Annotated in this window: 102 protein-coding genes, 8 pseudogenes and 1 other annotated feature (1 of these 111 running past the window's edge); of the genes and pseudogenes, 51 read left to right on the top strand and 59 right to left on the bottom strand. The window is 63.6% G+C overall.

The window, feature by feature from the left end; translation table 11 throughout:
• The 12 genes from gfa to ACXAD2_RS03035 all read right to left on the bottom strand — a co-directional run.
• Positions 1 to 69: the 5' end (the start) of an S-(hydroxymethyl)glutathione synthase gene (gene gfa / locus ACXAD2_RS03090; RefSeq protein WP_475166748.1), read on the bottom strand. Its footprint begins 558 nt before the window's first position; 69 of the gene's 627 nt are visible here — the first part of the coding sequence; it begins with the start codon at positions 67 to 69; its stop codon lies beyond the left edge, outside the window.
• Positions 70 to 208: 139 nt separating this feature from the next.
• On the bottom strand, positions 209 to 874 hold the full coding sequence (locus tag ACXAD2_RS03085) for a DUF58 domain-containing protein (RefSeq protein ID WP_475166745.1): 666 nt from the start codon (positions 872 to 874) through the stop codon (positions 209 to 211).
• A gap of 177 nt (positions 875 to 1051) precedes the next feature.
• A complete protein-coding gene (gene repC, locus ACXAD2_RS03080; RefSeq protein WP_475166741.1) occupies positions 1052 to 2197 on the bottom strand; it encodes a plasmid replication protein RepC in 1146 nt (381 codons plus the stop codon).
• 182 nt (positions 2198 to 2379) lie between these two features.
• Complete coding sequence (gene repB, locus ACXAD2_RS03075) at positions 2380 to 3351, bottom strand: plasmid partitioning protein RepB (RefSeq protein ID WP_475166738.1); 972 nt, start codon at positions 3349 to 3351, stop codon at positions 2380 to 2382.
• Complete coding sequence (gene repA / locus ACXAD2_RS03070; RefSeq protein ID WP_066111718.1) at positions 3351 to 4538, bottom strand: plasmid partitioning protein RepA; 1188 nt, start codon at positions 4536 to 4538, stop codon at positions 3351 to 3353. Before repA ends, repB begins: the two co-directional genes overlap by 1 nt.
• A gap of 347 nt (positions 4539 to 4885) precedes the next feature.
• The gene (pqqE, locus tag ACXAD2_RS03065) at positions 4886 to 6004 is read right to left on the bottom strand and encodes a pyrroloquinoline quinone biosynthesis protein PqqE (protein WP_475166736.1); all 1119 of its coding nucleotides are present in this window, start codon (positions 6002 to 6004) and stop codon (positions 4886 to 4888) included.
• 13 nt (positions 6005 to 6017) lie between these two features.
• Positions 6018 to 6353: a pyrroloquinoline quinone biosynthesis peptide chaperone PqqD gene (gene pqqD / locus ACXAD2_RS03060; RefSeq protein ID WP_475166734.1), complete on the bottom strand. Its 336-nt coding sequence runs from the start codon at positions 6351 to 6353 to the stop codon at positions 6018 to 6020.
• The gene (gene pqqC, locus ACXAD2_RS03055; protein ID WP_475166732.1) at positions 6353 to 7129 is read right to left on the bottom strand and encodes a pyrroloquinoline-quinone synthase PqqC; all 777 of its coding nucleotides are present in this window, start codon (positions 7127 to 7129) and stop codon (positions 6353 to 6355) included. The genes pqqD and pqqC overlap by 1 nt, the downstream gene beginning before the upstream one ends.
• Positions 7126 to 8037: a pyrroloquinoline quinone biosynthesis protein PqqB gene (gene pqqB / locus ACXAD2_RS03050; RefSeq protein WP_475166729.1), complete on the bottom strand. Its 912-nt coding sequence runs from the start codon at positions 8035 to 8037 to the stop codon at positions 7126 to 7128. The genes pqqC and pqqB overlap by 4 nt, the downstream gene beginning before the upstream one ends.
• Before the next feature lie 22 nt (positions 8038 to 8059).
• Complete coding sequence (gene pqqA / locus ACXAD2_RS03045) at positions 8060 to 8152, bottom strand: pyrroloquinoline quinone precursor peptide PqqA (RefSeq protein WP_475166726.1); 93 nt, start codon at positions 8150 to 8152, stop codon at positions 8060 to 8062.
• 75 nt (positions 8153 to 8227) lie between these two features.
• The gene (locus ACXAD2_RS03040) at positions 8228 to 8956 is read right to left on the bottom strand and encodes a response regulator transcription factor (protein WP_475166724.1); all 729 of its coding nucleotides are present in this window, start codon (positions 8954 to 8956) and stop codon (positions 8228 to 8230) included.
• Positions 8953 to 10650, bottom strand: a complete 1698-nt coding sequence (locus tag ACXAD2_RS03035; RefSeq protein WP_475166722.1) for a sensor histidine kinase — start codon at positions 10648 to 10650, stop codon at positions 8953 to 8955. Before ACXAD2_RS03035 ends, ACXAD2_RS03040 begins: the two co-directional genes overlap by 4 nt.
• A gap of 542 nt (positions 10651 to 11192) precedes the next feature.
• Between ACXAD2_RS03035 and ACXAD2_RS03030 the strand changes: the two genes are divergently transcribed.
• The 3 genes from ACXAD2_RS03030 (at position 11193) to ACXAD2_RS03020 (ending at position 13651) form a co-directional block, all read left to right on the top strand.
• Entirely contained in the window at positions 11193 to 11915 is a 723-nt protein-coding gene (locus ACXAD2_RS03030; protein WP_066111970.1) for an ABC transporter permease, read from the top strand.
• 213 nt (positions 11916 to 12128) lie between these two features.
• The gene (locus ACXAD2_RS03025; protein WP_475166719.1) at positions 12129 to 12857 is read left to right on the top strand and encodes an ABC transporter ATP-binding protein; all 729 of its coding nucleotides are present in this window, start codon (positions 12129 to 12131) and stop codon (positions 12855 to 12857) included.
• The gene (locus ACXAD2_RS03020; protein WP_475166714.1) at positions 12854 to 13651 is read left to right on the top strand and encodes an ABC transporter permease; all 798 of its coding nucleotides are present in this window, start codon (positions 12854 to 12856) and stop codon (positions 13649 to 13651) included. Before ACXAD2_RS03025 ends, ACXAD2_RS03020 begins: the two co-directional genes overlap by 4 nt.
• 42 nt (positions 13652 to 13693) lie before the next feature.
• Here the strand turns inward: ACXAD2_RS03020 and ACXAD2_RS03015 are convergent, their stop codons facing one another.
• A complete protein-coding gene (locus ACXAD2_RS03015) occupies positions 13694 to 14038 on the bottom strand; it encodes a RidA family protein (RefSeq protein ID WP_224905329.1) in 345 nt (114 codons plus the stop codon).
• A 111-nt stretch (positions 14039 to 14149) separates the two neighbouring features.
• Positions 14150 to 14812 carry an SCO family protein gene (locus tag ACXAD2_RS03010; RefSeq protein WP_475166711.1) on the bottom strand — a complete coding sequence of 221 codons (663 nt, stop codon included), beginning with the start codon at positions 14810 to 14812 and terminating at the stop codon, positions 14150 to 14152.
• A 468-nt stretch (positions 14813 to 15280) separates the two neighbouring features.
• On the opposite strand from ACXAD2_RS03010, the gene ACXAD2_RS03005 reads away from it, so the two are divergent.
• The 5 genes from ACXAD2_RS03005 (at position 15281) to ACXAD2_RS02985 (ending at position 20504) form a co-directional block, all read left to right on the top strand.
• Entirely contained in the window at positions 15281 to 16870 is a 1590-nt protein-coding gene (locus tag ACXAD2_RS03005) for an ABC transporter substrate-binding protein (protein ID WP_475167120.1), read from the top strand.
• 64 nt (positions 16871 to 16934) lie between these two features.
• The gene (locus ACXAD2_RS03000; protein ID WP_066111968.1) at positions 16935 to 17936 is read left to right on the top strand and encodes an ABC transporter permease; all 1002 of its coding nucleotides are present in this window, start codon (positions 16935 to 16937) and stop codon (positions 17934 to 17936) included.
• Positions 17933 to 18865 carry an ABC transporter permease gene (locus ACXAD2_RS02995; RefSeq protein ID WP_066111694.1) on the top strand — a complete coding sequence of 311 codons (933 nt, stop codon included), beginning with the start codon at positions 17933 to 17935 and terminating at the stop codon, positions 18863 to 18865. Before ACXAD2_RS03000 ends, ACXAD2_RS02995 begins: the two co-directional genes overlap by 4 nt.
• Positions 18862 to 19719, top strand: coding sequence for an ABC transporter ATP-binding protein (locus ACXAD2_RS02990; protein ID WP_475166707.1), 858 nt, complete (start codon positions 18862 to 18864; stop codon positions 19717 to 19719). The genes ACXAD2_RS02995 and ACXAD2_RS02990 overlap by 4 nt, the downstream gene beginning before the upstream one ends.
• Positions 19716 to 20504 (top strand): ABC transporter ATP-binding protein, encoded by a 789-nt coding sequence (locus ACXAD2_RS02985; protein WP_475166706.1) that lies wholly within the window; start codon positions 19716 to 19718, stop codon positions 20502 to 20504. Before ACXAD2_RS02990 ends, ACXAD2_RS02985 begins: the two co-directional genes overlap by 4 nt.
• 76 nt (positions 20505 to 20580) lie before the next feature.
• Here the strand turns inward: ACXAD2_RS02985 and map are convergent, their stop codons facing one another.
• From map to araD, 5 genes are all read right to left on the bottom strand, one after another.
• Positions 20581 to 21330 (bottom strand): type I methionyl aminopeptidase, encoded by a 750-nt coding sequence (gene map / locus ACXAD2_RS02980; protein WP_475166704.1) that lies wholly within the window; start codon positions 21328 to 21330, stop codon positions 20581 to 20583.
• A gap of 158 nt (positions 21331 to 21488) precedes the next feature.
• Complete coding sequence (locus ACXAD2_RS02975) at positions 21489 to 22202, bottom strand: ribonuclease activity regulator RraA (RefSeq protein ID WP_475166701.1); 714 nt, start codon at positions 22200 to 22202, stop codon at positions 21489 to 21491.
• A gap of 71 nt (positions 22203 to 22273) precedes the next feature.
• A complete protein-coding gene (locus tag ACXAD2_RS02970; RefSeq protein ID WP_475166698.1) occupies positions 22274 to 23803 on the bottom strand; it encodes an aldehyde dehydrogenase (NADP(+)) in 1530 nt (509 codons plus the stop codon).
• A gap of 71 nt (positions 23804 to 23874) precedes the next feature.
• Positions 23875 to 24771, bottom strand: a complete 897-nt coding sequence (locus ACXAD2_RS02965) for a dihydrodipicolinate synthase family protein (protein WP_475166696.1) — start codon at positions 24769 to 24771, stop codon at positions 23875 to 23877.
• A gap of 10 nt (positions 24772 to 24781) precedes the next feature.
• Positions 24782 to 26524, bottom strand: a complete 1743-nt coding sequence (gene araD / locus ACXAD2_RS02960; protein ID WP_475166694.1) for an L-arabinonate dehydratase — start codon at positions 26522 to 26524, stop codon at positions 24782 to 24784.
• A gap of 248 nt (positions 26525 to 26772) precedes the next feature.
• Between araD and ACXAD2_RS02955 the strand changes: the two genes are divergently transcribed.
• From ACXAD2_RS02955 to ACXAD2_RS02940, 4 genes are all read left to right on the top strand, one after another.
• On the top strand, positions 26773 to 27822 hold the full coding sequence (locus tag ACXAD2_RS02955; RefSeq protein WP_224905311.1) for a type 2 periplasmic-binding domain-containing protein: 1050 nt from the start codon (positions 26773 to 26775) through the stop codon (positions 27820 to 27822).
• Between the two features lie 77 nt (positions 27823 to 27899).
• A complete protein-coding gene (locus ACXAD2_RS02950; RefSeq protein ID WP_066111675.1) occupies positions 27900 to 28319 on the top strand; it encodes a tripartite tricarboxylate transporter TctB family protein in 420 nt (139 codons plus the stop codon).
• A gap of 10 nt (positions 28320 to 28329) precedes the next feature.
• Positions 28330 to 29826: a tripartite tricarboxylate transporter permease gene (locus ACXAD2_RS02945; RefSeq protein ID WP_475166690.1), complete on the top strand. Its 1497-nt coding sequence runs from the start codon at positions 28330 to 28332 to the stop codon at positions 29824 to 29826.
• Between the two features lie 40 nt (positions 29827 to 29866).
• Positions 29867 to 30904 carry a LacI family DNA-binding transcriptional regulator gene (locus tag ACXAD2_RS02940; protein WP_237220288.1) on the top strand — a complete coding sequence of 346 codons (1038 nt, stop codon included), beginning with the start codon at positions 29867 to 29869 and terminating at the stop codon, positions 30902 to 30904.
• Positions 30905 to 30931: 27 nt separating this feature from the next.
• Here ACXAD2_RS02940 and ACXAD2_RS02935 read toward each other — a convergent pair whose 3' ends face one another.
• Together ACXAD2_RS02935 and zigA are read right to left on the bottom strand one after the other, a co-directional pair.
• Positions 30932 to 31552 (bottom strand): DUF1826 domain-containing protein, encoded by a 621-nt coding sequence (locus ACXAD2_RS02935; protein ID WP_475166687.1) that lies wholly within the window; start codon positions 31550 to 31552, stop codon positions 30932 to 30934.
• Positions 31552 to 32772: a zinc metallochaperone GTPase ZigA gene (zigA, locus tag ACXAD2_RS02930; RefSeq protein WP_475166684.1), complete on the bottom strand. Its 1221-nt coding sequence runs from the start codon at positions 32770 to 32772 to the stop codon at positions 31552 to 31554. The genes ACXAD2_RS02935 and zigA overlap by 1 nt, the downstream gene beginning before the upstream one ends.
• Before the next feature lie 384 nt (positions 32773 to 33156).
• Here zigA and ACXAD2_RS02925 point away from each other — a divergent pair, with 384 nt between their 5' ends.
• Both ACXAD2_RS02925 and ACXAD2_RS02920 read left to right on the top strand, forming a co-directional pair.
• The gene (locus tag ACXAD2_RS02925; RefSeq protein WP_475166681.1) at positions 33157 to 33657 is read left to right on the top strand and encodes a CBS domain-containing protein; all 501 of its coding nucleotides are present in this window, start codon (positions 33157 to 33159) and stop codon (positions 33655 to 33657) included.
• A 3-nt stretch (positions 33658 to 33660) separates the two neighbouring features.
• Positions 33661 to 35019, top strand: coding sequence for an ArsB/NhaD family transporter (locus ACXAD2_RS02920; RefSeq protein WP_475166678.1), 1359 nt, complete (start codon positions 33661 to 33663; stop codon positions 35017 to 35019).
• A 124-nt stretch (positions 35020 to 35143) separates the two neighbouring features.
• Here ACXAD2_RS02920 and ACXAD2_RS02915 read toward each other — a convergent pair whose 3' ends face one another.
• On the bottom strand, positions 35144 to 36058 hold the full coding sequence (locus tag ACXAD2_RS02915; protein ID WP_475166671.1) for a LysR family transcriptional regulator: 915 nt from the start codon (positions 36056 to 36058) through the stop codon (positions 35144 to 35146).
• A gap of 94 nt (positions 36059 to 36152) precedes the next feature.
• Here ACXAD2_RS02915 and ACXAD2_RS02910 point away from each other — a divergent pair, with 94 nt between their 5' ends.
• Genes ACXAD2_RS02910 through ACXAD2_RS02895 form a run of 4 tightly spaced genes read left to right on the top strand, consistent with a single transcriptional unit; the run spans position 36153 to position 40646 of the window.
• On the top strand, positions 36153 to 37115 hold the full coding sequence (locus tag ACXAD2_RS02910) for a TAXI family TRAP transporter solute-binding subunit (protein ID WP_475166669.1): 963 nt from the start codon (positions 36153 to 36155) through the stop codon (positions 37113 to 37115).
• Between the two features lies 1 nt (position 37116).
• The gene (locus ACXAD2_RS02905; protein ID WP_475166667.1) at positions 37117 to 38976 is read left to right on the top strand and encodes a TRAP transporter permease; all 1860 of its coding nucleotides are present in this window, start codon (positions 37117 to 37119) and stop codon (positions 38974 to 38976) included.
• Positions 38973 to 40310 (top strand): acyclic terpene utilization AtuA family protein, encoded by a 1338-nt coding sequence (locus ACXAD2_RS02900; RefSeq protein ID WP_475166665.1) that lies wholly within the window; start codon positions 38973 to 38975, stop codon positions 40308 to 40310. Before ACXAD2_RS02905 ends, ACXAD2_RS02900 begins: the two co-directional genes overlap by 4 nt.
• A 36-nt stretch (positions 40311 to 40346) precedes the next feature.
• Positions 40347 to 40646: an AtuA-related protein gene (locus ACXAD2_RS02895; protein WP_475166662.1), complete on the top strand. Its 300-nt coding sequence runs from the start codon at positions 40347 to 40349 to the stop codon at positions 40644 to 40646.
• Positions 40647 to 40701: 55 nt separating this feature from the next.
• Here ACXAD2_RS02895 and ACXAD2_RS02890 read toward each other — a convergent pair whose 3' ends face one another.
• The 7 genes from ACXAD2_RS02890 to ACXAD2_RS02860 all read right to left on the bottom strand — a co-directional run bounded on the left by ACXAD2_RS02890 (position 40702) and on the right by ACXAD2_RS02860 (position 44774).
• Positions 40702 to 41103: a hypothetical protein gene (locus ACXAD2_RS02890; protein ID WP_475166661.1), complete on the bottom strand. Its 402-nt coding sequence runs from the start codon at positions 41101 to 41103 to the stop codon at positions 40702 to 40704.
• Between the two features lie 13 nt (positions 41104 to 41116).
• Positions 41117 to 41815, bottom strand: a complete 699-nt coding sequence (locus ACXAD2_RS02885; protein ID WP_475166659.1) for an amidohydrolase family protein — start codon at positions 41813 to 41815, stop codon at positions 41117 to 41119.
• Positions 41812 to 42888, bottom strand: a complete 1077-nt coding sequence (locus ACXAD2_RS02880; RefSeq protein ID WP_475166656.1) for an ABC transporter ATP-binding protein — start codon at positions 42886 to 42888, stop codon at positions 41812 to 41814. The genes ACXAD2_RS02885 and ACXAD2_RS02880 overlap by 4 nt, the downstream gene beginning before the upstream one ends.
• Positions 42885 to 43697: a glucosamine-6-phosphate deaminase gene (nagB, locus tag ACXAD2_RS02875; protein ID WP_475166654.1), complete on the bottom strand. Its 813-nt coding sequence runs from the start codon at positions 43695 to 43697 to the stop codon at positions 42885 to 42887. The genes ACXAD2_RS02880 and nagB overlap by 4 nt, the downstream gene beginning before the upstream one ends.
• A gap of 3 nt (positions 43698 to 43700) precedes the next feature.
• Positions 43701 to 44012 (bottom strand): hypothetical protein, encoded by a 312-nt coding sequence (locus tag ACXAD2_RS02870; RefSeq protein ID WP_475166651.1) that lies wholly within the window; start codon positions 44010 to 44012, stop codon positions 43701 to 43703.
• A gap of 353 nt (positions 44013 to 44365) precedes the next feature.
• Positions 44366 to 44521, bottom strand: coding sequence for a type II toxin-antitoxin system RelE/ParE family toxin (locus ACXAD2_RS02865; protein WP_475166649.1), 156 nt, complete (start codon positions 44519 to 44521; stop codon positions 44366 to 44368).
• Positions 44508 to 44774, bottom strand: a complete 267-nt coding sequence (locus tag ACXAD2_RS02860) for a ribbon-helix-helix domain-containing protein (protein ID WP_475166647.1) — start codon at positions 44772 to 44774, stop codon at positions 44508 to 44510. The genes ACXAD2_RS02865 and ACXAD2_RS02860 overlap by 14 nt, the downstream gene beginning before the upstream one ends.
• A 636-nt stretch (positions 44775 to 45410) precedes the next feature.
• On the opposite strand from ACXAD2_RS02860, the gene ACXAD2_RS02855 reads away from it, so the two are divergent.
• Entirely contained in the window at positions 45411 to 46085 is a 675-nt protein-coding gene (locus ACXAD2_RS02855) for an ArdC-like ssDNA-binding domain-containing protein (protein WP_475166645.1), read from the top strand.
• Positions 46086 to 46142: 57 nt separating this feature from the next.
• Here the strand turns inward: ACXAD2_RS02855 and ACXAD2_RS02850 are convergent.
• A pseudogene (locus ACXAD2_RS02850) lies at positions 46143 to 46631 on the bottom strand (IS91 family transposase); the annotation flags it as partial.
• Positions 46632 to 47309: 678 nt separating this feature from the next.
• Between ACXAD2_RS02850 and ACXAD2_RS02845 the strand changes: the two are divergent.
• Entirely contained in the window at positions 47310 to 49382 is a 2073-nt protein-coding gene (locus tag ACXAD2_RS02845; protein WP_475166549.1) for a recombinase family protein, read from the top strand.
• Here ACXAD2_RS02845 and ACXAD2_RS02840 read toward each other — a convergent pair.
• Positions 49352 to 49937, bottom strand: a pseudogene (locus tag ACXAD2_RS02840) (integrase core domain-containing protein); the annotation flags it as partial. The gene ACXAD2_RS02845 and the pseudogene ACXAD2_RS02840 sit on opposite strands and share 31 nt — an antisense overlap.
• A complete protein-coding gene (locus tag ACXAD2_RS02835) occupies positions 49915 to 50274 on the bottom strand; it encodes a DeoR/GlpR family DNA-binding transcription regulator (RefSeq protein WP_475167118.1) in 360 nt (119 codons plus the stop codon). The gene ACXAD2_RS02835 and the pseudogene ACXAD2_RS02840, both read right to left, overlap by 23 nt.
• A 1-nt stretch (position 50275) precedes the next feature.
• Here ACXAD2_RS02835 and ACXAD2_RS02830 point away from each other — a divergent pair.
• Positions 50276 to 50907 (top strand): annotated as a pseudogene (locus tag ACXAD2_RS02830) (IS3 family transposase); the annotation flags it as partial.
• Positions 50557 to 50673, top strand: a sequence feature (AL1L pseudoknot). (Overlaps the previous pseudogene by 117 nt.)
• A 319-nt stretch (positions 50908 to 51226) precedes the next feature.
• Positions 51227 to 51561: pseudogene (locus ACXAD2_RS02825) on the top strand (transposase); the annotation flags it as partial.
• A gap of 352 nt (positions 51562 to 51913) precedes the next feature.
• Here ACXAD2_RS02825 and ACXAD2_RS02820 read toward each other — a convergent pair.
• Entirely contained in the window at positions 51914 to 52186 is a 273-nt protein-coding gene (locus ACXAD2_RS02820) for a hypothetical protein (protein ID WP_206895879.1), read from the bottom strand.
• 61 nt (positions 52187 to 52247) lie between these two features.
• Positions 52248 to 53600, bottom strand: a complete 1353-nt coding sequence (locus ACXAD2_RS02815) for an ISNCY family transposase (RefSeq protein ID WP_475166197.1) — start codon at positions 53598 to 53600, stop codon at positions 52248 to 52250.
• Positions 53601 to 53802: 202 nt separating this feature from the next.
• On the opposite strand from ACXAD2_RS02815, the pseudogene ACXAD2_RS02810 reads away from it, so the two are divergent.
• From ACXAD2_RS02810 to ACXAD2_RS02790, 5 genes and pseudogenes are all read left to right on the top strand, one after another.
• Positions 53803 to 55309: pseudogene (locus tag ACXAD2_RS02810) on the top strand (DDE-type integrase/transposase/recombinase).
• 94 nt (positions 55310 to 55403) lie between these two features.
• Positions 55404 to 55634, top strand: a pseudogene (locus ACXAD2_RS02805) (HPP family protein); the annotation flags it as partial.
• Positions 55635 to 55665: 31 nt separating this feature from the next.
• On the top strand, positions 55666 to 56175 hold the full coding sequence (locus ACXAD2_RS02800; RefSeq protein ID WP_475166643.1) for a transposase: 510 nt from the start codon (positions 55666 to 55668) through the stop codon (positions 56173 to 56175).
• A 33-nt stretch (positions 56176 to 56208) separates the two neighbouring features.
• Entirely contained in the window at positions 56209 to 56367 is a 159-nt protein-coding gene (locus ACXAD2_RS02795; RefSeq protein WP_475166640.1) for a TetR/AcrR family transcriptional regulator, read from the top strand.
• Between the two features lie 12 nt (positions 56368 to 56379).
• The gene (locus ACXAD2_RS02790) at positions 56380 to 56766 is read left to right on the top strand and encodes an LmrA/YxaF family transcription factor (RefSeq protein WP_475166636.1); all 387 of its coding nucleotides are present in this window, start codon (positions 56380 to 56382) and stop codon (positions 56764 to 56766) included.
• A 52-nt stretch (positions 56767 to 56818) separates the two neighbouring features.
• Here ACXAD2_RS02790 and ACXAD2_RS02785 read toward each other — a convergent pair whose 3' ends face one another.
• Both ACXAD2_RS02785 and ACXAD2_RS02780 read right to left on the bottom strand, forming a co-directional pair.
• Positions 56819 to 57811, bottom strand: coding sequence for a glycosyltransferase (locus tag ACXAD2_RS02785; protein WP_475166634.1), 993 nt, complete (start codon positions 57809 to 57811; stop codon positions 56819 to 56821).
• A gap of 26 nt (positions 57812 to 57837) precedes the next feature.
• On the bottom strand, positions 57838 to 58776 hold the full coding sequence (locus ACXAD2_RS02780; RefSeq protein WP_475166632.1) for a glycosyltransferase family 2 protein: 939 nt from the start codon (positions 58774 to 58776) through the stop codon (positions 57838 to 57840).
• Between the two features lie 418 nt (positions 58777 to 59194).
• On the opposite strand from ACXAD2_RS02780, the gene ACXAD2_RS02775 reads away from it, so the two are divergent.
• The 4 genes from ACXAD2_RS02775 to ACXAD2_RS02760 all read left to right on the top strand — a co-directional run bounded on the left by ACXAD2_RS02775 (position 59195) and on the right by ACXAD2_RS02760 (position 63314).
• The gene (locus ACXAD2_RS02775; protein WP_475166629.1) at positions 59195 to 60376 is read left to right on the top strand and encodes a glycosyltransferase family 4 protein; all 1182 of its coding nucleotides are present in this window, start codon (positions 59195 to 59197) and stop codon (positions 60374 to 60376) included.
• Complete coding sequence (locus ACXAD2_RS02770; RefSeq protein ID WP_475166626.1) at positions 60373 to 61782, top strand: GMC oxidoreductase; 1410 nt, start codon at positions 60373 to 60375, stop codon at positions 61780 to 61782. Before ACXAD2_RS02775 ends, ACXAD2_RS02770 begins: the two co-directional genes overlap by 4 nt.
• Positions 61782 to 62207, top strand: coding sequence for a hypothetical protein (locus ACXAD2_RS02765; protein ID WP_475166620.1), 426 nt, complete (start codon positions 61782 to 61784; stop codon positions 62205 to 62207). The genes ACXAD2_RS02770 and ACXAD2_RS02765 overlap by 1 nt, the downstream gene beginning before the upstream one ends.
• 123 nt (positions 62208 to 62330) lie before the next feature.
• Complete coding sequence (locus ACXAD2_RS02760; protein ID WP_475166617.1) at positions 62331 to 63314, top strand: glycosyltransferase; 984 nt, start codon at positions 62331 to 62333, stop codon at positions 63312 to 63314.
• A gap of 14 nt (positions 63315 to 63328) precedes the next feature.
• Here ACXAD2_RS02760 and ACXAD2_RS02755 read toward each other — a convergent pair whose 3' ends face one another.
• Together ACXAD2_RS02755 and ACXAD2_RS02750 are read right to left on the bottom strand one after the other, a co-directional pair.
• Positions 63329 to 64246 (bottom strand): hypothetical protein, encoded by a 918-nt coding sequence (locus ACXAD2_RS02755; RefSeq protein WP_475166613.1) that lies wholly within the window; start codon positions 64244 to 64246, stop codon positions 63329 to 63331.
• A 3-nt stretch (positions 64247 to 64249) separates the two neighbouring features.
• Complete coding sequence (locus ACXAD2_RS02750) at positions 64250 to 65038, bottom strand: hypothetical protein (RefSeq protein WP_475166609.1); 789 nt, start codon at positions 65036 to 65038, stop codon at positions 64250 to 64252.
• A 128-nt stretch (positions 65039 to 65166) separates the two neighbouring features.
• Between ACXAD2_RS02750 and ACXAD2_RS02745 the strand changes: the two genes are divergently transcribed.
• Positions 65167 to 66324, top strand: coding sequence for an FAD-dependent oxidoreductase (locus ACXAD2_RS02745; protein WP_475166607.1), 1158 nt, complete (start codon positions 65167 to 65169; stop codon positions 66322 to 66324).
• 21 nt (positions 66325 to 66345) lie between these two features.
• Here the strand turns inward: ACXAD2_RS02745 and ACXAD2_RS02740 are convergent, their stop codons facing one another.
• From ACXAD2_RS02740 to ACXAD2_RS02720, 5 genes are read right to left on the bottom strand one after another with little or no spacing between them, the layout of a single operon-like run.
• Entirely contained in the window at positions 66346 to 67092 is a 747-nt protein-coding gene (locus ACXAD2_RS02740; RefSeq protein WP_475166604.1) for an SDR family oxidoreductase, read from the bottom strand.
• Positions 67089 to 68366 carry an FAD-binding oxidoreductase gene (locus ACXAD2_RS02735; RefSeq protein ID WP_475166600.1) on the bottom strand — a complete coding sequence of 426 codons (1278 nt, stop codon included), beginning with the start codon at positions 68364 to 68366 and terminating at the stop codon, positions 67089 to 67091. Before ACXAD2_RS02735 ends, ACXAD2_RS02740 begins: the two co-directional genes overlap by 4 nt.
• A 53-nt stretch (positions 68367 to 68419) precedes the next feature.
• Positions 68420 to 68833 carry a GtrA family protein gene (locus tag ACXAD2_RS02730; protein WP_475166598.1) on the bottom strand — a complete coding sequence of 138 codons (414 nt, stop codon included), beginning with the start codon at positions 68831 to 68833 and terminating at the stop codon, positions 68420 to 68422.
• 5 nt (positions 68834 to 68838) lie between these two features.
• Positions 68839 to 69063 (bottom strand): hypothetical protein, encoded by a 225-nt coding sequence (locus tag ACXAD2_RS02725; RefSeq protein WP_475166595.1) that lies wholly within the window; start codon positions 69061 to 69063, stop codon positions 68839 to 68841.
• A 15-nt stretch (positions 69064 to 69078) separates the two neighbouring features.
• Entirely contained in the window at positions 69079 to 70302 is a 1224-nt protein-coding gene (locus tag ACXAD2_RS02720) for a UbiA family prenyltransferase (protein WP_475166591.1), read from the bottom strand.
• A gap of 684 nt (positions 70303 to 70986) precedes the next feature.
• Here ACXAD2_RS02720 and ACXAD2_RS02715 point away from each other — a divergent pair.
• The 4 genes from ACXAD2_RS02715 (at position 70987) to ACXAD2_RS02700 (ending at position 75784) form a co-directional block, all read left to right on the top strand.
• Entirely contained in the window at positions 70987 to 71259 is a 273-nt protein-coding gene (locus ACXAD2_RS02715; RefSeq protein ID WP_475166590.1) for a hypothetical protein, read from the top strand.
• A 22-nt stretch (positions 71260 to 71281) separates the two neighbouring features.
• Entirely contained in the window at positions 71282 to 72937 is a 1656-nt protein-coding gene (gene xrtE / locus ACXAD2_RS02710) for an exosortase E/protease, VPEID-CTERM system (protein ID WP_475166589.1), read from the top strand.
• Between the two features lie 54 nt (positions 72938 to 72991).
• Positions 72992 to 73927, top strand: a complete 936-nt coding sequence (locus ACXAD2_RS02705; RefSeq protein ID WP_475166586.1) for a sulfotransferase domain-containing protein — start codon at positions 72992 to 72994, stop codon at positions 73925 to 73927.
• Between the two features lie 723 nt (positions 73928 to 74650).
• On the top strand, positions 74651 to 75784 hold the full coding sequence (locus ACXAD2_RS02700; RefSeq protein WP_475166583.1) for a glycosyltransferase family 2 protein: 1134 nt from the start codon (positions 74651 to 74653) through the stop codon (positions 75782 to 75784).
• On the opposite strand, the gene ACXAD2_RS02695 is transcribed toward ACXAD2_RS02700, so the two are convergent.
• The 3 genes from ACXAD2_RS02695 to ACXAD2_RS02685 all read right to left on the bottom strand — a co-directional run bounded on the left by ACXAD2_RS02695 (position 75777) and on the right by ACXAD2_RS02685 (position 81316).
• Positions 75777 to 77240, bottom strand: coding sequence for an oligosaccharide flippase family protein (locus ACXAD2_RS02695; protein WP_475166579.1), 1464 nt, complete (start codon positions 77238 to 77240; stop codon positions 75777 to 75779). The two genes, ACXAD2_RS02700 and ACXAD2_RS02695, sit on opposite strands and share 8 nt — an antisense overlap.
• Before the next feature lie 4 nt (positions 77241 to 77244).
• On the bottom strand, positions 77245 to 78972 hold the full coding sequence (locus ACXAD2_RS02690; protein ID WP_475166576.1) for a hypothetical protein: 1728 nt from the start codon (positions 78970 to 78972) through the stop codon (positions 77245 to 77247).
• A 103-nt stretch (positions 78973 to 79075) separates the two neighbouring features.
• Positions 79076 to 81316 (bottom strand): GumC family protein, encoded by a 2241-nt coding sequence (locus ACXAD2_RS02685; RefSeq protein ID WP_475166572.1) that lies wholly within the window; start codon positions 81314 to 81316, stop codon positions 79076 to 79078.
• Between the two features lie 481 nt (positions 81317 to 81797).
• Between ACXAD2_RS02685 and ACXAD2_RS02680 the strand changes: the two genes are divergently transcribed.
• From ACXAD2_RS02680 to ACXAD2_RS02660, 5 genes are read left to right on the top strand one after another with little or no spacing between them, the layout of a single operon-like run.
• Positions 81798 to 82760 carry a sulfotransferase family protein gene (locus tag ACXAD2_RS02680; protein WP_475166568.1) on the top strand — a complete coding sequence of 321 codons (963 nt, stop codon included), beginning with the start codon at positions 81798 to 81800 and terminating at the stop codon, positions 82758 to 82760.
• Positions 82757 to 83911 (top strand): glycosyltransferase, encoded by a 1155-nt coding sequence (locus tag ACXAD2_RS02675; RefSeq protein WP_475166563.1) that lies wholly within the window; start codon positions 82757 to 82759, stop codon positions 83909 to 83911. Before ACXAD2_RS02680 ends, ACXAD2_RS02675 begins: the two co-directional genes overlap by 4 nt.
• Positions 83911 to 85479, top strand: coding sequence for a GMC oxidoreductase (locus ACXAD2_RS02670; protein ID WP_475166559.1), 1569 nt, complete (start codon positions 83911 to 83913; stop codon positions 85477 to 85479). The genes ACXAD2_RS02675 and ACXAD2_RS02670 overlap by 1 nt, the downstream gene beginning before the upstream one ends.
• A complete protein-coding gene (locus tag ACXAD2_RS02665) occupies positions 85476 to 86723 on the top strand; it encodes an O-antigen ligase family protein (RefSeq protein ID WP_475166553.1) in 1248 nt (415 codons plus the stop codon). The genes ACXAD2_RS02670 and ACXAD2_RS02665 overlap by 4 nt, the downstream gene beginning before the upstream one ends.
• Positions 86720 to 87628 carry a family 16 glycosylhydrolase gene (locus ACXAD2_RS02660; protein WP_475166550.1) on the top strand — a complete coding sequence of 303 codons (909 nt, stop codon included), beginning with the start codon at positions 86720 to 86722 and terminating at the stop codon, positions 87626 to 87628. Before ACXAD2_RS02665 ends, ACXAD2_RS02660 begins: the two co-directional genes overlap by 4 nt.
• A gap of 105 nt (positions 87629 to 87733) precedes the next feature.
• On the opposite strand, the pseudogene ACXAD2_RS02655 reads toward ACXAD2_RS02660, so the two are convergent.
• Positions 87734 to 87940, bottom strand: a pseudogene (locus tag ACXAD2_RS02655) (transposase domain-containing protein); the annotation flags it as partial.
• 685 nt (positions 87941 to 88625) lie between these two features.
• Between ACXAD2_RS02655 and ACXAD2_RS02650 the strand changes: the two are divergent.
• Positions 88626 to 90698: a recombinase family protein gene (locus ACXAD2_RS02650; RefSeq protein ID WP_475166549.1), complete on the top strand. Its 2073-nt coding sequence runs from the start codon at positions 88626 to 88628 to the stop codon at positions 90696 to 90698.
• A gap of 23 nt (positions 90699 to 90721) precedes the next feature.
• Here ACXAD2_RS02650 and ACXAD2_RS02645 read toward each other — a convergent pair.
• Positions 90722 to 91883, bottom strand: a pseudogene (locus tag ACXAD2_RS02645) (IS3 family transposase); the annotation flags it as partial.
• A 125-nt stretch (positions 91884 to 92008) separates the two neighbouring features.
• On the opposite strand from ACXAD2_RS02645, the gene ACXAD2_RS02640 reads away from it, so the two are divergent.
• Entirely contained in the window at positions 92009 to 92908 is a 900-nt protein-coding gene (locus ACXAD2_RS02640) for an FUSC family protein (protein WP_475166548.1), read from the top strand.
• Positions 92909 to 92918: 10 nt separating this feature from the next.
• On the opposite strand, the gene ACXAD2_RS02635 is transcribed toward ACXAD2_RS02640, so the two are convergent.
• The 3 genes from ACXAD2_RS02635 to ACXAD2_RS02625 form a co-directional block, all read right to left on the bottom strand.
• Positions 92919 to 93896: a hypothetical protein gene (locus tag ACXAD2_RS02635; protein WP_475166545.1), complete on the bottom strand. Its 978-nt coding sequence runs from the start codon at positions 93894 to 93896 to the stop codon at positions 92919 to 92921.
• Between the two features lie 72 nt (positions 93897 to 93968).
• Positions 93969 to 94223 (bottom strand): hypothetical protein, encoded by a 255-nt coding sequence (locus ACXAD2_RS02630; RefSeq protein ID WP_475166543.1) that lies wholly within the window; start codon positions 94221 to 94223, stop codon positions 93969 to 93971.
• Between the two features lie 218 nt (positions 94224 to 94441).
• Complete coding sequence (locus ACXAD2_RS02625; RefSeq protein WP_475166539.1) at positions 94442 to 94861, bottom strand: thiol-disulfide oxidoreductase DCC family protein; 420 nt, start codon at positions 94859 to 94861, stop codon at positions 94442 to 94444.
• A 232-nt stretch (positions 94862 to 95093) separates the two neighbouring features.
• Here ACXAD2_RS02625 and ACXAD2_RS02620 point away from each other — a divergent pair, with 232 nt between their 5' ends.
• On the top strand, positions 95094 to 95264 hold the full coding sequence (locus ACXAD2_RS02620; protein WP_193789572.1) for a hypothetical protein: 171 nt from the start codon (positions 95094 to 95096) through the stop codon (positions 95262 to 95264).
• Positions 95265 to 95327: 63 nt separating this feature from the next.
• On the opposite strand, the gene ACXAD2_RS02615 is transcribed toward ACXAD2_RS02620, so the two are convergent.
• From ACXAD2_RS02615 to ACXAD2_RS02605, 3 genes are all read right to left on the bottom strand, one after another.
• Positions 95328 to 96491, bottom strand: a complete 1164-nt coding sequence (locus ACXAD2_RS02615) for a mandelate racemase/muconate lactonizing enzyme family protein (protein WP_475166535.1) — start codon at positions 96489 to 96491, stop codon at positions 95328 to 95330.
• Between the two features lie 102 nt (positions 96492 to 96593).
• Complete coding sequence (locus ACXAD2_RS02610) at positions 96594 to 97496, bottom strand: LysR family transcriptional regulator (RefSeq protein WP_475166530.1); 903 nt, start codon at positions 97494 to 97496, stop codon at positions 96594 to 96596.
• A 69-nt stretch (positions 97497 to 97565) separates the two neighbouring features.
• A complete protein-coding gene (locus ACXAD2_RS02605; protein ID WP_475166527.1) occupies positions 97566 to 98504 on the bottom strand; it encodes a LysR family transcriptional regulator in 939 nt (312 codons plus the stop codon).
• A gap of 225 nt (positions 98505 to 98729) precedes the next feature.
• Between ACXAD2_RS02605 and ACXAD2_RS02600 the strand changes: the two genes are divergently transcribed.
• The 4 genes from ACXAD2_RS02600 to ACXAD2_RS02585 are packed head-to-tail and all read left to right on the top strand — an operon-like array spanning position 98730 to position 103880.
• Positions 98730 to 99686 carry a Bug family tripartite tricarboxylate transporter substrate binding protein gene (locus ACXAD2_RS02600; RefSeq protein WP_475166525.1) on the top strand — a complete coding sequence of 319 codons (957 nt, stop codon included), beginning with the start codon at positions 98730 to 98732 and terminating at the stop codon, positions 99684 to 99686.
• A gap of 9 nt (positions 99687 to 99695) precedes the next feature.
• Complete coding sequence (locus tag ACXAD2_RS02595) at positions 99696 to 101699, top strand: tripartite tricarboxylate transporter permease (RefSeq protein ID WP_475166523.1); 2004 nt, start codon at positions 99696 to 99698, stop codon at positions 101697 to 101699.
• 13 nt (positions 101700 to 101712) lie between these two features.
• Positions 101713 to 102795, top strand: a complete 1083-nt coding sequence (locus tag ACXAD2_RS02590; RefSeq protein ID WP_475166520.1) for a tartrate dehydrogenase — start codon at positions 101713 to 101715, stop codon at positions 102793 to 102795.
• Positions 102796 to 102806: 11 nt separating this feature from the next.
• Positions 102807 to 103880, top strand: coding sequence for a tartrate dehydrogenase (locus ACXAD2_RS02585; RefSeq protein ID WP_475166517.1), 1074 nt, complete (start codon positions 102807 to 102809; stop codon positions 103878 to 103880).
• 24 nt (positions 103881 to 103904) lie between these two features.
• Here the strand turns inward: ACXAD2_RS02585 and ACXAD2_RS02580 are convergent, their stop codons facing one another.
• The 4 genes from ACXAD2_RS02580 to ACXAD2_RS02565 all read right to left on the bottom strand — a co-directional run bounded on the left by ACXAD2_RS02580 (position 103905) and on the right by ACXAD2_RS02565 (position 109400).
• The gene (locus ACXAD2_RS02580; RefSeq protein ID WP_475166514.1) at positions 103905 to 104861 is read right to left on the bottom strand and encodes an ABC transporter ATP-binding protein; all 957 of its coding nucleotides are present in this window, start codon (positions 104859 to 104861) and stop codon (positions 103905 to 103907) included.
• Entirely contained in the window at positions 104858 to 106741 is a 1884-nt protein-coding gene (locus ACXAD2_RS02575) for a dipeptide/oligopeptide/nickel ABC transporter permease/ATP-binding protein (RefSeq protein WP_475166510.1), read from the bottom strand. Before ACXAD2_RS02575 ends, ACXAD2_RS02580 begins: the two co-directional genes overlap by 4 nt.
• Positions 106738 to 107685 (bottom strand): ABC transporter permease, encoded by a 948-nt coding sequence (locus tag ACXAD2_RS02570; RefSeq protein ID WP_475166506.1) that lies wholly within the window; start codon positions 107683 to 107685, stop codon positions 106738 to 106740. The genes ACXAD2_RS02575 and ACXAD2_RS02570 overlap by 4 nt, the downstream gene beginning before the upstream one ends.
• Before the next feature lie 137 nt (positions 107686 to 107822).
• Positions 107823 to 109400: an ABC transporter substrate-binding protein gene (locus ACXAD2_RS02565; protein WP_475166504.1), complete on the bottom strand. Its 1578-nt coding sequence runs from the start codon at positions 109398 to 109400 to the stop codon at positions 107823 to 107825.
• A gap of 103 nt (positions 109401 to 109503) precedes the next feature.
• Between ACXAD2_RS02565 and ACXAD2_RS02560 the strand changes: the two genes are divergently transcribed.
• Positions 109504 to 110187 (top strand): DUF1028 domain-containing protein, encoded by a 684-nt coding sequence (locus tag ACXAD2_RS02560; RefSeq protein WP_475166501.1) that lies wholly within the window; start codon positions 109504 to 109506, stop codon positions 110185 to 110187.
• A 12-nt stretch (positions 110188 to 110199) separates the two neighbouring features.
• Here ACXAD2_RS02560 and ACXAD2_RS02555 read toward each other — a convergent pair whose 3' ends face one another.
• Positions 110200 to 110958: a FadR/GntR family transcriptional regulator gene (locus tag ACXAD2_RS02555; protein ID WP_224905637.1), complete on the bottom strand. Its 759-nt coding sequence runs from the start codon at positions 110956 to 110958 to the stop codon at positions 110200 to 110202.
• A gap of 472 nt (positions 110959 to 111430) precedes the next feature.
• On the opposite strand from ACXAD2_RS02555, the gene ACXAD2_RS02550 reads away from it, so the two are divergent.
• Together ACXAD2_RS02550 and ACXAD2_RS02545 are read left to right on the top strand one after the other, a co-directional pair.
• Positions 111431 to 111736: a transposase gene (locus ACXAD2_RS02550; protein ID WP_475166499.1), complete on the top strand. Its 306-nt coding sequence runs from the start codon at positions 111431 to 111433 to the stop codon at positions 111734 to 111736.
• On the top strand, positions 111733 to 112554 hold the full coding sequence (locus tag ACXAD2_RS02545; RefSeq protein ID WP_475166496.1) for an IS3 family transposase: 822 nt from the start codon (positions 111733 to 111735) through the stop codon (positions 112552 to 112554). The genes ACXAD2_RS02550 and ACXAD2_RS02545 overlap by 4 nt, the downstream gene beginning before the upstream one ends.
• Positions 112555 to 113072: the final 518 nt, after the last annotated feature.

Here is a 113072-nt window from a genome sequence, read left to right as displayed (position 1 = left end):
TTTCACATGCGTGAAGCGCGGCTCTGCCGGGCCTTCGTCACCACCAAATATCTTGTCGAGAATTCCCATTCGTCTTGCTCCTCCCAAGCGGGCGCTGCGTTCTGGCGCGCCTGCACCAAGGGTGCGGCCAAGGCCGGAAGCTGGCAATTCCAACAATGGTATCGGCTGCGGCGCCGCGCGCGAGGGCCACGATTGTCAGCCGTACACCTCAGATGCAGCCTTCGCGCGGCACCAGCCGCAGGGCCCGCGACAGATACGGTGCGGCATGTTCGGGCGGCAGATTTGCATCGAGCGCGAAGAGCCCGCGGGTCGGCGGACACTCGGGCTCGCCGCCATCGGTCACATGCAAAAGCCGCAGGTGATGCGCGCGCGACAGCGCCTCGATCCTTGCGGCAAGACCAGCGCCGGGCATCTCAAAACCCGAGGCAATGACCAGCGCCGCGCCGGGGGCTGCGATCTCGTCGAGCGCGTAGAGCGCCGGGGTCAGCGGCGGGTCCTCGAACTGTCCGGCCAGCGCCAGCCCTTCGGCGAGGTCATGCGCCCGCACCAGACCGTCGATCACCCGGCTCATACCCTCGTCGCCATGGCTGGGCGCGACCACCACGGGGGCTCCGGCTCCAAGCGCCAGCAGCGCGACCCAGCCGCCATCGAGGCAGACCCGCCAGCCGATCAGCGCCAGCGCCTCCGCCGCCGCCACAGAGCGAAAGGCCCGCAGTTGACCGCTGAGCATCGAAGGCCGGAAATCCGCGACCAGCACCGCACCGGGCAGCGCACCGGGCTGCCACGGACCAAAGCCATTCATCGCCGTGGCACGCAGGGCCGCCAACTCGCAGGCCTGCAGGCTGGCGCCGGGGATATGCAGGGAAGCTGTCATCGCGAAATCCTCGGGCGGGGGATGGCGGGGGGCATCGGAGTCTCGGCCTTGTCTCGTTGGCGTTCAGTCTAGGCGATGCTGCGGGTGCACCGAAACACAGCCCAAGGTCGCATATCCATGTTGTCAGCCGGACGTGTCAGGGGCCGTTTTTACAAGCTTTTGAAAACACGCCGTTTTTCAAATTGTCAGCTGACAATTTCCAGAAGGAGCCCGGCGCGTCAGCGCGCCAAGCATGCTGGAGACCGAAAATCCGCCGTTTCTGGCGATCTGTGTCAGCCGTCTGAGGTAGGCACCGGGCTTGCGGATCTCGGAATGGCGGTCGAGCAGGCACAAAAGCACCGCCGCCGCGCGCTCTGGCCCCATGGTCCGCTGCGCGTCATGCAGAACCGGCGCTTCGATGCCCATCATCGGCGCGAGCCTCTGGGTCATGGAAATCAGTTCATGCCAGTTGCGCGGCTTTTCCGGGAAGAAGGTCTGATACTCGCGGCAGGTTTCGGTGATCTGCGGAAGGGTGAGCCTGTCTTTCTCTGCAGGTTGGGCGCTTTCCGCCGGCGTGTCGTTCGTCGGCTGGGCGCTATCAGAGTCAGAGAAGGATTTATCTGATTCCTGTATGTGCCGCTCATTTTGGCTGTTGCTGGCGTTCATTTGCGCCGGTGCGGAAGCAGCATTGGTGTCGACCTCGGGCAAGACTTCGGCCTTCGGCATCACCGGAAGCGCGGCATCGAGCCGCTCGATCATCTCATTGAGGACCGCTTCGGAGCATTTCCGGCGCAGCAACAGACGGGCTTCTTCGAGCAGAGCGGGGCAGGGCGCCGCGCCCTCGCACAGGCGCTGGCGCAGCATCCCAAGACGCGCGCGCAGCACCGCCAGCCGTTCGCGGCGCAGCGCGTCTTCGGCCACGGCTCGGGACAGCGCGGCCTCATGGCGGGCGAGGGGTGAGAGGTCAAAGCCGAAGGCGATGCCGATCTCGGCGCCGCAGCGGCGGGCGTAGCGTTTGCCGTTGGGGCTGTCGTGACGGCTGACAATGCCGCTTTCCACCAGCTTGCTCAGATGCCGCCGCAGGGTGCTCTCGGGCATTCCGGACAGGCGCTCGGAGAGCACGCGGTTCGAGGGAAACACGATGGCGCCGTCGCAGGGCAGCTCGCGTTCCGGCCAGAAGGTCAGCAGCGCCTTCAGAACCGAAAGCGTGCGATGCCCGAGACCGAAGTCTTCGGACACAGTCGTGAGGTCGCGCAGCAGCGCCCATTTGTCATGGGTGCCGACCTGCGCCGTCAGGCAAGCCGAGATTGGCCGCCCGACAGGCTGTCGGGACGTCTCCAGCATATATTTTTCACGAAAGACAACAAATTTCCTGCCCCACACCGTGATGCGGAGTTGACAGGGAACGGCTCTGGCGGCTAACTCAAATTGCTACTTTCGAGAAGGGCCTTCCGGGATCCGTCCTGGGGGGCTTTTCTTTTTTGTCGCCTGTCCTCTCGTGCCTCCGTTGTTTTTCTACTGCTCTCTCAGTCTTCCGACCGGGTGCTTTGCCAGCGGTCGTGAAGGTCTTGGATGATCTCTTCGGCGCGGGCGTCGAGCCAGCGATCGAAACCATCCGCTGTTTTTGACGGCACCGTCAGGGTCAGGCCCCGCGCGGTGCTGCGAATTTCGGCCAGCGCGGTGCCATCATGCGCGCGCAGGCTGCGCGGACGTGGGGCAGGGGGCTTGGCCACGGTGGTCTTGCGCTGCGTGGCGCCATAGACCGCGTCGAAACGGGCATCGGACTCCAGCGCATCGAAGCCGGGCGCGCGCATCGCCTCCTCGGCGCGGGCACTCGCCGCCTCGTCCTGCAGGATCTTCGCCAGCGCCATCCAGCGGTCGCGCCCGATGCCGGGGGCAGAGCCGATCTGGCGCAGGAAGGGCAGGGAAAACGCCGTGCCCACTTTCAGCATCCGGCTCACCATCGGCAGGTCGATCGACAGCGCCGCGGCGATTGTCTGCCGGTCGTAGTTCGAGTCCTGCAGCTGCGCGGCGAAACTGGCCTTTTCGATGAAGCTCAGGTCCTGGCGCGAGGTGTTTTCCTGACCCTGCGCCATGACCAGCGCGTGATCGTCGAGCTGGCGGACCATCGCCTTGACCTTCATCCCCAGCTCGCGCAGCGCACCAAGGCGGCGGCGGCCGTAGACGATCTCGAAACGACCGTTCTGCGTGGGATGAGGGCGCAAGAGCACCGGCACCTGCTGGCCGTAGGTCTGCAGGCTCTCTTTCAGCTGACCCTGCGCTTCGGGGTCGAGGCCCAGACGGTCCTCAAACCCGGCGTCGTCGATCAGATCGGGCTCGATCTCCTGAACCGCGTTCTCCTGCAGCTTCGACAGCGAGCTTTGCAGCGCGCCGACCGCGCCGCGCGGCATCATCCGCAATTCAGCGGCGGTCGGTTTGCGCTCCGCGCCGCCGCCGAGGGTCGAAATTCTTGGTTCCAGAATGCCTTTACGTGCCATCAGCGTCCCCATGCTTTCTGAATGAGAGACTCGACCTCATCGTTGACCTGATTGAGTGAATCCACCGCGCGGTCGTAGGTGTTGCGGTGGAACTGCGAGCGGTCGACCTCATAGAGCGTCTGCGTCGTCAGCCCGGCATCAGAGATGGCGGTGGATTTGAGCATGGCCGCGACCATCACTTCCTCGCCGAAAAGCTGGCGCAGGAACGCCACCACCTGCTGCTGCGGGCCGTCGTTGGGCTCGTAGCGGTTGATCAAGAAGCGCAGGAAGTCGAACTCCATGCTGGCCCCGGCATTCGACACCACATCGAGCAAATCGGCACTCATCTGCAGGAACTGCGCCATCGAGGCGATGTCGAGCATGTTGGGCACGATGGTGATCAGCACGCCCGTGGATGCGCAGAGCGCCGACATGGTCAGATAGCCCAGCTGCGGCGGGCAGTCGAAGATGATCACGTCGTAATCGGCCTCGACCTCCTGCAGCGCGGCGGCCATGCGCGAGAAGAACGGCGGCTGCATATTGGCCATCAGCGCCTGTGGGGTCTCATGCTCGAATTCCTGCAAGATCAGCCCGCCCGGCGCCAGATCGATGCCGGTGAAATAGGTTTTCTGGATCACCTGCGACAGCGGCACCGGATCGTCGTAGCGGATCGCGTCGTAGATCGTGCCGGAATGCAGGAAATCATACTCGGGGCGGTAGCCGAACAGCGTGGTCAGCGAGGCCTGCGGGTCGATATCGACCGCCAGCACCCGGTAGCCCTTCAGCGCCAGCCGCTGCGCGGTGTGGATCGAGCTTGTGGTCTTGCCCGAGCCGCCCTTGAAGTTGAGGAAGGACAGCACCTGCACCTTGTCGCCCTCGCGGCGACCGCGCATGTAGGTGCCCTTGGTCTTGGCGGTACTGTCGAGGATCTTGCGGATCTCGAGCAGATCTGCCCCGGAATAGTGTCTTCTTCCGCCCGGCGTGGTATGGACCTCGGGCACGCGGTCTTCGAAATGCAGCTTGCGCAGGAAGCTCGGAGAGATGCCAAGCAGTTCGGCCGCTTCTCCGGCGGAGAAGCGGCGCAATTCCTTTCGCGCATCGGGGGCGAAGACCTTCAGCATATGGTCTTCGAGCGCCGCGCTGATCGCTTCGGCGTTTTCCCGCACGCGGGCGTTGATGTGAATCGGTTCCGCCACTGCTGCCCTCATTTTCGGTAACGCTGTTTTCCGCCAGCGCTTTTATTACCGTTTCTTTACGCAAGAGAGAGCGCAGTTGTCCACAATTTCCTGCGGTTGTGGGGCAGGGGGTCTGCCGCGACATCTTGCGGGGCTTCATGCGCTGCGCGCAAGAGGTGAAATAAGTCCCTGAAATATAGTGGATAATCGTCGTCAGAGCTTTTCACGTCCGGTGTTGCGCAATTTCAAGGCTTATGGCGCGGATCCGGGCGCGGCGCGACGCCCGGTCGAATCGTGCGCAGGGGTGGGCCAGCGCGAGTCGCGATCCTAACAGGCTCTAATTGGGGATGATTCCGGCCCGCCCGGTGGGGGCGCAAACCTCACTCGGCGGGCTCGGCGACCGGTTTGCCGGGCGCACTGCGGTAGATCAGCGGCGCGCCTGTGGCCTGCGCATGGGCCTCGGCCCGCGCCTGCAGGTTCACATGATGCGGGGATTTCACGCAGACCGGGTCCGTCGCCGCCGGATCACCGGCAAGCGCCATGGCCTGACAGCGGCAGCCACCGAAGTCGATCGTCTTGCGCTCGCAGGAGCGGCAGGGCTGCTTCATCCAGTCGGTGCCGCGATAGGCGTTGAACGCCGCGCTATGGAGCCAGATCTCGGCAAGGGGGCGGCCCTTGACCAACTCAAAGCTCAGATGCGGGATGGTCTGCGCCGCGTGGCAGGGCAGGACCTGACCGTCGGGCGCGATGTTGAGCCCGGTTGAGCCCCAGCCGCCCATGCAGCGCTTGGGATAGTCCGAATGGTAGTCGGCGGGCACATAGTCGATCACCAACTGGCCCTTCAGCCGGACGCGGGCCTCGGTGACGATGCGCGTGGCCTCCTCGGCCTGCGCGCGGGTCGGCATCAGCGCGTCGCGGTTCTTCAGCGCCCAGCCGTGGAATTGCACCGTGGCGACCTCGATCCGCCGCGCGCCCATCTCCACCGCCATCTCCAGCGCGCGCGGCAGCTGGTGCAGGTTGCGCCGGTGCAGCACCGCGTTGAGCGTGAGCGGAAAGCCGATCTGCCCGATCCACTGCGCCACCTGCAGCTTGCGGGCAAAGCCGCCGCGATAGCCGCCGATCTCATCAGCCATCTCGGGCGTGGTGCCCTGCAGGCTGAGCTGGATATGGTCGAGCCCGGCGGCGTCGAGCGCCCGCATCCGCCGCTCGGTGAGGCCAATGCCCGAAGTGATGAGATTGGTGTAAAGCCCGGCCTCGCGCGCGGCGCGCACCAAATCCTCGAGATCGCGCCTTGTGGCGGGCTCGCCGCCCGAGAGGTGCAGTTGCAGCACGCCCATCTCTGCGGCCTCTTTGAAGACGCGGGTCCAAGTGTCGGTGTCGAGCTCGCTGTCCTGCCGCGCCAGTTCGACGGGGTTGGAGCAATAGGGGCAGGAGAGCGGACAGCGGTGGGTCAGCTCGGCAAGCATGGCGATCGGCGGAGACGGCGTGGCTTTGGTCATGGCGGGCCTTTGATCAGCGGTGGGGCCCGTGGTCGGCGCCGGGCCGTGCGTATTTGGAAAGAGAAGAAGCGGCCTGAGGGGTCACATCGAGAAAGCGGCGGGCCTCAAGCGCCTGCAGAAAGCTCGCGGCGTCCTTGGCGATCTGCGCGGGCGGGGCGGCGTAGCGGGCGGCGAGGGTTTCGGTGATCTCGGCAAAGCTGCGCCTGCCGTCCACTTCCGACAGGATGGCATGGGCGATGGCATCGAGGGTCACGGCGCGCTCGGGGGCGAGCAGCACCCAGCCGCCGCGCACCCTGTCGCGGTGCAGGCGCACGCCGCGGGGCAGGGCGGGGATCGCGGCGGGGTCCATCAGGCGGCCACTTCGCTTTTGGCCAGTCCCTCGCCGGGGTGCCAGGCGCCGGGCGGAATCCGGGCGGGGGCGACATAGGCGCCCCAGAGCGCATCGAGCTGCGACCAGAGCACATCGGTCTTGAAGATCAGCGCCTGCGCCGCCTGTTCCTGCTTTTCGGCGGTGTCGGCGTGGGTCAGCACCCAGTCGAGCCCGAAGGCGACATCCTTGGGGGCCTCGGTCAGGCGATTGCGGAAATAGCTCAGCGCCGCGTCATCGGCGAAAGCGTAGTTCTGCAAGAGGCCCTCGATGCGGCTGGCGTGGATTTTCGGCGCGAAAAGTTCGGTCAGCGAGGCGGCGACAGCCTCCAGCAGGCTCTTGTCGCGCACGAAGCGCACATAGGCATCCACCGCAAAACGGGTGGCGGGCAGCACCCCCTCGCAGGAGGCCACATAGTCGCGGTCCAGCCCCACCGCCTCGGCGAGGCGCAGCCAGCGGCGGATGCCGCCTTCGTTGGTTTCGGTGCCGTCGTGATCCTCAATTCGCGAGCGCCACGCCCGGCGCAGGTTCGGATCCTCGACGCGCGACATAAACGCGGCGTCCTTCATCGGGATGGAATGTTGGTAGTAATAACGGTTGATCACCCAAGCGCGGACCTCATCGGGGCTGCAATCGCCGCCGTGCAGCCTATCGTGGAACGGGTGCAGATCGTGGTAGCGCACCGCCCCGATATGGCGCAGGCGGGCCTCGAAATCGGCGCGGGACAGCGGGTCTTGCTGTGGGGGGATGCGTGTCATGCGGTAAGCTCCAGTCCATCCTGTCCGATGATCCAGCCCGCGGCCTCGGCCTCGGCCCGCTCGGGCGCGCCGGGGCGCAGCACCGGGTTGGTGTTGTTCATATGCACGAAGACCTTGGTGCCCACATCGAGGCCGTCGAAGGCGGCGATGGACCCTGCCGGGCCGCTCATCGAGATATGGCCCATGCGGCGCCCGGTCTTCCGACCGAGGCCCGCGGCGATCATCTCGTCGTCGCGCCAGAGCGTGCCGTCGAACAGCACCAGCGCGGCACCGGAGATCCGCGTGCGCAGCGCCTCATCAAGCCGGGCGCAGCCGGGTATGTAATAGGCGCGGCTGGTGCCGGTGCTGAGCTCGACGCCCACGGTCTGCTCGCCCATGAGGTCGGTTTGAAGAGCGCCGTCCATTTCGCCGCCCTCCATATAGAGCGGCACTTTGCCGGGCACCGAGAACAGCGTGGCGAAAAGCCCGGGCACCAGTTCCACCGGCTGTTCCAGCGCCAGCGGGGCGCGGCTGACGACCTTGGGATTGAGCGCGTCGAACGCGGGATTGGCGGCGATCACCTCATGGATGCCGGGTGTGGCGTAAAGCGTGAAGGGCTGCATCTCGCGCAGGGTGAGCAGGCCGGCGACGTGATCGATGTCGCCATTGGTCAGCAGCACCGCCTGCAGCGGCATCTCGCGCAGGCCCGTGGGGTGCAGCGACGGGGTGGCGGCAAGCTGCGCGCGGATGTCCGGCGAGGCGTTGAGGATCGCCCAGTCCGTGCCATTCGCCGAGACGGCCAGCGAACTTTGGGTCTGAGCGGGGATGTCGCCTGCACGGGCCATCCGGCAGTTATCGCAGCCGCAGTTCCACTGCGGCAGGCCGCCGCCAGCAGCGGCCCCGAGAATGTGCGCGCGGATCTGTTGCATCACGTTCTCCGCGCGCTGCCGATCAGAACAACACGCCGTCGTCGTGAACGGGTCCGTACATGTTGATTTCCATGCCGCACTCGATTTCGCGGATCACGGGTTTGGTCCAGGCCATCTGTATCTCCTCCTGTTGCAGCTGGCGGTGGAGACAGTGTGGCAAGCGGGGGCGGCGCGGGGCGAGTCTTATAATCTAAGAGCGGCCTAGACCAAGGTCGGTGCCCGGCGTCGCGGCGGGGAGGAGGGGCGCGATCCCGCTGAGGCAGAAGCCGCGCTGGCGCAGCGTGGCGATCTCGAAGCCGAAATCCTCGGCGGGGCGCAGCTTTTTGCGCAGATAGCCGATGTAGACATCGACCACATTCTCGCTGCGCGACTCCCCGGCCCAGAGCCGGTCGAAAATTTCGCCTCGGGTGAGCGGCGTTCCGGCCTGCGCCGCCAGCAGCGAGAGCAGCGCGAACTCGCGCTCGGTCAGCTGGGCGCTGTGCGGCCCGGCGGTGACGCGCCGCTCGGCGGGATCGAGACGGGCGGGGGCGGGGCGGAGCGCGGCGACGCGGCGCTGCTGCACCTGCAGCCGGGCGACCAGCTCGTCAAAGGAGAAGGGTTTGACCACATAATCGTCGGCCCCCGCCTCCAGCCCGGCGGCGCGGTGGTCGACCTCGGACAGCGCCGAGAGCATGACGATGGGCAGCTGCGCCCCGGCCTTGCGCGCCTCGCGGACCAGTGCGATGCCGCTGTCGGCCCCAAGCATCACGTCGACCACCGCCGCATCGAACCGGCGCGCGGCAAGCTCGGGCAGGGCGGTGGCGGCGCGGTTGCAGGTCTCTACCTCATAGCCATGCAGGCCGAGGCCCCGCGCGAGGGCCGAGCAGATCTCGGGGTCGTCATCGACGACGAGGAGGCGGGGCGGCGGCGCAACGGTCATGATGCGGCCTCGGGTGTGCCCGCCTGCGGTGCGCGCGGCAGTTGCAGCGCAAGCTGTGTGCCAGGGGCCGGGCCAAGCGCGGTGTCGCGGGGCAGGGGGCTTTGCAGGGTGATCTCTCCGCCCTGCTGCTCGATCACCCAGCGCGCCAGCGGCAGACCAAGGCCGAAGCCCTGCGCCGATTGTCCACCGGACTGGGCGAACCGGTCGAAGACAAGCGCCTGCGCCTCGGGCGGGATGCCGGGGCCATTGTCGATCACCCGAAGCTCGGCGGCGGTGCCTTGCGCCTGCAGTTCGAGCCGCAGCAGCCCGCCGTCGCGGGCGTGGCGGATGGCGTTGCGGATCAGCCCGGAGATCACCTGCCGCAACCAATTGCGGTCGGCGATCACCATAAGCGGGGCCGTCGCCGGGTCAGGGCGCTGCAGCGCCATTCCTGCGTTGGCAAGCTCGGCGGCGGTTTCCGCGATCGCCTCGGTGGTCAGTTGCGCAAGGTCGACGGGGGCCGGGTCGAGCGCCAATTGCCCGGTTTCGGAGCGGGCGATGCGCAGCAGATCGTCGATGCGCCGCCCGAGCCGCGTTGCGCGATTTTCGATGGTGGCAAAGGCTTCTTCCGGCTGCGGCGCACCGCGGCGGCCAAGCTGCGCTTCCATCAAGATAACCGTGAGCGGCGTGCGCAATTCATGACTGATGTCGGCAAAGAAGCGGCGGCGGTCCTCGTCGGTGCGTTCGAGCCGGGCGTTGGCGGCGCGCAACGCTTCGGTGCGGCTGGCGATGGTTTCCTCCAGCCGGGCGCGGTCGCGCGCCACGGTGCTCGCACGAGCAGCGAGCGCCTGCGCCATGCGGTTGGTCTCGGTGTAGAGCCGCCCGATCTCGTCCTGGCGGGTGCCGGGCAGCGAGACGCTGAAATCCTCTTGCCCGATGCGCCGCGCGGCGCCCTGCAGGGCGTCCAGCCGCCGGAACTGCGGGCGTAGCAGAAACAGGTAGAACCCGGCGGTGAGCAGCAGCGCGACGCCCGCCATGATCGCGGCAGAGAGGGTCAGCCGGTGGCGCAAAGCGTCGATGCCAGAGAGGATTTCACGCCTCAGACGCCGCTCTTCGTTCACCGCCTCGGCCAGCAGGGGCTCCACCGCCGAGGCGAAGCCGTCGAGATGGGCGCGCAGCTGTGCGCGGGTGGCGTCCTTGGACAGCAGCCCGGCCTGCGCGGTGTTGAGCTGCGCCTCCATCCGGGCGAGCGCCAGCGACAGCGTGGCGCGGCGGCTTTGCGCGTCGAGGCCCTTTGCTGCGGCCACTTCGGCGTCGAGCCCGCCGCGCAGCCGGGCGAAGGTGCCCTGCAGCGTCTGCACCACCTGCGCGGTGCGGTCGGCGCGGGTTTCGGCGGGCTGGTCGCTTTGGATCAGCTCGGCGGCGACGAGGATATAGGTGGAAACCTGCGTCGACAGCGCGGCATAGTCTTCGAGCCTGCGTTCGGCGGCCAGCGCCTCTTGCAGACGGTCCGAAACGCGCCCCATTCCGGCGACGATGATCAGCGCGGTGATGAGAGTTGCAAGGCCCAGAATGCCCGCGCCGATGCCGAGCCGCGCCTTGAGCGACAGATGCCTCTGCCCAAAGATGCGGCGCCAGTGCGTGTTTGCTGGCCAAATTTCGCCTAATTTCGACGCAAGCCAGTATGATTTTTGGGCAATGCTGCGCTGCAGCAAGACTGAAACAAATCTCTTCTGCCGCATATTAGGGGGTGGGCGCGATACTGAAGGGGCATCACGTTCAACCAAGCGAGGCAACCATGATTGAGCTTCTCTTTGTGGCATGCTTGTCCACTGCGCCCGAAACTTGCTCCGAACGCAGTCTCGTCTACACAGATGTCACCCCCATGGCCTGCATGATGGGTGCCCAGCCCGAACTTGCGCGCTGGGTCGAGGAACACCCCAATTTCACGGTCAACCGCTGGCGCTGCCGGGTTGTCGGCGAGGGCGACATCGAAGCCTGACCCGCAGGCAGAGCCCAGAACTCGCGGGCAGAGCCCCGAGGCGCGTGAAGCGGTGTTTCCGTCAACGCAACTTTAGCAGGTATCTCGTTCGGGCCGAACCGCTCCTAAAGGCGTAATTGACGCCCCCTTTGCCGCCGCCCACCCTCCGCCTTCGAGGAGGACCACGTGCAGGGCAACCAGACCGCAGCGCGTATCACCGGCGTCTGCCATGGCGGCGCCGACAGCCCCGCGGCGTCGCGCCGGTCGGGCACGGCGATGTTGTCGCTGGCCGGGCTGCTGGTCCTTTGGATCGTCGCCGCCGCGCTGACCGATGACGCGCAGGTGCTGCCGCAGCCATGGGCGCTGCTGCAGCCCTTTGCCGAGGCGCTGCGCTCGGGCGAGCTGCCTTATCATCTCGGCAAGACGTTGATCCGCGTGGCATGGGCCTTTGTGCTGGCCATGGGGCTGGGCATATTGCTGGGGCTGGTGATGGGGCGCTTTCCGCGCGCCGACCGTTGGCTCGATCCGTGGCTGGTGGTGTTTCTCAACCTGCCCGCGCTGGTGCTGATCGTGCTGTGCTATCTCTGGATTGGCCTGACCGAGACCGCCGCCATCGTGGCGGTGACGCTCAACAAGATCCCCAATGTGGCGACAGTGATCCGCGAGGGCGCACGGGCGCTCGATCCGGGGCTGGATGCCATGGGGCGGGTCTATCGGATGCCGCTTGCGGCGCGGCTGCGCCATGTGGTGCTGCCGCAGCTTGCGCCCTTCATCACCGCCGCGGCGCGCTCGGGGGTGGCGGTGATCTGGAAGATCGTGCTGGTGGTGGAATTCCTTGGCCGCTCGGATGGGGTGGGGTTTCAGATCCACCTCTATTTCCAGCTTTTCGACGTGACCATGGTGCTGGTCTATGCGCTGTCGTTCATCGCGGTGATGCTGGCGGTGGAATGGCTGGTGCTGCAGCCCTGGGAGCGGCGCGCGCGCCGGTGGCGGGGTTAAAGCGCGCGTGCAGATATCCTCGGCGCGGACTCAAGCCGAAGGCGCCGCGCAAGCGCCGGCCCGTCCCCTCGGGCTGGCGCTTTGGCTGGGTCTGCGAGTCGTTCGGGGGCTATCCGGATTTGGCAGGGATAAAGCGCGGACCCCGCAGGTCGCAGCGCCATCCCACGGGCCGGCGCTTGCGCGGCGCGTCCCGGTGATGAGGGGGGACTCTCGGTGACCGCCCTCAACGTTTCCGACCTCGGCTACAGCTACGGGGCCAAGCGCGCGCTCGACGGGGTGAGCTTTGCGCTGCGCCCCGGCTTCACCGCGCTTCTGGGGCCGAACGGGGCGGGCAAGTCGACGCTGTTCGCGCTGCTCACCCGGCTCTTCGTCAGCCGCGAGGGGCAGATCCGTGTCGCCGGGCATGACATCGCGCGCGCACCGCGTGCGGCGCTGTCGAAGATCGGCGTGGTGTTCCAGCAGCCGACCCTCGATCTCGATATGAGCGTGGCCAGCAATATGCGCTACTTCGCGGCGCTGCATGGCATCTCGGGGCGCGAGGCGGCGGCGCGGGCCGAGGTGGCGCTGGCGCAGCTTGGCATGCAGGAGCGTGCGGCAGAGAAGGTGCGCAATCTCAACGGCGGCCACCGGAGGCGGATGGAGATCGCCCGCGCGCTGATCCACCGCCCGCAGGTGCTGTTGCTGGATGAGCCGACGGTGGGCCTCGATTTCGAGAGCCGCCGCGCGATCACCGCGCATGTGCATGCGCTGGCGCAGGGCGGGCTCACCGTGCTCTGGGCCACGCATCTGGTGGATGAGATCGAGGACGGCGACGATGTGGTGGTGCTGCACAGGGGCCGGGTGCTGGCGCATGAGCGCGCCGCCGCGCTGCGTGCCGGTCGGCCACTGGCGGATGTGTTCATCGAGATGACGGGCGCGCCCGCGGGCGGGGCGGGGGTATGAGCCGTTGGCTGACCGCGATGCTGGCGATCATCCGGCGCGAGGCTTTGCGCTTCGTGCACCAGCGCTCGCGCTTTCTGGCCGCGCTGGTGCGGCCGCTGGTGTGGCTGGTGGTCTTTGCCGCCGGGTTCCGCGCCGCGCTTGGCCTGTCGATCATCCCGCCCTACGAGACTTACATCACCTATGAGGTCTATATCGTGCCGGGGCTGTGCGGGATGATCCAGCTGTTCAACGGCATGCAAAGCTCGCTCAGCCTCGTCTACGATCAGGAGATGGGGTCGATGCGGCTGTTGCTGACCTCACCGCTGCCGCGCTGGTGGCTGCTGCTGTCGAAGCTGCTGGCCGGGGTCGCGGTGTCGATCCTGCAGGTTTATGTCTTCCTTGCCATCGCGGCGGGCTTTGGCATCACGCTGCCCGGATGGGGCTATGTGCTGGCGCTGCCGGTGCTGGTGCTTTCGGGGCTGATGCTGGGGGCACTGGGGCTGCTGATCTCGTCAACGATCAAACAGCTAGAGAATTTCGCCGGGGTGATGAACTTTGTCATCTTCCCGATGTTCTTTTTGTCGACCGCGCTCTATCCGCTGTGGAAGATGGCCGAAAGCTCGACGGTGCTGCGCGACATCTGTGCGGTGAACCCGTTTACCCATGCGGTGGAACTGATCCGCTTCGCGCTTTACCGGCAGATCAACGGCTGGGCGCTGCTGTGGGTGGCGCTGGCCTTCGCGCTGTTCTTCGGGCTGGCGCTGCTGGGCTATGATCCGGCGCATGGCATGACCCGTCGCCGCAAGGGTGGGTGACGCGCCGCGCTGGCGGCGCGCCCGGATCGCTTTGACGACGGCTTACGCGACCGCGGCGACCACGAGGAATTCCACCAGGTAGTCGGGCGTTGCCAGCTTGGCCTCGCCGCAGGCGCGGGCCGGCGGGTTTGCGGGGTCGACCCAGGCGTCCCACACGGCGTTCATCGCGGCGAAATCGGCCATGTCGGCGAGCCACACCGTGGTCGACAGGATGCGCGATTTGTCCGAGCCCACCTCGGCCAGCAGCTTCTCGACCGAGGCCAGCGCGTCGCGGCTCTGTTCGGTGACATCGGCGCCATGGCCGACCTGACCGGCCAGATGCACGGTGCCGTTGTAGACCACGGCCTGACTCATGCGGGGGCCGGGCTGGATGCGGGTGATGGTCATCGGATGTCCTTTCTTGAGCGCCCCGGCGATTGCGCTTGGGCGGGAACTGCGCGGGCGCGACATGCGTCCGGGGCCAGTTAGACCGCCGCGGGTGGCGGCGGCAAGATGGCCTCAGCTCAGCGCCGCCTGCACGCTGTAGCACAGCCATCCGATGGGGTCGCGCGGCAGCTTGGCGCCAAGACCCTCGGGGTTGCCCTCCAGCAGATTGCGCAGCTTCGCCTCGGCCATGTCGTAGTCCGCCTGATAGGGGATCGCATCGACGAACAGACCGTCGGCATCAAAGAGCATCACATAGGCCGAATGGTCCATCGTGTAGCTGCCCTCGCTGAAGTCGATCCTTTCGGCGTAGACACGGAAGGCGTCGATGGCGTTCTGCGTCTCTTCGGGGCTTCCGGTCACACCGGTGACGCCGGGCACCCAAGAGACATATTGCTCAAGCAGATCGGGGGTGTCGCGCTCGGGGTCGACCGAGACGAAGAACACCCGCAGGTCCTGCGATTGCGGCAGATCCTCTTTCCACGTGGCGATGTCGCCCATGGTGGTGGGGCAGACCTCGGGGCAATGGGTGAAGCCGAAGAACACCGCCGAGGGCGCGCCTTTCAGGCTGTCTTGGGTGAAGGCGCTGCCGTCGGTGCCGGTGAGCGCATAGTCGCCGCGCCCGAGCAGCGCGGCCTGATTGGCCTCGACCCGCGGCACGATCAGCAGGATCGCCAACGTGCCAAGCACGGCGAGACCGCAGAGCCAGAGCGCGACTTTCTGTTCCTTGAGGTTCATCTTTGCGGGCCTTTCTCTGCTGGGAGGGGCAGGGGCCTGCTGCGGTCCGCGTGCGGGGGCGCGGGCGGCGGCAAGCCGGGCGGGATCAGCCGCAGTTCATGCCGCAAAGCAAGGCGAAGCGGAACAGCTGCGGCGCGGGCATTTTGCCGCGCCCGGTCGATCGCAGGCGACTCACACCGCTGGTACACCGGGCCAAAGCGGTAAGGCGCGATAGCGCGAATGGTTGCGATCCGCTTAAACGGGAATATTGACGCGACGATACCACCGCCGGATTTTAACGTTTGATCAAAAAATGATCGACAAGGCTCAATTTCTCGCCGAACCTTCCGGCAGCGCCCCCTATGACGTCGCGACGGCTGTATGCTCCATCCCGGAGATGTCGAGATTGGCCGCAGCGGCGCGGGAGCGCGGCAGAGACCAAAAAACTTCAGGGAGACGACCATGACCCGACATACCCCGGCGCGGACGATGCGCATCGGCGCGGCACTGCTGACCGCGGCGCTGCTGTCCAGCACGGCGCTGACCGCGCAGGCGGAAACGCCGCCGAACATGCTGGTGATCGCGCAGCGCATCGACGACATCAAGACGATGGACCCGGCCGAGAGCTTCGAGTTCACCGGCGCCGACATCAGCCGCAACGTCTATGAATCGCTGGTCGACTTCGATCCGATGGACCTCGACTCGGGCTTCCAGCCGGCGCTGGCGGAAAGCTGGGAAGTTTCCGAAGACGGCACCCAGATCACCTTCACCATGGCGGACGGCCACGTCTTCGCCTCGGGCAACCCGGTGACCGCGAAGGACGCCGAGTTCTCGCTGCGCCGCGCGGTGATGCTCAACAAGACGCCCTCGTTCATCCTGACGCAGTTCGGCTTTACGCCGGACAACGTCGAGGAGACAATCGTTGCGTCCGACGAGAAGACCCTCGTGCTGAAGCTCGACAAGGCCTATGCCGTGTCCTTCGTGCTCAACTGCCTTGCGGCGACCATCGGCGGCATCGTCGACATGGAAACCGTGATGGCCAATGAGGTCGACGGCGACATGGGCAACGCATGGCTGCGCGACAACACCGCGGGCTCGGGCCCCTACAAGCTGGCGTCGTGGAAGCCCGATGAAAGCTACACGCTGGACCTGAACCCCGAGTATGCAGGCGATGCGCCCGCGATGAAGCGCGTGATCGTGCAGCACATTCAGGAAAGCGCCACGCAGCGTCTGCAGCTGGAACGCGGCGACGTGGACATTGCGCGCAACCTCTCGCCCGAGGATGTGGCGGGCCTTGAAGGCGTCGACAGCGTCAAGGTCGTCGACGAGCTGCGCGGCCGCCTGATGTATTGGTCGGCCAACCAGAAGAACGAGATCCTGTCGAACCCGCAGGTGATCGAGGCGATGAAATACGCCACCGATTACACCGGCATGCAGGACAGCTTCCTCAAGGGCCAGTACATCACGCACCAGTCCTTCCTGCCCGCGACCTTCATGGGTGCGATCGACGACACGCCCTACAGCTTCGACATCGAGAAGGCCAAAGGTCTGCTGGACGAGGCAGGCTATGGTGACGGCTTCGACATCACCATCAACGTGCGTGACGCGCAGGAGCGGATCGACATCGGTCAGTCGCTGCAGAACACCTGGGGCCAGATCGGCATCAACGTCGAGATGATTGTGGGCACCGGCGCGCAGACGCTCGACACCTACCGCGCGCGTGAGCATGACATCTACCTCGGCGCATGGGGCCCGGACTATCCCGACCCCAACACCAATGCCGGCACCTTCGCCTACAACCCCGACAACTCGGATGAGGCGGGCGCGACCGGCCTGCTGGCGTGGCGCAACGCATGGGAACTGCCGGAGATGAGCGAAGAGACCCTCGCCGCCGTCGTCGAGCAGGACAGCGCCAAGCGTGCCGCGATGTACGAAGAGCTGCAGCGCGAGCACATGGAAGTCAGCCCCTTCGGCATGATGTTCCAGCAGATCGAGCAGAACGCCATGCAGTCGGGCGTCGAGCACTTCGTGGCTGGCGGCGCGACCACCGCGGTCTCCTACTGGGTTGTGACGAAGTAATCCCGTGGCAGAGACAACGACAAACGGAGGAGGGCGCTCGGCGTCCTCCTTTCCGCCTAAATGGCTGAAGCAATCCGTCAGCCTGATCTTCACCGTGGCGATCACCCTTCTGGGCCTGCTCTTCGTCACCTTCATGATCGGCCGCGTGATGCCGATCGACCCGGTGCTCGCGGTGATCGGCGAGCGCGCAAGCCAAGCGCAATATGACCAGGTCTTCCAGGAGCTGGGTCTCGACAAGCCGCTGATCGCGCAGTTCGCCATCTATGTGGGCGACGTGCTGCAAGGCGATTTCGGCACCTCGATCCGCACCGGCAAGCCGGTGGCCGAGGATATTGCCCGCGTCTTCCCCGCGACGCTGGAACTGGCGACGATCGGCACCATCCTCGGGGTGGTTCTGGGCGTGCCGCTGGGGGTTCTGGCGGCGGTCTACCGCGGCAGCTGGATCGACCAGCTTTCGCGCCTGATCGGCCTTGTGGGCTATTCGATGCCGATTTTCTGGCTCGGACTCATGGGGCTTTTGATTTTCTACGGCATCCTTGGATGGGTGGCCGGGCCCGGGCGGCTTGGCGTGTTCTACGAGGGGCTGGTGCCAACGCGCACGGGGCTGTTGCTGGTCGACGCGCTGATCGCGGGCGACTGGGACGTGTTCAAGGACGCGCTCTCGCACATCATCCTGCCGGCCTGTCTGCTGGGCTATTTCAGCCTTGCCTACATCAGCCGCATGACCCGGAGCTTCATGCTTGAACAGCTGAACTCGGAATATGTCATCACCGCGCGGGTGAAGGGGCTGAGCGAATGGAACGTGGTCTGGCGCCATGCCTTCCGCAACATCGCCATCCAGCTCATCACGGTGATCGCGCTGGCCTATGCCAACCTGCTCGAAGGCTCGGTGCTGACCGAGATCATCTTCGCATGGCCCGGCATCGGCAGCTATATCACCACCTCGCTTCTGGCCAATGACATGGCCTCGGTCCTTGGGGGCACCGTCGTGATCGGCACGATCTTCGTCTGCCTCAACATCTTCTCGGACCTTCTCTACCGCTTCTTCGATCCGAGGGCCAAATGACCTCGCACACCAAAACCGACGCAAAGCCGGGCCTGAAGGCCTGGCTGCTCAGCGACACGCCGCAGTCCCGCGGGCAGGCGCGCGCCGCCGCCTGGTATCAGGGCTGGCTGAAGCTGACCTCCAACAAGCTGACCACGCTTGGCCTGATCGTGCTGGCCATCCTCGTGCTGGCGGCGATCTTCGCGCCGCTGCTGGCGACCAATGATCCCTTCGTTCAGGACCTCGGTGCGCGGCTCAAGCCGCCGGGCTGGGACGGGCATATCTTTGGCACCGACAGCCTTGGCCGCGACATCTATTCGCGGCTGCTCTATGGCGCGCGGATCTCGATCTACATCGTGCTGCTGGTGGCGCTGGTGGCGCCGCTGCTGGGGCTGATCATCGGCACCTGCGCGGGCTATTTCGGCGGCTGGGTCGATACCGTGCTGATGCGCATCACCGACATCTTCCTCGCCTTCCCGCGGCTCATCCTTGCGCTGGCCTTCGTGGCGGCGCTGGGGGCGGGGATCGAAAACGCGGTGCTGGCGATCTCGCTGACCGCATGGCCGCCCTACGCCCGTATCGCACGGGCCGAGACGCTGACCATCCGCAATGCCGACTATATCCACGCCATCCGCCTGCAGGGCGCCGGGCCGCTGCGCATCATCACGCGCCACGTCTGGCCGCTGTGCATCTCGAGCCTCGTCATTCGGGTGACGCTCGACATGGCGGGGATCATCCTCACCGCCGCAGGCCTCGGCTTCCTCGGCCTTGGTGCACAGCCGCCGAGCCCGGAGTGGGGCGCGATGATCTCGGAGGGACGCAAGTACATCCTCGACTACTGGTGGGTGGCCACCATCCCCGGCCTTGCGATCTTTGCCATCTCGCTCGCCTTCAACCTGATCGGCGACGGTCTGCGCGACGTGCTTGACCCGAAGGAGGCCGGCAAATGAGCAATCTTCTGGATATCGAGAACCTCTCGGTGCGCTTTCCCACGCGCTCCGGGACCTTCGAAGCGGTGCGGGGGATTTCCCTCTCGCTCGGCAAGGAACGTCTGGGGATCGTCGGCAAGTCCGGCTCCGGCAAGTCGATGACCGGCCGGGCCATCCTCGGGCTCATCCGCAAGCCGGGTGAGGTGACGGCGGATCGCATGGAGATGCAGGGCGAAAGCCTGCTCGATGCCTCGCCGAAGCGGATGCGGGCGATCCGGGGCAAGCATATCTCGATGATCATGCAGGACCCGAAATACTCGCTGAATCCGGTGATGACCGTCGGCGACCAGATCGTCGAGGCGCTGCGCACCCATGAAAAGGTGGGCAAGGCCGAGGCGCGCAAACGCGCGCTGGAGATGCTCGACGCCGTGGCGATCCGCGAGCCCGAGCGGGTGATGAAGCTTTACCCGCATGAGGTCTCGGGCGGCATGGGCCAGCGCATCATGATCGCCATGATGTTGATCCCCAACCCCGAGATCCTCATCGCCGACGAGCCCACTTCGGCGCTCGACGTGTCGGTGCAGCTGCAGGTGCTGGAGATCATGGACAAGCTGGTGCGCGAGCGCGGCATGGGTCTGATCTTCATCAGCCACGATCTCAATCTGGTGGCGGGCTTCTGCGACCGGGTGGCGGTGATGTATTCCGGGCGGATCGTCGAGGTCTGCGAGGCGGGCAAGCTGCATGAGGCGAAACACCCCTACACGCTGGGACTTCTGAACTCGGTCCCCGATCTCGAACGCCCGCGTCCGCGGCTGGAGGCGCTTGAGCGCGATCCGGTCTGGCGCGAGGCCCCGTCTGTGAGTGCGATGCTATGAGCCAGCCGGAAATTCAGATCGAAGGGCTGGAGGTTTTCTTCGGCGAAGGTCACGAGCGCAATCGCGTGGTGCATGGGATCGACCTGAACGTGGCGCAGGGCGAAAGCTACGGGCTTGTCGGCAAGTCCGGCTCGGGCAAGTCGACGGTGCTGCGCGCGCTGGTCGGGCTGGTCACCGACTGGCATGGCGCCATGGCTGTGGGCGGCGAGACGCTGGCGGGAGCCAAACGCTCGCGCAGCTTCTATCGCCGCGTGCAGATGGTGTTTCAGGACCCCTATGCCTCGCTGCATCCGCGCCAGACCATCGACCGGGTGCTGAGCGAGACGCTGGCGCTGCACGGCATCAAGGACGGGGTGGATGCGCGCATCGACCGGCTCTTGGAACAGGTGGGTCTGGGCGGCGGCTTCCGCTTCCGTTACCCGCACCAGCTGTCGGGCGGGCAGCGGCAGCGCGTCGCCATCGCGCGGGCCTTGGCGCCCGAGCCCAAGGTGCTGCTGCTGGATGAGCCGACCTCGGCGCTCGACGTGTCGGTGCAGGCCGAGATCCTCAACCTGCTGTCGGACCTGCGTGCCGAGTTCGGACTGACCTATCTCATGGTCAGCCACGATCTTGGGGTCATCGGCCATATGTGCGACCGCGTGGCGGTCATGCAGAAGGGCGAGATCGTCGAGACGCTGGAAGTGGAGGAGATGCGCAACCTGCGGGCCGAGCATCCCTATACCCGCCACCTGCTCGACAGCGCGCTGCGCTCGTCCGGGCATGAAGGGATGGCCGAAGCGAGCTGATCGCCGCCAGACCGACAGAAGCGCCGCCCCGCTGATTGCCGGGCGGCGCTTTTTCGTTTGCGGAGGCGCGTCTGCCTCAGCCCGGCTGGGTGAGAATGATCGCGCCGCGCGTCGTGGCCACAATGGTGTGTTCGTATTGCACGACCGGGGCGCAGGGTTCGGCGTAGAGCGTCCAGCCATCCTCGCCGTCGCTGGCCCAGAGCCCGCCGGTGGAGAGGAAGGGCTCGACGGTCAGCACCAGCCCCTTGTCGATCCGGCGCCGGTCGCTGCGGGTCGGCCAGGTTGCGATCTCTTCGGGGTATTCGTGCAGCGAGCGCCCGACACCGTGGCTGGCGAGGTTGCGGATCAGCGTGTAGCCGCGCTCATCGGCGAACTTGCCAATGGCGTTGCCGATCCCGGCCAGTGGCTTGCCCTCGGCGACCTGACCGATGCCGATCTGCATGGCGCGCTTGCCATCGCGGCACAGCTTGTCGAGCAGCGGATGCGCGGGCCCGACGCGGTAGCTGGCACCAGTGTCGGCAAAGAACCCATCTTTCGAAGCAGAGACGTCGATGTTCACCAGATCGCCCTGCGCGATGATCCGCTCGCCGGGGATGCCATGGGCGATCTCTTCGTTCACGCTGATGCAGGTGGCGCCGGGGAAATCATAGGCCGACTGCGGCGCGGATTCGGCGCCGTGCCGTTCGAGGAAGGCGCGGCCGATCTCATCGAGCTCGCGCGTGGTCATGCCCGGCTCCATGGCTTTTGCCATGGCGCGCAGCGTGTTGGCGACGATCCGGCCGATATCTTTCAGCCCGTCGAGCTCATCTTCTTGGGTGATCGTCATGCGGGGCGCTCCCGTTTTGCGTGAGCGCGCACCATATAGCTGCCCACGGGGAATGTCAGCGCGTGAAATGAAACAGGGGCCAGCCCCCGCGCAATGGCAGAGACCGGCCCCCAATGGTCCGGCGCGAGGGAGGGCCGCGCCGGGGGAGGATGGCTGGATCAGCGGCCGTTCTTCTGGCGCCATGCTTCGAAGAGGGGTCCGTATTTCTCTTCGTTGACGCGCGGGTAGAGGCCGATGATCGGCTCGCCGGCCTTGACCTGCTCGACGACGAAATCCTCGTAGGCGGTCATTTCCTTGGCCTCGGCGGCAACCTCTTCGGCCATATGCGCCGGGATCACGATGACGCAGTCGGCGTCGCCAACGATGATGTCACCGGGGAAAACCGGCGCGTCGCCGCAGCCGATCGGCTCGTTGATCGCGATGGCCTCATTGTTGGTGAGGTTGGTCGGGCTCGACGGGCGGGTGTGATAGGCCGGGATGTCGAGCTCGGCGATCACCGCCGCGTCGCGGAAGCCGCCATCGGTCACCACGCCAGCACCGCCGCGCATCATCAGGCGGGTGATCAGAATGTCACCCGAAGACGCGGCATTGGCCTGCTTGCGGCTGTCCATCACCAGAACGCTGCCTTCCGGGCAGGTCTCGATCGCCACGCGCTGCGGGTGCTCGGGGTTGCGGAACTCGGTGAGCTGGTTGCGGTCTTCACGGGCGGGCATGTAGCGCAGGGTGAAGGCGGGGCCGACCATGTTCTTGCCCTTCCAGCCGACCGGGTGCACGCCCTGGATCACCTGGTTGCGCAGGCCGCGCTTGAAGAGCGCGGTGGCCAGCGTCGCGACGGACACATCCATCAGAATGTCACGGGTTTCGGGATTCATCGAGTTCTCCTCCAGTAAATCGGGGGCCCGGTCCGCACGGGGCAAGAAGACGGACCGGGCAAAGTTTCGCGTCAGGCAAGGTCCTCGGGCAGCACGGCGCCGGGAATGTTCTGGTAGCAGACCGGCCGCAGGAAGCGGCGGATCGACAGCGTGCCGACCGAGGTCGCGCCGAAGTTGGTCGAGGCGGGGTAGGGGCCGCCGTGGACCATTGCTTCGCAGACCTCGACGCCGGTGGGGAAGCCGTTGGCCAGCACGCGGCCCGCCTTACGCTCCAGCACCGGCAGCAGCGCGCGGGCGGCATCTGCATCGCCGTCGTCCATATGCAGCGTCGCGGTGAGCTGGCCTTCGAAGCCCTTGGCGAGCGTGACCATCTCGTCGACGTCCGAGACCCGGACAACAAGGCCGAGCGGGCCGAAGACTTCTTCTCCCAGCGCGTGATCCTGCAGGTAGTTCGCGGCGTCGGTCTCATAGAGGTTCGGCGAGGCCGACCGCGGGCCGCTCTCGGTGGTGAGCAGCGGACGCACCGCGTTCCGACCATCGAAGCGGTCCTTGCCGGAGCGATAGGCGCCCGCGATGCCCTCGGTGAGCATGACCTGCGGCGCGGCCTTTTCCAGCGCGGCGCGCGCGGCCTCGACAAAGGCATCGCCTTCGGCGCCGGTGCCGACCACGGCGATGCCGGGGTTGGTGCAGAACTGGCCCGCGCCCATGGTCAGCGAGCCGGCCCAGCCGGTGCCGATCTCGGCGCCGCGCGCCTTGGTGGCCTCGGGCAGCACGAACATCGGGTTCACCGAGCCCAGCTCGCCGAAGAAGGGGATCGGAACCTCACGCTGCGCGCAGAGGTCGAACAGCGCACGGCCCCCACCGAGCGAGCCGGTGAAGCCCACGGCGTTGATCAGCGGGTGCTGCACCAGCGCCTGACCGACCTGACGGTTGCCGCCTTGGATCAGCGAGAAGACACCCTTGGGCATGCCGCAGCTTTCGATCGCGGCGGCAACGGCTTCGGCGACGATCTCGCCGGTGCCGGGGTGGGCGGAGTGGCCCTTGACCACGACCGGGCAGCCGGCGGCCAGCGCGGCGGCGGTGTCACCGCCCGCGGTGGAGAAGGCGAGCGGGAAGTTCGATGCGCCGAAAACGGCGACCGGGCCGATCGGGCGCTGCACCATGCGCAGTTCGGGGCGCGGCAGCGGCTGGCGGTCGGGCAGGGCGGCATCGACGCGCACGTCGAGGTAGTCGCCCTTGCGGATGTGCTCGGCGAAGAGACGCAGCTGGCCGGTGGTGCGGCCACGCTCGCCCTGCAGGCGCGCTTCGGGCAGGCCGGTTTCCTGACTGCCGATTTCGGTGATCGCCTCGCCGCGCGCTTCGATCTCGTCGGCGATGGCCTCGAGGAACTTCGCGCGGGTCTCGCGGCTGGTGTAGCCATAGGTCCAGAAGGCGTCTTCGGCGGCCTTGCAGGCCTGATCGACCAGCTCGGGCGTGCCGACAGAGAAGGCATGTACCGGGCCGGTGGCGGGTTCGGAGGAGAATTGCGCCTCGGTGGCGATCCACTCACCTGCGATCAGGTGCTTGCCATGCGGGGTGAAGATCGGGGTCGTGCCGTCCATGGGGAAAGGTCCTTTCGGGGGCAGAGGGAAACTTGGGGGAGGGGCGCCGGTGCGGCGCCCCAACAGGCGGATCAGATCAGGCCGTTGGTCTTGAGGAAGACCTGCAGCTTGTCCTGCTGCGCCGGGGTCAGCGGCCATGCCGAGGGCGGGCGGGTCGCGCCGCAGTCAAAGCCGGTGGCCTGCAGCGCAGCCTTCACGCCGGTGACATTGGTGCCGTTGAGCTCTTCGGCGCGGATGTCCTCAAAGGCCTGCATCTCGCCGATCAGGCGGTTGGCCTCGACATAATCCGACGCCTCGAGCGCGGCGTGGATCGCCAGCGAACGCTCCGGCCAGACGTTGATCAGCCCCGAAGTGAAGCCGCGCGCGCCCACCGCATAGAAGGTCGGTGCCCAGACCTCGGCAAGACCGCCGACCCAGGTGATCGAGGGATCGCAGGCAGCCTTGGCGGCGGCGAGCTTCTGCGGGTTCGGGGTGGCCCATTTCACGCCCTTCACACCCGGCACGGCGCAGAGATCGGCGATGGCGCCGGTCCCGATCGCGTCGTTGCGCAGGTAGAGCATCATCGGCAGACCGCCCGAGGCGTCGGCGATGGCCTTGACGTAATCCACCGTGCCGCGCGGCGCCACGAAGGGATCGGGCGGCTGGTGGATCATCAACGCGGTGGCGCCTGCCTCGGCGCTGGCTTTGGCCAATGCGCAGGCGTCGCGGATGCCGCGGCCGATGCCCGCCAGCACCGGGGCGCGGCCGTCCACCATGGCGCAGACCTCGCGGGCCATGGTGCAGGCTTCGTCGGTGGTCAGCGCGTAGAACTCGCCGGTGTTGCCATTGACCACGGGCATGTGCAGCCCGGCGCCAAGCGCGCGGTCGATGATCGGCGAAAGCTTGGCCGGGGCAATCTCGCCCGCCTCGTCATAGGGGGTGACGAGGATGCCGGAAATGCCGGCGAGGGCGGTATCGAGATCGAGCATATGTGTCTCCTCAGAAAATGTCGGGCTCGCCCGCGGTGCGGCCGAAATCGCGTTCGAGGTAATCAAAGTCGCAGCCTTTGTCGGCCTGCGTCACATGGCGCGAGAACATGTAGCCCCAGCCCCGTTCGAAGCGCGGCTCCGGCGGCGTCCATGCGGCCTTGCGGCGGGCGATCTCTTCTTCGTCCACCATCATGTCGAGGCTGCGGTTGGGCAGGTCGAGCCGCACGATGTCGCCGGTTTTCAGCAGCGCCAGCGGGCCGCCGACAAAGCTTTCGGGTGCGACGTGCAGCACGCAGGCGCCGTAAGAGGTGCCGGACATGCGCGCGTCAGAGATGCGCAGCATATCGCGGTGGCCCTGTTTGATCAGCGCCTTGGGGATCGGCAGCATGCCCCACTCGGGGAAGCCCGGACCGCCCTGCGGACCGGCATTGCGCAGCACCAGCACGTGATCGGGGGTAACGTCGAGGTTTTCGTCGTCGATCGCCGCCTTCATCTCGGGGTAGCTGTCGAAGACCAGCGCCGGACCTTCGTGCACGTGGTACTTGGGATCGCAGGCCGCCGGTTTGATCACCGCGCCATCGGGGCAGAGGTTGCCGCGCAGCAGCGCCAGCGAGCCCTCGTGGTAGACCGGGTTCGACAGCGGACGGATCACGTCGTCGTTGAACACCTGCGCGCTTTCGATCTCTTCACCCAAGGTGCGCCCGGTGACGGTGACGCAGGAGGTGTCGAGCATCTCTTCCATCTGCTTCATCAGCGCCCGCAGACCGCCCGCATAGAAGAAGTCTTCCATCAGGTAGTCCTTGCCCGAGGGGCGGACGTTGGCGATCAGCGGGGTGACCCGGCCAAGCGCGTCGAGATGGTCCAGCGTCAGATCGACCCCGGCGCGGCGCGCCATGGCGATCAGGTGGACCACGGCGTTGGTCGAGCAGCCGGTGGCCATGGCGACCTTGGCGGCGTTCTGCACCGAGGCGGGGGTGATGATCTGATCGGCGGTCATGTCCTCCCAGACCATATCGACCACGCGGCGTCCGCAGTCGGCGCCCATGCGCTGGTGGCCCGAATCGGACGCGGGGATCGACGAGGCGCCGGGCAGCGTAAGGCCCATGGCGTCGGTGATCGCGGTCATCGTCGAGGCGGTGCCCATGGTCATGCAGGTGCCCGCCGAGCGCGCGATGCCGCCCTGAAGACCAAGCCATTCCTCATCGGTGATATTGCCCGCGCGGCGCTCGTCCCAGTATTTCCAAGCGTCCGAGCCGCTGCCGAGGATCTTGCCCGCGTAGTTGCCGCGCAGCATCGGGCCAGCGGGCAGGTAGATGAACGGAACGCCCGCCGAGATGGCGCCCATCACGAGGCCCGGCGTGGTCTTGTCGCAGCCGCCCATCAGCACCACGCCGTCGAGCGGGTGGGCGCGGATCTGCTCTTCGGTCTCCATCGCCAGCATGTTGCGGTAGAGCATGGAGGTCGGCTTGTTGAAGCTCTCGTCCACCGACAGCGCGGGCATTTCGACCGGCAGGCCGCCCGCCTGCAGCACGCCGCGCTTCACGTCTTTGACGCGCTCGGGGAAGTGGCTGTGGCAGGAGTTGAGTTCCGACCATGTGTTCAGGATGCCGATGATCGGCTTATCGCGGAATTCCTCTTCGGAATATCCAAGCTGCATCATCCGCGAACGGTGTCCGAAGCTGCGAAGATCGTCAGGGGCGAACCAGCGCGCGCTGCGCAGTTGCTCCGGGGTCTTGCGTGGCTTTTGCGACATGATTCTCCTCCGTCTCATCGCGGTCACTTGGCGACGATGTATGCGCATACATAAAGAGACGTCAAGCAATTCACGGTGATTTAACTGTGAAATTAACTTTTAGCAGAAATCCTTGACAGACGGCCTGCGAATGTGGTCTTGAGCTATGTATGCGCTTTCATAGCGTATGGCCACGACATCCGGGTGCGAGACAGGAGACCGCCCGGTCAGTAGAAGCCGGCCGCTCAGCGGCCCATCGGGAGGAAACGATGAAATTTACCCGCAGAACCCTTCTTGCCGCCGTTTCGGCTGCGGCCATGGTTGCAGCTCCGCTCGCCGCAGAGGCGCAGAACCTGCCGCGCAACATGCGCATGGTGATCGGCTCGAAATCCACGGGCGGTGACACCTACCAGAACTCGGCCATCGTTGCCGAGGCGCTGTCCGAAAAGCTGGGCATCAACATCAAGGTCGACGCCGTCGGCGCGTCCGAGGCATTCAAGGCGCTCGGCCGTGACAAGCGTGGCACCACGATCATGATCTTCCATGACCAGAGCTACCTCGGCAATCTCTATGGCGTCAGCGGCTACGATGATCCCTTCGCGAACTACGCGGTCGGCCCGACCGTGGCGATCAACCCCGGCAACGCCTACCTCGTGCCCGCCGACAGCCCCTATCAGTCGATGGAAGACATCCTTGCGGCGGCAGAGGCTGGCACCCGCGTGCGCGTCGCCATCCAGCCGGGCGGTGTGTCGGAGATCGGCTTCTCGGCGATGAAAAACGCCGCCAAGCTGCGCGCTCCGGGCTCGGAAGAGAACATCGTCGCGGTGAACACCGGCTCGCAGTCGGACAAGAACCAAGCGATGTGGGACGATCTGGCGGATGTGATCAACGGTTCGATCCAGGCCAACGAGCAATTCACCCAGCTCGATCCGTCGGACGAGAAGGCGATGCGCTTCGTGTGGATCACCGCGCGCCCTGAAACGCTCGAGCAGGCCCCCGAGGCCGGCATGGGCGGCACCACCCGCGACGACATGCTGAGCTTCGCCAGCCCCGAGACCTCGGTGCCGGTGAGCGACAGCGCGGACTTCACCTTCGACAAGGAATTCTTCTTCCTGTTCAACAAGGACATGGACCCCGAAGTGATCGACGCCATCGACGGTGCGCTGGCCGAGATCTTCGAGGAGGGGAAAATTCAGGAGCGTCAGAAGGAAGCCTTCTTCATCCCGAACTACCTTTCGACCGAAGATGCCCAAGCGCATCTGAACGAGAAGCGCGACACCTATAAGAAGGTGATCGAGGACATCTCGTCCGGGTCCTGATAGCCAGATGACATTCGGTTCGGCCGGGCGGCGCTCGGCCGGACCCACTGACAGAAGCTACCCATAGGGAGGACCCAATGGGCGACCTTACCCGTGTGACCATCGACTTTCAGACGTCACACCTGATTTTCCCCACCATCATCGCGATCGTCCTTGGCCTGCTTGGCCTTGCCATCGTCATCCGCGACCGGGCACGCATCGCCGCGGCGGGCAGCTATTGGCGCGCCTCGTGGTCGGCGATGGACAAGCCGCGCTTCCTCGGCGCGCTGGCGCTGACGCTGCTTTACTTCTCGCTGATGGTTCCGGTGGGTGACATTTGGCCGAACACCGGCCTCGGCTTCCTGCTGTGCTCGATCCCCTATGTGCTGGCGACCGGCATCCTGTTCATGCACGAGCGGGGGTTCCGTCAAATCCTGCCGCTGCTGATCGTCGCGCTGGTCGGGCCGACCTTCGTGTGGTGGCTGTTCACCTATCCCCTCTTCCTGACTTTGCCCTGAGGTCCGACCCATGTTCGAGATCCTTACCCCGCTTTTCGTCTCGCTGATCGTCGGTGGCACGCTGATCGGCATCATCTTCGGGGCGATCCCCGGCATGACCGCCACCATGGCCGTTGCCGTTTGTCTGCCGCTCACCTACTCGCTGGGCCTCGAGAACGGTCTGGCGCTGCTGCTCGGCCTCTATGTCGGCGGCATTTCGGGCGGCCTCGTGCCCGCCATTCTGCTGGGCATTCCCGGCACGCCAAGCTCTATCACCACAACCTTCGACGGCTATCCAATGGCCCAGAAGGGCGAGGGCGAGAAGGCGCTGCGCATCGGCATCGTCGCCTCGCTGGTCGGTGGCCTCGTCTCGCTGCTGGTGCTCGACCTCTTCGCGCCGACGCTGGCCGATTTCGCCATCAAGTTCTCCTACGTCGAGAAGTTCCTGATCATCTTCTTCGCGCTCACCGTCATGGCGGCGCTGTCCTCGGACATGCTGCTGGGTATCTTCTCGGGCATTCTGGGGATCTTCATCAGCCTCATCGGCACCTATGACATCTCGCGCGGGGGCAATGGCGAGCTGCGCCTCGTGCCACCGGGCACTGAATATTGGCTGGAAAGCGGCTTCTCGCTGCTGCCCGTGCTGATCGGCCTCTTCGGTCTTGCGGCCATCCTCGAGCAGGCCGAGATCGGCGTGCCCAAGGGCCATTCGACCAAAGACATCAACGTCGGCAAGCACTCGCGCTTCTCCTTCGGGATCTTCAAGGGCCAGAGCATCAACCTCGTGCGCTCGTCGCTGATCGGCACCTTCATCGGCATCCTGCCCGGCGTTGGCGGCTCGGCGGCGTCGATCATCAGCTACACCAACGCCAAGACCTTCTCGAAGCGCCCCGAGAACTTCGGCAAGGGCGAGCCGGCGGGGATCATGGCGTCTGAGGCGGGCAACAACGGCCTGACCGGCGGCGCGCTGGTGCCCCTGCTCTCGCTGGGCATTCCGGGCAACTCGACAACCGCGCTGCTCATTGGGGCGTTCACCCTGCAGGGCATTCAGGTCGGTCCGCTGTTCATCGGCAACAACCCGGGCACCTGGGACGCGATGATCATCGCCATGCTGATCGCCAATATCGCCATGTTCGCCATGATGTATTTCGCCATCCGCTACTTCGCGCTGGTGGTGACGATCCCCAAGCACATCCTCTTCCCCGTCATCCTGATGATGTGCGTGATCGGTGCCTATACGATCAACTACGGCATCATGTTCGACGTCTGGACGCTGCTGATCTTCGGGGTGCTGGGCTGGCTCTTCACCAAGCTGCGGCTCGAGGTGGCGCCCTTCATCATCGGCTTCATCCTTGGCCCGTCCGCCGAGATCTACTTCATCAAGAGTCTCGAGAGCTTTGGTGACGCGACGATCTTCTTCACCAAGAGCTGGATTGCCGTGGTTCTGTGGATCCTCATCGCAGGATCGGTTGCAGGCGCCGCGCTGATGGCGAAAAAGAAGAAAGAGATCACGGACGAGGCAGTCTGAGGCTTGCGCCCGGACCGCCGCTGACAGAAAGATGCGCGCGATGGGCGAGGAGCAGGAAAAAAAACCGCGGGCCAGCCGAAAAGGTCAGGGCCGCGGCGTCACCATGGAGGCAGTGGGCAGGCTGGCGGGCGTCAGTCAGGTCACTGTCTCTCGTGCGTTGTCGGACCCGTCGAAAGTGTCGCCCGCAACGCTTGCGAAGATCAAGGAAGCTATCGCGCAGACGGGTTTTGTGCCCAATGCGCTGGCCGGGGCGCTGGCGACCAGCAAGTCGATGCTGATCTCGGCGCTGGTGCCGTCGATCACCAACATCGTTTACTCCTCGATGGTGAAGGCCTTCTCGGAAGAGATGCGCGAGGAGGGGTATCAAATCCTGCTCTCGGAAACCGGCTTTGGTCCCGAGGATGAGGAAAAGCTGATCTCCGCACACCTGTCGCGGCGGCCCGATGCGATGTTCCTCACCGGCATCCACCATTCGGCGCAGGCGCGGCGGATGCTGCTCGGGGCCGAGATCCCGGTGGCCGAGGTTTGGGACATCACCGACAGCCCGATCGACTTCTGCGTCGGCTTCAGCCACGTCGAGACCGGCCGGGCCGTCGCCGAGTTCGCGTGGAATGCGGGCTACCGCACGGTTGGCACCGTCTCTGCCGGGGACGAACGGGCCCGCCGCCGCAGCGAGGCCTTCGTGCAGGAATGGCAAAAACATGTCCCCGGCGACGTGCCGCGCGCGCTCTTCGACGCGCAGGCGTCGCTGGCCAATGGCCGCGCGGCGCTGCGGCAGTTGCTCGAACAGGGGTTCACCGGCGGGCTGATCCAATGCTCGTCCGACCTGCTGGCGCATGGCGTCATGGTCGAGGCGCAGGCGCAGGGGTTTGACGTGCCGGGGCAGATCGCCGTGGTCGGCTTCGGCGATCAGGAGTTCGCGGCCTCGGTCGAGCCGGGGATCACCACGGTGCGGGTAGATATGGCCGCCTTCGGGCGCGCCGCAGCCCAAAGCATGCTGGCGCGTCTGCGCGGTGACAAAGACGGGTCTTCGGTCATCGACCTCGGCTTTGAGGTGGTGCGGCGCGGCTCCGCCTGAGAGCCGCGCGCCTTTAAGAACGCTCGGTTACGGATCATCCTGCGCCGCGTCGATCACCAGCAGCAGCCGAGTCTCGCCGCTGCCGTCGATCGGCGGCGAGCGGTGCAGCAGCCCGCAGGGCAGATCGCCGGGCCAGAGCCGTCCGCGGAACAGGCCCACCGCGCCCGCCTGCATCTGGTTCACCTGCTCCGGCGCGCCCGCCTCGCTGGCAAGCCCGTATTGCGTGCCCGCGCCGCGATAGGTGCAGAGCAGCCGGGCGGGCACGTAGTCCACGTGGAACTTGCTGCAGGCATTGCCGCGCACCACGTCGAGTCGGATTTGCAGCGCGTCGTGGCCGGTGATGCGCGAGAACTCGGCAGCGAGGCGGGCGACGTCCTGCGCCAGAAGCGCCTGACCGGCGTCCGCCCCGCTGCGGGCCGCCCGGCAGGCACCTTGCACCAGATCCGCGACGCCGCGCAGCGGAACGCTGGCGCGCAGCCCGGGCAGGCGGGTGTCGGGCAGCGCGTCGAGCCATTGGCTGAACAGCGGCGGCAGGCGGCGCTGCCAGATCGCGGCGGCGCAGCCGGGCCGGTGCAGGTCGCGCAGGACCTCCACCGAGCCGCCCTCGACCACGTCGCAGGCCGCTGCGCCTCTGGCGAGGTCCAGCATCACGCCGCCTGCGGCGCGCGCCGCCAGCCGGGGAAGGGGTCGGGCAGGTCCTGCCATTGCTGCGGCGCGAAATTGGCCTCGTCGCCCACCAGCGCCGCATCGAGCGCGGCGCAGATCGCCGCCTTGTCCATGCCGGAGCCGATGAACACCAGCTCCTGCCGCCGGTCGCCGAAGGGCTCGCGCCAGTGCTGCTTGAGATAGGCCACCGCCTGCGGGTGATCGGGCCAGCGCGCCTGCGGCACCGTGGCCCACCACATGCCCATCGGCTTGACGCTGCTCAGCGCTCCGGCCAGCGAGTATTCGGCGAGCCAATCGGGCCGCGTGGCGATCCAGAAATGCCCCTTGGCGCGGATCACCCCCGGCAGATCGCCGTTCAGCACATCGTGGACCTTCTGCGGGTGGAACGGCCGCCGCGCCCGGTAGACGAAAGACGAGACGCCGTATTCCTCGGTCTCGGGCACATGGTCAGCAAAGCCGTAAAGCTCCTTGGCCCACATCGGGTGCAGATGCGCCTTGTCGAAATCAAAAAGCCCGGTGCCCATGATGCGCTCAGAGGCGACCTTGCCGTAGTTGGTCTCGATGATCTGCGCATCGGGGTTGAGCGAGGCGACGATCTTGCGCGCCGCATCGACCCGCTCGGGGCCTGCGTCGCTGACCTTGTTGAGCACCACCACATCGGCGAACTCGATCTGGTCGACCAGCAGATCGACCAATGTGCGGTCATCCTCATCGCCAAGGCTCTCGCCCCGGTCGCGGATGAAATCGTGACTGGAATAGTCCTTCAGCAGGTTAACCGTGTCGACCACGGTCACCATCGTGTCGAGCCGGGCGATGTCCGACAGGCTTTCGCCGAACTCGTCGCGGAAGTCGAAGGTGGCGGCCACGGGCAGCGGCTCTGCGATGCCAGTGCCTTCGATCAGCAAGTAGTCAAAGCGCCCCTCATCGGCGAGCCGGCGCACCTCCAGCAGCAGATCGTCGCGCAGCGTGCAGCAGATGCAGCCGTTGCTCATCTCGACCAGCTTCTCTTCGGTGTGGCTGAGATCGGCGCCACCCTCGCGCACCAGATCGGCGTCGATGTTCACCTCGGACATGTCGTTGACGATCACCGCGACGCGGCGGCCTTCGCGGTTGTTGAGCACGTCGTTCAGGAGGGTGGTCTTCCCGGCTCCGAGAAAGCCCGAAAGGACGGTAACGGGCAGGCGGGTATCCTTGGCTGGCATCAAAGTCTCCATTTCCATGAGTGGAATGTTATATCATTACACCTTATGGATGCCTCGGGGCGCCTGCAACCCGGATTCCGCACGAAAGTTGAGGCGCGGCGGCAGACGCCGCCCGAACCTCGCGAAAAAGAAGGCTCTTCGCCGTGATGCGCAACATGCGGGTGGTTTGCGGCGCCGGTTGGACGCAAGGCCCCAGAGTGCCCCGCATGACCGGCACAGGCGCATCCGCATGGCATCATGCCTCACGGCAAAGATTTTTTCTTGGGTGGGGTTGATTCATGCTGGGGCTGTTACTATGCGATGCGCGATCGAAGGAGACGTCTTCCACCCGGTTCAGGGTCGCAGACAGACCCCAATCGTGATCATCCAATCAAGGAAAACGACATGGATTTGACCTGCCGGGATGTGATGGTTCCCCCGGACATCCAAAGAACGGTGTCGCCGGACGCCAGCGTCGCCACGGCGTTCAACATCATCAAGCAGAGCCGTGCGCGGTTCCTGCCGGTGGTTGACGACAATGGCACATATGTCGGCGTTTTCAGCGCCCCGACGCTGCTAAAGCTGATCCTTCCCAAGGCCGCGCTGATCAATCACAGCTTTGAGCCCTCGCGCTTCGAGACGCTGAACTTCTTCAGCCTGTCGAAGAGCGATTTCGAGGCACAGATCGCCGGGCTGAAGCACGAACGCGTTCGGGACAACATGTCTCTGCCCGAAAACATCCCCGTCGCCGCTCCGGATACCCCGGTGATGGAAGGCATCTTCAGGATCCATAAGTTCAAGCGTCACCTGATGCTGGTCGAGCCCGGCACCGGCAAGTTCGTCGGCACTGTCAGCGCGAACTCGATCCTCGACCAAGTCCTTGGCGACGCGACCATCGAGGAATAACACGTGCACACTACTGGTACTGACGCCCACGCCGGTTTTTCGCTGGCTGGCGTCCTCGGCATCGATCCTTTGTGGATCGCGACGCTCATCCTGATCGCCGTCTATGCCCTTCTGATCTCTGAGAAACTGAACCGCGCAATCCTCGCCATGCTCGGCGCGGCGCTGATGGTGGTTCTGGGAATTATCAATCAGCAGCAGGCGCTCGCCGGTGTCGACGCCAACACGCTGGCGCTGCTCATCGGGATGATGGTGATCGTGGCGATCACCTCGAAATCCGGGCTGTTCCAATATGTCGCGATCAAGGCCGCAAAGGTGGTCGGGGCAAATCCGACCGGCATCCTGATCATGCTCACGCTGATCACCGCGGTCTTTTCGGCGCTGCTCGACAATGTGACCACCGTGCTGCTGATCGCGCCGATCACCCTGCTGATCACCGATGCGCTAGACACCAAGGTGTTCCCCTTCTTCCTTGCCGAGATCCTCGCCTCGAACATCGGCGGCACGGCGACCCTGATCGGCGATCCGCCGAACATCCTGATCGGCTCCGCCGCCGGGCTCAGCTTCAACCAGTTTCTGGTGAACCTCGCGCCGATTTCGGCCATCTGCCTCGTCGTGCTCACCGGCATCATCTACCTGATGAACCGGAAGTCGTTGGCGCTCATTCCGACCTCGGCGCGCCAGAAGATCATGAACTTCGATCACACCAAGGCGATCACCGACAAGGGGCTGATGATCAAGGCGCTGTGCGTTCTGGCGCTGGTCATCTTCGGCTTTACCGTCGGGCATGGCTACGGCATCCAGCCGGGCACATCGGCGCTGTCCGGCGCGGGGCTGCTGATGCTGCTGGCCTATTGGTCGCAGGACGCGGAACATCAGAGCGAGTTGGTGCACCACATCTTTGGCGAGGTTGAATGGGTGACGATCATCTTCTTCACCGGCCTGTTCGTGATCGTCGCCGCGGTCGAGCATGTCGGTCTGTTGGAGATGTTCGCACGCTTCATACTTGATCTGACCGAGGGTGACCTGATGTGGACGGCCTTTCTGATCTTCTGGGCCTCGGGCATCCTGTCGGCGATCCTCGACAACATCCCGTTCGTCGCAACGATGATCCCGATGATCGAGGCGACCGCGGAAACCTTCGGCGCCGACAAGATCGAGCCGCTGTGGTGGTCGCTCGCGCTCGGCGCATGTTTCGGCGGCAATGGCACGTTGCTTGGTGCAAGCGCCAACCTGACCGTGGCGGCCTTTGCCGAAAAGGCAAAGCAGCCGATCAGCTTCGTGCGGTACATCAAGTATGGCTTTCCGATCATGCTGCTGACGCTGGTCCTTGCGAACGTCTACATCTGGCTGCGCTACTTCTGAGCCCGGCGCGCCGTTGCACATATGGAAGGGCTATGCCTTTGCGTGCATCGGCGCGTCGCCGCGCGCGTGACCGGGGGACGTACAAAGAAAACCGCCCTTGGCAAGAAATTCTATTGGCAGTTTTCTAGGCGTTCCGCCTGAGCGGGTGTGCCTCTCGCACATGCGCCAGAAAGGCTTGTGCCGAGGGAGAAAGCGATTGCCCGGAGCGCCGCACCAGCCCGATGCGCCGCCGCGCCCCGAAACCGGTGATCTCGCGTTGGACAAGCGTGGCCGTGCGTAGCACCGGCAGGGTCAGTGTCGGCAAGGCGGTGATCCCCAGCCCCTCGGCCACCAGCGCACCCGCGGTGGCAAGATGCGCCACCTCGAAGCGGGGCGCGAGCGTGTGCCCGATGCGCAGGCAGGCGCCGTCGATCAGTTCGCGCACACTGGTGCCCTGCGCCATGGCGATGAAGGGCATCTCGACCAGTTCTTCCCAAGTGTAGTCGCGCGCCGCGCGCAGCGGCCCGTCGGGCGCGCCGACGGCGACGAACCGGTCATCCATCAGCGGCTGAAAGGTCAGCCTGCTGCGTGCCGAGAGCGTGCCGGCAGTGAAGCCGATCTCGGCGATGCCCGCCTCGACCGCCTCGATGACGCTGCCCGAAAGCGCGTCGACGATGCGCAGATCGATGTCCGGATATTCCGCCGAGAAGCTCCGTAGCAGCCCCGGCAGCAGGCCGGCGGTCACCGAGGGCAGCCCGGCGATGGTCAGCCGCCCGTTGCGGGCCGAAAGATGCGCCTCAAACTCCGCCATGCCGTCTTCGGCGGTGTTGATCATCCGCTCTGCGACCCGTCCGAAGGCGAGGCCCGAGGCGGTGGGCGCGACATTGCGCGTGTCGCGATCGAACAGTCGGGTGCCGAGCCGGGCCTCGAGCCCGGTGATCTGCCGCGACAGAGCCGAAGGCGAGAGCGCCAGAACTTCGGCGGCGGCGCGGAACGAGCCGCAACGCAACACCACAAGGACGGCGTTGAAATCGGCGAGCGAGGGATTGGTGCGTTCCATGCACTAATAATACCCAAACTCTCACTTCCGACAACAAACTGATTGCGCCATTCTGCCCGCATGATCCCGAAACCGGGATTCCAGGGAGGAAACCATGAAATCTACGCTCTACGCCCTTGCGGGCGCGACTCTGCTTGCCGGTCCGGCACTGGCGCAGGAGACCGATCTGCTGATCGGCTCGACCTCGGCCTCGTCGAGCCACTACGGCTATTTCGTCGCCGTCGGCCAGCTGATCAACGAAAACGCCGAAGGGCTGAAGGCCTCGGTGGTCGAGACCGGCGCCACGATGGACAACATCCGCCGCATGGCGCGCGGTCAGGTCGATCTTGGCCTCGTGACCACCAACGCGGCGCAGCATGCGGTCTCGGGCACCAACGCCTTCGAGGGCAACGCGCAGGACCTGCGCCTGCTCTGGGTTTACACCAACGCGCCGCAGAACGTCATCCTGCGCAAGGACGCGGGCGTGGACAGCCTCGAAGGTCTGTCGGGCGTGCGTTTCAATCCGGGCATCAAGGGCTCGAGCACCGAGTCGACCACCGAGGCGGTGTTCAATGCGCTGGGGCTCGAGGCGGACTACGTGCGCGGCTCGACCACCGACATCGTTGGCGCGATCAAGGACAACCGCGTGGCGGGCTACGTGAAATCGGGCTCGGGCATGAAGCTCGACGGCTCGACCATGGACATCGCCACCTCGACCGACATCACCGTGGTCGGTTTGTCGGACGCCCAGGCCGACACCCTGCGCGAGAAGATGCCCGACATCTCGGTGATCGATATCCCCGAGGGTGCTGCTGACGGCATCCCCGCCTACACCACCTGGAGCTTCGGCGTCGGCGTGGCCGCGCCCGCCTCGATGGACGACGAGACCGCCTATAAGATCGTCTCGGCGATCATGGCAGACGGCAGCGCGCAGGCCAACGCCATGGCCAGCCTCAAGGGCGCGGACCTGGCGCAGATGACGCTCGACTACGGCACGGTCCCGCTGCATCCGGGCGCGGCGCGCTGGTTCGAGGAGCAGGGGCTCGAGATCCCCGCCAAGCTGCAGCCGGGGAGCTGACATGACACTGGAGCGCGTCCAGAAGGGGCTGGCGATCCTCGTCGGGGCCTTCGTCTTCTACACCGCCGCGACCGGCCCCTTCGAGGGGCTGATCCAGCGGGCGATCTTCCTCGCCCTCGTGGCCTCCCTCGGTTTCGCGCTCTACCCGCTGGGCGCCGGGAAATCCTGGCGCCCGCTCGGGCTCGCCATCGACCTCGTTCTCTGCGCGGTGACGGTGGGGGCCTGCGGCTACGTGGTCTGGAACTACGATGAAATCATGACGACGCTGCCCTGGGCGACGACGCTCGACATGGCGCTGACCGTCGGTCTGGTGCTGTCGGTGCTCGAGCTCGGGCGGCGCACGGTGGGGCTGATCTTCCCGGTGCTGGTGCTGATTGGCATCGGCTACGCGATGTTCGGCAACCTGCTTCCGGGCGCGCTGGGGCACCGCGGCTTCGATGCGGCCTTCGTGACCGAGACCATCTTCCTTGGTGATCTAGGCATCTGGGGCATGCTCACCGGCGTCGCGGCGACGGTGATCGCCGCCTTCGTGCTCTTCGGCGCGCTGCTGCTGCATTCGGGCGGCGGGCAGGCTTTCATGGATCTGGCCATGCGTCTCGGCGGCCGCCAGCCCGGCGGCGCGGCGAAGATCGCCACCATCGCCTCGGGGCTTTTCGGGATGATCTCGGGCTCGGCCGTGGCCAATGTCGCCACCACCGGCAATTTCACCATCCCGATGATGATCCGCCTCGGCTACCCGCGCCCCTTCGCGGCGGCGGTCGAGGCGGTGGCCTCCACCGGCGGGCAGATCGCGCCGCCGATCATGGGCGCCGCGGCCTTCGTCATGGCCGAGATCCTCGGGCTTCCCTATACCACCATCATTGTCGGCGCGATCCTTCCGGCGGTGCTGTTCTACGTCTCGGTCTTCGTCACCGTGCATTTTGTCGCGCAGCAGCGCGGGCTTGCCGTGGTGCCCGAGGACGAGATGCCCGACTGGAAAACCATCACCGCGCCGCGCCGGGTGCTGCCGATCCTTGCCGCGCTTGGCGGTCTGGGCATCGGCATCTGGCTTGGCCGCTCGATCGCCACCGCCGCCTTCTACGGGGTCGTCGGCCTGCTGATCGCTTTCGTCGCCACTCAGGCCGGACGGCTTAACCCGCGCGAAATGGCCGGGCGGGTGATCGACGGGCTCGAAGACGCGGGCAAGGGCATGGTGATCATCGGCGTGCTGCTCGCCGGGGCGCAGGTGCTGGTCTCGATGATCAATATGACCGGCATCGGCGTGACGCTGTCGTCGCTGATCGTCACCATGGCCGGGGACTCGGTCGTGCTGGTGGCAATCATCGTCGGGCTGGTCTGCCTGATCATGGGCATGGGCCTGCCGACCACCGCCGCCTACGTGCTGGTGGCTGCGGTGCTTGCTCCGGCGATGACCGCCGTGGGCGTCGAGCCGCTGGCCGCGCATCTCTTCGTCTTCTACTTCGCCACGATCTCGGTGATCACCCCGCCGGTCTGCGTCGCGGTCTTCGTCGGCTCGGGGATCGCCAATACCAATTGGCTGCCCGCCGCGGGCGAGGCGGTGCGGCTTGGCGCGGTGACCTATCTGGTGCCCTTCCTGCTGCTGCTCTACCCGGGCATGACCATGTCGGGCGGGCTCGTCGGGATCGTCGAGGCGGCCGCCGCGGGTATGGCGCTGGTGCTGGCGGTGCCGGCGTTGCTGAGCGGCACGCCCCTCACCGGCAGGCGCGGGATCGACATCCTGCTGCTGCTGCTGGTCATCGCGCTGGCGATCTGGCCGATGCTGATCACGCCGTTCCTGGCGCTGGCGATCTTCTTCGGCGCCCGCGCGGTGGGCCGCGCACAGGGGAGGGCGATGGCATGAGCATGGTTCGCATTGGCACCGGCGCGGGTTTTCAGGGCGACCGCATTGCCCCCGCCATCGATCTCGCCGAGCGCGGCGAGCTGGACTTCCTGGTCTTCGAATGCCTCGCCGAGCGCACCATCGCGCTGGCACAGCAGGCGCGGCTGGCCGATCCCGGGGCCGGGTTCGATCCATTGCTCCAGCGCCGCATGCGCGCCGTGCTGCCCGCCTGTGCCCGCAATGGCACGCGCATCGTCACCAATATGGGCGCGGCCAACCCCCGCGCCGCCGCCGAGCGGACGCGCGCCGTGGTGCGCGAGCTGGGCCTGCCGCTGACCGTGGCGGCGGTGACCGGCGACGATGTGCTGCCCCTCATAAGTGACTGCATCCTGACCGAGACCGGCGCCCCGGCGCGGGCGCTGGGGGAGCGGCTGATTTCGGCCAACGCCTATATCGGCGTCGCGGGCATCGTCGAGGCGCTGGACGCTGGCGCCGACATCGTGATCTGCGGCCGGGCCTCGGATCCGGCGCTCTTCCTTGCGCCGCTGGTGCACCGCTTCGGCTGGGCGATGGACGATTGGGTGCAGCTCGGACGCGGCACGCTTGTCGGCCACCTGCTGGAATGCTCGGCGCAGATCACCGGCGGCTATTTCGCCGATCCGGGAGTGAAGGACGTGCCGGATCTCGCGGATGTGGGCTTCCCGCTGGCGGAGGTCTCGGACGACGGCACCGCGGTGATCACCAAGCTGCCCGGCACCGGGGGGCTGGTCAGCCGCGCCACCTGCACCGAGCAGTTGCTCTATGAAATCCATGACCCGGCCCGCTACATGCAGCCCGACGTGGTGGCCGACTTCTCGCAGGTCGAGCTCGAGGAGATCGGCATCGACCGGGTGCGCGTCACTGGCGGATCGGGGCATCCTGCGACCGGCGAGCTCAAGGTGTCGGTCGGCTACCGCGATGGCTGGCGCGGCGAGGGGCAAATCTCTTACGCCGGGGCCAATTGCGTGGCGCGGGGACGGCTCGCTGCGGAACTGGTGCGGCAGCGCCTGTCGGACTGGGGCGGTCGGATCCTCGAAGAGCGCAGCGATCTTATCGGCCTCGATGCGGTGGCTCCCGGCGGCGCCCGCGTGGCGAGTGAGCCAAGCGAGGTGCGGCTGCGCGTTGCCGCGCGCTGCGCCGATCAGGAGACTGCGCAAAGGGTCGGCGAGGAGGTCGAGAGCCTGTATCTCTGTGGTCCTGCGGGTGGTGGCGGCGTCAGCCGGACGCACCGCGAGATCATCGCGGTTGCCTCGGCGCTGCTCCCCGCCGCATCGGTCACGGTGCGCAGCGAACTTTCCGAGACGCTCGATGCCTGAGCGTCTCGCGACCCCGGTAAGCCGAAGGACACAGCAATGAAACTGCACCAGATTGCCCATGCCCGTACCGGCGACAAAGGCGATGTCTCGAACATCTCGGTGATCGCCTACCGCGCCGAGGACTGGCCGCTGATCCAGCGCGAAGTCACCCCGCAGCGCGTGGCGCGGCACATGGGAGACGTGGCGCCCGAGGATGTGACCCGCTACGCGCTGCCGCAGCTGCACGCGCTGAACTTCGTGATCCGCGGCGCGCTGACGGGAGGGGTCACCCGCTCCTTGGCGCTGGATGCCCACGGCAAGTGCCTCGCGTCGGTGCTGCTCGAAATGAAGCTCTGAGCGCTCGATGCCTGCCGCAAGCGAGCGGGCAGACACACTGCATGCGCAAGATGCGCTATCGGGACGCGCAGGGAAGGGGGATGCGCTCGCAGCGCGGGCCCAGCAGAAGCATCTCGTCATACGCGGTGCCGACAGCGATTTCGCGAGGCGGCAAGCCCATGAGCCGTCTGGGAATATCGCTCACCATCGGCACTGCGGTCTGCAGATCGAGCCCGACCTCGCCCACCAGATTGGCAAGGCTCTGGCGCAGGTCCACATGCGCGCCCGCCAGCGCGCCTTCGGCATTGACCAGCCGGCCCTGCTCGACGTGGATATCCTGCCCGTAGAGCGTGAAGTGATCCGGCCCGCCGACGGTTGCCATCGCGTCGCTGACCGCAAAGCTCAGCCCCTTGGCAGGACGGGCGGCAAGGGCAATGCGCAGCATCGTCCAGTCGACATGGATGCCGTCGCAGATCATTCCGCACATCACATCAGAAGTCGATCGCGGCCCCCAAAAGGCCGGGGGCGCGGGACTGCATCTGGTCCATCGCGTTGAAGAGATGGGTGACGCAGGAAACGCCGCGCCCGAAGGCCGCGCGCGCCTCGTCGGCGGTGGCACTGCTGTGCCCGGCCGAAACCACCGCGCCGCTGTCGACGAGTGCCGCCAGCAGCGCCGGGTCCGCGCGCTCTGGGGCGAGGGTGATCATCACCGGCATGCCTGCGGACCGGAGCCGCTCGACCAGCGTCACGGTGCGGCGGTCGAGCGGGCGCAGGTATCTCTCGGCGTGGGTGCCACGGCGGGCGGGCGAGAAGTGCGGTCCCTCGATATGCAGGCCAAGGACGCCGGTGCTGCCGTAGCATTCGAGCGCAGCGTCTCCGGCGGCTTCGATCACCTCGGGGCGGTCGGTGATCACCGTGGGCAGGATGTCTCCGGTACCGAGAGCGCGGTGGGCCTGCGCGATACGCGCGAGCCCCTCGGGGGTGGGATCGCCGTTGACCATGGTCCCGCCGCCGCCGTTGACCTGCAGATCGGTGAGCAGCGGCGTGGCAAGATGAACCTCCGTCGCCGGTGCGGTGCCGCGCGGGCGGATCGCGGCGACCTTGCCGCCCACGAGCGCGATTTCCTGATCCTGCAGGAGCTTGCCGTTGCTCCAGAGGTAGCGCGTGGCGAGGAGGTCTTCAGAGGTCATGCCGTCACCGCATTGGCTGCGACCAGCGCGTTTCCTTCGGCATCAAAGAAGGTGCAGTCGGCGTCAGAGAAATCGAGCGATATGGCCGCGCCCTCCTGATGGCGTCTCATGCCGGTGGTGCGGACCACGACCCGCTCGCCCGACGCGAGGTCCACGTGCAGGCAAAGGTCGGCACCGAGGTATTCCTGAAAGGCCAGCGTGCCGGCGAGGCGACCGGTTCCCGGATCACAGGGGCGCAAGGCTTCGCCGCGCAGGCCGATGCGGGCGGTCCCAGTTGGCGGCGGGGCGGAAAACCGCAGCGCGGCGCCGCCCGCCTGCAGAGCGCCAGCTTCGGTCGCCCGTGCGGCGACAAGGTTCATTCCCGGATTTCCGAGGAACTGCGCGACGAAGGCATTCGCGGGGTTCGCGTAAAGCTCTTCGGGCGTGCCAACCTGCATGATCTTACCCTTGTTCAGCACCACGATCCGATCGGCGAGGGTCATCGCTTCGACCTGATCGTGGGTAACATAGAGCATGGTCGCGCCCAATTGCTTGTGCAACGCGGCGATCTCGATGCGGGTGTCGGTGCGCAGCGCCGCATCGAGGTTCGACAGCGGCTCGTCGAAGAGGAAGGCGCGCGGCTTGCGCACGATGGCACGGCCGATGGCGACGCGCTGACGCTGCCCGCCCGAGAGCGCCTTGGGCCTGCGGTCGAGATAATCTTCTATGCGCAGCGCGCGGGCGGCTTCTGCGACCCGGGCGGCGATCTCGTCTTTCGAGAGTTTCTCGTTGTGCAGCGCGAAAGCGATGTTCTCGCGCACGGTCATATGCGGATAGAGCGCGTAGGATTGGAACACCATCGACAGCCCACGCGCCTGCGGCTCGGCGCGGGTCACATCGGTGCCGTCGATGCGGATCGTCCCGCCGCTGGTCTCTTCAAGGCCGGCGATCATCCGCAGCAGGGTGGACTTGCCGCAGCCCGAGGGGCCGACAAAGACGATGAACTCGCCGCTTTCGATGGCGAGCGAGAGATCGCGGAAGATCTCGGTGCCGCCATAGGTCTTTGCGAGGGACGACAGCTCGATCGTGCTCATGTCCTTGTCCTTTCCAGCCCCTTGGGCGCGGTGATTGCGGGCTCTGTGCCGCCCGGGTGCACGGTTTCGTAATAGTCGCGAAGCTGCAAGCGGGCCGCGGCCTCTTCGTCGCAGATCACCGTCGCGCGCGGATGCATCTGTAGGGCCGAGGCTGGGCAGGCCGCGCTGAGCGGACCCTCGACCATCGCCGCCACCGCGTCGGCCTTTGCGCCACCGGTGGCCAGCAGCAGGGCCTCGCGGCTTTCCAGAATGGTGCCGATGCCGATGGTGATGGCAAGCGAGGGCACCTGCTCGTCCGGGCCGAAGAAACGGCGGTTGGCTTCGACGGTGCCGCGGGTCAGGGTCTTTATCCGGGTGCGCGATGCGAGCGACGAGGTGGGCTCGTTGAACCCGATGTGGCCGTTGGCGCCGATCCCCAGCAATTGCAGGTCGATGCCGCCTGCGGCGGCGATCTCGGCCTCGTAGCGGCGGGCTTCCTCGGCCGGGTCGGGGGCATCCCCGCGCGGCAGCCGCGCCTGCGCTGCGGGCAGGCCGATGGCGTCAAAGAGGTGGCGGGTCATGTAGTGCCGGTAGCTCTGCGGATGATCCCCCGCCAGCCCGACATATTCGTCGAGGTTGAAGCTGGTAAACCGCCGCCCGTCGCAGTCGCCGCGAGCCACGGCGGCGGCCAGCGCGGCATAGACCGGCTCCATCGTGCCGCCGGTGGCGAGGCCGAGCACCGCGTCGGGTTTGGCCACCAGCTGCGCGACGATGCGGCGGGCGGTCTCGCGCGCGGCGGCCTCGGCATCGGGAAAGATGAGGATCTTCATGGTCTATCCCTTCACGGCGCCCGAGGTCATCGAGCCGCCGATATGCTTGTACATGAACATGCCCAGCAGCGCTGGCGGCAGTGCCGAGATCACGATGATCGCCGCGGCATTGCGCCACTTGCTGTGCAGGCCGAGACCTGCCTTGAGCCAGTGAAGCCTGAATTGAGCTACCTCCATGACGCCGGATACTCCAGCAATGAAATCCATGCCGAATTCGAGATGTATTTTCGTGAAGTCGAAGAGTTTCTCAACTGCTGGAACCAAGTCACGGCTGACGTGCACGAAGACGCTCGCGCGGCTGCCTACGATTTGCACGACGCTTTGCGAAGATATCCAAGTAGTCGGGTTGCTAAGGACGCAGTCGCATGTCTGGGCGGTTTCATCGTCTCTGACGCGCCGATGATCGACACAGGGCAACTGATCCTGTCAGTTGAGGGTCAGGGGGCGGACGAATGAACTTCGGCACACATCGCCGACACCGGGGCTAACGGGCCCAGAACGCATCGAGGGTTAAAACGCTCAAGCACCGGCGGTACCTTGGCCAAGCCAAATGGCGGGCGGCATCCATGCGGCCATGTAGGATGCGCAGGACGAAAATGCCGTCCGGTGTCGTATAGCATCGGACACGCTCTCGTAGCGGTGCAGCTCGCAGCGTACATAGCCGAGGTCTACAGCGAACCCGGATCCTCCGCCGCCGTCGCGATTTTCGCGGCGAGGCTCTTTGCGTAGCGTTCAGATTGAGCAGCGCCGAAGCGTTCGACCCCATAGAGATAGATATCGATAAGGTCCCGCTCTGCCGCCCTTGATAGTTCAGTTGTCGCCACGCAGGAGGCCTTTTTGGCGGGCTTCTTTTCGTGCAGCTTCGAGGACTTCCGCGACAAAGCGGTCACTCACGCCGCTTTCTTCTGCACGATCAAGCAGCGCGTGAAGCTCGTTAATCGCGGCTTCCCTGCGTTCCTGGTCGCGGCCAACGAGATCGCGGAAATACTCGCTGACTTTGCCATAGCGGCGAGTGCTGATCTGGGCCTCTACCCACTCATTCATCTGGGCGGGCATCGAGATGGTTAGTCGAGACATGGCGAACCTTCATTCATAATAAATCAAAATTGTTCGCATCTAAGTAGGCTCTTTCAACCCCAATGTTCTGCTTGCTCGGCGGTGTCGGCAACTCAGTGGGTGCCGCCTCAGCCGGGGATCCCGGGGGCGGTCGCGGGCCGGAGGACCACGCTTTTCGGCTTTATAGGTATGCTGCTGTGCATGCGAACTATCGCTTGGAAGATGTCGAACAACTGATGGACAGGCTGGCGCCCATCGGTCCCGAGGGGATCTGAGTTGAGAGCCGCGCGGGGCGCGCGTCTCGCATGATCTCGAGGGACAGGGCAGGGGATCGGCGTGCTGCGCCCGCTCACCCCCGCCTTGGCACGATCCAATTGGTTGTCTGCCAACAGGCCTGCCCCGGAAAGTCAAGAGACAAGCGCCGCGCGCTGCGCGTCGTCTCCGCCGGGGACCGTGTCCTCGGCCTTCGGCCTGCGAGCCGCACCATCCCCGTCTGCGATCCTTTGACAGTCCGGCTCAGGTCCGTGGGCCGGGCTTCGCCCACCCCACTCTGTTCCGCCGAAAACATGGTTTTCGCCAAATCAGAGTGGCGAGGCCGAGCCCATCGGCGGGACGCAGGCACCAAGCCCGACCGCCTCACCAGACAGGACGCCACAAATGGCAAAGTCCGATTTCGACATCTACCAGCACGTCACCGATCAGATCATCGAAGCGATGGAGGCAGGCGCCACGCCGTGGCGGCAACCGTGGTCCGGCGGTGGTCAGACCGGTCAGTTCCCCCTGCGGTCCGGCGGCGAGCCCTACCGCGGCATCAACGTGCTGATGCTTTGGCTGGCTGCGCAGGCGAACGGATTTGTCTCGGCCCATTGGTTCACATTCCGTCAGGCAAAGGACCTTGGCGCGCATGTGCGCAAGGGCTCGAAATCTTCCGCGGTGGTCAAATACGGGACGATTGCGCGGGAGAACGATGCGGGCGATGAAGTGACCATTCCCTATGCCCGGTCCTATCGGGTCTTCAATGCTGACCAAATCGAGGGTCTGCCAGACCACTATGGTGAAGGATTTTCGATGGGGGCCACAGCGCAAGGATGCCGCGTGGTGCCCCGTAGGCCTGCGTTGGAAATCCTCCCAAGGTGGAAGCCGCGGGGCTTGGGTGTGGCTATGGGGATTTCTTGCCGCGGCCTGTTACTTTGGCGTTCGACAGCGGATGCCCTTGTGGTCCTCTGCGGCGCAGGTCTCTCGCGAGACCGATCCGCGTTACAGCCGAAGCTTGCCCCGAGAATGGCACCGGATCGGTGTACGGCGTCTCGTGTTTGTCGGACGCAACCATAGCGTCTCGGTGCGTGCGCCGAAGCCGAGAAGTAGTCGATCCTGTTGGCGGGCGTTTCGTCATGCGGCCTGCTCCCGAGGTGGGGCGCGCGACATCGGTTTCTGGCCGCGGCGGAAGATTTCGATGATGCGCATCGGGCCGCCGCAGCAAGGGCACGGCTCGCGCAGGGTGAGCGGCGCTGCCTCGACGACGGACAGAGCAACCCGGGTCGGCATGGTCTGGCCAAGCAGGGCCCGGATCCGGTCGATGTTGGCCTTGCGGCTCGCGCTGGCCAGCAAGCCGTAGTGCCGGATGCGGTGGAACCCGTCGGGCAGGATGTGCATCAGGAACCGGCGGATGAACTCGGGCGTGGCCAGGCGCATGACCCTTAGCCGGTTGCCGGACTTTATGCGGTAGTCCTTCCAGCGAAACGCGACAGTCTCGGCGTCGGCGCTGACCAGGCGGGAGTTGGAGATGGCCACGCCGTGGGTGTATCGGCTCATGTAGGCGAGCACGGCCTCGGGGCCGCCGAAGGGCGGTTTGGCGTAGACGACCCATTCGGCCTTGCGGAAAACGTGAGCTCACCCCATGGAGTGGTCCGGGTTAAATGCTAATGCATTGTCGGCCCTCGATCTACCGGGACGAAGACCTCGGGCGCCGGCGCCCGATATCCAAGAGCGCTATGCGGGCGCTCGGTGTTGTACAACTCAATCACAGAACACCCACGGGACCGAGGAGCGCGAGGTGCTCTACCCTTGGCACCCCTGGACGGGGCGAGTTGTTCACGTACACGAGGTGATCGCGAAGGCGGGCTGGGCTGCGTTTCGCTGTAGCCTGAGCGGTATCTCGTCGGACCGACGGCTGGAGGTTCCCGTCTGGATGTTCGATCGGGCGGCCTGCCAGTGCTGGCAAGTCGCGGTAACGCCGGTTGCCTCAGTGGCGGCTTTGCGAGCTCTGGCGGCATTGCTGCACGATGCGGCCGGCGTTCGTGATGGCGCATCGCAAATGCCAAATTCGAGCGCAACATCGAGCTCCCAGCAGGCGATTCCGGGAGATGCCGATGCCACGCCGACCAGCACCACAACAGCTCGAGTTGTTCACTCACCCCAGCGACGCCGACCTGGTCCCGGCGCCGCACTGGCAGACGTTGCCGGAGGAGGCGCGGGTAACGCTGACCGAACTGATGACCCGCCTGATCCTCGACCACGCCGCCGGCGCTCAGGCGCCTCGCCGGACGGAGGCACGACATGAAGCATGAGAAGATCAGTTCGCACCACCTGGAGCGCAAGGCGATCCTCTACGTGCGACAGTCCTCCGCCCACCAGGTGCTGCACAACCGCGAGAGCGGCGCTCTGCAATATGCGATGCGCGACCGGCTGGCGACGCTCGGCTGGTCCTGCATCGAGACGATCGACGACGACCTTGGCCGGTCCGCGGCGGGCGGCGTTGCGCGGGCGGGCTTCGACCGGATGGTCGCCGAGGTCTGCCTGGGCAAGGTCGGTGCGGTCGCGGCGCGGGAAGTGTCGCGCTTTGCGCGCAACAGCCGCGACTGGCAGCAGCTGATCGAGATGTGCCGGGTCGTCGACACCGTCCTGGTCGACCAGGAGGCGGTATATGCGCCACGCCAAGGCAACGACCGTCTACTTCTCGGTTTGAAAGGAAGTCTCAACGAGTACGAGCTCGATCTGCTGCGGCAACGGTCGCTGTCCGCCCGTTACGAGAAGGCCCGGCGCGGCGAGTTGATCGTCGCGGCTCCCGTCGGCTTCGTGAAGGCCGGCGACAGGCTCGAGAAGGACCCCGACCGCCGCGTCCAGGAGGCCATCACCCTTGTCTTCGACAAGGTGGCCGAGCTCGGCAGCGCCCGGCAGGCCCTGCTCTGGTTCCTGGAGCACGGGCTGGACCTGCCCGCAAGACACGCCAATGGCGACGTGATCTTGCGCAGGCCAACCTATGCCACCATCCACCGCATGATCGAGAACCCGGTCTACGGCGGCGCCTACGCCTATGGTAAGACCCGAGTTGTGCCGAGACACGGCGCGGCCGTTCCGCGAACCGGCAGCCGCCGCAAACCGCGCGCTGAATGGCTGGCGCTGAAGCCCGGCGCACACGAAGGTTATATCAGTTGGGAACGGGCAGAGGCGATCCGCGCGATGGTCAGCGACAACACCCCCACGAGCCGGCACCATGGGGCGCCCAAGCACGGCGATGCCCTGCTCGCCGGTCTCTTGCGCTGTCGGCGCTGTGGCCGCAAGCTGACGGTCCGCTACACTGGGGCCAAGCACGACATCCCGCGCTATTCCTGCTGGCGCGATCTGCTCGACAACGGCGAGCCGCGCTGCATCGCCTTCGGTGGCCTGCGGGTCGACGATGCCATCAAGGATGCGCTGCTGCGAGTGGTCGAGCCGGGCGCCATCACTGCGGCCGCCGAGGCCGAGGCGCAGGTCGCCAGTCGCCGCGATCAGGTTCGCGACGCGTTGGCGCGAGACCTCGAAGCTGCCCGCTACGGTGCCGACCGCGCCTTCCGCCAGTATGATGCAGCCGATCCCGAGAACCGACTTGTGGCGGCAGAACTCGAAGCGCGGTGGAACCGCGCCCTCGCACGCGCCGCCGAGATTGAGGCCAAGATCGCCGCGCATGATTCTGCAACCTCCAGGCCTTCCTCCTTGGCGGCGCTGGATGCCGCCGCGCTCGGCACGGACCTTCGCACTGTCTGGGAGGCGCCAACGACCGATGCCCGGCTCAAGAAGCGCATCGTGCGCACCGTCATCCTCGAGGTGGTCGCCGACATCGACGACGACGCCTCCGAGATCGTCCTTCTGATCCACTGGATCGGCGGCGTGCATACCGAACTGCGCCTGCAGAAGCGGCGTCGAGGCCAGCGCAACAGTACAGCACCAGAGATCATCGCGGCGGTACGTCAGCTCGTTCTCCTGGCCACCGACGATCTGATCGCCGGCATCCTAAATCGAAACGGTCTGCTGACCGGTCATGGCAACCGATGGACCCGGGAGCGCGTCACCGCACTCAGGTCGCATCACAAGATCCCGGTGTTCCGCCCGGCTCCCGACGGCACCGAACCCTGGCTCAACCTGACCAACGCTGCGCGCCTGCTCGGCGTCACGGCCAAGACACTAAGACTGGCCGCCGAAGCCGGCAGCATCGAGGGCGTTCATCCGTTACCGGACGGTCCGTGGATCTTCGCCCGCGCGGAACTCGGCAAACCGCCAGCCCAGCAACTCACCCAGCGCGCCCGGCAGAACCCCAAATACCCCACCGGATCGCACCACGATCAGCAAAACCTATTTACTTCAGAGGCATAGAGAGATGGGCGCAATGAAGCAGGATTGTAGTGTCTGCGCCATCTTTCGATGAGGATTTGCGCCTCCCTCAACGAGTAGAAAATCTCGCCATTTAGTAGCTCATCCCGGAAGCGCGCATTGAAGCTCTCGCAATAGCCGTTCTCCCAGGGTGACCCCGGCTCGATGTAGGCGGTCTTCGCCCCCACCAGCTCGATCCAGTCGCGCACCTTCTGCGCGACGAACTCCGGGCCGTTGTCGGACCGGATGAACCGCGGCGGGCCGCGCTGGATGAAGAGGTCCGTCAGCGCGTCCAGAACATCGGTGGAGTTCAGTCGCCTGTCGACACGGATCATTGACGCCTCCCGCGTATATTCATCGAGGATGTTGAGCGTCCGGTAAGCCCGGCCGTCGCTGGTCCGGTCCTGCACGAAGTCGTAGGACCAGACGTGGTTGGGATGTTCAGGCTTCAGCCGCACGCAGGAGCCGTCCACTGCCCGGCAGTGCATCACGAAGTGATGCCACGAGAGGGGTCAGCCAAAGGCGGCCGCGTTTCTTATGCTTGTGTGGGACCCGCATCCAGCATCACGGTGTCACCGTCTTGGATCATCTCCGCAGCAGTTTCCGCGATGCGGGTCTCCTCCTTCAGGTTCGATACAGCGCGGGCGGCGTAGGCGGGGTCCAGGGACACCTGCGCGACGCTGACCGCGCCACCATGAGTGCGCCGCAACTGTCCAGCGGTTTCCAGCTCTGCCAAGTCGCGCCGAATGGTCGCGACCGAGACGCCCAGCAGGTCGGTAAGGGTGCGGACGTCGACAAAGCGTTTCTCTCGGAGAAGCTCCAGGATCTCTGTTTGACGGCTTTTGAACCGCCCCGGGTTTGCCGGAGGCTCCCACTCTTGAGTAGGATGGAGCATCATGAGCAAGACCACGAACAAGTTTTCGCCCGAAGTGCGTGAGCGCGCCGTGCGGATGGTTCTCGACAACGATGGGCAGCACGGATCTCGCTGGCAGGCGATCACGTCGATCGCAGCGAAGATCGGCTGCTCGGCGAACACGCTGAACGACTGGGTCAAGAAGGCTGAGGTCGACAGCGGCAAGCGTTCAGGCGTTCGCAGCGAGATGGCCGAGAGAATGAAGGCGCTGGAGCGGGAGAACCGCGAACTGCGTCAGGCCAACGAGATACTTCGGAAGGCGTCGGCGTATTTTGCGATGGCGGAGCTCGACCGCCGGTCGAAGTGATGGTGGATTTCATTGAGGCGCATCGTGATGCGCATGGGGTCGAGCCGATCTGCACGGTGCTGCCGATCGCCCCCTCCACCTACTATGATCATCTTGCGAAGCGGGCCAATCCGGCCCGGTTGTCGGACCGTGCCCGTCGTGATGCCGCCCTGCGGCCCGAGATCGAACGCGTCTGGGAGGAGAACTACAAGGTCTACGGCGTCCGCAAGGTCTGGCGGCAGCTTTTCCGGGAAGGCTTCGTTGTCGCACGTTGCACGGTGGCACGGCTCATGCGGGACATGGACATCCAGGGCATCAGCCGAGGCAGAAGCCAACTTCTACGCAGCTCTGGAAACTGAAGACATGGCCGCGTAACTAACGACAATCAGCCTCCGGCAAACCCGGGGCGGTTCATTTCGGTTACCTGAAGCATCGCGGCCTCGCTTATCACATTTGATCGTTTTCACTCATACCGATTGAAATCGCTCATCGGCAAGTGAAGCTTTCATGACGGCTGAAAAATATGGCTCGAGTGGAACCTTGGAGCTGGGATTTGACCTTGCAGGATCGACTTGAAAAACGCCTTGTGATGGGGGGGCCGCAAGTTCACGGGTTTTACCTCTTAAAACCAAGTGTCTAATGGTCATCATGAGCAGGCCTCGCAAGAGGAGATACAAGACAAGAAACTGGAAGAGCCACAGTCATGCCCAGACGCGGAGTGGGTCGCTGATGGGGTGGTTTGATCCCTCAATGAAGTGGGAAGCGGTTGCGTTCGGACAGCGTGGCCGTCAGCTCTCATAGAGCGACGCGGCCTTTTCGGTATGCCTCACCATCAAAGTCCTCTTGGGCCTGCCGCTCCTCCAGACGAGAGGGATCGGGGCGAGCCTGCAAGATCTGTTCGGATGCGGCTGTACCCAGCCGGACTTCAAAACTTTGTCGCGCCGCCGGACAACTTGGACGTCACCATTCCTTTTCGCGGTTCTTGGGACGGCTGCAAAGCGAGAGTGCCCTGCGTAGCAATTCCGCGCGACCAGCATACTTGGATTAATAAGGGCCGACTGCCATCGAGGCATTCCGTCCGCGGTTTAGCATTTGTCCTGGACCACTCACTGGGGTCATCTCAGATGGAGGACTTTGGGCGAGTTGGTGGGGCACGAATTCCGTCTGCGGTGTTAAAAGTGGGCCACAAGAAAGCTAATGTTCATCATATGCTCTTGTTGCAACCAAGTTGAAATGTCTTCGGCTGCGCAAAGCAGAAATGTCTCACCGAGGGTGGAGAAGCATGGCCGGGCAGGGCGAAGACCCCACATATCGCAGCCCTGATCGGCCATGCGTTCAGAGCCGGAGCTTGCGGCGCTCCTTTGCGCTGTAGAAGGCACGGAAACCTTGCTCATCGAGGAGCTTCTCGAAGGCCCGCCAGGCAAGGCCGTCGGCAAAATATGGAGGGTTGTCCAAGATCGTCAGCGTCCCGAAGGCGTTCTCCACTGACAGGATCCAAGAAGGATCATCTGAGGTTCGGTAAATCTCCACGGTGAAGCGGTGGCCGTCGATCACCACGTCCTGCGTCAGGTTCGAGAAGATGATCTCCGGCTCTGTATTGCCTGCCATGTGCCTGCCTCGCTCATTCGCTCGCGGCGGAGGTTAGCATCGCGGCGACGCGGCGACAGCGTCATTCCGGGGGTGCTGCGGCCCGCGCCTTTGCCTGGCGCGCTGCCAGCGAGTTCCAGCCGTCGTTGCGGCGACCTGTCGGCTCGTAGCGGGTCCGCTGCTTACCGGCCCGCCGCTTCTTCGGAGGCGCCTTGTCCTGCTCGGCCTTGATGTATTCCAGCACCGCGCTCAGATGCTTGTTCTCGGTGATCGCGGCATGGCTGACACGCTGGTCTTTGTCGAACACGGAGTAGGGCAGCGACACGCCTTTCCAGCGGACCTCGAACCGGCCATCGGGGAACTCGTAGGTGTCGACATACTTGCCAGGCAGTGCGCGCGTGATGTCGTTCTCCGCAAGGATGATGCGCTGCCGCTCATAGGAAAAGGCCAGTTGCCTGGTGACATAGCGCTCATCGCGGAAGCACAGGATCTCTCGCAGACGTTCCGGTTCCATGTTCAGGGACCGGTGCAGGTTGTCGGCCCGTAGCGGCACCTTGGCGAACTTCGCATTATGGCGCGCCAAGAACCTTGGCAGGATCGCGTTGCCGGCTGCCATGTCGCAGACGCCCGCCAGCCGTAGTTCCTTCACCAGCCGATCCTGTAGGGTACGGTTCGCGCGCTCGACGCGGCCCTTTGCCTGGCTGCTGTTTGCACAGAGGATCTCGATGTTCAGATCGTTCAGCGCCCGACCGAACTGGGTCATGCCATGGCCCGACTTCGCTCCTTGCTTGGCGACACGGAACACCGAGTGCTTGTCGGAATAGAAGGCCACGGGCCGGCCGTGCGCCGCGAGATACCGCTCGAGCGCGCCGAAATAGCTGAAGGTGCTCTCAGAGGCTACAAACTCCAGGTGCATCAGCGTGCTGGTGGCGTCGTCGACAAAGGCCAGCAACGTGCAGGCCGGACCGCGTTCCTCGAACCAGGCGTGATCAGAGCCGTCTATCTGCACGAGCTCGCCATAGCAGTCTCGGCGCCGGCGCGGCTGGTGAAACGTTCTGCGCTGATTGCGCGACAGCCAGATGCCGGCATCCTGCATCCATTTGCGCAAGGTCTCCCGCGACACCTTCAGGCCATGGTCTTCCGCCAACTTCTCGGCTGCGAACGTGGGCCCAAAGTCGGCGTAGCGCTCACGGATCAGCGTCAGCGCAAACTCACGCACCGCGGGATCGATCCGGTTGTTGGACGGACGTCCGCGGGCCTTGTGCCGGATCGCCGCCGGACCATCGGCCTGGAACGTCTTCAGAAGCCGGTGAACCTGCCTTCGACTCAAGCCCAGGACCGAGGCCGCCGCCACCGCAGACATCCGGCCTTGCACCACATCACTCAGGACTTCGATCCGGTTCAGCTCGCGCTCGCTCATGACCACCAATCCCACGGCCGCACTCCAATCCTGCCCAATCAGGGGAGTGTGACACTTCAGCTTTGCTCATGTGAGACATTCTAACTTGGCGCTTACAGCTCTATAGCGTGTAAGGATAATTATGTAACATGATTGTCCGGCGTCAGCGCCCATGGGACATCTGAATTGATTTCGGAAAGGAGGGTTTCTGGCTCATCGTAACCACCAAGGAGTGGAGATGAGACAGAAACCTGGAACACCCAAGCCTTCCGCCGAGAAGGTTGTGAAGGACATCCGCCGACGCACCCGCAAACAGCATTCGGCGGAGGAAAAGATCCGCATCGTGCTTGAGGGGCTTCGCGGCGAGGAGAGCGTAGCCGAGCTTTGCCGGCGCGAGGGGATTGCGACGAGCCTGTACTACAGTTGGTCCAAAGAGTTTCTCGAGGCCGGCAAGAAGCGGCTTGCTGGTGACACGGCGCGCCAGGCGAGCAGCCCGGAAGTAAAGGTCCTGCGGGCTGAGGCCAGCGCGCTGAAGGAGGCCTTGGCAGAGGCCACCCTTGAGAACCGGCTGCTCAAAAAAAGTATGATCGGGGGGCGCCATTGGTTGCGCCACTGGTCTGAGCGACCATTGGCGACGGAGACCACGAATGAGGTACCCTACATCCGAAAAGCTCGAGATTATCCGGCTCGTCGAGAGATCACATCTGCCGGCGGCGCGCGCGCTGGAGATGTTCGGTATTCCGAAGACAACCTTCTATCGTTGGTACGACCGATCCAGATCCCTTGGCGAGGCCGGTCTCGAGGATCGCCGACCCCATCCGGGTCGGGTCTGGAACCGCATCCCTGATGATGTCCGGCAGGATGTGGTCGGCTTGGCGCTGGAGGAGCCCGAACTCTCTCCACGGGAGCTTGCGGTGCGCTTCACAGATACGAAGCAGTACTTTGTCTCAGAGGATGAGGCAGACCAGAGAACGATCCAGTGGATCGTTGTCCTGCCGAACGGGTATCGCATCCTCAAGGCGCACGACCTGATCCCGAGCCCTGCCTTCATCGTGGTCAAGGCTGCGGACGAGTTCCGCGATAAGACGAGCCGGCCAAACCAGCTCTGGCAGACCGACTTCACGTACCTGAAGGTGATCGGTTGGGGGTGGTACTATCTGAGCACCATCCTGGACGACTTCAGCCGATATGTAATCGCCTGGAAGCTCTGCACGACTATGCGGGCCGAAGATGAAGAGACCTTGTTCGCCATTGGTTCAAGAACAATGGTCGAGTGACACGCTCCAGCTCGCGCTGGAGGCGTCGGGTTGCGACCAGCCGAACGTGCTACACCGACCACGACTTCTCAGCGAGTTGCCAATAGGTGCGCCACTGGATTGAGCACCATTAACGACGGCTCGTCCTACATCTCAGGCGATCTCGCAACCTGGCTTGAGGACAAGCAGATGGAGCATGTGCGCGGGGCCCCCAACCATCCGCAAACTCAGGGCAAGATCGAACGCTGGCACCAGACCCTAAAGAACCGCATCCTGCTGGAGAACCACTACCTCCTCGGCGCACTCGAGGCCGCGATCGAGACCTTCGTCGACCACTATAACCATCAACGCGTCGATGAGAGCCTCGGAAACGTCACCCCGGCCGACGTCTACTTCGGTCGTGCCAAAGCCATCTTAGCCGAACGAAGGAGGATTAAGTCCGATACCATCCGCCAGCGCCACTTGCTCAACCGAACCCAGGCGGCATAACCTCAAACTGAACGAGCCAGACCCTCCTGAACGACAGAGCATTCCGGGTCCCAAATTATTTGATGACGGACAACTCATCGTTACGGAAATCGACATGCACCGCTACTTCACGCCCAGTCTACCCGCGCCGGGCGTGAAGCTCATCCTTCTGGCTGGCCTGGGTGGCGTCCTTGCCATCGCCGCCGTGCGCCTCATGTCCGACAGCGCCCATATGCCGCTGATCATGGCGCCCTTCGGTGCCAGCTGCGTCCTCCTCTGCGCCGTGCCGGGAAGCCCGTTGTCCCAGCCCGCGAACGTGGTCGGAGGCCATGTCGTCACGACCATCGTCGGGCTTATCATGCGCCTCTGGCTCCCCGATGACTGGTGGACATTGTCTTTCGCGGTCGACCGATCTCGCCCGCATCTGGACCGGCAAGGACGGCTGGGCCTCGCTGGCCTTGGTGATCGACTGCCATACCCGCGAGCTGCTGGGCTGGCACCTGTCGAAATCCGGCAAGGCTACGACGGCCAGCGCCGCCCTTGAGCATGCGCTGATCGCGAGGTTCGGCACCCTGGGCCGGGTCGAGGAGGAGTTCCTACTGAGGTCAGACAATGGCCTGGTCTTCACCAGCCACCACTTCACGGCCATTGTCCGCAGCTACGGGCTGAAGCAGGAGTTCATCACCCCGTACTGCCCGCAGCAGAACGGCATGGTCGAGCGCTTCATCCGGACCCTGAAGGAGCAGTGCGTGCATCGCCACCGCTTCGGAAGCATCCAACACGCGATGCGCGTTATCGGCGATTGGATTGCCTTCTACAATAACCGCCGCCCTCATCAGGCGCTTGCCATGCGCACGCCTGCCGAGGCATTCACATTAGCGGCCTAACCTGAGCAGATTCCGCTGGGTCGATACACCGACGTGTTGCCTGTCCTGGCCGAGATTTTCCGACAGCACGGGTACGAAGGGACAAGCATCGGCATCATTTCCGAGCGCAGCGGCCTAGGACGCGGAAGCCTCTATCATTTCTTCCCCGGCGGCAAAGCGGATATGGCGGCGGCGGCCCTGGATCACGTTTAGGACTGGTTCGAGGTGAAGGTCTTCAGCCCGCTGGAGGATCTTTCTCCGGAGGCGGCCATCAACACCATGCTCGATTCGGTGCTGACCTATTTCGAAGGCGGACAGAGGGTCTGTATTGTGGGCGCATTCGCGCTGGATCAGACTCGCGACCGTTTTGCCGGTGCAGTTGGCAGCCACTTTCCCCGCTGGGTCGCCGTGCTCGCGGCCTGCCTGCGCCGCATGGAGCCCTCGGCTGGCACTTGCGAGAAGCAGACACACCGGATGATCGCGACAATTCAAGGAGGCATCGTTCTGGCCCGGGCGACCGGTGATGCCGAGACTTTCCGTACACTCATCAACGAATTGCGACCCAACGAAGGGCGCGCAAACCATGGGGCCTTCAAAGCGCATGACGGATAAAGTTGCTAGCGAGGTGTTCTAATTTCCGGGACCCCCTCGGCCCCTTTCAGTCTCAATCGCCCAATCGGCCACGGAGGATCTTGTCGATTTCATAGCTGCGCATCCGGCGGCTTGACGCGAAGATGATGATCTCGCCAATAAGGCCCAGAGCCATGATCTGGACACCCAGCACCATGATCATCACCGAAAACACCAGCGCCGGTCGGTCAGCCAGAGCGGTGCCGAAGGCCAGCCGAGAAACCACGAGCCACGCGGTGAAAAAAAAGCCCAGCGTCATCAGCGGCAGGCCGATCGCCCCGAAAAACCGTAAAGGGCGTTTCAAAAATTTTAGTGCGACGTAGAGCGAGGCCATGTCAAAGAATGCATTGATATGAGAGCCTGCATTCAACCTATGGAGTTCCGGCGTGACCGCCTTCTCAGCCGAGGCGACCGGCACAGGTTCTACATTGTAGCCCTCCGAAGCAGCAACCAGGGGCAGGAAATGCTGGCGGACGCCGAGTTCCGCCACTTTCTGGAAGGTTTCGGTGCGGCCTGCTCGGCTACGGCAGAAGATGTCTTTGAGAGATTGGCCGAAGAGCGACTTCAGCACGCCATGGGCCAGCGCGATCCTCGGACGATTCAGTGCGGACAAACCGAGGTCGGTCCGGCAGCCGGTCGCCATGTCTACGTCTTCGCGCGAGGCGGCTTCAAGAAGCTTGGGGATCTCACTCGGTGCGATTTCCTGCCATCCAGGCAGCGTCAGCACAATCTGTCCTGTTGCCCGGCAAATACCTTGGATGAGCGCAGCATCGAGCCCACGCCACGGCCGAGGCGAGACAAAGCTGACCTGGGGCCTGCCCTCCAACTCGGCAATCGCGCGTCGCATGCCAGGCTCTTTGTCGTCGCAGATTACGGTGGCATCGAAGCTTTTGCCAGTGGGCTCCAGCGCCGCACAATAACTGTCAATCAAAGCCACCAAGCCCTGCCCATCGCCATCGGCGGCAATGATCACCGAAATTTCGGGCTCGCCAACGGAGGCATCGTCGAACGTTTTATGAAGCGTCATGAAATCACCTGTGATCAAAATAGCGCCTAGCCTTCATCGAGCCACGTCGGCCGCATATGGGGGGTACGTTCAAACACCACTGCGGCCACAGTGCCCAGCAGGATCAGGAACACCGAGAGAGATCCGAAAAGCATCGTGACCGCGGTCAGGATCATCACGCTGCCACTGCCCGATGCACCCGAGCCGAAGACGACCTGCCAGCCGGCGAGCAGCGCGCAGAAGGCAGACAGGAGGGCGAGGCCAACGAAGCGCGAAAGCGGTTTGTGGGCAAACAGAAGGATCATCTTGATCGCAATCAGATCCAGAAGCACTTTGTAGATCCGTGAAAGACCGTATTTTGACTCGCCGAATTGGCGAGCATGGTGCCTTACGCCAACCTGCGCCACACGCGTACCGAGCGGCGAGGCCATGGCCGGAATGAAACGGTGCATGTCGGAGTAGAGCGGCACCTTCTTGATAACTTCGGCGCGATAAACCTTGAGCGAGCACCCATTGTCGCGGATCGGCAGCCCCGTGACTTTGCCGATCAACCGGTTCGCGACCATGGAGGGCAACTTCCTGGACAGCCACTTGTCCTGTCGCTTGATCCGCCAGCCGACGACAAGATCGTACCCCTCCTCAATCTTCTCCAGCATCATCGGAATATCGCCCGGATCATTCTGCAGATCGCCATCCAGGGTGACCAGCAAGCGCCCGCGCGCAAACTCGATGCCCGCGGTCATCGCCGCGGTCTGCCCTGCGTTGCGGCGGAATTTGAGAACCACCACCCTCGGATCCCTCTCGGCCATTTTCGCCATGCGGGGAAAGCTTTGATCCGTTGATCCATCATCGACGAAGATCAACTCGAAGCTGCGCCCGAGAGGTTCGAGCGCCTCGAAAACGCGATCCCGCATAAAGGAGACGCTCTCTTCTTCATTCATGATGGGGACGATAACAGAAATATCCATGCTCTTCATGAAGCTCATCGCAAATATCGTTCGGAAGAAAAAAACAAGGAAATTAAAAAATTCATATTCATGGTACGACGAACTTGGGAGCGCTCAAAGAAACTTTCCGACCAAATTTTGAAGCATCCAGAGATGAGCCCTAGGTTAAATAACGCCAAATCAAAATCTTATCTGATGCTCCTTGGTGCCATGCCTCCCGGGCGGTGTCATTTTATTGGCTAATTTGCACATTTTCACGGCACCTGAGGGTCGCATCCGGCTTCGGAGCGTGACTTTTTCTCGGCCCCACGACAGACTGAGCCCATATTGGATTGATTCTTTGACAGACGCCCTTTGCTCCCGCGCTTCAATTTACTGAGGTGACGCTTTTGATTATTTACGGCAACTGCATTCCGATCTCCGCGCGCATGGATACGCGCCAAACAGCGGGTCGGATATGAAGATTCTCGTTCTGGCACCGCAGCCCTTCATGACACAGCGTGGCACACCCATCGCTGTCCACATGCTGCTCGAAACGCTTTCGGCCCGCGGCGATGAGTCCGACGTGATCTGCTTTCCCGAAGGAGACAATATCGACATTCCCGGCTGCCGAGTGTTTCGCGTGCCCGCCCTGCCCGGCCTAAAGAACTTTCGACCGGGCTTTTCGGTCAAGAAACTGTTGGCCGACGCGCTTATGTTCCCCATGGTCGCGGCGCAGATGCTGCGCGGCAGCTATGATCTCGTCATCGCGGTCGAAGAAGCCGCCTTCATGGCGATGGCTCTGAAGCCGATTTACGGGGTTCCCTATATTGCGGACATCGACAGCTCTTTGCCTGAACAGCTCGACGACAAGTTTGCTCTCCCTGGCTGGCTAAGGCGTTGCTTCGAAGGAGCCGAAGCCGGGGTGATGCGCCGCGCCGACGGGGCGATCACCTGCTGCCAGGCGCTCGAGAAGATCGTCCGCGACCGCGCGCCAGGGATCCCGGTGCGCACGCTCGAGGACGTCACGATGCTAAGCGGTGAGGACAGCCAACCGGCAGCCGAATGCACCTTCGACAAGCCGGTCGTGATGTATGTGGGAAACCTCGAACCCTATCAGGGCGTGGATCTTCTCATGGAGGCAGTGGCCGTGCTCGACCCGGAACGGCATCCCATGCGGCTCGTGGTGATTGGCGGGACAGGGGAGGATGTCGCTGCGGCAGAGCGGCGCGCGGTAGATCTGGGCATCGCCGCACATGCCAGTTTCCTCGGCCCGCGCCCGGTCAGCGAGCTTGGGCACTACCTTTCGGCAGCGGCAGTCGTGGTATCGCCGCGTCGACAGGGGCGCAATACTCCGATGAAGATCTATTCCTACCTCGACAGCGGCAGGCCGCTGCTCGCCACGCGCCTGCCGACGCATACCCAGGTCCTCGACGACCGGATCGCATGTCTCGTGGAGCCCACGCCCGAAGCGATGGCCGCGGGGTTACGCAACCTTCTCGGTGACCCAGAATTGAGTGGTCGGCTTGTTACTGCGGCCAAGGAACGTGTGGCGGCGGAGTTCACACCCGACGCGTACAGCCGGAAGCTGCGGGCGTTTCTTGAAACAGAGATCGAGCCCCGCCTGCCGCGTTCCCCTCGCCCGACGGTGGCGCAATGAACCGCATCGACCTTGCCCAAGCCAAGGGCCGCAAGTGGGACGTGATCCTCGTGGGCACGAGCTTCGCGGCAATGTTCTTTGCACATGCGCTCCGCGGCCGAGATATTGACGTCCTCTTCGTCGAACGTGGTCCCTATATGGATCACGGAACCCAACTTGCGGGCCGCCAAAGCGACGTGCCGCCGCAGATGGCGCAAACGAACAGTTCAGGCCAACAAAAAGACTGGGCGCTTCGCCACCAGTTCGGAGGATGCTCGAACTGCTGGTGGGGCAACACTCCTCGACTGCATCCGTCGGATTACGCTCTTCGCAGCCGCTACGGCGTCGGCGCGGACTGGCCGATCTCCTACGACACGCTAGAGCCATGGCTCTGCAAAGTCGAAGAGATCATGCAGGTGGCAGGCGGCGGTAACAACGCGATCTTTCCTCGCTCGCGCCCCTATCCCTATCCAGCGCACGCCCCGACCCGAGCGGAGCGGCGGCTGTTCGAGAGTGACAAGAGCTGGACACCGATGCCAACCGCCCGCGCCAACGGTGGTGACCGCGGCACATGCTGCGCCTCTGGTGCCTGCCATCTGTGCCCGGTTGATGCGAAGTTTACCATTCTGAACGGACATGCGGATTTTGAGAATCCGCGGTTTTACCTGCTGACCGGCGCGGAATGTCGTGCAATTTCCACAGCAGCGGGCCTCGCAACAGGGATCGTCGTACGCACGGTTCCGAAAGCGGAGACCGAGCTACGAAGCAGTTTCGTCGGACTGGCCGCCAACCCCATGGGCAGTTCCACGATCTTGCTGCGCTCCGGGCTAGGCGGGGAGCGCGTCGGACAGGGCATCCACGAGCAACTCGGACAATTCGCTTGGGCAGACATTCCCTTCGACAATTACTACGGCGGCACCTCTATCACGGGCGTAGGCTATTCTCTTTATGATGGGCCTTTCCGCAGCGAGGCCGCCTCTGTCCTGATCGAGAGCTGGAACGCCCCGCCTTCGCTTCGGCTCGAACCGGGAAAATGGCTGCAACGGCTCAAGCTGAAATTCGTAGCCGAAGACCTCCCGCAGACATCAAACCGGATTCTGCTCGAGAACGATGAGCCTCGCCTGATGTGGGGCGGTCACAGCGCATACGCCTTTGCCGGGCTCGCGCGCGCGCGCAGCCGCATCGCAGACCTCGTGAGTTTCGCCGACAACTTCAGCTTTGGCGGCTTCGAGCCGACCGAGGCGCATATTATTGGCGGAACACCCATGGCAAAGCGGCGCGACGACGGTGTCGTCGATCCAGAGTGCCGGCTTTTCGATGTGCCCAACATTGCCTGCCTCGGAGCCAGCACCTTTCCAACGAGCAGCGCAGCCAACCCGACACTGACCTTGTCAGCCTTGTCCATGTTTCTCGGGAGCCGTTTGTGATGCACTTCACCCGCCGTGCCGTCCTGACCGGAGGCGCCGCCGCCGTCACCGCCGCTGCCGTGCCTGTGGCAATGGGGGGAATTCAGTCATTCCTGAACCAAATCCTCGCCGAGCATTTCGGTCCGGAAGTGCTGAAAATCGAAGGGATCGATGGGTTTGTGTCGGACTACGCAGCGCAGGCAGGCAGTGGCAACTTCGCGAAGAAGGCTGCGGCAGAACTCTACTTCGCGTTGCACGGTGAACACTTCAAGATGACCCCCCAAGCCCAGGAGCTCAAATCTCTGTTCCTGCAGACCTTTCTAGTGCGCAGTAACATCATAGCGATCACCCAAGGGCGGGCAGAGCATTTCGATTACACCGAGGTCAATCCTTGGGAGCCGACCTGCGGCCTCTATCTGTCGGCCCTCGCGGAAGGAGCCGTTTGAGAGCCGAAAGATGGTGTTGCCTGCGATGCTGTCCCGCACGAGACCCGGTGCAGCAAAGTCCAAGACTGCCAGCCCACGATAGCTTTTCCACCTGATTGTCTCCGGAGTCGCGCAGGTACGCCCATGAAGATACCGCTGTTTTTCGATGGATACGATCTTAAGGCCTACGATCTACCCTTCGGGCAAAACCTCTCGCAGCTTCGCGAAAGAGCACGATACTTTTACCGCTCCGCAAAGGGTGTGCAGCCACGCACAGGCTTTTATACGGCTTTTGCGAACCTGGTCCGCAGCATCGAAAGTACCGGGCACGAAGTGCATGTGAACAACTTCCGTCTCGCCCGCAACGATCCGGCGCGGCCGATCGGCATGAGTGGGTTCATGCCACCTTTCGCGCGCTTCGGCCTCTCCAACCCGGTGATCTACGGGCCCGGACGGGTACCGGCCCCCAACGATCTCGACGAGCTCCGCCAAACACTCAATCTCAAGATCGTTACATATCCCTCGGAATGGCCAATCGAGCTCAACGCACCGGACCGACGCGACCTCTTCGCGACGATGTTCGTTGGCATCGACACGGGCGCATGGCCCGACATTTCCAGCGAACCAAAGACATGCGACGTGCTGCTCTACAACAAGGTGCGCTGGCACCAGGCTGAGCGCGAACTCGATCTGCTCCGACCGATCCGCAGCATGCTGAAGCGACGCGGGCTGGGCTGGAAAGAACTGCGCTACGGCGCGCACAACCTGGAGACCTTCCGCAAGACCGTCACCGGCGCGCGAAGCATGATATTTGTCGCCGAGCACGAAACCCAGGGCCTCGCCTACCAGGAAGCGATGTCTTCAAACCTGCCTGTCTTCGCCTGGGATGACGGCGAACTCGTCGATCCGTCGCAACGCAAGCTAGCGGGTGGAAATCTCAGGGTTTCATCGGTGCCCTACTTCGACCAGCGCTGCGGACTGACATTCACCCGGGACAACATCGAAGAGCGCTTCGAGGATTTCTGGAAGCGCCGCGCAGACTTCCGCCCGCGAGACTATGTGCTCGAGCACCTCTCGCTAGAGCGTGGTGCGCAGCGCTTCCTTGATCTCTACGCGACGATGTTGTGACCGAAGAACCTGGTTCAGGACGTTACCTTGACGCGCCCGCGCCCCGAAGCCTTGCGCCCTAAACAAATCAGCCACCACGCGACAACGAGTAAGAGTCCGGCGTAGGAAGCGTAGTCGCGGATCCCGGCTCGGTGCCTGTGTGTGGCGGCAACCGCGATGACGTCGCGGGCAGAGAAGTGCCCTCGCAGGGAGAAGACCCCCTCTGTGCCTTCCAGCAGCCCGTTCACCGCAATCCGCTCCCCGGTCCACAACAGAAGCTCGGAGCCTTCCGGGGTTGCCACAATACGGCCGCGATCCACCTCAACGGGCATGTTCTCTCGGACTTCGGTCTGGCGCAGTGTGCGAGTGTAGTGCAAGTCTGCCATCTCGACCGCGCGCGAGAAGCACATCGGGCCGACGATGTAGAAGGCCAGTGCCCCGCCAGCCAGCAGAGCCAGCCCCGGCCCTGGTAAACGCAGGTCAGAGCCGATTTTGGGTAGACGGCAGAATGCAACCCCAGCAACGGCAATACCGAGCAGCGTAAGCACGGTCGTGGTCAGGTCCTCCGGCCAGAACAGGCCGAAATTCACCAGATCCCATCGAAACGGCGCAAAGAGAACCACGCCATTTGCCCACTTGAGTTGCAGTGCATCGAGAAGCAGGTGCATCGTGCTACCTGCCGCGAGCAGCCCGAAAGTGCGCCATCCACAGCGACTGAAGCAGGCAAGCCCGGCGCAGAGCACTAAGCAGAACAGCAGCGAGCTCTGAACAATCGCGTAGAGACGCAGGTCGATCATGTCGGCCCCGGGCCAGGCGGCCCGGATCATACGCTGCGCGATCCACGGCAGGTCCGGCACAATGCAGGCGAGCCAGACCCATTTGACATCCGCATCGCGAAACGCGCCCCGGCTGACAAGGGTCTGGATGCCAAGGTGCGCCAACGTGTTTGGCATTGCTCAGCCCCTCCTCTTCCGAATCTGCATCGCCACCTGCCGGCGCAGGAACTGTGGCCCCGAGGCGAGTTGCCCGTAGGTCTCGGGAGAAGCGGCACATGCACGCAATTGAGCAGCGATCGCACGAAAGGTCAGATCGCCTGCGGAGATCCCGCCGAGAACGATCCCAAACCTGCCAGGATCGCAATCCCCCTGCGGTAGCGGCAGCGGATCGGTGCCCGCAAGCACGCGCCATCCCAGCGCCTCGGCCCGGGCAAGACGGGCCGGACGCGGCATCAGCGCGGGGCGCACACCATTGTCGGCGAGAAAGACCGAAGTCCGCGGCGCCCCCTGCTCGATGCACCAGTCGATCCGCGCGCCGCGCGCGCCGGTCCACTTGCCAACGCCCCAGGGCAATACCACCAGGGCCTCCGCCTCGAGACCGCGCTCAATCACCTCCGCTAGGGGGAGCCCGTTCTGGATCATCCCGCGAAAACCGATCAGCAGCACTTCGAGCGCCTCGGAGGTGACTGTTTGCCGTCCCTCTATAAGGAGGAGCCGGGTGCCATCCGCGCGAAGCGCCTGCCGCACGGCGGCTTCGGGGGTTTCGCTCACCGTCCAGCCGCCGTATCTGCCCGTCAAAGTGTCGAACACATTGAGACCCGCGTTCTCCACGAGGCAAAGCACGCCGCGTTTGTCGCTGCCAGGTACCGCTGCCATATGACTGGCAGCGCTCGTAAGGCAGCACTCGATGCTGAAACCTGGATAGAAGTGGACATGCGTGTCCACGGGAAGGCTCGAAATCAACGCCATGCGTGCCTCGGTGCTTGCGCATTAGCAGCTCGAAAAAAAGCCGCTTGCTGTGAGAGGGATGAAATATTGCGCGAGCACCGAGCCCATCTATTGTCGGAGCGGCAACAGTCCCTGACGGATGCGGCATCATGCAAGATGAGAACTACGATCTGGTCATCGTCGGCGGTGGCATCCACGGGTTGATGATCGGCCTGCAGGCGGCCGAGAGCGGTCATCGGGCACTGCTGCTCGAGAAGGACAAGCTCGCGGCGGGTGCGACCGGTGGCTGGTACCGTATCCTGCATGGCGGACTGCGCTACCTGCAAAGCCTCGACATGCGCCGTTTCCGCGCTTCGCTGGAAGACAGCCGCTGGTTTCTCCGTTCGTTTCCCGACCTTGTATCGCGGCAGGCGTTTCTCATGCCGCTCTATGGAGAGGGCCTCAAGCGGCCCTGCGTATTCCGCGCCGCCTTCCTTATGGAGCGGAGTATCGGGCCCGATCGCAACAGCGGCGTACCGCAGGAAAAGCGCATCCCCTCCGGCCGGGTCCTGAGCCCTGCTGCCACGCTTGACGCTTTTCCCGGTGCCCGAAGCGAGGGTCTCTTGGGAGGCGCCCACTGGGAGGAATTGGTGGTGCCGGACAGCAACGCACTGATTGCCGCACTCGCCGAGCGCGCCCGAGCGGCCGGGCTGGACATTCGGGAGGGGCAGGAAGTCACCGGGGTGGAGTTTGAAGCGGAGCACGTGACGGCGGTACGCTGCGGCGGAGCGAAAATCGGCGCGGCGCGCGTGATATTTGCCGCGGGATGCGCCACGCAGGCGCTCGCTGAAAGCGCCGATCCCACCTGCAGGGCGCGCTTCGGATTTCCAGCAAATGCATTCAATCTCATGGTAAGAAAAGATTTTCCGGCCACCTCCGGTCTGTCGCTCTCGGTGCCGGGCGATGCGAGCGGAATGATCTTTCTCTACCCTTCCGAAGGAAAGACCTTTCTTGGCACCGGGTACATTCCTGTCGATTGCAGCCGTCCCGACACCGAGGTGTCCGAGGAGGCAATCGCGCGCTTTCTCGCGCGTTGCAACCTCGCCTGCCCCGGGCTCGACGCTCGGCCGGAAGACGTGACGTCGGTCAGCCGTGGAATGTTGCCTGCTGCCGCCCCATCGAGCCTCAAACTGCTCGACCGTGACGTAATCCACGACCATGGCGCGGAGGGTGGCCCGAGAGGGTTGGTCAGCCTGTCCAGCATCAAGTTTACCACCGCCCCCAGCGTTGCGCGCCGGGTGCTGCGCTGTGCCCTTGCGGCAGGATGACGCGCCCATGACACGCATCGGTCACAACTGGGTCTTCTTGAAGATCGGCTCGGGGATCGACCGGATCACCGCCATGACCAGCGCCCAGATAGGCCGGACATATATGGCGTTGTGGCGTTTGCCGACCGCGGCATAGATCGCGTCGGCTACCTCCTCGGGAGCGGCGGTCAGACGTTTCGGAAGGTCCATGCCCTCGGTCATCTTGGTCCGCACGAAGCCGGGCTTAACCGTCAGCACGTGAACCCCTTTGTCGGCAAGGCGGTTGCGCAGTCCCGACAGAAAGGCGGTAAACCCCGCCTTGGCTGAGCCGTAGATGTAATTCGACGCTCGCCCCCTGTCGCCCGCTACAGAACTTACGCCGACGATGCTTCCGGTCCCGGCCTTTGCCATGCGCTCGGCAAAGAGTCCGAGTATCAGTGCGGGCCCCTCGTAATTGGTGCGCATTATCAGCGCCGCCGCCGCCGGAGAGCTCTCGCTTTCAGCTTGGTCGCCCATCGCACCGACAACTGATACGACAATCTGCGGCTCGGGTGAGGTCTGCGCGACAAAGTCGGCCATGCGCCCCGTGTCGAGCACGTCGAATTCCATCAGGGTCGCCTCGACGCCATGGCGCAGCGAGATATCCGCGCGATCCTGCTCAAGCTCGCTGGCACGGCGAGCGGCCAGAATGACCGCGTGGCCGGCGGCGGCGAAGCGGTGCGCGACCTCGCGGCCAATGTCGGAACGGGCCCCTAACACGAGAACCGCAGGAAACGTCACAGTTGTCATAACAAAAGCCTTTGGGATTGAGCTGAGGCGAAAGCGTGATCCAGTCCGGCGCCGCGGCGCAAGTCTCGGTATTGGGCCGCGCGTGGGTCCGCCTCATGGAAAGTTGAAGCAGAGAGGCGCGCGTCCTTGGCGAGATAAAAGCGACCGCCATGCGCGAGCGTGATGCGGTCCAGTTGGTCAAGCAGGGCAAACGTCTTCGGGTTCGCCGGAAAGTCGAGTGCGAGCGTGAAACCCTCCATCGGGAAGGAAAAGCGGCTGTCCTGCGCACCGAAGCGCTTCAAAACGGCAAGGAAGGAGCCCTGCCCCGCGCGCGCCGTCGCGGTGAGCAGAGCGACGAGACCGGCTTCGGCCCTGTCCAACGGAAGCGCGCATTGGAATTGCACAAAGCCCCTGCGACCATAAATTCGATTCCAACCGAGGATTGCATCCAACGGATAGAAATAGCTGTCCCAGTCGATCAGGACCTCCTCCGGACCGCCCTGCCCCTTGCGCCAGTAGAGCGCATTGAAAGCCTTCACCGAGTACCTGTTGAGCGCCAGCGCCGGAGCGTCGAAGGGCACGGTTCGCTTTTTCTTGGTCGGCGTCGAGAGCGGGCTTGCGCGGAAAGCATCAGGGACTTCCTCGACGCGCGCGTGCTCGCCCAGCATTATAAGCGAGCGCCCGAGCGCGCATCCCGTGGCCAAGCAGTCGATCCAGGCAACCGAATAAGTGGCATCCTGTGCCTCTTCGAATCCCGCCATTGCCGCGCGCAGGTTCGGGGCAACTATCGTGCGCTGGCGGATCCAGCCGCTTTCCACCGGCCGCAGGCGGATCGCAGCGCGCAGGATGACCCCAGTAAGACCCATGCCCCCAAGTGTCCACTCGAACAACGGATCGTTGTCGCTGCGGCTCAGCCGCCGCATCTTGCCATCTGCGCCGACGAGATCGACCCACTCGACGAAGCTGCCGAAGGCACCGTCGCAATGATGGTTCTTGCCGTGTACGTCGGATGCAATGGCGCCGCCAAGAGAGACGAACTTGGTGCCAGGGGTCACGTAAGGAAACCAGCCACGCGGCAGGAAGGTCGTGATGATGTCCGCAAGCAGCAGCCCAGCTTCAGCCACGAGGACGCCGGTCGCGGGATCAAACGACAAGATACGGTTCATCCGCCGCATATCGAGCGTCGCGGCGCCCCCGAGCGCGCTGTCACCATAGGCCCGGCCATTGCCGCGTGCGATGACCCCGCCATGACGCGCGAGCGTGAAAACCTCGCCCTCAGTGCGCGGCGCCGTCACGAGGCATGGCTTGCTGGGATACCTCCCCCAACCGGTAAGAACTTCTCTACGCATCATGCCGACCCTGCCACCGCTCCTTCCACAAAGACGAAACGGCGGTCCAGCCAATATTTCACGATATAGCCCGCCGTGAGGCCCAGAACGGCCCCGAGTTCACGCATGGCGTCGCTGTGGAAGGCCACCCAGAATGCCGTCTCCATGCCCCAGAAGATCGCCGTGGTCATGATGCCCATTGTTACGTAGAGCGGGAATTTCCGACCATGAGCGGCGATCCCGGTAGAGCGGTCATTGAAGATCCACTGCTTATCTAGCAGGTACTTGAGAACGAGCCCGACCATCGTGCCGAGGAGGACTGCAAGGGCGAAGCCCGCAGCACCGTCGTCAACTGAGAGCACCAGTCGCTGTGTCCCAAGATTGGCCAGCGTGGCCAGTACCGCGAAGGCGCTGTAACGAAAGACGAGAGCCATAGGGCTCATAGCATAACCCCGGCCGTCGCCAGGACGAAAATCAATACCGCACAAACCAGTGAAACGCGGTCCTTGGCTGCGAAGATGACCGGATCATCCTGCATCCATCCCCGGTGCGTGATCATGACGGTACGGCTCACCCAGAATAGAAGCACAAGGCATATCCCCCAAAGCGGCGCGGTTTCTTTGTACAGTCTCCGTACAGCATCGGTATTCAGGTAAAGCGCCATGACCAGGATCGAGATTTACCCGGAAGCGACCGCAATGTTCGCGACGACCGGGATGTCTTCGATGGTGTACCCTCGCCCTTGCGCCTTGATATTGCCTTGAGCTGCGCTCGAGACCAACTCGGCCTGTCGCTTCACGGCAGCCAGGGAGAAAAAGAAGAAGACCGAAAACGCCAAGAGCCAGACGGACAACGGCGTCTGCGTCGCGACCCCGCCAGCAATGATGCGAAGCGTGTAAAGTCCTGCCAGCGTGCAGATGTCCACCACGAGCTTGCGTTTCAACGCCAGCGAATAGGCGGTAGTCATCACGAAGTAGAACGCCGTCACTGCAAAGAATCCGGTACCGAGAAAGGCCGCCAGCGCGAAGCCTGCAAGCAGCAATGCAGGGGTCATGACCATCCCCCAGGACAACGGCAGATGGCCTGCGGCAAAGGGGCGGGTGCGCTTGCGCGGGTGCGCCCGGTCGGCTGCGAGGTCGAGCAGATCGTTGAGCAGGTAGACAGAAGACGCTATGAGGCTGTACGCAACGAAGGCGAGCAGCGCTTGCGTGATTGGCAACCACTCGAACTTATGCGCAGCCAGCAAAGGTAGGAACACCAGAACGTTCTTGAGCCATTGGTGCGGTCGCAGCGCCCAGAACGCCGCATGCGTTCGGTCCTCTCCACCTGTCTGAAGATGCTTCACCTCTCCGGCCTGCTGGTCGACGCGTTTGGCCAATGCTGGCGAGACGTCTACCGTGACAGCACGCTCGGCGGCGTTCCAAACTGGAACATCCGCTGAAGAATCTCCGACATAGACGAAATTCCCCCGACCATAGAGTTCGAGCAGTCGCTCTGCCTTAGCGTCACCTTTCAGGTTAAGCTTCTTAAGCTTCCCATCCGAGCCGTGGACTTCGTCGAACAGGCCGAGATGAGCGCTAATCCGGTCAACGATCCTCTGATCGGACGCCGACACCAAAGCAGTGCGGCCGCCCTGCGCCCGCGAATCCTTGATATGGGCTATGACCTCGGTGTTGTAAGGAAGAAACCCGGGCTCGACGGCTCCGAGTTCCTCTAGGCGCCGTTTGAGCGCCGCACGCCCTTGGCACACTGCGTGAAAGGCTGGAACGAGATTGAGCCATCTGCGTGAAATCGCCGACCAAAACGTCTCGTAGAGCATGTCGCTACGTATAAGCGTGCCATCAAGATCGATGACCAAGGTCAAATCATCTTGGACAATACGAAAATTGCGTGAATCGTCCATGCAAATTTCTCGCGAAAATTAATATCATTGAAAAACTTATAGAAATCAAATTGAAGGCCACAGACCCATTTGCGATAATTTCATTCCGCACTCTCGCAAATCAAGGATTTTATGGCGTCGTCATAGGTTAAATGCACCACCAATCCGCGTTTGCGGATTTTTTCCCCATCGGGGAGGACGTTCGATCACTTTCGGGGCTCGCGTCCAGGCGTCGCGATTCTGTCTGAGCGCAGATGTCTTTCAATGCCAGCACTGACTCGACCGGCGCCGGAGGTACATCAGGCTATGTTGGCCGCGTTAGAACGTGTTCCGGAAGCGCCTAGGCGAACCCGCTCATATCGATCCAGTTCCTGCCAAGGCTTGCAATGGGGTACTGAGGGGTGCGCGCCTCCTCGTCCCTACCCAGATCAAGCGCCTATGCGGTGAACAGGGTTCCATCTTAAGCCGCAGACACAGCCCATGCAGAAAATGCCCCCTCGCAAGTTCGGCGCAGCCCCGAAGCTCGACGTTCGCCACACACTTCCCCCGATGGGAACCACTTCGGAAGACGCGGCACTTCCTGACACCCGACGCCGGGTGTTCAAAATTTCAGCGGTGGGACGAGCTTTTCGGCATATTTCCTTCCCTTCGCTTCAGAAGCATTCAACTTCTCGTTTTTCAGAATCAGAGCGAAGGATATGTTCCGTGGACATCATTCCTTTGGGGAATTTTCAGATGAAGAATTTTAATATTTATTTCATGACTGCAGCTGTTCTGGCCGTGAATCTTCTTTTGACGTCAAACGTCGCCCTTGCGGGCGGTCAGGGTGAAGGCAATGGCAAGCCGCCTCCTAAGGATAAGTGCCGACATGATTGTATCGCCGTGCCCGAGATCCACGCAGAAGGAGCCGCGGCCGGTCTTCTGTTCGTTCTCGGCGGCATTGCCGTGATGACTGGGACTCGGCGTCGCCGTTCCTGATCAACCGGAGTTGCCGGCTCCGATGATTATTGATGAACAGCTTGCGAAGCGTCGCGTTGCGCCGCGAATTTTCATTGCAACCTCGGTTTTGCTTTTCGAACATTTGACTTTGTTCGTAAGCCTGACCGTCCAGTACGAAGAAGATGTCATCGAGCGCCTGCCAATCCATTGGCAGGCTGCCATCCTTTGCGTTACGCTTGTTTCGGGAAGCCTGATTGTCGCCGTCTGCGCCCTGTGGCTCTACTGGGGAGAGCGAATTCGATCAGAGATCGAAGTTGCCAACGCCCGGTTGGGTAGATGGCACGGAGAGTGGCTACTGCTCCATTTCCTGCTTGTCCTGTTGTTCTTCTGCGCAAGCTTTGCAATTTTCGGGCTGCCCTGGTTCGCAGCCTGGGGCGGCCCGGCACTAATGGTGCTTTGGATCGCCGGCGCTGTAGCGATGGTTTTCTCACTACTTTTCGCGGCGCTGGGGAGCGCACTCGGCAGCTTGGCAGCACAATTGCGGCCGGTCTTGTTCGGTGCGCTGCTTGTCGGTTTCGGCTTCGCCCTGGTAATGCCGCTCGTTCAGCCATTTTGGTTGGAAATCTCCCTCCCGGTGCTGTTTCTGACCTTCGGGATTCTCAGCGTCTGCTGCGAGGGCGCTTGGATTGATCCCGACATATCGGCGGTCGGCTTTGACAATTTTGCCGTGGTGGTGAACCCCAGTTGCTCGGGGATCGCCGGGATGGCTCTGGTCACCTTGTTCCTTGCCGGGTACCTGTGGCGCTTCCGCGAAGCACATCGCTTTCCGCAAGCTCTGCTCCTCGTGCCCTTGGGCGTCGGCCTGTCCTTCTTGGCAAACGGCCTGAGGATATCCGGCCTCATTCTCGTTGGCCAAAACTTGGGACCAGAAATCGCCAATGGCGCTTTCCACTCCTTAGCAGGCTGGGTCTTCTTCTGTCTTGTGACGCTGGGGATTGTCGCGATCAGTCGACATATCACATGGTTCCATGCGGGCGATATTTCGTCGGCACGGGTCTCCGATAGCGCCACATCAAATTTTCTGCTGCCCGTTCTCGTTTGGCTAGGTGTTGCAATGCTGACCGGAGCCTTCTCGGTTGGGCAAGACGCGCTCTATCCCCTGCGGGTGGTCGCAACGGTGCTGGCACTGTTCTGGCTTGGCGGGAGCATTTTCACATCGGTGGCAAGATGCAAAACTTGGCTCGCATATGCGCCGCAGCAGATCATCGCGCCCCTGTTCATCGGAGTTTCCGTCTTCCTACTCTGGCTTGCGCTTCATCCTCTGGCAGCGCCTGGGCGCAGCCCGCGAGATGTTGCCCAGGCAGAAGGTTGGAGCATTGGGTACATGTGGATGTGGCTAGGGTTCCGGCTGGTCGGCAGCATTCTCGTTGTGCCGGTTATCGAGGAGCGGGCGTTTCGGGGCTACCTGCAACGTCGCCTGGTTTCGGCGGACTTCACAAACGCTCGCTACGACTGGCATTGGCCTGCGGCATTGATCAGCGCTGCGGCGTTTGCGCTTCTCCACAACAATTGGATTGCCGGTCTGCTCGCCGGATTGGCCTTCAGTTTCGCCGCTTCGCGGCGCGGCAAGTTAAGAGATGCCGTCCTAGCGCATGCCACTGCGAACCTGCTGGTCGCGGTCGCCGTCTTGGGGGCGGGGCGATGGGACCTTTGGTGAAGTGATACCAAATCCCGCGCGCCTTGGATCAAATGCAAGAGAAAGGGCCGAAGAATGAAGGTCAACACGTCGTCGAGAGCCATCGCTGAACCTGCTGACGGACCCTATCGCGCGGGCGCTAACGTAATTTGCGTCGGCGTGCAAAAATGCGCGACCTCCTTCATTCACTCGGCGATGGGCACGCATCCACAGGCAGGCATATCGGCGCCCAAGGAACTAGATTTCTTCAGCTATTTCTTCGATCGCGGCTATTCTTGGTATGAGAAGCATTTCTCCGCCTGTGTGGCACTTCCGGTACGTTTCGAGGCCTCTCCGTCCTATTTTTATGATCCTCGCAGCCCGGAACGCACCCGTGGATATCGGCCGGAAATGAAGATCATCGTACTTCTCCGGGACCCGGTAGAGCGTGCCTATTCCAACCACCTTCACGAGGTCATCCAAGGCCACATTGGTGCTGTCCCTTTCGAAGAGGGTTTGGCAAACAATCCCGGCTACATTGACCAGGGCCGTTACGCGACCCATCTCCGCCGTTGGTTCTCGCAGTTCGAACGGGACTCGATATTGGTCATGTTCGCCGAGGAAATATCGGCTGACCCGATTGGCTCCGCGCAAAAAGTCTATGCCTTTTCTGGACTTGACGCAGAGCATGTCTCGCCTGTGCTTCTCGAACGCAGGAACGAGAGCGACCGCGCACGACTGCCCGCTCTGCGCGCGGTGCTCAGGGCCGGTGGCGACAAGCTGCGCGACCTCGGCCTAGAAGATCAGTTGGCGCGAGTGAAAACAGTGGGACCTGTTCAGCGGCTGCTTGCCGCCAACAGCCAGAATATGCGCGGCATCGTGCCTCCGATGAATGAAGCCACGCGCGCGCGATTGACCGAGGTCTTCGAAGATGAGCTGCTTGCGTTGCCTGAACTCTTGCGTCGAGAGAGCCTCCCATGGGCGACGTACGAGAGACTCTGCGGGCTCCCTTCAGCGAGTCGTATCGGTTAGCCACCACGCTATGGAGGTACTTCACATATCCCGGGCAGATTTAGGCTTTTTTGAGCTTGCCTGTTGATCATGCCACCGCCTGACGGTCAGGGCCCTGATAGGCCTCGACCGGTCTTCGGCCCTCGAGCGCCGAATGCGAACGTTATCGGCCCAGCGGGCTCTGCCCAGGTCAAGCCGCTAATCTGAATGCCTCGGCAGGCGTGCGCATGACACCGCTTGATGCTGTCGTGCATTGTCATACGCATCGCTGCGTTCTTCCTTGCAGCATGAGCAGGTTTTCACTGACTCGATTCAGTGCTTCACAACCTGCTCGGCTGGAGACTTCCGTGTTCCGGATTTTTGTCTCAACTCCACCCCTTGGGGCCACAATGAGCCGGAAACCCTCCTTTCCGAAACCAATTCAGATGTCCCATGAGCGCTGGCGACGGGGAACTGTCTTCGCTTCCGCAGAAAGGCACGGTGAAATACGTAGATTTCGGCTTTGGAATATCCTAGTGTGTCTCCTGATTTGAAGAAGAAATTAAACACCTATGCGGTCTTGAGATCGTGATCTGTAAAATTTATTGCGCTGCCCGAGAATACGAGAATACACCAACTCAACTTTTGCGTGTTTTTGTGTGAATTTCAGAATAAGAAATAAGGAATTGTTTCGACGTGATTTTCGGGGTGATGCATTGACTCTGAGGGATGTGTCATGGGGGATTTCAGATTGGATTGTGTCTCATGAGCAGCCAGATTGCTCCTAGGGCTCTGTTGACCCAATGCGGGATGGAAATCTCAGCCGAGGGCCGTTCTGACTTGAAGGTCGCCGAGTCCCCTAGGCCCGTGATCGTTCTTCCTTGTGAGGTCTTGGTGGTAATTCCGACGTTAAACGAGGCCGAGAGCATTCAAGCGTGTCTCGAGAGCCTTCTATCGGACAAGCCCTTCATGCGTACTGTACGGATCGTAGTTGCCGATGGTGGCAGCACTGATGGGACACAAGAGATTGTCCGCGAACTGTGTCAAAAGCTTCCCGAACTCAGGCTGATTTCCAACGTCGCACGCCTTCAGTCTGCAGGCATAAACTTGGCTGTCTCTTCCGAGGCGGCTTCAGGATTTGTCTATCTTGTCCGTTGTGACGCACACGCGCTCTACCCCAAGGGATACGTTCGCGAGGTCGCCGAAGCGATGGCCTTGAAGCCGGAAGCGGCTTCGATCACCACGGTGATGGACGCGACGGGGAGCAATTCCTTCCAGAGAGCTTGTGCTTGGGCAATGGACACGCCGTTGGGCTCTGGCGGTTCCGGACATCGGGGAGGAACCAAGTCAGGATGGGTCGATCACGGACATCACGCAGGGTTCCGGCTCGAATGGTTTCAACGTATCGGTGGCTACGATTCGTCTTTCAGCCACAACGAAGATGCTGAGTATGATCATCGCCTTGGCCTTGCCGGCGGGCGGGTCTGGCTGGACAGCAACATTCGGCTCCAATATCAGGTGCGGCCCAACTGTCGATCCCTGATGAAGCAATATTGGCGCTACGGAAACGGGCGCGCGCGCACCGTTCTTAAGCACCGTATGCGGCCTAGACTTCGCCAATTTGTGCCGGTTCTAAACCTTTTGTTGATAGTGGCCAGCTTAGCCATCGCAATCTTCTGGCCCTATGCTCTGCTCCTGCCATTGCACTATCTGCTAACTTTGCTGACCATCTCGTGCGTCGGTGCTCACAGGCTGCGCAATCTGGCGGGGCTGCACGCCGGCACGGCGTTAGCTGTCATGCACAACGCGTGGGCTCTCGGCTTCCTGCTGCAATGCGCGCGCATAGGTCTCCGCGGAGATTGCGTCGCGGCCAGATCCACTGGGCGCAGGTCTACCTGATCGTAAAGAGGTCCACCGCGGCCCGCAGCCTCTGGCGGTCGAGCAGGACGAGCAGGCAATAAGCCAATAGGGCAAGTACCATCGCTTCGACGATACGCGAGCTCGGCGCAAGGCTGTGCCAAGGGTGCACAAGAATATAGGTTGCCGCCGCGACAACCGAAACCGCGATCGGTCTCAGTAGGACGTCTGTGCAGGCGCGGATGCTGATCGGCGCCACCTGCCGTGCCAGCATCCAGCCGCGTGGGATGTAGATCAGGGCCCAGAGCGTGAAAACACACGCAACGGCCTCGAGGCTCACCGAGGCGCCGATTACGACCAGGACCACTTTCAGGACAGTCCCTTCGATGACTAGGCGCACTTGCAGGTCGGTCCGCCCCAGTGCACGAAAAATGCAAACCAGGCAGGTGATGGTCACGGCCTCCGCGACGATCCCAGGCGTTGACAACGCGAAGATCGGGGCGACTTGGCTCCATTTGTCGGACAGCAAGACGCCGAAGAGATCACGCCCGGAAACCGCGATCATCGCCATCGCCGGTATCAGCACTGCGGCCAGCAGCCTGGAGGCAGCCAGGTAAATTGCGGCGATCATCTCGGGCAATTCCTTCGCCTTGGCCATGCGCACGTAAACGACAGAGGAAAAGGGCCCGGCAAGCCCGAATTGCGGCAGTCGGGAAAACCTCTGATTCATGGCGAACAGCCCCAGTTGGAATGATCCCAGCAACTTGCCAATCGCCACAAAGGCTGACTGGTGCTGGACAACCGAGATTATCGACGTGACGATCGTGTCCTTGGCGAAACCCAGGTGCCCCGACAACAATAGCCTCGAGAACGACAGCGACGGGCGGAACTCCGAAAGGTAGAGCAACCCCACCAGCCGCACCGCGGCAAGCGTCACTTGCTGCCCGACCAGTGCCCAGACTCCGGCTCCGACCAAGGCGAGCAGAACCGCGACCAGCAGGCCTGTGCCCGCCGCAACGACCTGAAGGCGGGCGAGCGCGGTGTAGTGTTCCCGGCGCTCGATTTCAGCATTCGGAGTCGCCGAGATAGATTGCAACAGCGGGAGGACAGACAATGTCGAGATAATCGGCAGCAGCATCGGCTCGGCGAAATACCATGCCCAGATCGGCGCCATGAGCAAAACGCCAGCGCAAAGCCCAAGCCCCAATCCGGTCAGCAACCAGAACACGCTCGACCATTCGACGGGATCATAGTGCGAGGTCCGGATAAGTGAACGGCCCAAACCGCCGTCACTCAGAACGGAGGCGAATATCACCACGGTCATCGCCAGCGCCATGATCGCGAGCTCCTCGACCGTCAGGTACCGCGCAATGATCGGCAGGACGAGCACTTGCGAGAGCGCAAGAAAGCCGCGTGCCAAGACGAGCGCCACTACATTCGTGAAGAAGCCGCGCTTCTGACGCTGATCCGGCGCAGAATGGCTCGAGTTCAGGGCCATGGCATTACCTCAGGATCGCGATATCGGACCATTCCATGACGGTGAGGTTAGGGGCGTGCGTCGCCTTTTCGAGCCATTCGGGCGCCGCAAACCCAGGCCAGCACTTGCTGTGCTGCCGGAAGAGCACCGGACGATAGCGGTGCCGGAACGCAGCATCTCCGAAGAGCCCGCCGAAAGCGTCGTCATTGGACGCCCAGTACTGCTGGGTCCCGCCCTCCGTGCAAGGCCTGTTGAAATTGGCGATCACGTCCGGGCTGTACTTCCAAAAAGTCGGCTTGTCGAAACTGGCGTGATTGCGCATGCCCACTTTCACCGGGTTGGCATGCGCCATTTCGACCCAATTGAGGCCTAGCAGATCGTAGATATATCCATCGTAGCCCAAGGCGATGCCGCCAGCCGGACCGACGCCGATCGATGGTCGAGGCGAGACCTCGTTGAGGTAGGCGCCAAATTCAAGGCCTTGCTGGTTGAGCCGGAACTCCTTCGTCACATCGAAGCGGGTCACGTGGTATTGCATAGACCCAATTAGAACGTATGTGGCCGCAGCAACGATTGAAATGGACAGTGTTCCGGTCCTTGCTGCGGCTCCCAAAGGAAGGATGCGGAAAAGCAATGCAACCCCGATGGCGAAAGCGACGGGGACGAGTGGCACCACTGGCTGATAGAAGCGCCACAGCGCGAAGTGGTCGCCCCCGAGACAAGCGTAGATGGCCAGAAAGCCGAACACTGCGGCTGCCCCAACCAATAGCCCGCGACTGGCAGGTACGCCTTCGTACGCGCGCTGAATTCCCCATGTTGCCGCCACCACCCAGGCCACGATGAAGGCCTCGACGAACGGTGCGCGCAAGACGAACGTGTTCGCATATTTGAGACCGTCAATGAGGTCCTGCATTCGATCGGACGAGACCTTGGCATAGAAGGTGTTAGGAAAGGGTTGACCGAAGTACCAAATCCTAAAGAGCGTGACTGCGGCAAAGGCGGACAGGGACGCCGACATCAGGATGAGGCCTGGCAGACGCAGTCGTCGATCTAGAAGTGTCCCGAGGGCGATTATCCCCACCGAGACTGCGACCCCCTCTGGACGCGAAAGCGGCAAGGCGATCGCAGGGACGAGCGTTCCGAAGGACAGCGCGGCCCCACTCTTCGGTCCTGCTTCGACGCACCCGATCAACTGCCGAACCAGAAGCATCACCATGCAGGACCACAGCGCCACCTCCATCATGCTCCAGATGGACCAGAGGAAATAGCCGGGGCTGCCTAACAAAGCCACCCACAGCGCAGCCACGGAAATCTGGGGCGACGTGCGAAGTCGTTCCGAAAGCGCCCTGCATAGCTGAAATACGTTGAAGACCGCGAAGGCTGTCATCAGGCTGGCTAGAAGAAGGACCAGTATCTCCGGCTCCGGCGTCAGCCAGTAGAGGAATGTCACCATCATGGTCCAGAGGATGCTGGTCGAACCTTCGACGCGCTCGCCGCCGGCGTTGTACACGTAGCCTAAGCCGTTCGCGAGGTTCTCGGCATAGGAGCGCGTGATCGCAGCATCATCGATCCCGATCGCTGGAAGGCCGCCGGCGAGGAATGAGGCCAGCGCCGCGCCAACTGCCGTCAGTGCGAGAGCGGCCACCCAGTCCAGAAGGACAATTCTGCCCTCGTTCCATTTGCCGCCACTGCACGACCGCACCTCCGATAGGCCGCCCGCCGTTCGGGATTGGTCAAAGAAACCTGATGTCATTTGTGGCTCCCTTCGCGCTTTTTGTCATGTCAGTCCCCTAGTCCGCTTGGCGCTGCCTTCCTTAGCAATTTGCCTTGGCAAACTCGCGCGTCCTGGGTGCAGGTCACCCACGCATCCGCAACCCAGTCAGGACAGCGCCTTCCATCGTGAAGTTCAGCGAACGAAACAGCGGATAGCCTTCCTTGGCAGTCTTCACCCGCGTGCGTTTCGAGCACACCGCCAGAAGCCCCATGTCGATCGGGCTCGGCAGACTGACAAGGTCAGACACCTCGAGCAGTTCCGGCGCATCGATCAGCAACAGGTCGAAGCGTTCGCAGAGGTCCTTGATCAGCCGGTCCGCCCGAGTGGTCCCGAACAAGGTCGCCGCGTCGGTCCTCCCGGGGACCATCGGCAGCAAGGAGACGCCAAGCGGCGTATCCTCGATGATCGCGTCTTTAAGGGGTGCCTCTTCGTAGAGCACTTCCACAAAACCGGCCGAAGGATTGACCTCGAACCGCTTCGTGAGACCTGCCGTCCTCAAGTCGGCGTCCAGGAGCAGACATTTCTTTCCCTGCTGCGCTGCGGCCCAGGCGAGGAGCATCGCCAGGGTGGACCTTTCCTTGTCATCCGACAACGAAACCAGCATGGCCGAACGTGCTGGCCTGCCAAGCGTAAGATCTAAATTGCGAATGGCGGACCTTGCGGCGCCGCCGAGCACCCAGCCCGCGCGGTCGCTCAGCCGCGTCGCAAGACTGCGGGCCGTGTCCTTGACGGGCAAACGCGGCAGATGGCCGAAGACGCGAAGCCCGAGTGCACGCGTCACCTGGTCGGATGTCACGAAACTTTTCGGTAGGAGTTCGAGTAGGAATATCATGCTCATCCCAAGGAACAGTCCGCCGAAGGTCGCCAGCACCACCGTTACCTTCTTGCGAGGCAACGCCGGTGCGTTTGGGGGTGAGCCATAGGCGATCACCTCGGCATCAGCCTGACGAAGGTTCTGGATCTCACTCAATTCCTTAAAGCGACTAAGAAAGTCGTTGTAGAGGCGCCGGTTGGCATCCGCGACACGAACCAGTTGGTTGAGCTTGATCTGATGCTTGGAGCGGGCGAGCATTGTGTTCTCGAGCCCATCAAGGTTTTCGCGCAACGCATTCACGTTCAGTCTCAAAACCTCGGCCTGGTTCAGCAATCCTTGCACGGCGCGATCAACCTCATCTTGTAGCGCATCCGTGAGCGCCATGGTTTCGCGTTTGATTGCCATCACACGGTCGCTATCGTCGGCAAAGCGCTCGCGCGCGAGTGCCGTGTCTGCTCGGAGCGCGGCGAGGCGGACCACATAGTTGTCCATGGCCGGCGAGGTGAGGATCGTCGCAGCCGCGATGAGGTTTCCTTCAACTAAAAGTGCCTGCGCTTTGCTGCCTTGAGCTTCGACCTCCGCCAGGCAACTCCTTGTATCGACCAGTCGGGAAGTCACCTCCTGCATTTGCTGATTGAGCCGCTCCGGACTGTCGATCTGGCTGTCTGCGACAGCCCCATAGGAAATCACTGCAGTTTCGGACACTTCCAAGACGTCCGCGAGCTCGCCGACGCGGGTCTCGAGCCAACGTGTGAAGCGCTGCGCTGCTTCGAAACGTCTGTCGCTTACGAAGTCGATGTATTCATCCGCCACCGCGTTCGCGATCCCCGCGGCCTTGATCGGATTTTCCGAGGTCGCCGTGACCTCGACGACGAAGGAGCTGCCGCGCTGACGAAAGGACAGGCTGCGCCGAAGACTATTGGCCACACCGCTATATTCACCGAGCATCGCATCCCGAGCGGTGGAAGCTTCGGCGAGCCCCGCGGAGACCTCTTCTACGTCCTGCTCCGGCGCGGGTGGAGGCAACAACATCACTTTTATGAAGTCGACAGCGGTCCGGAGAGCGTTCTTGATCGGATCGATCACTGGCACAGGTTCCGGCGGCGGGCGCAGGGCTGCGTTGAACTCCGGATCCTTGTCCAGCTCTAATGCGTGAACCACCCTGATCAGCAGCGCGCTCGAACCGAGAATGGCAAGTTCGCCTTGGATGGCAGTGTCGGTCAACGCACGATCTTCCAAAAGGTCAGAAGAATTTCTGGTCGCGCCGCTCTGAGTTCCGAGCAGCATGTCCGTTGAGGCGACATACTGCGGCGGATAAGTCGAAAGAGCGAGCACCGCGATCGAAAAGCACACAACCGTGGTTGCTAACAGAAGCCACAATCGCTTGCGAATGATCGTGATGAAATCATCAAGGCCGAACGGAGCCGCACGCTGAGACGCTTCCTCGTCTCCGGAAAGCCCTCCGCGTGGGAACATCGGGATCGGCTTTGCACCGCCGCGCGCGTTCACAGGCGGCTCCGACGTACCTGCACCGTCCTATACCGACAGTTGCTATGGGCCTGTGCGTGATTGTTACAGAGAGTAAGCCCCATCCAGACAATGTGGCGCTTCCTTGGCCTGGGCGCCGCACCTCCGGAATCAAATTGAGAATAAGTCATGTAAGTCCATAAAAATAATGAAAAAATGTACCGCGCGAAAGAAGTGCAGAGCTTTCCGCTAATCGGACAGCTTACTGGCGCTCGTTATCTCTAACGCTCACTGAAGCTAGACCAACTCTTTGTCATCCACGACCGAAAATCTCGCGATGTGGCATTGCGGAGAAAGATTAGGCCGAATTTTTGGCGTAGGCGATAATTGATGCCCGAAAATTTGTCACAGCAAGAGTCTCGGGGCCTCTAGCCGAGGCGAAAGGCAGGGTGCGCCTAGATTGACGGAGGTCGGACTGTTACGCTGGTTTCGCAATTATACCGCAACATTTTTCGGATATTACATGAATTTGCGCATCGATCAAAGCGTTCGGTTGCCCGACTTCATTATTGGCGGGGCTCCCAAATGCGGGACAACTTCCCTTCACTTCATTCTTTCTCAAAATCCTGCGGTCGGCATTCCCGATGACGAGATTCATTTTTTCGACGCCGATGACCCCATAGGCCACCCGGATTTTCTGTTTGATGGTCCGGATGGGCTCGACTGGAGGGACCCGAACCCGGGAAATCCAGAGAGCCTCGGTTGGTATGCGGGGCGTTTCAGCAAGCTGGCGGGGTGCGCGTGCCTAGGTGAGGATTCGACTATCTACCTCCAATCCGAGGTGGCCGCTGAAAGAATCGCCAAGATGCTTCCGGACGTGCGCCTGATCTTCATGCTGCGCAATCCTGTCAAACGCGCCTACTCGCAATACTGGCACCTCATAACAAGGGGGCGAACCACATGTAGCTTCGAGATGGCGCTCCGTGTTCACCCGTCCGTCATCCTTGGATCGACATATGCGCCCCACCTTCGTCGGTACTTGGAGATCTTTGGGCCCAAGCGCGTTCGCATCGTTCTTTTCGAGGATTTCCTTGCAGACCAGCAAGAGATCATCGACGGAATTACCGACTTTCTCGATGTCCCGAGGATGCAGGTGACAAGCGGCAATACCTGGTTCAACCGCACCTATTACCCATGCCACCTCGGCATGCAGCGCGCGGTCAACCTGCTAAGCGGCCGGATAGTCAGGCAACAATACCGCAACCACTTCAATCAGCGGCGCGGACCGCGCGAACACGCCCGGAACAAGCTACACTACTACTGGTTTCGCTATGCCCATCCGGTCTTCCTCAAGTCCACCAAACAGCCGCCGATGGCGCCGAAGACCCAGAGATTTCTCGAGCAGCACCTTTCAGCGCGCAACGGTGGGCTATCGACCTTGCTGGGGCGCGATCTGTCAGCCGTTTGGCCCCGGTTCACGGGATGAGCCAAACCAGCGTAGATATTGCGGTCGTCACGGACCCGCGGTTTTCCGGCGGCACCGCGTCGTCGGTGATAAGCGACGTGGCCAGTTTCTTGCGGCTGGGTCTGAAGGTCGGGCTTGTGCTGATCCGCTCTCAATTCTTCGATAGCTCGGCGGATCAGGCAAACCCGCAGGTCCTGGCACTTCGGGACTTGCCGGGCGTGAAGGTGATGGGTGGGGAGGTCCATGCCAACTTAGCATTCCTGCACCACCCGATGGCCTTCTTCCGCGGGGTGGAGGACACCATTGCTATCCGCACCCCCTGTGCGGTGCTCGTGGCCCACCATCCGCCATTTCGCGGTGATGGCTCCTTGGAATACAATCCTCTGACGGTCGAGAGACAGATTCTCCGAAGCTTGGGATGTAGGCCACGTTGGTCGCCGGTGTCAGGCACAATCAGAATGCAATTGCGCTGCTTTGCGCCGTTCTTGGCCCTGACTTGCGAGGACTGGGTCAATACGTTCGACGCGGGCTCCTGGCGCGCTGAGTTACCGGCATTCACCGACGGTCGCGCAGTGGTCGGTCGGCACGGAAGAGCTGATGCGCTCAAATGGCCCGAGCGTTTCGAGGAGGCTGTTGGCCCGCTGTCTCCCGGAGCAGGATGGAAGACCCGGATTATGGGTCTCCCGCCAAGTCTCGAACAGCAGATCGCCGCAGCCGGCGTCGGTTGGGACCTCGTGCCGTTCAACGCCGAGCCCGTGCCGGACTTCCTAAGGAGTCTCGATGCGTTTTGCTACTTCTACCACCGGCTATGGGTGGAGGCATTCGGCCGAACCATTGGTGAAGCGATTCTGATGGAGCGGCCTTGCGTTCTCGACCCGCGCCTTGAGGCTAACTTCGGAAACCTTGCGTATTATTGTCGCCCCGCCGAGGCAACGGCCTGCCTCGAGCACCTGCGCACCCATCCTCAGGCGACGCAAAATGCTTGCCGAGTGGCGCGTTCCCGGGCAGTAGAGCGGTTTGGTGATGCCAGTATCGCACGCCGCCTCCGGGCGCTTTTCGCTGATCCGGGCACGCGGTCACGCCTAGGGCCGAAATCCGCAACTGCACCCCAGACCCTTCGCAAGGTCGTTGGCCTTGCCCTGCGCGAGCAGGCCGAGGCCACGCCAGTCTGATGGCGTGGATCGGTCCGGAAACTGCACTCCTCACGACGTACGACGTTCTGGTGGTCGGCGCCGGCGCCGCTGGGTTGGCGCTGGCGGATGCGGCCAACTCGGCAGGCCGCAAGGTCTTGCTGTTGGACCGAGGCGGCCTGTCCGCCGCCACACCTTCGCTGGAACCGGAGTTGCCTAACGGCTCACCACACGACCTTCCGCACAAGACTAACCGGTATGGGCTTGGTGGGACCTTGGCGATCTGGGGCGGGCGTTGCGTCCCCTTCGACGAGGCCGATTTTGAATCTCGAGCATGCATCGCGTCCGGGTGGCCGATCAGCTACTCCGAGTATGCCGCGTGGTTGCCCGCTGCATCGACGATGCTCGGGGTCGAGGCGAGCTATCGACGCCCTGCGCCGCTGGCGTGGCCGAAGTCCCCAGCCGTTTGCATGGATTCTGTCGAACTGCTCTGCCGGGACTGGGTCCCTACCTGCATGACAAGGCGCCTGCTCCGGGACACTGGTCCCGACATCCTACTAGACACGGAGGTCACCGGGTTTCTCTGGTCCGCTCAGCGTATCAGCGGGGTGGTGTCCCGCAGTGACGGTGTCACGCGGCATCTGCGCGCAAACGAAGTTGTCCTCGCTTGCGGAGGGCTGGAGACCACTCGGCTTTTGCTCGAAGAAGAGCGGCGCGCCCCCGGACGTTTCGGGGGCACCGACTGGCTGGGCCGGGGGTACATGGGGCACCTGACGGGCAGCATTGCGGAAATCACTTTCAACAGTTGCACGGCGGTATCCGAGTTCGTCTACAAGCAACGTCGCGGGAACAGCCCTGCGCGTCGTCGCTTTCTCGTGACCCCGCCGGACAGCCCTCATGTCGCTTTCTGGATCGAGGCGATCGCACCAGAAGACGCCCGACACGGCTCCGCTGACCTGTCCCTGAAGGCAATGTTGCGGGGAGCGCCCAAGGGAACACGCCTGCGCCACTTCCGCAACGTTCTGGGAAATCCGGGCGACGCCCTTGCTGGGTTGGGCGCCGCCCTCATTCACAATCTAGAGCAACGCAAACGACATCCGGACAGACTGACCCCACGGCGACGGGGGCCTTACCGGCTGGCGTATCACGCCGAGCATCTACCGAACGTGGAGAGCCACGTCACTTTGTCGTCACGTGTGGATTCCGCTGGCCGGCACCCACTTCGTATTAGCTTTTCCTACGATGAAGCAACGCTGCTTGGGACGGTGGCGGCACATCGCCTTCTCGCCGCTGCGCTCGGTAAAGCCCAATTCGCCGAGCTGACGCTCGACGAAGAAGATGAGGAGGCGATGAAGAAAATACAGGCCATGGCGCGCGACGGCTATCACCAGATCGGTCTGACCCGAATGGCAACCTCTCCATTGAACGGAGTGGTCGATCCGAACTGCCGCGTCTATGGCACCGAGAACCTCCACATTGCAGCGGCGAGCGTCTTTCCTGTGTCTGGCCAAGCCAACCCGACACTGAGCGTTGTGGCGCTGGCACTGCGTCTGGCAGCGCACCTCTCCAATCAGAAGCGCTGGACACAGGGCGGGAGCGCCGCAGCATGAGTAGGCGGATTTCCATCCTAGGCAGAAGCTTCGATATCTCGGCGGAAACGCGCGACCATTTCCTAGTAACCGTTTGGCTACTTGTCACGGTCAAGCAGTTTCGCTTCGATGAACTGATACTCTATCCGCTCGCCCTCTACTTTTTCTGGGCTTTCATGCGCGACTTCCGGCAGATTTTTGAAATTCTCGCGCGCTCATACGTTCTGTGGTTTTTCCCGATCTGGTGGTTCTTGTCTCTCGCATGGGGCGAACATCCAGGCCAAACGCTCAAGAGCGGCTTGCAACTCGTGCTGACCCTGATGATCTGCTACGGTGCAGTGCTCCGGCTTCGCCCGAGACAGATCATGGTGTCGGTGTGGATCGCGGCAGGGTATTTCGGCCTCTTGAGCTTCATTGTGGATCCATTGGGCTCGAGCGCCAAAGGTGTGTTCAAGAGCAAGAATTCGCTCGGCGGGGCGATGGTCTTGTTCTGGGTCGCGGGGTTGTGCATGGCCCTTGATCCGGGCCTGACACGTAAGACCAGAATTGCCGCGGCAGCGTCGTTGCCAATGGCTTTCTGGATGATCCAGGTCTCGAGTAGCGCCACCGCGACCCTGCTGGCCATGGGCTCGTGTACGGCAGTGGCCTTTTTACGCTTCCGGAGTTTTTTTTCGCCGATCGCGACAGTCGGCACAGTCTCCTTGCTTGTCAGTTTCGCGCTGATTTATGGGAGCTACGCGGCGCTGGACGTCGTCGAGATCAATCCGTTCAAGCAGGTGCTCAGAGCCTTCGGCAAGAACACGACTCTGACCGGCCGAACGGTCTTGTGGGAATACGCGACCTTGGAGATACGCAATCGTCCGTTGCTGGGCGTTGGTCCCGGTGGTTTCTGGACGCCAGAAGATCCATTCTCTGTCGCCCGCCGGATATATGACGAGTTTCACAAAGTATACAGCGCCACTTTCGGGTTTCACAATTCATACTACGAAACCGCGGTGCACTTTGGACTTATCGGCCTTGGTCTACTGGTCATCACGACACTGTGGACGTTCTGCCGGATCTTCGCCTTTGCCATCGTCCAAAACGAGGTCTGGGCCATCTTCTTCACCTGCATCGCGCTCATTACGATCGCGACAAGCGTAACGGAGGTCGTTCTGATGTCAGCTTTTCACCTTTTGTTCATGCTCTTCGTCATGGGATCGCTGCTCACGTGCAAAAGCGCCTCTCCTTCAGCACTGGGCACACCTGCGAGGCCGGGAAAATGATCTGCAAATCGGCTGAAAAGCAGCAAGTTACACGCATTGCTGGCGGATTTCGAGTGGGCACAGCATCAATCTTCGCGCTCTGGCTAGCGCTTGCAGGAGCCGCGGCCGAGCCGACGTCCGACAGCTTTTTCGAAGACTTTGACAGCATCAACACCAAGCGCTGGCGCGTTTCTGATGGCTGGACCAATGGGGCGTGGCAGAACTGCATTTGGAGCAAGGATGCCGTGCGCGCCAAGGACGGAATGCTCGCCTTGAGGATAGAACGGATCGCGCAAACTAAAGGCGAAAACACCGAAGTCGCAGCCGGAGATAGACAAGTCGCGAAGACCCAAGCACAGGCAGTTGAGACGCCACTATCAAAGGTCGACGAAAAGGAACGCCGCCACGCTCGCAGTTTTGCGTGCGGCGAAATCTTCACGCGGGCTCGCTACGGTTACGGAACCTATGAAGCGCGGTTCCGTAGCGACCGCGCCTCGGGAGTCAACGCAGCTTTCTTTACCTATATAGGTCCGGTTACCGGCGATGCGCACCATGAGATTGATTTCGAGGTTCTGACCAAGGATCCCTCGAAGGTTTCGGTGAACACGCACGTGGACGGTGTTCCCCAGAATGGTAGGCCAGTCCCTGTCTCGGCTGGGGCTGACAAACAATTCAACAATTACGCTTTCATGTGGGAAGCCGACAGCCTCCGCTGGTACGTGAACGGTGTGCTGTATCATGAGGCCAGAGACACGCTGCCAAGCCTGACGCAGCGCATCTACTTCAGCCACTGGGGGACCGACAAGCTTACTGCCTGGATGGGGGAGTTCGAATACCCTGATCGCCCTCTCGAAATGCTGGTCGACTGGGTTGCCTATACTGCCCCCGGTGAGCGCTGTCGCTTCCCGGAATCCATCACCTGTTGATTTCCACTGCCCCTGCTGGTCCCTCGTTCACAGCGGGAGTTTGCAAGTTGGTTGTTCTTCTCCCCAACGCTGGACCAGTCCGTCGGCAAGCGCTTTGCTGTGGCCCTACGCGGCCAGGCTTGACGCCGGCGCGAAGTTCCAGGGCATGAGTTCGTCGATGCGGCTCTTTGGGTGCCCGCCGAGCAAGGCGCGCAGGGTCTCTGCGAGGTAGCGAACCGGATCGACGTCGCTCATCTTGCAGTTGGCGATGAGGCTGGCGAGCATGGCCCAGTTTTGCGCCCCGACCTCGTGCCCGGCAAAGAGAGCGTTCCGAGGTGGACCCCATTTCGCGGACAGGTTTGCGGCGCTGCTAAGCTTGCCTGTTGATTATGCTGCCGCCTTGAGGCCGGGGCCCTGAAGGGCCTCGATCGGTGTTCTGCCGCCGAGTGCCGAATGCGGGCGCTCGGTGTTGTACAACTCAATCACAGAACACCCACGGGACCGAGGAGCGCGAGGTGCTCTACCCTTGGCACCCCTGGACGGGGCGAGTTGTTCACGTACACGAGGTGATCGCGAAGGCGGGCTGGGCTGCGTTTCGCTGTAGCCTGAGCGGTATCTCGTCGGACCGACGGCTGGAGGTTCCCGTCTGGATGTTCGATCGGGCGGCCTGCCAGTGCTGGCAAGTCGCGGTAACGCCGGTTGCCTCAGTGGCGGCTTTGCGAGCTCTGGCGGCATTGCTGCACGATGCGGCCGGCGTTCGTGATGGCGCATCGCAAATGCCAGATTCGAGCGCAACATCGAGCTCCCAGCAGGCAATTCCGGGAGATGCCGATGCCACGCCGACCAGCACCACAACAGCTCGAGTTGTTCACTCACCCCAGCGACGCCGACCTGGTCCCGGCGCCGCACTGGCAGACGTTGCCGGAGGAGGCGCGGGTAACGCTGACCGAACTGATGACCCGCCTGATCCTCGACCACGCCGCCGGCGCTCAGGCGCCTCGCCGGACGGAGGCACGACATGAAGCATGAGAAGATCAGTTCGCACCACCTGGAGCGCAAGGCGATCCTCTACGTGCGACAGTCCTCCGCCCACCAGGTGCTGCACAACCGCGAGAGCGGCGCTCTGCAATATGCGATGCGCGACCGGCTGGCGACGCTCGGCTGGTCCTGCATCGAGACGATCGACGACGACCTTGGCCGGTCCGCGGCGGGCGGCGTTGCGCGGGCGGGCTTCGACCGGATGGTCGCCGAGGTCTGCCTGGGCAAGGTCGGTGCGGTCGCGGCGCGGGAAGTGTCGCGCTTTGCGCGCAACAGCCGCGACTGGCAGCAGCTGATCGAGATGTGCCGGGTCGTCGACACCGTCCTGGTCGACCAGGAGGCGGTATATGCGCCACGCCAAGGCAACGACCGTCTACTTCTCGGTTTGAAAGGAAGTCTCAACGAGTACGAGCTCGATCTGCTGCGGCAACGGTCGCTGTCCGCCCGTTACGAGAAGGCCCGGCGCGGCGAGTTGATCGTCGCGGCTCCCGTCGGCTTCGTGAAGGCCGGCGACAGGCTCGAGAAGGACCCCGACCGCCGCGTCCAGGAGGCCATCACCCTTGTCTTCGACAAGGTGGCCGAGCTCGGCAGCGCCCGGCAGGCCCTGCTCTGGTTCCTGGAGCACGGGCTGGACCTGCCCGCAAGACACGCCAATGGCGACGTGATCTTGCGCAGGCCAACCTATGCCACCATCCACCGCATGATCGAGAACCCGGTCTACGGCGGCGCCTACGCCTATGGTAAGACCCGAGTTGTGCCGAGACACGGCGCGGCCGTTCCGCGAACCGGCAGCCGCCGCAAACCGCGCGCTGAATGGCTGGCGCTGAAGCCCGGCGCACACGAAGGTTATATCAGTTGGGAACGGGCAGAGGCGATCCGCGCGATGGTCAGCGACAACACCCCCACGAGCCGGCACCATGGGGCGCCCAAGCACGGCGATGCCCTGCTCGCCGGTCTCTTGCGCTGTCGGCGCTGTGGCCGCAAGCTGACGGTCCGCTACACTGGGGCCAAGCACGACATCCCGCGCTATTCCTGCTGGCGCGATCTGCTCGACAACGGCGAGCCGCGCTGCATCGCCTTCGGTGGCCTGCGGGTCGACGATGCCATCAAGGATGCGCTGCTGCGAGTGGTCGAGCCGGGCGCCATCACTGCGGCCGCCGAGGCCGAGGCGCAGGTCGCCAGTCGCCGCGATCAGGTTCGCGACGCGTTGGCGCGAGACCTCGAAGCTGCCCGCTACGGTGCCGACCGCGCCTTCCGCCAGTATGATGCAGCCGATCCCGAGAACCGACTTGTGGCGGCAGAACTCGAAGCGCGGTGGAACCGCGCCCTCGCACGCGCCGCCGAGATTGAGGCCAAGATCGCCGCGCATGATTCTGCAACCTCCAGGCCTTCCTCCTTGGCGGCGCTGGATGCCGCCGCGCTCGGCACGGACCTTCGCACTGTCTGGGAGGCGCCAACGACCGATGCCCGGCTCAAGAAGCGCATCGTGCGCACCGTCATCCTCGAGGTGGTCGCCGACATCGACGACGACGCCTCCGAGATCGTCCTTCTGATCCACTGGATCGGCGGCGTGCATACCGAACTGCGCCTGCAGAAGCGGCGTCGAGGCCAGCGCAACAGTACAGCACCAGAGATCATCGCGGCGGTACGTCAGCTCGTTCTCCTGGCCACCGACGATCTGATCGCCGGCATCCTAAATCGAAACGGTCTGCTGACCGGTCATGGCAACCGATGGACCCGGGAGCGCGTCACCGCACTCAGGTCGCATCACAAGATCCCGGTGTTCCGCCCGGCTCCCGACGGCACCGAACCCTGGCTCAACCTGACCAACGCTGCGCGCCTGCTCGGCGTCACGGCCAAGACACTAAGACTGGCCGCCGAAGCCGGCAGCATCGAGGGCGTTCATCCGTTACCGGACGGTCCGTGGATCTTCGCCCGCGCGGAACTCGGCAAACCGCCAGCCCAGCAACTCACCCAGCGCGCCCGGCAGAACCCCAAATACCCCACCGGATCGCACCACGATCAGCAAAACCTATTTACTTCAGAGGCATAGAGAGATGGGCGCAATGAAGCAGGATTGTAGAAGGTCATCCACTTTCCGATGCCTACCCGGGCCGCAGACCCGGTTTCGAAGGCGTGGAGGTAGACGCACTCGTATTTCAGCGACCGCCATAGCCGTTCGATCATGACGTTGTCCATCCAGCGTTCTCGACCGTCCATGGAGACCTTCACCGTCGCGTCCAGCAAGGGCTGCGTGAAGCGCGGGCTGGTGACTCGCTGCCTTGATCCGTGTTGAAGATCTCGGGCCGCCCATGAAGCCGAAATGCATCCTCCAGCGCCTCGATGCAGAACTCGGTGTCCGTCCGGCATAGGCCTCGGACCCATGGCGGCCTCATGTCGAACAGTTTGAGAGCCGCCAGGACAGCACTCGGCGCGTCGCCCAGTCCATGATTGCGGCGAGGTAGAGGAAGCTGCGCCGCATGGGAATGTAGATGATGTCCACTGCCCGGCAGGGCATCGCGCAGCGATGTCCCGAGAGGGAGCGCACCAGACCTGGTTCGGGCGCTCGATCACCAAGTCGCTAAGAATATACGGATACTTGCGGTGCTCCGGGTGCGGTACCGTCGTGCGTGGACGCTGGTAGACAACGCGCAGGCCCATCCTGGCCATCAGCCGCCGGATGCGCTAGCGCCCGCCGCAGTAGCCTTGGTTGCACAGGTGCCTCGCCATCTGACGACTGCCGTAGAACGGCGTCTCCATGAACTGCGCATCGATTAGCTTCATGAGCGCCAGGTTCAGCGGTGTCTCGGTCCTGCCTGGCCCATACCACGCCGACCGGCTGATCCCGATCAACGCGCATTGCCGGGTGATCGACAGCACCGCGGGCCTGGGATCGATCATCTCTCGCCTCCGGGCCATGCTCACCGTCCGCTCGCCAGCGGGCTCGAACCGGTGGCGCCTTCTCTGGCTCGCCTTTGACTAAAAAATCGCGTTCCACCACGCGCTGGCCGATCTTGGCGTGCAGTTTCTCGACCTCGCATTCCTTCGAGGCCGCCTTCGCCCCCGCCTTGCCGGAGAAAATTCCGGACATGCCCTCGAGCGCCTGCCGCTTCCAGGTGTTGACCAGGGTCTGATGCACACCGTGCTTTGCCACCAGTTCGGCGACCGTCAGCTCGCCCCGGATCGCCTCAAGCGCCACCTTCGCCTTGAACTCGGCGCCGTTTTCTTTCGTTTGCAAGCCACGCTTTCTCAACCGAACCCAGGCGGCCTAATCTCGAACAGAACGAGCCAGACCCTCCTGACTGGCAGAGCATTCCGGGTCCCAAAATATTTGACGACGGACACTCCACGCGGCTGCCCCTGTTGGGTTCGGCCTTCGCCAGTTGTATCGGGGCGGACTGGCGCTTGGGCGGGCGGCGCTGGCCGGTTGTCGGCATCGACGTGATCGGCAAGGTCTTCGGGGTACTCGCAGGCTGGGCGGCCGGTCAGGTGACGCTGGGCGGCGACATGACCCTCGTGCTGCCGGGCCTCTTCATCGGCGGGGCGCTCGTCGGCGCGCTCACCGTCATGCATCAGGCGCTCTGGTGGGCGCTGATCCAGAGCTTTGTCTTCTTCGGCATCGCAGGCGTTCTTGCGGCGCAGATCGACCCCTTGCCCACAGCCGGCCTCGTGTTGCTGGGCTCTGGCTTGATGTCGCTCTGGCTGGAAATTCCCAATATGCTCAGGCAGCGGCACAGGCGTGCCGAACACCCACACCCGCTGCAGGACGCCGAAGCGGAGATCGACCATCAAGATCACGGGCTCATCCTGCGCATGGCGCTGATTGCGGGGCTTTCGGTCGGGCTCGCGTATTGCATCGCGCTCTGGACCGGGCTTCAGCGCGCCTATTGGGCGCCGCTCATCGTCCTCTTCGTGCTCAAGCCGAAAAGCTCTGACATGCGGCAGGCGGTGCTCAATCGGACGATCTATACGATCATCGGGGCTGTCGCGGCGACCGCTCTGGTCATGCTGCTGCCGCCAGAGCACGGGCTGCTCTATGTGTTGTTCGTGCTGACCGCGATGGCGACGATCTGGTTCAACGGGCGCAACTTCAGGGTGTTCATCGCGCTGGTGACCGCTGGTTTCATCCTGCTTGTGTCGATGGGGTTTGGCGGGATCGTCGAGAACGCCGAGGCGCGGGTCTATGCCACGCTGATCGGCTGTGCCGTCACCATTGTCGTCGCTTGGGCGATCCGGCAGGTGACCCACCCTGCACCGGCCTGACCCGCATTGATCACTTGCAGATCGGCAAGTCTCGCGGCGGGTGGTTCGGCAAGGATTGCCGCCAGTTGTTGATCACCGGCTGCAGCGTGCGCTTCGGCCAGAACTTCGGCGCGCCAATGGCGCTGAGGCACGCTGCGTTCCAGTAAAGCCCGGCGCGCGACAAAGAGCTGCCGGTCCTGACCGCATTGGCGACGGCGTCGATGTCGCGCCCTTCGGGGTAGATGTAGAGGCTGGTCGGGTTGCCATCCACAAGCTCGATGATGTCGTCAGAGACGGCGGGCGACCATGTGGTGCAGCCGTTGCTGCGGCCCCCGGTGTAATTCACCAGATTGCCGTAGGGCACATAGCCCTCTTTGTCGGCGTTCGGGCTGCTTGGGTTTTTGAACCGGCACTGCCATTTGAGAAAGACCGCGGGATGTCCGCCGATGGCCCGCTCTCTGGCGTTTTCGGTGTCGCCCTCACCGTCAAACAGCAGGAAGGTGCGGTAGAAGGGTTTCCGCTGGCCGGACTGGCTGTAGTAGCCCTTGAACGACGTCCGCGTCTCCGCCGTCGTGTAAGCGCCGCCCATGGTCAGTTTTGAGCCCTCGGCATTGCTGAAATTCTTCGCGCATTGCCGCCCGTTCGAGAAATCCGCGCGCTGCAGTTTCCGTCCGTTGCCGTAGCCGGAGGAGACCGCGCGAAACGATCTGTTGGCCTCGCAGATGACGTAGAAGCGCGCGCCGGGCGCGCCATTGGGTGCGGTGCTCGGGCGGGTGGCGTCCATCGCCAGATAGCAGGGGTTGCTGACCTTGCCGCTCTGGCGGTTCTTCACATAGAGCGCGCGCGCCCGCTCTAGAACCACCGGAGCGATCTTGCCTTCGCCGGTGCCCACATGTGCTTGCAGCCAAGCGGGAATGTCCGACGCCGCAGAGGCCGCCTGCCCGGCCAAGGGCGACGACAGCGCGAAGAGGATGCCGAAAAGAACGCAATGGAGAGACTTAAGGGACAACGGGTAAACCTCCTACCGGACGACGCGCGTCACACGCACTACAGCGCGTGCCCGCTGCGGTTGCAAGAGCTTCTATGTTTTCTCTGCCTCGGGGTCGGCTTTGGCCTCGGGATTGGTGTAGCCGCTGGGGTCAAATTCCTCGAGGTCATAGCCGTCGTCCTCCTCGGCGATGCCGGTCACATAGGTGGTGCCGGTGTCTTCGTCGTAGACGAGCCCATAGTTGGCACGCCCTTCCGCCTTGAAGCGCAGGTATTCGTGAACGCCTGCGTAGATGAAGGCGACAATGAAGGGCGACAAGATGATGGCGGCAAGATACTGAGCTTCCATGGCGGGGCTCCTTTGCGGTCCAAGCGGGGTGTCGGGGCCGGTCCGTCGCGGCGTCTGTCATCGTGCCATCCTAACATTCATGGCGGGGGGCATTTCAACCACCCCAGCTGAGACCGGGCTTATGGGGGGCCCAAAGGCGCATTTGTGCGGCCGTGCCAGCCTGAGCGGCGAGAGGGTCAGCGCGGTTCTTGCGGGGCCTGCCCCCCGCCCTAACCGCACTATTTTCGGGTGTTTTCCGCCTTCGCCCCCAAAGCGCCCGCCGCCTTCGACAGCATCGGGCGGATCGGAAGGAAGGCGCGGTAGCCCATCTCCATGACCCGCGTGCCTCCGGGAAGCGCGGCGAGCCGGGCCGCCCAATGCCATCTGGGCAGGCGGTGCCAGATCGCTGCAAAGGCCGCGGCGCCGGAGAGAAGGGATCCGTCGCTCTCGCGCACATGGAACCGCCGCATCGCATCGCGGGGCGTGAGATCCGGGCCGGGATTGGTCTCACTGCGCGAGACGTCGAGAAACTCGATCTCCTCAGCGCCTCGCTGCGCCTTGTAGTGTGAAACCTCGGCGCTGCAGAGCGGGCAGGACCCGTCATAATAGACCTGAAGCTTCCGGTTTTCGGCAGGGTGCTCACTGAACTGTTCCGCCATCTGTCGCTCCTCAACAGCCCTTCGAGGGGGAAACTAGCGCGTGCGGGGCGAAACGACAGTTATTGGGGGTTGGTGGAGTTCTCTGTTTGTGCTAACAGAGGGCTCCCGCCGGTTCTGCCCGGTGGATACCCAAACATTCTGCATCCGCCAGTGGACGACACACATCGCCCAACTGGTGCAGCCTTGTCTTGGCAAAGACGTGTCTGGGCAACAAAAGAGGGAGAACTTTCACATGGGTATTTTCAGTAAAGAGCAATCGAGCGTCATCGATCAGCTTCTGCAGCGCGGCATGTCCGATTTCGACATCGCCCAGCGGATCTGCCCGGCCGACGAAGACCCGGAGCTTCTGCTTGAAGCCGTTTCCATTCACCGCGAACGGCACGATCAGGCAGCGACCGCCTAACGGCGCGATACATCCTGAAGGTGGGCCGGGGCATTGCCCCGGCCTTTTGCATTTCGACGGGTCTCAGGCAGCCAGCGCCCGCATCTCGGCGATAAGGTCCGATTTCCCCTCGAACCCGATGCCCGGCAGCTCGGGCATGGTGATGTGCCCCTGCTCGACCTGCACCCCATCAGGGAACCCGCCATAGGGCTGAAACAGGTCCGGATAGCTTTCGTTGCCGCCGAGCCCCAGACCGGCGGCGATATTGAGCGACATCTGATGCCCGCCGTGCGGAATGCAACGTGAGGGGGACCAGCCAAGCTGTTCGAGCACCTCGAGCGTGCGCAGATATTCCACCAATCCATAGGAGAGGGCGCAGTCGAACTGCAGCCAGTCGCGATCGGGCCTCATGCCGCCGTAGCGCAGCAGATTGCGCGCATCCTGATGGGAAAACAGGTTCTCTCCCGTGGCCATCGGACCGGGATAAAACTCGGCCATCGCCGCCTGAAGCTGATAGTCGAGCGGATCGCCGATCTCTTCGTACCAGAACAGCGGATACTGCCGCAGCATCTTGGCATAGGCGATCGCGGTCTCCAGATCGAAGCGGCCATTGGCATCCACCGCAAGCTGCGCCTCGCTGCCGATCTCCGACAGCACCGCCTCGATCCGGCGCTGGTCTTCCGCGAGTGAGGCACCGCCGATCTTCATCTTGACCACAGTGTAGCCCCGGTCGAGATAACCCCGCATCTCTTTGCGCAGCGCGCTGTCGTCCTTGCCGGGGTAGTAGTAGCCCCCGGCGGCGTAGACAAAGACCCTTGGATTGGCTTCCACGCCCTTACGCTCAGCCAGCAGGCGAAACAGGGGTTTCTGCGCGATCTTCGCAATCGCATCCCAGACCGCCATGTCGATGGTTCCGACCGCGACCGACCGCTCGCCATGGCCGCCGGGTTTCTCGTTCTGCATCATCGCAGCCCAGATCCGGTGACCGTCGAGGTTGCTGCCCTCGTCGTTCAGCAGCGTGTCCGGACCCGCCTCGAGAATGCGGTCGCGAAAGCGCTCGCGGATCAGACCGCCCTGCCCGTAACGCCCGTTCGAGTTGAAGCCGTAGCCCACCACCGGCTCCCCATCGACGACGACATCCGTCACGACGGCCACAAGGCTCGCGGTCATCTTGCTGAAGTCGATGTAGGCGTTCCGGATCGGTGAGGCGATCGGCTTGGTGACTTCGCGGATATCGACGATGCGCATGGGCGGGCTCCCTTTCAGTGTGGACTGCGCCGGACGTTAGGCGCGCCAAGTGAAAGAGTTCCAATGCCGTTTCAGAGTATATTCATGCCCAATCGGCATGAATTATGCGGCGCCCGCGCGGGTGAGCGCGCTCCAGAACGCCTCGCAATGGGGCGAGAGCCGGGCACGGGAGCGATAGATCACGATCTGCAGCGGCACTTCGAACTCCGGTGCCCCGGCCCGCACCAGAGCGCCTTTTGCGACCTCTGCCTCCGCCAAGGAGGACGGCAAGAAAGCCACCCCCTGCCCCGCTTTGGCCATCTCAAGATTGGTGGAGGCCAGCACCGAACTCATCGTCGATTTGAGCCGTGGCCGACCATGCTGCGCCCAATGGGTTTCGAGGATCCGGTGAAGCCCCGACGCGGGCCCATAGGACAGAAGCGGCAGCTCCTCCGACCCGGACCCGAGCGTCCAGAGCGGAGCGCCCGTCTCCCCCGGCGCGCAGAACGGCACAAGCCGGTCGCAGCCCACCGGATGATGCGCAAACTGCTTTTCGGGAAGCGCCGGACCTTCGCCAGACCCCTTGTGACATATAAAGAATGTCGCATCGCCGCTTTCCATCAGGCGCACACACTGCCGGAAGGTGTCGGACACCAAGTTGAGCGTACCGACCTGCCCCGGACCTGCGACGGACATCAGCCAGCGCGGCACGAATGTGTAGGACAGCGCATGTGTCGCGGCGAGGTTCAGCGACCGCTGCGCGAGCCCTGCTGCCTCTTTCGCCTCGGCGCGCGCGTCCCATAGCGCCCGGACGATCGCCTCTGCACGCGGCTGGAACACCTTGCCAGCGGCGGTGAGGGACACCTGCCGGGTGGTGCGCGCAATCAGCGGCGTTTCAACCGCCTCTTCCAACGCCCGGATGCGGCGGCTGAACGCGGGCTGGGTCATGTTCCTTTTCTCGGCCGCGCGAGAGAAATTCAACTCGCGCGCCAGTTCCAGAAAATCCTCGAGCAGGCCAAGGTCCATATGCCGAACATGCCTCCGATCTATGCCCGATGCGTATGTAATAGCAGGCTGGAGCCGAGCCGGGGAGCTTTAGTTGGTGCCACCAAGTTCCTCGGGCGTCAGTTGGAACGGCGCGCTCAGGTTCTCGGACTGAAGGCGCTGCGCCAGCATGTCGACGAAGATGCTCACCTTGGCTGTCAGGTTATGGCGCTTGGGATAGATCGCCGCGATGTTGGCGGTCTGGAAGTAGCTTGGCAGGACGACGCGCAGATGACCGTCGCGCACATGCCGCGAGATGTCCCACTCCGAGCGCAGCATGATGCCCTTGCCGCCCAGCATCCATTCGCGCGCCATCTCGCCATCGTTGGTGCTCAGCCGCCCGTTCACCCGCGCCGAGGCGGTCTCTCCGGCCACGTCGTCGAACCTCCAGATATCGTAGATGTCGTGTTCCTGCCGCAGCACGATGCAATCGCGGTGGGTCAGATCCTTCAGCGACTTCGGAGCACCATGCTTTTCTAGATAAGACGTCGAGGCGCACATGAAGCGGCGGTTCCGCTGCAGCAGGCGCTGGATCAGGTTGCTGCTCGGCGAATTGCCGAAACGAATGTTCAGATCGAACCCCTGCTCGACGATGTTCAGCGGGGCGTCGGTGACCACCAGTTGCACCTCGACCTCGGGATAAAGCTCTGAAAACTCCGCCACCGTGGGCGCGATATAGGTCCGGCTGAAGCCAAAGGTGGCGTTGATCCGCAAGAGCCCGCTGGGATGTTCGAGCCCGACCCGCAGGCTGTTTTCAAGCTCTTCGATTTCGCCCAGCAGACGGACCGCCTTGCTGAAATAAAGCTCGCCCTCCCCGGTCAAACTGACCCGGCGGGTGGTGCGGTTCATCAGCCGCACGCCCAGCTTCTCCTCGAGCCGGGCGAGACGCCGACTGACCGCAGAGGCCGTAACCCCCATCTCGCGCGCGGTTTCGACAAAGCTCTCGTGCCGCGCCAAAAGCACAAAAAACCCCAGATCGCCCTCGCCCATTACTTACCTCAGCGCAATAATGAAGTTCATTTTCTGAAATTAATTAATTTCATGAAGCAGTCTAGGCTCCTGTTTGCCCACATTGAGGAGTGAAGGGCACCGACCTGTTGGCAGAGCCCGCAGGTCCTAGGGGGAGAGGGCGCGCGCGGACGGCCAGCAGGGCCTCGGCGCCGCCCACTTGCCCGCTCGGCCGTGTCCAGCGCGGCGTCTTAGGAGGAGGACACCATGAAGAAGACTCTCGCAACCCTGCTTGTCTCGGTCTTGGCGATGACCGGGCCCGTGGCTGCACAATCGGCCGAAGATTTTCCTTCAAAGCCGATGACTTACATCATTCCGTTCAACGCGGGCGGTGAAAGCGACATCTCGGCGCGGTTCCAGCAAGCCGAATGGGAGAAGGTCACCGGCCAGAAGGTGGTGATCCAATACCAGCCCGGCGCCGGGGGAGCGCAGGCATGGTCGCAGCTGACCTCGTTGCCCGGCGACGGCTACACCATCATGGGGATCAACCTGCCCCATACGATCCTGCAGCCGCTGGCCGGGTCGGTGGGCTATGCCACAGAGGACCTCGTGCCGGTCCATTACTTCCACTACACGCCCAACGCGATCTTCGTGAAGAAGGACAGCGAGTTCGAGGATCTGGCTCAGCTGATCGACTACGCCAAAGAGAACCCGGGCATGGTGACCTTCGCGGGATCGGGCTCGAACTCGGCCAACAACATCGCGGCGGTGCAGCTGAACGACCTGGCCGGGGTGACCACCACCTATGTGCCCTTCTCGGGCACCGGCCCGTCGATCACCGCGATCCTTGGCGGCCAGACCACCGCGGGCTTCAACTACGCGACCTCTGGCGTGAACCAAGGCGATGAGATGCGCATGCTGGCAGTGGCCGCCGACGAGCGGATGCCCGCCTTCCCCGACGTGCCGACCTTCAAGGAGCTTGGCTATGACATCGTCGGCGGCGCCTATCGCGGCGTGGCGGTGCCCTATTTCACGCCCGAAGACCTGCGCCAGCGCATTTCCGACATCGTGTCCGAGATCAACGCCCAGCCCGAGTTCGTCGAGAAGATGGAAAGCGGCGGCTTCGTGCTGACCGACATTCCTTATGGCGAGATGGACGCTTTCGTCGCCGAGCGTGTCGACGAGTTCACGCAGAGCGCCAAGGCCCTCGGCATCATCAACTGATCGCCTGAAATGGACATTCTCGGCTACCTTTTGGCTGCGCTGACGCCGTTCAACCTGATGCTTGCCCTTGCGGGGGTGATCCTTGGGACCGTCATCGGCGCATTGCCCGGACTTTCGGCGACCATGGCGGTGGCCGTGCTTGTCCCTTTCACCTTCACAATGGATCCCGCCGCGGGCCTCATCGCCCTCGGCGCGATCTACACCGGCGCGATCTATGGCGGTGCCTATGCCGCAATTCTGGTCAACACGCCCGGCACGCCTTCGGCCATCGCCACCACCTTCGATGGCTTTCCCATGGCGAAACGCGGCGACGGCGGGCTTGCCGTATCGCTCGCGACGATTGCCTCGGTGGTGGGCGGCGCGGTGGGCGCGATCGCGCTTTTGCTGCTGGCGCCGCCGCTGGCCAAGGTCGCGCTCGCCTTCGGGCCGACCGAGTACTTCTGGCTCGCCATGTTCGGCCTGACGCTGATCGCCGCGCTGTCGGTGGGCAATACGATCAAGGGGCTGATCGGCGCGTGCATCGGCCTCTTCTTGTCGATGATCGGCGTCGCGGTCGTTGGCGGCGACGTGCGCTACACGCTGGGCATGCAACGCTTTCTGGCCGGGATCGACCTGACCTCGGCGATTATCGGGCTTTACTGTATTCCGGTGATCCTCGATCTCGTGGCGACGCCCGACCCGCATCTAAAACCTTCGGACACCGGCGGGCTGCGGATCGGCGAGGGCCTGCGCTTCGCGATGACGCGGAAATTCAACGTCCTGCGCTCTTCGGTCATCGGGACCGTCATCGGCATCCTGCCCGGCGCGGGCGGCTCGATCGCTGGACTGGTGTCCTATTCCGAGGCCCGCCGGTCGTCGGACCAGCCCGAGAGCTTCGGCAAGGGCAATCCCGACGGGGTCATCGCCACCGAGGCCGCCAATAACGCCACCGTCGGCGGGGGATTCATCCCGACGCTGGTGCTCGGCATCCCCGGAACGCCGCCCGACGCGATCATCCTCGGCGCGCTGCTGGTGCAGGGGATCAAGATCGGGCCGACGCTGTTCACCACCGATGGCAACATCGTCTACACCTTCATCTGGGGACTGCTGATCGCGACCATCCTGATGCTGCCGGTGGGCCTGCTGATCGGGCGCTATGCGTATAACTCGATCATCCGCGTGCCCAAGGCGGTGCTTGCGCCGACCGTGGCGCTGCTGACCATCATCGGGTCTTTCGCGATCCACTCGAACGTCGAGGACGCGCAACTCATGGTGGTGCTGGGACTGATCGCGTGGGTCCTGAACCGCTTTGGATTTCAGCCCTCGCCCATCGTTCTGGGTCTGGTGCTCGGGTCGATCGCCGAGCAGGGGTTTGTTCAGACGTGGCTGATCGGCAATGCCTCGAACCGGCTGCCCGAGATGTTCTTCAACCGGCCAATCAGCATCGGCATCATTCTTGCGGCGCTGCTCACGCTGCTGTTCCCCTTCTGGGTCGAATGGAAGGCGCGGCGGCGGAGCCAACTCGAGCAGACCGCGCTGCCGCAGGCCGATGAGGGCACCGCGCTTCCGGCCGAGATCAAGACCCGAGACTTTCCGGGCATGGGGCTGGCGCTGCTGTTCATCCTGTGCGGGATCGCGATCTATTCCGCCGCCACCGGCATGTCCGATCTCGGCGCGGTGTTCCCCAAGACGATCGCCGCCGCACTGATCCTCTTTTCGGCGGTGCTGATCGTGCAAAACCTGCGGCGCCCGACCGGGCCAAGGCTCGGCGCGCTGCGGATGGAGGACGGCGCCGGGCGGCGGATCGCGCTTGGGATCACCATGCTGGGTTGGGTCTTTGCGATGCCGCACATCGGCTTTCTGGTGACCAGCCTGATCGCCTTTGCCGTCGTCATGCTGATCGCCGACTACGACCGTCCCCCGCTCCGGACGTGGGCGATCTGGGGCCTGTCGGGCGCGCTCATCTGCAGCGGCTTCTGGTGGCTCATGGCGAATGTTCTGCTGCTGCGCATGCCCGCCGGCCTGCTTTTCTGAAACGGAGACCCCTATGACCATGACAACTCACAAGATCGCCGCCATTGGCGGCGACGGGATCGGTGTGGAAGTCGTCGAGGCCTGCCTTGAGGTTCTGGACGCTCTGGCCGAGCGTGACGGCGGCTTTCGCTTTAAGGTCGAGAGCTTCGACTGGGGCACCGACCGCTACAAGCGGACCGGCGCCTTTATGCCCGAGGATGGCGCCGACCAATTGCGCGCCTTCGATGCCATCCTCTTTGGCGCGGTGGGCGCGCCGGATGTGCCCGACCATCTGACGCTCTGGGGTCTGCGCCTCGCCATCTGCCAGCCGCTGGACCAATACGCCAACGTCCGCCCGACCCGCGTGCTGCCCGGCATCCGCTCGCCGCTGCGCCATGTGAACGATGGCGAGTTGGACTGGGTCATCGTGCGCGAAAACTCCGAAGGTGAATACGCCGGCCAGGGTGGCCGCTCGCATCCCGGTCTGCCGATCGAAGTCGCCACGGATGTGTCGATCTTCACCCGCGCGGGGGTCGAGAGGATCATGCGTTTTGCCTTCGGGCTGGCGCGATCCCGGCCCCGCAAGCTGCTTACCGTGGTGACCAAGTCGAACGCGCAGCGCCACGGCATGGTTCTGTGGGACGAGATCGCCGCAGAGGTCGCGCGCGAATTCCTGGATGTCACATGGGACAAGATGCTGGTGGATGCGATGACCGTGCGCATGACGATGAACCCGGCCTCCATCGACACCATCGTGGCAAGTAACCTGCACGCCGACATCCTGTCCGATCTCGCCGCCGCCCTCTCCGGCTCGATCGGCGTCGCGCCGACGGCCAACCTCAACCCCGAGCGCGAGACACCGTCGATGTTCGAGCCGATCCACGGCTCGGCCTTCGACATCACCGGCAAGGGCATCGCCAACCCGATCGCCACCTTCTGGACCGCCGCGATGATGCTGGAGCACCTCGGAGAGCAGGCTGCGGCGGATCACCTGATGCAAGCGGTCGAGGCTGCCACCGGCAACCCGGCGCTGCACACCCCCGATCTTGGCGGCACGGCGACCACGCGCATGGTCACCGATGCGGTGATCGCCACAGTGCGCGGCCGCAATTCCTGAAAGGACAGACCATGGCTCCCAATCATCTTAAGATCGCCGTCATCCCTGGGGATGGGATCGGCAAGGAAGTGGTTCCCGAAGGGCTGCGCGCCTTGGAGGCGGTGGCGCGGAAACACAGCATTGACCTGCGGTTCGATGAGTTCGACTTCGCCTCCTGCGACCATTATCTCAAGCACGGGCAAATGATGCCGGGCGATTGGAAAGCGCAGGTCGAGGGGCACGACGCGCTGTTCTTCGGCGCGGTCGGCTGGCCAGAGACGGTGCCTGATCACATCTCGCTCTGGGGCTCGCTGATCCAGTTCCGGCGGCAGTTCGATCAGTATATCAGCCTGCGTCCGGCGCGGCTGATGCCGGGGGTTCCCTGTCCGCTTGCCGGTCGCAAGCCCGGCGACATCGACATGTGGATCGTCCGCGAGAACACCGAAGGGGAATATTCCTCGGTCGGCGGCAAGATGTTCCCGGACACCGAGCGCGAGATCGTCATGCAGGAGACGGTGATGACCCGCGTCGGCGTCAACCGGGTGCTGAAATACGCCTTCGAGCTGGCGCAGAAACGTCCCCGCAAGCGGCTGACCTCGGCCACCAAGTCGAACGGTATTTCGGTGACCATGCCCTATTGGGACGAGCGTGTCGCGGAGATGGCGCAAGCCTATCCCGATGTCGCTTGGGAGAAATACCACATCGACATTCTCACCGCGCATTTCGTCCTCAACCCGGACAAGTTCGATGTGGTCGTCGCCTCGAACCTCTTTGGCGACATCCTCTCTGACCTCGGCCCGGCCTGCACCGGGACGATCGGCATCGCGCCCTCCGGTAATATCAACCCCGACGGGCTTTTCCCTTCGCTGTTCGAGCCGGTGCATGGATCCGCCCCGGATATCGCGGGACGGGGCATCGCCAACCCGATCGGGCAGATCTGGGCCGGGGCGATGATGCTGGATCACCTTGGCCACGGCGATGCAGCCGCCGACATGTTAACCGCCATCGAACAGGTCTTGTCGGAGGAGGCGCTGCGCACCCGCGATCTCGGAGGCGAGGCCAGCACCGAGGCCTGCGGCAAGGCCATCGCCGACGCGCTCGCGTAAACTAGGGGCGGCGCAGCACAGCGATCAGGACAGCGGATGGAAACAGGCCACCTGAGGTCCCTCGCCCTGCCCCGCCAGCTGCGGCACTTCCGTGCGGCACCGCGCGCTCGCATGAGGGCAGCGCGCCGCGAAGGCGCAGCCGGGCGGCGGGTTCAGCGGGTCGGGAAGCTCGGTCCCCTTCTGCTCTGGCGCGGTGAGCGGGCGGCCAACCACCGGCGCGCTGTCGGCCAGCAGCTTGGTGTAGGGATGGCGCGGCGCGCGAAACACCTCTTCGGCGGGACCTAGTTCGACCACCGAACCGAAATAAAGCACCGCGATGCGGTCGCTCACCGCCTCGACCACCGCCAAATCATGAGAAATAAAGAGATAGGTGAGCCCGAACTCCGCCTTGAGATCGGCCAGCAGGTTCAGCACCTGCGCCTGCACCGAAACATCCAGCGCCGAGACCGGCTCGTCGAGAATGAGGATGCTGGCCTGCGCCGCCAGCGCCCGCGCGATGCCGATACGCTGCGCCTGCCCGCCAGAGAACTCATGCGGGTAGCGTTCGAGGAACTCCTCGCGCAGGTTCACGCTCGCAAAGATCTCTGAAATCCGTCTGTCGCGCTCGGCCTTTCCTAGGCCGTGCAGGCGCTTCAGCGGAGCTTCCATGATCTGCCGGATGGTCTTGCGCGGGTTGAGCGAAGAGATCGGATCCTGAAAGACATATTGGATACGCTTGCCGAAGACCGCCGGATCGGCATTGTCGAGCGCCGCCCCATCAATTTCGATGTTGCCCGTCGTGGGCTCGATCAGCCCGACCAGCAGCCGCGCCAGCGTGGACTTGCCGCAGCCGCTTTCGCCGACGATGCCCAGCGTCTCGCCCGTCTGCACGTCCAGAGTGATTGGATGTACGGCCTTCACATGCCCCACCGGGCCGCCGAAGAGCCGCCGCCCCACCGCGAAGGACTTGGACAGGTCTGTCAGTTTCAGCGCGATGCTCATTCAGCGGCCTCCTGCAGCGGGGCTTCGGGGTGGATGCAGCGCACGGCGCGCGGCCCGGCGCGGTGCAGCCCGATCTCTCCAGCCCGGCAATCGGCCTGCGCACGGGTGCAACGCTCGGCAAAGGCACAGCCCTGCGGCAGCCGATCGACCACCGGCGGCAACCCTGGGATCGCCTCAAGCCGCCGTTTGCCGGTGCCAAGCTCGGGCACGCAGGCCATCAGCCGTGCCGTATAGGGATGCAGAGGCCGCTCGAGGATCGCCTTGGTCGGTCCCTCTTCGACGATCCGCCCGGCATACATCACCGCCACCCGGTCGCAGAGCTGCGCCACCACGCCGAAGTCATGGGTGATGAAGACGATGGCCAGCCCGCGCTCCCGCCGCAGATCATCGAGCAGCGCGAGAATCTGCGCCTGCACCGTCACGTCGAGCGCGGTGGTGGGCTCGTCGGCGATGATCACATCGGGCTCGTTGGCGAGAGCCATGGCGATGCCGATACGTTGACGCATCCCGCCCGACAACTCGTGCGGGTAGTCGGTCAGTCGCTTCTCGGGGTTGGGGATGCGTACCGATTTCAGCAAATCCAGCGCCCTCGCGCGACCCTCTTTGCGCCCGATCGGACGGTGCGCGCGGATCGCCTCGATCAGCTGGTCGCCGACCCGGTAGAGCGGATGCAGCGTCGCCAGCGGGTCCTGAAAGATATAGGCCACATTGCGCCCGCGCATGTCGCGCAGCCGCCCATAGGGAGCGCCGATCAGATCCTCGCCCTCGTAGCGCACCGCGCCGCCGGTGATCACACCGGGCGGTGAGGCCACCAACCCCATGACGCTGAGCGCGGTGACCGACTTGCCCGAGCCGCTCTCGCCGATGAGCCCGAGGCATTCGCCGGGCTTCACATGCAGCGACACGCCGCCCACCGCGCGATAGACGCGGTCCTTGACGTGGAACTGGGTCTGCAGATCCTGCACCTCCAGCAGCCCCTGCCCCTTGCTTTCCGGCACCGGGCCTTTGCGGGCCACCCGCGTTGCCGCCATCGGCCGCGACAGCGCGCCGGACTTCAGCCGCGGGTCGAGCGCGTCGCGCACCCCGTCGCCGAGCAGATTGATCGACATGACGATGATCAGGATCATCAGCCCGGGCACCACCGAAGTATGCGGGTTGGTGATCAGCGCCGAGCGCGCTTCGCCCAGCATCGAGCCCAGATCCGCCTGCGGCGGCTGCGAGCCGAGGCCGAGGAAGCTGAGCCCCGCCGTCTCGAGGATCATCCAGCCAATGGTTGTGGACATGGCGATGACGATCACCGGGACCACATTGGGCAGGATCTCCGACAGGATGATGCGGGTGTTCGACAGACCCGAAAGCCTTGCAGCATCGACGAACTCGCGATGCGCGAGACCCACGGTGATGCCGCGAATGTTGCGCGCGAAGAAGGGCACGTTGACAGCCGCCACGGCGATCAGCGCGTTCAGCAGACCCGGCCCGAGCGCCGCGACGATGGCCAGCGCCAGCAGGATGTAGGGAAACGCCATAAGCATATCGACGCCGCGCATGATCAGATTGTCGACCCGCCCGCCGTAATAGCCCGAGATGATGCCCACCGCCGCACCGATGGTGGCCGCCGCGATGGCCGCGGCAAAGCCCACCGCCAGCGACAGCCGCGTGCCCCAGAGCAGCCGCGACAGCAGGTCCCGCCCCAGATGATCGGTGCCGAGCAGCGCGCCCTCGGAGAAAGGCGGCTGAAAGCGCGCGCCGGTGTTGGTGACATCCGGATCTGCCAGCGGCAGCAGCGGCGTGACCAGCGCCAGCAGCACCACCAGCGCCATGACGATGCCTCCGGCCAGCGCCAGTCGGTTTCGGGCGAGGAGTTTGAGAAACCCGCTCATGTCTTGATCCTCGGGTCGAGCAGGCTCTGCGCCACATCCACCGCGATGTTGAACAGCACGTAGCAGGCGGCAACCAGCACCACCCCGCCCTGCACCAGCAGGATGTCGCGTTTGAGGATCGCATCGACCAGCATCCGCCCCACACCGGGCCATTGAAAGACGATCTCGATATAGACCGCGCCCGACAGCACGAAGCCCGCCTGAATGCCCAGCACCGGGATGATCGAGACCATGGCCGCCTTGAGCGCGTGGCGCCAGATCACCCCGCGCTCGTGCACCCCCTTGGCCCGCGCGGTGCGAATGAAGTCCTGCCGCAGCACCTCGAGCATGGCCGAGCGCGACAGCCGCGCCACGACCCCGGTCGCCACCACCGCAAGAGCGATGGCGGGCAGCGTGAGGTGCCGGATCAGCGCCAGGAGATCGCGATCGCCGTAGATCGGCCACATGCCCGAGACCGGAAACCACTTCAGCTTCACCGCAAAGATCAGGATCATCATCATGCCAAGAAAGAACGACGGGATAGAGATCCCCAAGAGCACCGCGAAGGTGATGCCCTTGTCGCCCCAGCCGTATTGGTTCGCCGCCGAGATCACCCCCGCCACGATGCCGAAGATGGAACAGAGCACAAAGGCCGTGCCCGCCAGGACCAGCGTCGCCCCAAAGCGCTCAACCACCTCGTCGAGCACAGGCCGGTTGAGCGAGAAGGAGGTGCCGAAATCTCCGCCCAGCATATTGCCGAGCCAGATGAAATACTGCTGCACCAGCGGTTTATCGAGGCCAAGATCGCGGTTCAGCTTCTCGACGTTCTCTGGCGTCGCATAGGACCCAAGGATCGCCGTCGCCGGATCGCCGGGGATCAGCGCCATGATCGCAAAGACGATCACGGTGATCCCCAGCAGCACCGGGATGGCCGAGAGCAGTCGCTTGAGGATGTAACCCGTCATGGCAGCTCCATCTGCGGCGCAGGGCAGCGCCCTTCATTGTTCTCCAAATACGCCGGGGGAGACGCGGCCCCGCGGGCCGCGGCGGGGGCAGCGCCCCCTTTCTCTCAGCGCCCCCGTTCAGCGTCCCCGCCCGCGCGTCAGTTCTTCACCACGTCATCCAGCAGCAGGAAGAACGACGGCTGCAGCGTGAAATTCTCCACCCGCTCCGAGGTCACTGCGTTCTGCTTCCAGTTCGCGACAAAGACCCATGGCGCGTCTTCCTGCACGATGGTCTGCATCTGCTTGTAGAGCTCGGCCCGCTCGCCTTGGTCGGTGGCCACGCGCGCCGCTTCCAGCAGCTCGTCGACCTCGGGGTTGGAATAATAGCCCGAGTTGAACCCGCCCTTGTCCGGCCAGGCATCGCTGCGCAGCGCGAGGAAGGGCAGCGTGTCGGGATCATTGGTCATCCACGCCATCTCGGCCATGTCGGCCTTGCCCTCGAGCCCGGGGTTCACCTCGCCGAGGAAGGTATTCCACTCGTAGGTCTCGATCTTGGTGTCAAAGCCCACGGCATTGAGGTCGGCCTGAATCGCGGTGCCCATGGCAATGGGATCGAGCATTCCCGAGCCGCCCTCGGTGACGTAGAAGGTCAGCTCCGCCCCCTCGGCCCCGGCCTCGGCGAGCAGTTCCTTGGCCTGCTCGGGGTCGTAGGGATAGGGCTCGAGATCGTCGTTATAGGCCCAGGCAAATGCCGGCGGCGTCGGCCCAGCGGCGACCTCGGCAGTGCCCTCCAGCACGTCGTTCACCAGGGCTTCCTTGTTGATCGCGTAGTTCGCAGCCTGACGCACCCGCTTGTCGGCGAAGGGGCCCTCCTTGGCGTTGAGGATCAGGAACCAGACGTGCGGACCGGCCTGTTCGTGCAGCGTGTAGGCGTCACCCTGAAACTCGCTTAGCGCCACGGGCGGCACCTCGACCATCAGGTCAATGCCGCCGGCCAGCATCTCGGCGGTGCGGGTGTTGGCGTCGGTGATCGGGCGGAAGACCACAGCCTGAAGCTCGGGCGCGCCATCCCAATAGTCGGGGTTGGCTTCGATCACCACCGCTTCGTTCGAGCGCCACTCGGCGAATTTAAACGGGCCAGTGCCAGAAGGGTTGCGGCCAAAATCCGCGCCGTATTGCTCGACTGCGGCGGGCGAAACCAGCAGGCCAGTGGGATAGGCAAGGTTCGACAGGAAAGGTGCGTAGGGCTCCGAGAGGGTGAATTTCACCGTCAGATCATCCACCGCGTCGATGCTCTCCACCGACGAGAAGAAGAAGGCCAGCGGGAAGGGGCCGGTGTCGTGGAAAGGGTGGCTCTCGTCCAACATGCGGTCAAAGTTGAACTTCACCGCCTCGGCGTTGAACGGGGTGCCATCGTGGAAGCTGACGCCCTCGCGCAGGGTGAACGTATATTCGGTGCCATCGTCGGAAATCGTCCAGTCGGTCGCCAGCGCCGGTTCGACCTCCAGCGTGCCGTCCTTGTAGCGCACCAGCCCATCGTAAACGTTCATCAGGATGCGAAAATCGTTCACCGCGGTCACCGCGGCCGGGTCGAGCGATTTCGGCTCGGCGATCTGCCCGACGATGAGAACGCCCGGCGGCGTCTGCGCCAGCGCGCCGGTCAGCGTTCCGAATGTCAGCGTAAGGGCCGTGCCCGCGGCCAGCAGACCCCGGCGGGTGAAGGACGTGATGGACATTTCGTGACCTCCCAGATGGTCAGGATGAATTATTTATCATGATAAATTGCATGAGGCCAAATTTTCATGATAAATTCAAGCCTGCAGCAGACAGGGCCCCTGAATGACCATTTCCATCCTCGCCTACGACGAAAAATCGGGCAGCTACGGCGGCGCGGCGACAACCGGCAGCCTTTGCGTCGGTGGCTGGGTGCTGCGCGGCGATGCCGACGCGGGCCTCAGCGCCTCGCAGGGCTCGCTGCCCTCGACCCTTTGGGGTACCGGGGTGCTGGAGCTGATGCGGCAGGGGCTCTCTGCCGACGAGGCCCTCGCGCAGACCGTGGCCCCTGATACCGGGCGGGCGCAGCGGCAGCTCTCGGCGCTTGATCTGCAGGGGGGCACGGCGAACCACACCGGCAGCGAGAGCATTCCTGCCGCGGGCTTCCGGCAAGCCAAACATGTGATCGTTTCGGGCAATCTGCTGTCGTCAGAGACGGTGCTGGATGCCTGTCTCGACGGCTTCCTCGCTTCTACCGCGCCCTTCGAGCAGCGGCTCTTGGACGCGCTCGACGGCGCTGCGGCGACCGGCGGCGACAGCCGTGGACTGCTTTCGGCGGCGTTGCTGGTGGTCCGCCGCAGCGCCGCGCCGCTGACCCTGCGCATCGACCGCTCCGAAACACCGCTGCGCGATCTGCGCGCGCTGCACGGCCATGCCACCAAAGGCGCCTATGCCGATTGGGCGGCGACGGTGCCGACGCTGGACGACCCCTATCTCGGCGAGCCCTTTTCCAAGATCGTCAGCCAGTAGGCCCCGGCCCGGTTACTCGGCGATGAAGCGCTTCATCACCACGGCCTCCTGATCCTCCATCATGCGCCGCGCCATCTGCATGTGATCGCGCATGATCTCGCGCGCCGCATCAGCGTCGCCGGCCTTCAGCGCCGCGATAAGCCCAAGCTGATGCGCGCGCCCGCGCTTCCACAGCTCTTCGTTCGGCTGCGCATAGAGCTTTTTGTACACCGTCAGATCGGTGAGGATTCGCGCCATGAAGCCGATGAAAAAGCTCAGCATGGCGTTCTCGGAGAACTCCGCCAGACAGGCATGGAAGCGCAGCGATGCGACGTGCTGCGCCCGCTCCTCCTCGGCGCTGGTGGCGGGATGCTCATACTCGGCCATGATCGCCTCGAGCCGGTCGATCTGCGCCGCGTCGAGCCGCCCCGCAAGAGACGCGGCGACCTCGGGTTCCAGAGCCACGCGCAGCTGGTAGATGTCGTCGATCGAAACGTTGCGGAAATAGAAGTAGTTGGCCAGCAACGCCCGCGCGCGATCCGTGCTCACCTCGCCGACGAAGCTGCCTCCGCCGGGTCCGGTTTTGGTGACCACCAGCCCCTGCGCCTGCAGCAGCCGCATAGCCTCGCGGATGGTCCCTTTGGACATGCCGAAGTGGCCGATCAGTTCGGCCTCCCCGGGAAGACGGTCGCCCGGCAGAAGGCCCTTCTCGACCACCCAGTCCTTGATCGCCTCTGCCACCCGCACCGGTCGGGAACGGCGGATCGTCTCGGCGGGTTCTGCGTCGCTCATAGCCTCGTCTCTTTGCAAAATCGCCCAGGGTCTTGTTTCAGGTTTTTGGTGGGCGGAGCCGCTGTCATTTATCATGAGAAATTTAGCGCCGACAACAGTGTGGATTAGACCGCATGATCGCGGAGTGAGCCTGACTGGGCTGGTCACCTCTTCCGCGGCATTCTCCTTTCGAGGGTTGCGTCCGGTTGGCGGGCGCCGAGCCTCAAGAATGGGGGAGAGACCACGTTCATCGGATTGGATGTCCATAAGGCGACGATTTCAGTCGCGGTTGCGATGGGAGAGCGCGGCGGAGAGGTCCGGCATTGGGGGACGGTGTCGCACCGCCCTGATCATGTCCGTAAGCTGGTGGAAAAGCTGGCTGCGAGCGGAGGCCGGTTGTGTTTCTGCTACGAGGCCGGGCCTTGCGGCTACTGTATCGACCCACTGAATTCCTGCTCATGCTACAAGGGAGAACGTAGCGATGAGTATGACGATGGACGACAGCATCAAGCGTTGGACGGCGAAGCGGAAGACGGCTCTGGTGATCGAGATCATCCAGGGCAAGACGACCGTGTCGGAGGCAAGTCGATCATTCGACCTCACACCCTCCGAGATCGAGGGCTGGGTAGAAGACGCCAAGCGGGGGATGGAGAACTCGCTGCGCACCAACCCGCTCGACATCCGCGAGCAATACGAGAAGCAACTCCGGGACCTTCAGGAAGCCTACGGCGAGGCCATGCTGGAGCTGCGGGCCCGAAAAAAGCTTCAGGCCCTGCTGGATGCGCAGGACGGGAATTGATCCGTCGCATCCAGCAGGGCCTCTTGGCGGAGGGTGTCGCAGTGTCGATCGCCAAGCTCTGCACGTGGTTCGGCATTCCCCGGCGCACGGTCTACTACAAGCCGGTGAAAGCCGCGCCGAAGGTCGATCCCCGCTTCGCCGAGCCGATCAAGAAGATGATCGAGGAGCAGCCGTCCTTTGGCTATCGGTCCGTGGCCTGGCTCCTGGGCTTTAACAAGAACACGGTGCAGAGGATCTTCCAGATCAAGGGCTGGCAGGTTCGCAAGCGCGCCGTGGGCATGCGCCCCCGCATCCAGGCGGTTCCGTCTGTCGCAGCTGCGCCGAACGAGAGGTGGTCGACCGATCTCGCCCGCATCTGGACCGGCAAGGACGGCTGGGCCTCGCTGGCCTTGGTGATCGACTGCCATACCCGCGAGCTGCTGGGCTGGCACCTGTCGAAATCCGGCAAGGCTACGACGGCCAGCGCCGCCCTTGAGCATGCGCTGATCGCGAGGTTCGGCACCCTGGGCCGGGTCGAGGAGGAGTTCCTACTGAGGTCAGACAATGGCCTGGTCTTCACCAGCCACCACTTCACGGCCATTGTCCGCAGCTACGGGCTGAAGCAGGAGTTCATCACCCCGTACTGCCCGCAGCAGAACGGCATGGTCGAGCGCTTCATCCGGACCCTGAAGGAGCAGTGCGTGCATCGCCACCGCTTCGGAAGCATCCAACACGCGATGCGCGTTATCGGCGATTGGATTGCCTTCTACAATAACCGCCGCCCTCATCAGGCGCTTGCCATGCGCACGCCTGCCGAGGCATTCACATTAGCGGCCTAACCTGAGCAGATTCCGCTGGGTCGATACACTACGGCTTGCACCGGCAACTCGTCGAGATGGGGCATGACTGCATCGTGGTCGCACCATCGCTCAGTCCAGTGAAGGCGGGCGATCGTGTGAAGACCGACCGCTGCGATGCAATGATGCGGGCCAAGCTGCATCGAGCAGACGAATTGAAGTGGTCTCTGAAAATCGGACACTTTGCTAAGCTCGCCACGGATCGTCTCAAGCGCCACCTTCGCCTTGAACTCGGCGCCGTAATTCTTTCGTTTGCAAGCCACGCTGTTCTTCCTCGTCATCGTTGGCGGCGAGCTTAGCAAAGTGTCCGATTTTCAGAGACCACCTCAGCGTGGAGGGCCGACATTATAGGGCCGACATTATGGGGAATAGTAGTTCCAGTTCTGACGGGTCCGGCGGTAGTGCTGATCATCCCAAAGCGACGCGTCCGGTTGCCCCGTCGGCTCCGATCCGTTCCAGAAGATCTTCAAAACCGCCCCATGACGACGTGCCTCCAGGAC

Source organism: Salipiger sp. ABN3_019 (assembly GCF_056158605.1).
Note: the sequence above shows the minus strand (reverse complement) of the source record. Positions and strands in the feature narration are given on the sequence as shown.

Coding starts and splice junctions, on each gene's coding strand:
- zigA (WP_475166684.1), bottom strand. CDS start 32,772: ATGCCAGCCAAGGATACCCGCCTGCCCGTTACCGTCCTTTCGGGCTTT.
- ACXAD2_RS02690 (WP_475166576.1), bottom strand. CDS start 78,972: ATGACATCAGGTTTCTTTGACCAATCCCGAACGGCGGGCGGCCTATCG.
- ACXAD2_RS03015 (WP_224905329.1), bottom strand. CDS start 14,038: ATGACCATCACCCGCATCCAGCCCGGCCCCCGCATGAGTCAGGCCGTG.
- ACXAD2_RS02725 (WP_475166595.1), bottom strand. CDS start 69,063: ATGGCGCTTTACCTGAATACCGATGCTGTACGGAGACTGTACAAAGAA.
- ACXAD2_RS02575 (WP_475166510.1), bottom strand. CDS start 106,741: ATGAGCGGGTTTCTCAAACTCCTCGCCCGAAACCGACTGGCGCTGGCC.
- ACXAD2_RS03010 (WP_475166711.1), bottom strand. CDS start 14,812: ATGAACCTCAAGGAACAGAAAGTCGCGCTCTGGCTCTGCGGTCTCGCC.
- ACXAD2_RS02605 (WP_475166527.1), bottom strand. CDS start 98,504: ATGGGCGAGGGCGATCTGGGGTTTTTTGTGCTTTTGGCGCGGCACGAG.
- ACXAD2_RS02780 (WP_475166632.1), bottom strand. CDS start 58,776: ATGAGCTTCATGAAGAGCATGGATATTTCTGTTATCGTCCCCATCATG.
- ACXAD2_RS02660 (WP_475166550.1), top strand. CDS start 86,720: ATGATCTGCAAATCGGCTGAAAAGCAGCAAGTTACACGCATTGCTGGC.
- ACXAD2_RS02940 (WP_237220288.1), top strand. CDS start 29,867: ATGGGCGAGGAGCAGGAAAAAAAACCGCGGGCCAGCCGAAAAGGTCAG.
- ACXAD2_RS02740 (WP_475166604.1), bottom strand. CDS start 67,092: ATGACAACTGTGACGTTTCCTGCGGTTCTCGTGTTAGGGGCCCGTTCC.
- ACXAD2_RS03085 (WP_475166745.1), bottom strand. CDS start 874: ATGACAGCTTCCCTGCATATCCCCGGCGCCAGCCTGCAGGCCTGCGAG.
- ACXAD2_RS02925 (WP_475166681.1), top strand. CDS start 33,157: ATGGATTTGACCTGCCGGGATGTGATGGTTCCCCCGGACATCCAAAGA.
- ACXAD2_RS02975 (WP_475166701.1), bottom strand. CDS start 22,202: ATGAATCCCGAAACCCGTGACATTCTGATGGATGTGTCCGTCGCGACG.
- map (WP_475166704.1), bottom strand. CDS start 21,330: ATGACGATCACCCAAGAAGATGAGCTCGACGGGCTGAAAGATATCGGC.
- ACXAD2_RS02945 (WP_475166690.1), top strand. CDS start 28,330: ATGTTCGAGATCCTTACCCCGCTTTTCGTCTCGCTGATCGTCGGTGGC.
- ACXAD2_RS02845 (WP_475166549.1), top strand. CDS start 47,310: ATGAAGCATGAGAAGATCAGTTCGCACCACCTGGAGCGCAAGGCGATC.
- ACXAD2_RS02855 (WP_475166645.1), top strand. CDS start 45,411: ATGGCAAAGTCCGATTTCGACATCTACCAGCACGTCACCGATCAGATC.
- ACXAD2_RS02560 (WP_475166501.1), top strand. CDS start 109,504: ATGACCATTTCCATCCTCGCCTACGACGAAAAATCGGGCAGCTACGGC.
- ACXAD2_RS02565 (WP_475166504.1), bottom strand. CDS start 109,400: ATGTCCATCACGTCCTTCACCCGCCGGGGTCTGCTGGCCGCGGGCACG.
- ACXAD2_RS02965 (WP_475166696.1), bottom strand. CDS start 24,771: ATGCTCGATCTCGATACCGCCCTCGCCGGCATTTCCGGCATCCTCGTC.
- repA (WP_066111718.1), bottom strand. CDS start 4,538: ATGAGGGCAGCAGTGGCGGAACCGATTCACATCAACGCCCGCGTGCGG.
- ACXAD2_RS02915 (WP_475166671.1), bottom strand. CDS start 36,058: ATGGAACGCACCAATCCCTCGCTCGCCGATTTCAACGCCGTCCTTGTG.
- pqqA (WP_475166726.1), bottom strand. CDS start 8,152: ATGGCCTGGACCAAACCCGTGATCCGCGAAATCGAGTGCGGCATGGAA.
- ACXAD2_RS02985 (WP_475166706.1), top strand. CDS start 19,716: ATGAGCCAGCCGGAAATTCAGATCGAAGGGCTGGAGGTTTTCTTCGGC.
- ACXAD2_RS02995 (WP_066111694.1), top strand. CDS start 17,933: ATGACCTCGCACACCAAAACCGACGCAAAGCCGGGCCTGAAGGCCTGG.
- ACXAD2_RS03020 (WP_475166714.1), top strand. CDS start 12,854: ATGAGCCGTTGGCTGACCGCGATGCTGGCGATCATCCGGCGCGAGGCT.
- ACXAD2_RS02675 (WP_475166563.1), top strand. CDS start 82,757: ATGAGCCAAACCAGCGTAGATATTGCGGTCGTCACGGACCCGCGGTTT.
- ACXAD2_RS02615 (WP_475166535.1), bottom strand. CDS start 96,491: ATGCGCATCGTCGATATCCGCGAAGTCACCAAGCCGATCGCCTCACCG.
- ACXAD2_RS02755 (WP_475166613.1), bottom strand. CDS start 64,246: ATGCCAAACACGTTGGCGCACCTTGGCATCCAGACCCTTGTCAGCCGG.
- ACXAD2_RS02765 (WP_475166620.1), top strand. CDS start 61,782: ATGCACTTCACCCGCCGTGCCGTCCTGACCGGAGGCGCCGCCGCCGTC.
- repB (WP_475166738.1), bottom strand. CDS start 3,351: ATGGCACGTAAAGGCATTCTGGAACCAAGAATTTCGACCCTCGGCGGC.
- ACXAD2_RS02745 (WP_475166607.1), top strand. CDS start 65,167: ATGCAAGATGAGAACTACGATCTGGTCATCGTCGGCGGTGGCATCCAC.
- ACXAD2_RS02890 (WP_475166661.1), bottom strand. CDS start 41,103: ATGATCTGCGACGGCATCCATGTCGACTGGACGATGCTGCGCATTGCC.
- ACXAD2_RS02910 (WP_475166669.1), top strand. CDS start 36,153: ATGAAATCTACGCTCTACGCCCTTGCGGGCGCGACTCTGCTTGCCGGT.
- ACXAD2_RS02835 (WP_475167118.1), bottom strand. CDS start 50,274: ATGCTCCATCCTACTCAAGAGTGGGAGCCTCCGGCAAACCCGGGGCGG.
- ACXAD2_RS02785 (WP_475166634.1), bottom strand. CDS start 57,811: ATGACGCTTCATAAAACGTTCGACGATGCCTCCGTTGGCGAGCCCGAA.
- nagB (WP_475166654.1), bottom strand. CDS start 43,697: ATGAAGATCCTCATCTTTCCCGATGCCGAGGCCGCCGCGCGCGAGACC.
- ACXAD2_RS02570 (WP_475166506.1), bottom strand. CDS start 107,685: ATGACGGGTTACATCCTCAAGCGACTGCTCTCGGCCATCCCGGTGCTG.
- ACXAD2_RS02950 (WP_066111675.1), top strand. CDS start 27,900: ATGGGCGACCTTACCCGTGTGACCATCGACTTTCAGACGTCACACCTG.
- ACXAD2_RS02970 (WP_475166698.1), bottom strand. CDS start 23,803: ATGGACGGCACGACCCCGATCTTCACCCCGCATGGCAAGCACCTGATC.
- ACXAD2_RS02600 (WP_475166525.1), top strand. CDS start 98,730: ATGAAGAAGACTCTCGCAACCCTGCTTGTCTCGGTCTTGGCGATGACC.
- ACXAD2_RS02720 (WP_475166591.1), bottom strand. CDS start 70,302: ATGGACGATTCACGCAATTTTCGTATTGTCCAAGATGATTTGACCTTG.
- ACXAD2_RS02820 (WP_206895879.1), bottom strand. CDS start 52,186: ATGGCAGGCAATACAGAGCCGGAGATCATCTTCTCGAACCTGACGCAG.
- ACXAD2_RS02590 (WP_475166520.1), top strand. CDS start 101,713: ATGACCATGACAACTCACAAGATCGCCGCCATTGGCGGCGACGGGATC.
- ACXAD2_RS02625 (WP_475166539.1), bottom strand. CDS start 94,861: ATGGCGGAACAGTTCAGTGAGCACCCTGCCGAAAACCGGAAGCTTCAG.
- ACXAD2_RS03040 (WP_475166724.1), bottom strand. CDS start 8,956: ATGACCGTTGCGCCGCCGCCCCGCCTCCTCGTCGTCGATGACGACCCC.
- ACXAD2_RS02750 (WP_475166609.1), bottom strand. CDS start 65,038: ATGGCGTTGATTTCGAGCCTTCCCGTGGACACGCATGTCCACTTCTAT.
- ACXAD2_RS03005 (WP_475167120.1), top strand. CDS start 15,281: ATGCGCATCGGCGCGGCACTGCTGACCGCGGCGCTGCTGTCCAGCACG.
- ACXAD2_RS02905 (WP_475166667.1), top strand. CDS start 37,117: ATGACACTGGAGCGCGTCCAGAAGGGGCTGGCGATCCTCGTCGGGGCC.
- ACXAD2_RS02555 (WP_224905637.1), bottom strand. CDS start 110,958: ATGAGCGACGCAGAACCCGCCGAGACGATCCGCCGTTCCCGACCGGTG.
- ACXAD2_RS02630 (WP_475166543.1), bottom strand. CDS start 94,223: ATGGAAGCTCAGTATCTTGCCGCCATCATCTTGTCGCCCTTCATTGTC.
- ACXAD2_RS02895 (WP_475166662.1), top strand. CDS start 40,347: ATGAAACTGCACCAGATTGCCCATGCCCGTACCGGCGACAAAGGCGAT.
- repC (WP_475166741.1), bottom strand. CDS start 2,197: ATGCTGGAGACGTCCCGACAGCCTGTCGGGCGGCCAATCTCGGCTTGC.
- ACXAD2_RS02705 (WP_475166586.1), top strand. CDS start 72,992: ATGAAGGTCAACACGTCGTCGAGAGCCATCGCTGAACCTGCTGACGGA.
- ACXAD2_RS02860 (WP_475166647.1), bottom strand. CDS start 44,774: ATGTCTCGACTAACCATCTCGATGCCCGCCCAGATGAATGAGTGGGTA.
- ACXAD2_RS02955 (WP_224905311.1), top strand. CDS start 26,773: ATGAAATTTACCCGCAGAACCCTTCTTGCCGCCGTTTCGGCTGCGGCC.
- ACXAD2_RS02900 (WP_475166665.1), top strand. CDS start 38,973: ATGAGCATGGTTCGCATTGGCACCGGCGCGGGTTTTCAGGGCGACCGC.
- ACXAD2_RS02665 (WP_475166553.1), top strand. CDS start 85,476: ATGAGTAGGCGGATTTCCATCCTAGGCAGAAGCTTCGATATCTCGGCG.
- ACXAD2_RS02730 (WP_475166598.1), bottom strand. CDS start 68,833: ATGGCTCTCGTCTTTCGTTACAGCGCCTTCGCGGTACTGGCCACGCTG.
- ACXAD2_RS03030 (WP_066111970.1), top strand. CDS start 11,193: ATGTTGTCGCTGGCCGGGCTGCTGGTCCTTTGGATCGTCGCCGCCGCG.
- ACXAD2_RS02880 (WP_475166656.1), bottom strand. CDS start 42,888: ATGAGCACGATCGAGCTGTCGTCCCTCGCAAAGACCTATGGCGGCACC.
- pqqD (WP_475166734.1), bottom strand. CDS start 6,353: ATGGACCCCGCCGCGATCCCCGCCCTGCCCCGCGGCGTGCGCCTGCAC.
- ACXAD2_RS02935 (WP_475166687.1), bottom strand. CDS start 31,552: ATGCTGGACCTCGCCAGAGGCGCAGCGGCCTGCGACGTGGTCGAGGGC.
- ACXAD2_RS02695 (WP_475166579.1), bottom strand. CDS start 77,240: ATGGCCCTGAACTCGAGCCATTCTGCGCCGGATCAGCGTCAGAAGCGC.
- ACXAD2_RS02990 (WP_475166707.1), top strand. CDS start 18,862: ATGAGCAATCTTCTGGATATCGAGAACCTCTCGGTGCGCTTTCCCACG.
- ACXAD2_RS02585 (WP_475166517.1), top strand. CDS start 102,807: ATGGCTCCCAATCATCTTAAGATCGCCGTCATCCCTGGGGATGGGATC.
- ACXAD2_RS02550 (WP_475166499.1), top strand. CDS start 111,431: ATGGACGACAGCATCAAGCGTTGGACGGCGAAGCGGAAGACGGCTCTG.
- ACXAD2_RS02580 (WP_475166514.1), bottom strand. CDS start 104,861: ATGAGCATCGCGCTGAAACTGACAGACCTGTCCAAGTCCTTCGCGGTG.
- pqqC (WP_475166732.1), bottom strand. CDS start 7,129: ATGACACGCATCCCCCCACAGCAAGACCCGCTGTCCCGCGCCGATTTC.
- ACXAD2_RS02760 (WP_475166617.1), top strand. CDS start 62,331: ATGAAGATACCGCTGTTTTTCGATGGATACGATCTTAAGGCCTACGAT.
- ACXAD2_RS02610 (WP_475166530.1), bottom strand. CDS start 97,496: ATGGACCTTGGCCTGCTCGAGGATTTTCTGGAACTGGCGCGCGAGTTG.
- pqqE (WP_475166736.1), bottom strand. CDS start 6,004: ATGACCAAAGCCACGCCGTCTCCGCCGATCGCCATGCTTGCCGAGCTG.
- ACXAD2_RS02620 (WP_193789572.1), top strand. CDS start 95,094: ATGGGTATTTTCAGTAAAGAGCAATCGAGCGTCATCGATCAGCTTCTG.
- xrtE (WP_475166589.1), top strand. CDS start 71,282: ATGATTATTGATGAACAGCTTGCGAAGCGTCGCGTTGCGCCGCGAATT.
- ACXAD2_RS02885 (WP_475166659.1), bottom strand. CDS start 41,815: ATGACCTCTGAAGACCTCCTCGCCACGCGCTACCTCTGGAGCAACGGC.
- ACXAD2_RS02595 (WP_475166523.1), top strand. CDS start 99,696: ATGGACATTCTCGGCTACCTTTTGGCTGCGCTGACGCCGTTCAACCTG.
- ACXAD2_RS02800 (WP_475166643.1), top strand. CDS start 55,666: ATGACTGGTGGACATTGTCTTTCGCGGTCGACCGATCTCGCCCGCATC.
- ACXAD2_RS02770 (WP_475166626.1), top strand. CDS start 60,373: ATGAACCGCATCGACCTTGCCCAAGCCAAGGGCCGCAAGTGGGACGTG.
- ACXAD2_RS02680 (WP_475166568.1), top strand. CDS start 81,798: ATGAATTTGCGCATCGATCAAAGCGTTCGGTTGCCCGACTTCATTATT.
- ACXAD2_RS02700 (WP_475166583.1), top strand. CDS start 74,651: ATGAGCAGCCAGATTGCTCCTAGGGCTCTGTTGACCCAATGCGGGATG.
- araD (WP_475166694.1), bottom strand. CDS start 26,524: ATGTCGCAAAAGCCACGCAAGACCCCGGAGCAACTGCGCAGCGCGCGC.
- ACXAD2_RS02775 (WP_475166629.1), top strand. CDS start 59,195: ATGAAGATTCTCGTTCTGGCACCGCAGCCCTTCATGACACAGCGTGGC.
- ACXAD2_RS02670 (WP_475166559.1), top strand. CDS start 83,911: ATGGCGTGGATCGGTCCGGAAACTGCACTCCTCACGACGTACGACGTT.
- pqqB (WP_475166729.1), bottom strand. CDS start 8,037: ATGCAACAGATCCGCGCGCACATTCTCGGGGCCGCTGCTGGCGGCGGC.
- ACXAD2_RS02650 (WP_475166549.1), top strand. CDS start 88,626: ATGAAGCATGAGAAGATCAGTTCGCACCACCTGGAGCGCAAGGCGATC.